The organism is Chryseobacterium sp. Y16C (assembly GCF_022488405.1).
GTDB classification, from domain to species: domain Bacteria; phylum Bacteroidota; class Bacteroidia; order Flavobacteriales; family Weeksellaceae; genus Chryseobacterium; species Chryseobacterium geocarposphaerae.
In genome coordinates this window covers 1,844,406-1,959,748 of the sequence record NZ_CP092711.1, presented here as the reverse complement: position 1 = coordinate 1,959,748, position 115,343 = coordinate 1,844,406, and the positions used below count along the sequence as shown (strand labels likewise).

General features: G+C 35.0%; 104 protein-coding genes, 1 pseudogene and 1 riboswitch (2 of these 106 cut by a window edge). Of the genes and pseudogenes, 59 read left to right on the top strand and 46 right to left on the bottom strand.

Annotated elements, in window-relative coordinates:
* A protein-coding gene (locus MKS83_RS08650; RefSeq protein ID WP_240582824.1) for an ABC transporter ATP-binding protein crosses the window boundary here: on the bottom strand, positions 1-690 show its 5' portion. 222 nt of this gene lie to the left of the window's left edge; only the first 690 of its 912 coding nucleotides appear in the window; the start codon lies at positions 688-690; its stop codon lies off the left edge, out of view.
* A 107-nt stretch (positions 691-797) separates the two neighbouring features.
* Positions 798-1,148, bottom strand: a complete 351-nt coding sequence (locus MKS83_RS08645; RefSeq protein WP_100376463.1) for a T9SS type A sorting domain-containing protein — start codon at positions 1,146-1,148, stop codon at positions 798-800.
* Between the two features lie 121 nt (positions 1,149-1,269).
* Between MKS83_RS08645 and hemB the strand changes: the two genes are divergently transcribed.
* Positions 1,270-2,259 (top strand): porphobilinogen synthase, encoded by a 990-nt coding sequence (gene hemB, locus MKS83_RS08640; protein WP_240582823.1) that lies wholly within the window; start codon positions 1,270-1,272, stop codon positions 2,257-2,259.
* 48 nt (positions 2,260-2,307) lie between these two features.
* On the opposite strand, the gene MKS83_RS08635 is transcribed toward hemB, so the two are convergent.
* The gene (locus MKS83_RS08635; protein ID WP_240582822.1) at positions 2,308-2,490 is read right to left on the bottom strand and encodes a bacteriocin; all 183 of its coding nucleotides are present in this window, start codon (positions 2,488-2,490) and stop codon (positions 2,308-2,310) included.
* Positions 2,491-2,533: 43 nt separating this feature from the next.
* Positions 2,534-3,262: a hypothetical protein gene (locus MKS83_RS08630; RefSeq protein WP_240582821.1), complete on the bottom strand. Its 729-nt coding sequence runs from the start codon at positions 3,260-3,262 to the stop codon at positions 2,534-2,536.
* Between the two features lie 132 nt (positions 3,263-3,394).
* Here MKS83_RS08630 and lptB point away from each other — a divergent pair.
* The 4 genes and pseudogenes from lptB to MKS83_RS08610 all read left to right on the top strand — a co-directional run.
* A pseudogene (gene lptB, locus MKS83_RS08625) lies at positions 3,395-4,120 on the top strand (LPS export ABC transporter ATP-binding protein); the annotation flags it as partial.
* Positions 4,121-4,526: 406 nt separating this feature from the next.
* Complete coding sequence (locus MKS83_RS08620) at positions 4,527-4,712, top strand: hypothetical protein (protein ID WP_240582819.1); 186 nt, start codon at positions 4,527-4,529, stop codon at positions 4,710-4,712.
* A gap of 165 nt (positions 4,713-4,877) precedes the next feature.
* The gene (locus tag MKS83_RS08615) at positions 4,878-6,605 is read left to right on the top strand and encodes an ABC transporter ATP-binding protein (protein WP_240583176.1); all 1,728 of its coding nucleotides are present in this window, start codon (positions 4,878-4,880) and stop codon (positions 6,603-6,605) included.
* Between the two features lie 37 nt (positions 6,606-6,642).
* Entirely contained in the window at positions 6,643-7,599 is a 957-nt protein-coding gene (locus tag MKS83_RS08610; protein WP_240582818.1) for a helix-turn-helix transcriptional regulator, read from the top strand.
* Positions 7,600-7,804: 205 nt separating this feature from the next.
* On the opposite strand, the gene MKS83_RS08605 is transcribed toward MKS83_RS08610, so the two are convergent.
* Positions 7,805-8,296, bottom strand: a complete 492-nt coding sequence (locus tag MKS83_RS08605) for a DinB family protein (protein WP_240582817.1) — start codon at positions 8,294-8,296, stop codon at positions 7,805-7,807.
* Between the two features lie 181 nt (positions 8,297-8,477).
* On the opposite strand from MKS83_RS08605, the gene MKS83_RS08600 reads away from it, so the two are divergent.
* From MKS83_RS08600 to MKS83_RS08580, 5 genes are all read left to right on the top strand, one after another.
* The gene (locus MKS83_RS08600) at positions 8,478-9,062 is read left to right on the top strand and encodes a hypothetical protein (protein WP_240582816.1); all 585 of its coding nucleotides are present in this window, start codon (positions 8,478-8,480) and stop codon (positions 9,060-9,062) included.
* Positions 9,063-9,206: 144 nt separating this feature from the next.
* The gene (locus tag MKS83_RS08595) at positions 9,207-9,776 is read left to right on the top strand and encodes a cob(I)yrinic acid a,c-diamide adenosyltransferase (RefSeq protein ID WP_233111716.1); all 570 of its coding nucleotides are present in this window, start codon (positions 9,207-9,209) and stop codon (positions 9,774-9,776) included.
* Positions 9,766-10,395 carry a thiamine diphosphokinase gene (locus tag MKS83_RS08590; protein ID WP_240582815.1) on the top strand — a complete coding sequence of 210 codons (630 nt, stop codon included), beginning with the start codon at positions 9,766-9,768 and terminating at the stop codon, positions 10,393-10,395. The genes MKS83_RS08595 and MKS83_RS08590 overlap by 11 nt, the downstream gene beginning before the upstream one ends.
* 66 nt (positions 10,396-10,461) lie before the next feature.
* On the top strand, positions 10,462-11,274 hold the full coding sequence (locus MKS83_RS08585; protein ID WP_240582814.1) for a tyrosine-protein phosphatase: 813 nt from the start codon (positions 10,462-10,464) through the stop codon (positions 11,272-11,274).
* Positions 11,275-11,385: 111 nt separating this feature from the next.
* Positions 11,386-12,780 carry an arginine decarboxylase gene (locus tag MKS83_RS08580; protein WP_240582813.1) on the top strand — a complete coding sequence of 465 codons (1,395 nt, stop codon included), beginning with the start codon at positions 11,386-11,388 and terminating at the stop codon, positions 12,778-12,780.
* A 133-nt stretch (positions 12,781-12,913) separates the two neighbouring features.
* On the opposite strand, the gene MKS83_RS08575 is transcribed toward MKS83_RS08580, so the two are convergent.
* Positions 12,914-13,573: an HAD family hydrolase gene (locus MKS83_RS08575; RefSeq protein ID WP_240582812.1), complete on the bottom strand. Its 660-nt coding sequence runs from the start codon at positions 13,571-13,573 to the stop codon at positions 12,914-12,916.
* Between the two features lie 181 nt (positions 13,574-13,754).
* Here MKS83_RS08575 and speB point away from each other — a divergent pair, with 181 nt between their 5' ends.
* The 3 genes from speB (at position 13,755) to MKS83_RS08560 (ending at position 16,441) form a co-directional block, all read left to right on the top strand.
* A complete protein-coding gene (speB, locus tag MKS83_RS08570) occupies positions 13,755-14,612 on the top strand; it encodes an agmatinase (protein WP_240582811.1) in 858 nt (285 codons plus the stop codon).
* A 66-nt stretch (positions 14,613-14,678) separates the two neighbouring features.
* Entirely contained in the window at positions 14,679-15,527 is an 849-nt protein-coding gene (locus tag MKS83_RS08565) for a bifunctional helix-turn-helix domain-containing protein/methylated-DNA--[protein]-cysteine S-methyltransferase (protein ID WP_240582810.1), read from the top strand.
* Positions 15,528-15,832: 305 nt separating this feature from the next.
* Positions 15,833-16,441, top strand: coding sequence for an alpha-ketoglutarate-dependent dioxygenase AlkB family protein (locus MKS83_RS08560; RefSeq protein ID WP_410679602.1), 609 nt, complete (start codon positions 15,833-15,835; stop codon positions 16,439-16,441).
* Positions 16,442-16,688: 247 nt separating this feature from the next.
* On the opposite strand, the gene MKS83_RS08555 is transcribed toward MKS83_RS08560, so the two are convergent.
* The 3 genes from MKS83_RS08555 to MKS83_RS08545 all read right to left on the bottom strand — a co-directional run bounded on the left by MKS83_RS08555 (position 16,689) and on the right by MKS83_RS08545 (position 19,626).
* Positions 16,689-18,545 (bottom strand): CocE/NonD family hydrolase, encoded by a 1,857-nt coding sequence (locus tag MKS83_RS08555; RefSeq protein WP_240582808.1) that lies wholly within the window; start codon positions 18,543-18,545, stop codon positions 16,689-16,691.
* A 167-nt stretch (positions 18,546-18,712) separates the two neighbouring features.
* A complete protein-coding gene (locus MKS83_RS08550; protein WP_100376442.1) occupies positions 18,713-19,132 on the bottom strand; it encodes an SH3 domain-containing protein in 420 nt (139 codons plus the stop codon).
* 5 nt (positions 19,133-19,137) lie between these two features.
* Positions 19,138-19,626, bottom strand: coding sequence for a BON domain-containing protein (locus tag MKS83_RS08545; RefSeq protein ID WP_240582807.1), 489 nt, complete (start codon positions 19,624-19,626; stop codon positions 19,138-19,140).
* A gap of 224 nt (positions 19,627-19,850) precedes the next feature.
* Between MKS83_RS08545 and MKS83_RS08540 the strand changes: the two genes are divergently transcribed.
* Positions 19,851-21,101 (top strand): dicarboxylate/amino acid:cation symporter, encoded by a 1,251-nt coding sequence (locus tag MKS83_RS08540; protein WP_240582806.1) that lies wholly within the window; start codon positions 19,851-19,853, stop codon positions 21,099-21,101.
* A gap of 22 nt (positions 21,102-21,123) precedes the next feature.
* Complete coding sequence (locus tag MKS83_RS08535) at positions 21,124-21,846, top strand: phytanoyl-CoA dioxygenase family protein (RefSeq protein WP_240583175.1); 723 nt, start codon at positions 21,124-21,126, stop codon at positions 21,844-21,846.
* 26 nt (positions 21,847-21,872) lie between these two features.
* Here MKS83_RS08535 and MKS83_RS08530 read toward each other — a convergent pair whose 3' ends face one another.
* The 4 genes from MKS83_RS08530 to MKS83_RS08515 form a co-directional block, all read right to left on the bottom strand.
* Positions 21,873-22,583: a LytR/AlgR family response regulator transcription factor gene (locus tag MKS83_RS08530; RefSeq protein WP_240582805.1), complete on the bottom strand. Its 711-nt coding sequence runs from the start codon at positions 22,581-22,583 to the stop codon at positions 21,873-21,875.
* 2 nt (positions 22,584-22,585) lie between these two features.
* Positions 22,586-23,632: a sensor histidine kinase gene (locus tag MKS83_RS08525; RefSeq protein WP_240582804.1), complete on the bottom strand. Its 1,047-nt coding sequence runs from the start codon at positions 23,630-23,632 to the stop codon at positions 22,586-22,588.
* Positions 23,633-23,720: 88 nt separating this feature from the next.
* Positions 23,721-24,029: a DUF4907 domain-containing protein gene (locus tag MKS83_RS08520; RefSeq protein WP_157798764.1), complete on the bottom strand. Its 309-nt coding sequence runs from the start codon at positions 24,027-24,029 to the stop codon at positions 23,721-23,723.
* Positions 24,016-24,996: a Kelch repeat-containing protein gene (locus MKS83_RS08515; protein ID WP_240582803.1), complete on the bottom strand. Its 981-nt coding sequence runs from the start codon at positions 24,994-24,996 to the stop codon at positions 24,016-24,018. The genes MKS83_RS08520 and MKS83_RS08515 overlap by 14 nt, the downstream gene beginning before the upstream one ends.
* Before the next feature lie 227 nt (positions 24,997-25,223).
* On the opposite strand from MKS83_RS08515, the gene MKS83_RS08510 reads away from it, so the two are divergent.
* Positions 25,224-26,567 (top strand): DUF4270 family protein, encoded by a 1,344-nt coding sequence (locus MKS83_RS08510; RefSeq protein ID WP_240582802.1) that lies wholly within the window; start codon positions 25,224-25,226, stop codon positions 26,565-26,567.
* A gap of 10 nt (positions 26,568-26,577) precedes the next feature.
* Positions 26,578-27,813, top strand: a complete 1,236-nt coding sequence (locus MKS83_RS08505; protein WP_240582801.1) for an OmpP1/FadL family transporter — start codon at positions 26,578-26,580, stop codon at positions 27,811-27,813.
* A 44-nt stretch (positions 27,814-27,857) separates the two neighbouring features.
* On the opposite strand, the gene MKS83_RS08500 is transcribed toward MKS83_RS08505, so the two are convergent.
* Positions 27,858-31,010, bottom strand: a complete 3,153-nt coding sequence (locus MKS83_RS08500; RefSeq protein WP_240582800.1) for an AsmA family protein — start codon at positions 31,008-31,010, stop codon at positions 27,858-27,860.
* 227 nt (positions 31,011-31,237) lie between these two features.
* Positions 31,238-34,048 carry a GH92 family glycosyl hydrolase gene (locus MKS83_RS08495; RefSeq protein ID WP_240582799.1) on the bottom strand — a complete coding sequence of 937 codons (2,811 nt, stop codon included), beginning with the start codon at positions 34,046-34,048 and terminating at the stop codon, positions 31,238-31,240.
* A gap of 130 nt (positions 34,049-34,178) precedes the next feature.
* Between MKS83_RS08495 and MKS83_RS08490 the strand changes: the two genes are divergently transcribed.
* Positions 34,179-35,282 carry an Mrp/NBP35 family ATP-binding protein gene (locus MKS83_RS08490; RefSeq protein WP_100376429.1) on the top strand — a complete coding sequence of 368 codons (1,104 nt, stop codon included), beginning with the start codon at positions 34,179-34,181 and terminating at the stop codon, positions 35,280-35,282.
* Positions 35,283-35,299: 17 nt separating this feature from the next.
* Positions 35,300-35,548: a NifU family protein gene (locus MKS83_RS08485; RefSeq protein WP_240582798.1), complete on the top strand. Its 249-nt coding sequence runs from the start codon at positions 35,300-35,302 to the stop codon at positions 35,546-35,548.
* A gap of 1,029 nt (positions 35,549-36,577) precedes the next feature.
* On the opposite strand, the gene MKS83_RS08480 is transcribed toward MKS83_RS08485, so the two are convergent.
* The 6 genes from MKS83_RS08480 to ppk1 all read right to left on the bottom strand — a co-directional run bounded on the left by MKS83_RS08480 (position 36,578) and on the right by ppk1 (position 45,137).
* Positions 36,578-37,564 carry a terpene synthase family protein gene (locus MKS83_RS08480; protein WP_240582797.1) on the bottom strand — a complete coding sequence of 329 codons (987 nt, stop codon included), beginning with the start codon at positions 37,562-37,564 and terminating at the stop codon, positions 36,578-36,580.
* 188 nt (positions 37,565-37,752) lie between these two features.
* A complete protein-coding gene (locus tag MKS83_RS08475; protein ID WP_240582796.1) occupies positions 37,753-40,794 on the bottom strand; it encodes a choice-of-anchor I family protein in 3,042 nt (1,013 codons plus the stop codon).
* 181 nt (positions 40,795-40,975) lie between these two features.
* The gene (locus MKS83_RS08470) at positions 40,976-41,128 is read right to left on the bottom strand and encodes a hypothetical protein (RefSeq protein WP_157798763.1); all 153 of its coding nucleotides are present in this window, start codon (positions 41,126-41,128) and stop codon (positions 40,976-40,978) included.
* Positions 41,125-41,778 carry an NAD-dependent epimerase/dehydratase family protein gene (locus MKS83_RS08465; protein ID WP_240582795.1) on the bottom strand — a complete coding sequence of 218 codons (654 nt, stop codon included), beginning with the start codon at positions 41,776-41,778 and terminating at the stop codon, positions 41,125-41,127. The genes MKS83_RS08470 and MKS83_RS08465 overlap by 4 nt, the downstream gene beginning before the upstream one ends.
* A gap of 311 nt (positions 41,779-42,089) precedes the next feature.
* Positions 42,090-42,971: an exopolyphosphatase gene (locus tag MKS83_RS08460; protein WP_240582794.1), complete on the bottom strand. Its 882-nt coding sequence runs from the start codon at positions 42,969-42,971 to the stop codon at positions 42,090-42,092.
* A 93-nt stretch (positions 42,972-43,064) separates the two neighbouring features.
* On the bottom strand, positions 43,065-45,137 hold the full coding sequence (gene ppk1, locus MKS83_RS08455; RefSeq protein ID WP_240582793.1) for a polyphosphate kinase 1: 2,073 nt from the start codon (positions 45,135-45,137) through the stop codon (positions 43,065-43,067).
* Positions 45,138-45,381: 244 nt separating this feature from the next.
* On the opposite strand from ppk1, the gene dnaK reads away from it, so the two are divergent.
* Positions 45,382-47,274 (top strand): molecular chaperone DnaK, encoded by a 1,893-nt coding sequence (dnaK, locus tag MKS83_RS08450; protein ID WP_100376423.1) that lies wholly within the window; start codon positions 45,382-45,384, stop codon positions 47,272-47,274.
* Between the two features lie 133 nt (positions 47,275-47,407).
* Here dnaK and MKS83_RS08445 read toward each other — a convergent pair whose 3' ends face one another.
* Entirely contained in the window at positions 47,408-49,093 is a 1,686-nt protein-coding gene (locus tag MKS83_RS08445) for an AraC family transcriptional regulator (RefSeq protein ID WP_240582792.1), read from the bottom strand.
* Positions 49,094-49,334: 241 nt separating this feature from the next.
* Between MKS83_RS08445 and MKS83_RS08440 the strand changes: the two genes are divergently transcribed.
* The 5 genes from MKS83_RS08440 (at position 49,335) to MKS83_RS08420 (ending at position 55,803) form a co-directional block, all read left to right on the top strand.
* On the top strand, positions 49,335-49,565 hold the full coding sequence (locus tag MKS83_RS08440; protein ID WP_240582791.1) for a hypothetical protein: 231 nt from the start codon (positions 49,335-49,337) through the stop codon (positions 49,563-49,565).
* Positions 49,566-49,689: 124 nt separating this feature from the next.
* Positions 49,690-50,172 carry a GIN domain-containing protein gene (locus MKS83_RS08435; protein WP_240582790.1) on the top strand — a complete coding sequence of 161 codons (483 nt, stop codon included), beginning with the start codon at positions 49,690-49,692 and terminating at the stop codon, positions 50,170-50,172.
* Positions 50,173-50,580: 408 nt separating this feature from the next.
* Complete coding sequence (locus MKS83_RS08430; RefSeq protein ID WP_240582789.1) at positions 50,581-53,490, top strand: SusC/RagA family TonB-linked outer membrane protein; 2,910 nt, start codon at positions 50,581-50,583, stop codon at positions 53,488-53,490.
* 10 nt (positions 53,491-53,500) lie between these two features.
* Positions 53,501-55,018 (top strand): RagB/SusD family nutrient uptake outer membrane protein, encoded by a 1,518-nt coding sequence (locus tag MKS83_RS08425; protein WP_240582788.1) that lies wholly within the window; start codon positions 53,501-53,503, stop codon positions 55,016-55,018.
* A 269-nt stretch (positions 55,019-55,287) separates the two neighbouring features.
* The gene (locus MKS83_RS08420) at positions 55,288-55,803 is read left to right on the top strand and encodes a thioredoxin family protein (protein ID WP_240582787.1); all 516 of its coding nucleotides are present in this window, start codon (positions 55,288-55,290) and stop codon (positions 55,801-55,803) included.
* 50 nt (positions 55,804-55,853) lie between these two features.
* Here the strand turns inward: MKS83_RS08420 and MKS83_RS08415 are convergent, their stop codons facing one another.
* Positions 55,854-56,207: a hypothetical protein gene (locus MKS83_RS08415; protein WP_228424289.1), complete on the bottom strand. Its 354-nt coding sequence runs from the start codon at positions 56,205-56,207 to the stop codon at positions 55,854-55,856.
* Between the two features lie 456 nt (positions 56,208-56,663).
* On the opposite strand from MKS83_RS08415, the gene MKS83_RS08410 reads away from it, so the two are divergent.
* Both MKS83_RS08410 and MKS83_RS08405 read left to right on the top strand, forming a co-directional pair.
* Positions 56,664-57,677, top strand: a complete 1,014-nt coding sequence (locus MKS83_RS08410) for a nucleoid-associated protein (RefSeq protein WP_240582786.1) — start codon at positions 56,664-56,666, stop codon at positions 57,675-57,677.
* A gap of 713 nt (positions 57,678-58,390) precedes the next feature.
* Positions 58,391-61,147, top strand: coding sequence for a T9SS type A sorting domain-containing protein (locus tag MKS83_RS08405; protein WP_240582785.1), 2,757 nt, complete (start codon positions 58,391-58,393; stop codon positions 61,145-61,147).
* A gap of 65 nt (positions 61,148-61,212) precedes the next feature.
* Here MKS83_RS08405 and MKS83_RS08400 read toward each other — a convergent pair whose 3' ends face one another.
* The 6 genes from MKS83_RS08400 to MKS83_RS08375 are packed head-to-tail and all read right to left on the bottom strand — an operon-like array spanning position 61,213 to position 68,281.
* Positions 61,213-61,962, bottom strand: coding sequence for a succinate dehydrogenase/fumarate reductase iron-sulfur subunit (locus tag MKS83_RS08400; RefSeq protein WP_240582784.1), 750 nt, complete (start codon positions 61,960-61,962; stop codon positions 61,213-61,215).
* A gap of 32 nt (positions 61,963-61,994) precedes the next feature.
* Entirely contained in the window at positions 61,995-63,911 is a 1,917-nt protein-coding gene (locus tag MKS83_RS08395; protein ID WP_240582783.1) for a fumarate reductase/succinate dehydrogenase flavoprotein subunit, read from the bottom strand.
* 11 nt (positions 63,912-63,922) lie between these two features.
* Positions 63,923-64,579 carry a succinate dehydrogenase cytochrome b subunit gene (locus MKS83_RS08390; RefSeq protein WP_240582782.1) on the bottom strand — a complete coding sequence of 219 codons (657 nt, stop codon included), beginning with the start codon at positions 64,577-64,579 and terminating at the stop codon, positions 63,923-63,925.
* Between the two features lie 16 nt (positions 64,580-64,595).
* Positions 64,596-66,026: an anion permease gene (locus MKS83_RS08385; protein WP_240582781.1), complete on the bottom strand. Its 1,431-nt coding sequence runs from the start codon at positions 66,024-66,026 to the stop codon at positions 64,596-64,598.
* Between the two features lie 17 nt (positions 66,027-66,043).
* Positions 66,044-67,198: a porin gene (locus MKS83_RS08380; RefSeq protein WP_240582780.1), complete on the bottom strand. Its 1,155-nt coding sequence runs from the start codon at positions 67,196-67,198 to the stop codon at positions 66,044-66,046.
* Positions 67,199-67,231: 33 nt separating this feature from the next.
* The gene (locus tag MKS83_RS08375; RefSeq protein WP_240582779.1) at positions 67,232-68,281 is read right to left on the bottom strand and encodes a linear amide C-N hydrolase; all 1,050 of its coding nucleotides are present in this window, start codon (positions 68,279-68,281) and stop codon (positions 67,232-67,234) included.
* Positions 68,282-68,676: 395 nt separating this feature from the next.
* Between MKS83_RS08375 and MKS83_RS08370 the strand changes: the two genes are divergently transcribed.
* Together MKS83_RS08370 and MKS83_RS08365 are read left to right on the top strand one after the other, a co-directional pair.
* Positions 68,677-69,603 carry a malate dehydrogenase gene (locus MKS83_RS08370; protein ID WP_240582778.1) on the top strand — a complete coding sequence of 309 codons (927 nt, stop codon included), beginning with the start codon at positions 68,677-68,679 and terminating at the stop codon, positions 69,601-69,603.
* A 215-nt stretch (positions 69,604-69,818) separates the two neighbouring features.
* Positions 69,819-70,694 (top strand): helix-turn-helix domain-containing protein, encoded by an 876-nt coding sequence (locus MKS83_RS08365; protein WP_240582777.1) that lies wholly within the window; start codon positions 69,819-69,821, stop codon positions 70,692-70,694.
* A 231-nt stretch (positions 70,695-70,925) separates the two neighbouring features.
* On the opposite strand, the gene MKS83_RS08360 is transcribed toward MKS83_RS08365, so the two are convergent.
* A complete protein-coding gene (locus MKS83_RS08360; protein WP_240582776.1) occupies positions 70,926-71,465 on the bottom strand; it encodes a GNAT family N-acetyltransferase in 540 nt (179 codons plus the stop codon).
* A 128-nt stretch (positions 71,466-71,593) separates the two neighbouring features.
* Here MKS83_RS08360 and pafA point away from each other — a divergent pair, with 128 nt between their 5' ends.
* Positions 71,594-73,240 (top strand): alkaline phosphatase PafA, encoded by a 1,647-nt coding sequence (gene pafA, locus MKS83_RS08355; RefSeq protein ID WP_240582775.1) that lies wholly within the window; start codon positions 71,594-71,596, stop codon positions 73,238-73,240.
* A 50-nt stretch (positions 73,241-73,290) separates the two neighbouring features.
* On the opposite strand, the gene MKS83_RS08350 is transcribed toward pafA, so the two are convergent.
* On the bottom strand, positions 73,291-74,421 hold the full coding sequence (locus MKS83_RS08350; protein ID WP_240582774.1) for a tetratricopeptide repeat protein: 1,131 nt from the start codon (positions 74,419-74,421) through the stop codon (positions 73,291-73,293).
* Positions 74,418-76,007, bottom strand: coding sequence for a helix-turn-helix domain-containing protein (locus tag MKS83_RS08345; RefSeq protein WP_240582773.1), 1,590 nt, complete (start codon positions 76,005-76,007; stop codon positions 74,418-74,420). The genes MKS83_RS08350 and MKS83_RS08345 overlap by 4 nt, the downstream gene beginning before the upstream one ends.
* A gap of 212 nt (positions 76,008-76,219) precedes the next feature.
* Here MKS83_RS08345 and MKS83_RS08340 point away from each other — a divergent pair, with 212 nt between their 5' ends.
* Positions 76,220-77,533, top strand: a complete 1,314-nt coding sequence (locus MKS83_RS08340) for a T9SS type A sorting domain-containing protein (protein WP_240582772.1) — start codon at positions 76,220-76,222, stop codon at positions 77,531-77,533.
* A gap of 80 nt (positions 77,534-77,613) precedes the next feature.
* On the opposite strand, the gene MKS83_RS08335 is transcribed toward MKS83_RS08340, so the two are convergent.
* The 4 genes from MKS83_RS08335 to MKS83_RS08320 all read right to left on the bottom strand — a co-directional run bounded on the left by MKS83_RS08335 (position 77,614) and on the right by MKS83_RS08320 (position 80,444).
* On the bottom strand, positions 77,614-77,922 hold the full coding sequence (locus tag MKS83_RS08335; RefSeq protein WP_240582771.1) for a barstar family protein: 309 nt from the start codon (positions 77,920-77,922) through the stop codon (positions 77,614-77,616).
* Between the two features lie 19 nt (positions 77,923-77,941).
* Positions 77,942-78,445 carry a ribonuclease domain-containing protein gene (locus MKS83_RS08330; protein ID WP_240582770.1) on the bottom strand — a complete coding sequence of 168 codons (504 nt, stop codon included), beginning with the start codon at positions 78,443-78,445 and terminating at the stop codon, positions 77,942-77,944.
* Positions 78,446-78,568: 123 nt separating this feature from the next.
* The gene (gene nadE / locus MKS83_RS08325; protein WP_240582769.1) at positions 78,569-79,363 is read right to left on the bottom strand and encodes an NAD(+) synthase; all 795 of its coding nucleotides are present in this window, start codon (positions 79,361-79,363) and stop codon (positions 78,569-78,571) included.
* 16 nt (positions 79,364-79,379) lie between these two features.
* Complete coding sequence (locus MKS83_RS08320; RefSeq protein ID WP_240582768.1) at positions 79,380-80,444, bottom strand: hypothetical protein; 1,065 nt, start codon at positions 80,442-80,444, stop codon at positions 79,380-79,382.
* 36 nt (positions 80,445-80,480) lie between these two features.
* Here MKS83_RS08320 and MKS83_RS08315 point away from each other — a divergent pair, with 36 nt between their 5' ends.
* The 9 genes from MKS83_RS08315 to MKS83_RS08275 all read left to right on the top strand — a co-directional run bounded on the left by MKS83_RS08315 (position 80,481) and on the right by MKS83_RS08275 (position 86,263).
* Positions 80,481-81,458: a gliding motility protein GldB gene (locus MKS83_RS08315; RefSeq protein ID WP_240582767.1), complete on the top strand. Its 978-nt coding sequence runs from the start codon at positions 80,481-80,483 to the stop codon at positions 81,456-81,458.
* Between the two features lie 26 nt (positions 81,459-81,484).
* Positions 81,485-81,811 (top strand): gliding motility protein GldC, encoded by a 327-nt coding sequence (gldC, locus tag MKS83_RS08310; RefSeq protein ID WP_240582766.1) that lies wholly within the window; start codon positions 81,485-81,487, stop codon positions 81,809-81,811.
* A 95-nt stretch (positions 81,812-81,906) separates the two neighbouring features.
* Complete coding sequence (locus tag MKS83_RS08305; protein ID WP_240582765.1) at positions 81,907-83,046, top strand: cystathionine gamma-synthase; 1,140 nt, start codon at positions 81,907-81,909, stop codon at positions 83,044-83,046.
* 100 nt (positions 83,047-83,146) lie between these two features.
* Positions 83,147-83,626, top strand: coding sequence for a nuclear transport factor 2 family protein (locus tag MKS83_RS08300; protein WP_240582764.1), 480 nt, complete (start codon positions 83,147-83,149; stop codon positions 83,624-83,626).
* Positions 83,627-83,724: 98 nt separating this feature from the next.
* A complete protein-coding gene (locus MKS83_RS08295) occupies positions 83,725-84,078 on the top strand; it encodes a GNAT family N-acetyltransferase (protein ID WP_317224489.1) in 354 nt (117 codons plus the stop codon).
* Between the two features lie 70 nt (positions 84,079-84,148).
* A complete protein-coding gene (locus MKS83_RS08290) occupies positions 84,149-84,652 on the top strand; it encodes a DinB family protein (RefSeq protein WP_240582763.1) in 504 nt (167 codons plus the stop codon).
* A gap of 47 nt (positions 84,653-84,699) precedes the next feature.
* The gene (locus MKS83_RS08285) at positions 84,700-85,086 is read left to right on the top strand and encodes a hypothetical protein (protein WP_240582762.1); all 387 of its coding nucleotides are present in this window, start codon (positions 84,700-84,702) and stop codon (positions 85,084-85,086) included.
* A 10-nt stretch (positions 85,087-85,096) separates the two neighbouring features.
* Positions 85,097-85,681 carry a hypothetical protein gene (locus tag MKS83_RS08280; RefSeq protein ID WP_240582761.1) on the top strand — a complete coding sequence of 195 codons (585 nt, stop codon included), beginning with the start codon at positions 85,097-85,099 and terminating at the stop codon, positions 85,679-85,681.
* Positions 85,682-85,708: 27 nt separating this feature from the next.
* Positions 85,709-86,263 carry an L-threonylcarbamoyladenylate synthase gene (locus tag MKS83_RS08275; RefSeq protein ID WP_410679600.1) on the top strand — a complete coding sequence of 185 codons (555 nt, stop codon included), beginning with the start codon at positions 85,709-85,711 and terminating at the stop codon, positions 86,261-86,263.
* 30 nt (positions 86,264-86,293) lie between these two features.
* On the opposite strand, the gene MKS83_RS08270 is transcribed toward MKS83_RS08275, so the two are convergent.
* Positions 86,294-87,268, bottom strand: a complete 975-nt coding sequence (locus MKS83_RS08270) for a hypothetical protein (protein ID WP_240582760.1) — start codon at positions 87,266-87,268, stop codon at positions 86,294-86,296.
* A gap of 132 nt (positions 87,269-87,400) precedes the next feature.
* On the opposite strand from MKS83_RS08270, the gene MKS83_RS08265 reads away from it, so the two are divergent.
* Positions 87,401-88,822, top strand: coding sequence for a CCA tRNA nucleotidyltransferase (locus MKS83_RS08265; protein WP_240582759.1), 1,422 nt, complete (start codon positions 87,401-87,403; stop codon positions 88,820-88,822).
* 148 nt (positions 88,823-88,970) lie between these two features.
* Here MKS83_RS08265 and MKS83_RS08260 read toward each other — a convergent pair whose 3' ends face one another.
* From MKS83_RS08260 to cdd, 3 genes are all read right to left on the bottom strand, one after another.
* Entirely contained in the window at positions 88,971-90,035 is a 1,065-nt protein-coding gene (locus MKS83_RS08260) for a hypothetical protein (RefSeq protein WP_240582758.1), read from the bottom strand.
* A 15-nt stretch (positions 90,036-90,050) separates the two neighbouring features.
* Positions 90,051-91,880: a TonB-dependent receptor plug domain-containing protein gene (locus MKS83_RS08255; protein ID WP_240582757.1), complete on the bottom strand. Its 1,830-nt coding sequence runs from the start codon at positions 91,878-91,880 to the stop codon at positions 90,051-90,053.
* Positions 91,881-91,909: 29 nt separating this feature from the next.
* Positions 91,910-92,087: riboswitch (cobalamin riboswitch) on the bottom strand.
* A 271-nt stretch (positions 92,088-92,358) separates the two neighbouring features.
* On the bottom strand, positions 92,359-92,841 hold the full coding sequence (gene cdd, locus MKS83_RS08250; RefSeq protein WP_100377024.1) for a cytidine deaminase: 483 nt from the start codon (positions 92,839-92,841) through the stop codon (positions 92,359-92,361).
* A gap of 102 nt (positions 92,842-92,943) precedes the next feature.
* Between cdd and namA the strand changes: the two genes are divergently transcribed.
* From namA to tssD, 4 genes are all read left to right on the top strand, one after another.
* Complete coding sequence (gene namA, locus MKS83_RS08245) at positions 92,944-93,996, top strand: NADPH dehydrogenase NamA (protein ID WP_240582756.1); 1,053 nt, start codon at positions 92,944-92,946, stop codon at positions 93,994-93,996.
* Positions 93,997-94,022: 26 nt separating this feature from the next.
* Positions 94,023-94,313: a DUF2752 domain-containing protein gene (locus MKS83_RS08240; protein WP_240582755.1), complete on the top strand. Its 291-nt coding sequence runs from the start codon at positions 94,023-94,025 to the stop codon at positions 94,311-94,313.
* Positions 94,314-94,335: 22 nt separating this feature from the next.
* Positions 94,336-94,668, top strand: coding sequence for a CCC motif membrane protein (locus MKS83_RS08235; protein WP_100376379.1), 333 nt, complete (start codon positions 94,336-94,338; stop codon positions 94,666-94,668).
* A 243-nt stretch (positions 94,669-94,911) separates the two neighbouring features.
* Positions 94,912-95,316, top strand: a complete 405-nt coding sequence (tssD, locus tag MKS83_RS08230; RefSeq protein WP_185116762.1) for a type VI secretion system tube protein TssD — start codon at positions 94,912-94,914, stop codon at positions 95,314-95,316.
* 95 nt (positions 95,317-95,411) lie between these two features.
* On the opposite strand, the gene MKS83_RS08225 is transcribed toward tssD, so the two are convergent.
* Positions 95,412-97,211 (bottom strand): endonuclease, encoded by a 1,800-nt coding sequence (locus tag MKS83_RS08225; protein WP_240582754.1) that lies wholly within the window; start codon positions 97,209-97,211, stop codon positions 95,412-95,414.
* A gap of 227 nt (positions 97,212-97,438) precedes the next feature.
* Between MKS83_RS08225 and MKS83_RS08220 the strand changes: the two genes are divergently transcribed.
* On the top strand, positions 97,439-97,756 hold the full coding sequence (locus MKS83_RS08220; protein WP_240582753.1) for a hypothetical protein: 318 nt from the start codon (positions 97,439-97,441) through the stop codon (positions 97,754-97,756).
* A gap of 63 nt (positions 97,757-97,819) precedes the next feature.
* Here MKS83_RS08220 and MKS83_RS08215 read toward each other — a convergent pair whose 3' ends face one another.
* Both MKS83_RS08215 and MKS83_RS08210 read right to left on the bottom strand, forming a co-directional pair.
* Entirely contained in the window at positions 97,820-98,347 is a 528-nt protein-coding gene (locus MKS83_RS08215) for a DUF4136 domain-containing protein (protein ID WP_100376375.1), read from the bottom strand.
* A gap of 1 nt (position 98,348) precedes the next feature.
* Positions 98,349-98,531: a DUF5522 domain-containing protein gene (locus MKS83_RS08210; RefSeq protein WP_066441318.1), complete on the bottom strand. Its 183-nt coding sequence runs from the start codon at positions 98,529-98,531 to the stop codon at positions 98,349-98,351.
* Between the two features lie 40 nt (positions 98,532-98,571).
* Here MKS83_RS08210 and MKS83_RS08205 point away from each other — a divergent pair, with 40 nt between their 5' ends.
* Complete coding sequence (locus MKS83_RS08205) at positions 98,572-98,898, top strand: hypothetical protein (RefSeq protein ID WP_240582752.1); 327 nt, start codon at positions 98,572-98,574, stop codon at positions 98,896-98,898.
* 5 nt (positions 98,899-98,903) lie between these two features.
* Here the strand turns inward: MKS83_RS08205 and MKS83_RS08200 are convergent, their stop codons facing one another.
* Positions 98,904-99,515 carry a hypothetical protein gene (locus MKS83_RS08200; RefSeq protein ID WP_240582751.1) on the bottom strand — a complete coding sequence of 204 codons (612 nt, stop codon included), beginning with the start codon at positions 99,513-99,515 and terminating at the stop codon, positions 98,904-98,906.
* A gap of 73 nt (positions 99,516-99,588) precedes the next feature.
* Between MKS83_RS08200 and MKS83_RS08195 the strand changes: the two genes are divergently transcribed.
* The 8 genes from MKS83_RS08195 (at position 99,589) to MKS83_RS08160 (ending at position 108,213) form a co-directional block, all read left to right on the top strand.
* Positions 99,589-100,491 (top strand): 1-aminocyclopropane-1-carboxylate deaminase/D-cysteine desulfhydrase, encoded by a 903-nt coding sequence (locus MKS83_RS08195; protein ID WP_240582750.1) that lies wholly within the window; start codon positions 99,589-99,591, stop codon positions 100,489-100,491.
* 15 nt (positions 100,492-100,506) lie between these two features.
* Positions 100,507-101,565 carry a glucosaminidase domain-containing protein gene (locus MKS83_RS08190; RefSeq protein WP_240582749.1) on the top strand — a complete coding sequence of 353 codons (1,059 nt, stop codon included), beginning with the start codon at positions 100,507-100,509 and terminating at the stop codon, positions 101,563-101,565.
* An 84-nt stretch (positions 101,566-101,649) separates the two neighbouring features.
* Positions 101,650-102,936 (top strand): glutamate-1-semialdehyde 2,1-aminomutase, encoded by a 1,287-nt coding sequence (gene hemL, locus MKS83_RS08185; RefSeq protein ID WP_240582748.1) that lies wholly within the window; start codon positions 101,650-101,652, stop codon positions 102,934-102,936.
* 447 nt (positions 102,937-103,383) lie between these two features.
* Complete coding sequence (locus MKS83_RS08180) at positions 103,384-103,749, top strand: hypothetical protein (RefSeq protein ID WP_240582747.1); 366 nt, start codon at positions 103,384-103,386, stop codon at positions 103,747-103,749.
* 30 nt (positions 103,750-103,779) lie between these two features.
* A complete protein-coding gene (locus MKS83_RS08175) occupies positions 103,780-104,331 on the top strand; it encodes a hypothetical protein (RefSeq protein WP_240582746.1) in 552 nt (183 codons plus the stop codon).
* 339 nt (positions 104,332-104,670) lie between these two features.
* Positions 104,671-106,002, top strand: coding sequence for an amidohydrolase (locus tag MKS83_RS08170; protein ID WP_240582745.1), 1,332 nt, complete (start codon positions 104,671-104,673; stop codon positions 106,000-106,002).
* A gap of 52 nt (positions 106,003-106,054) precedes the next feature.
* Positions 106,055-106,900, top strand: a complete 846-nt coding sequence (locus tag MKS83_RS08165; RefSeq protein ID WP_240582744.1) for a helix-turn-helix domain-containing protein — start codon at positions 106,055-106,057, stop codon at positions 106,898-106,900.
* A 77-nt stretch (positions 106,901-106,977) separates the two neighbouring features.
* Entirely contained in the window at positions 106,978-108,213 is a 1,236-nt protein-coding gene (locus tag MKS83_RS08160) for an amidohydrolase (RefSeq protein WP_240583174.1), read from the top strand.
* 112 nt (positions 108,214-108,325) lie between these two features.
* On the opposite strand, the gene MKS83_RS08155 is transcribed toward MKS83_RS08160, so the two are convergent.
* Positions 108,326-109,537 carry a hypothetical protein gene (locus MKS83_RS08155; RefSeq protein WP_240582743.1) on the bottom strand — a complete coding sequence of 404 codons (1,212 nt, stop codon included), beginning with the start codon at positions 109,535-109,537 and terminating at the stop codon, positions 108,326-108,328.
* A 24-nt stretch (positions 109,538-109,561) separates the two neighbouring features.
* Positions 109,562-112,030: a TonB-dependent receptor domain-containing protein gene (locus MKS83_RS08150; protein WP_240582742.1), complete on the bottom strand. Its 2,469-nt coding sequence runs from the start codon at positions 112,028-112,030 to the stop codon at positions 109,562-109,564.
* 185 nt (positions 112,031-112,215) lie between these two features.
* On the opposite strand from MKS83_RS08150, the gene MKS83_RS08145 reads away from it, so the two are divergent.
* The 4 genes from MKS83_RS08145 to MKS83_RS08130 form a co-directional block, all read left to right on the top strand.
* A complete protein-coding gene (locus MKS83_RS08145; RefSeq protein WP_100376361.1) occupies positions 112,216-112,893 on the top strand; it encodes a response regulator transcription factor in 678 nt (225 codons plus the stop codon).
* Positions 112,894-112,937: 44 nt separating this feature from the next.
* Positions 112,938-113,969 (top strand): sensor histidine kinase, encoded by a 1,032-nt coding sequence (locus MKS83_RS08140; RefSeq protein ID WP_240582741.1) that lies wholly within the window; start codon positions 112,938-112,940, stop codon positions 113,967-113,969.
* A 132-nt stretch (positions 113,970-114,101) separates the two neighbouring features.
* Complete coding sequence (locus MKS83_RS08135) at positions 114,102-114,698, top strand: plasmid pRiA4b ORF-3 family protein (protein ID WP_240582740.1); 597 nt, start codon at positions 114,102-114,104, stop codon at positions 114,696-114,698.
* 149 nt (positions 114,699-114,847) lie between these two features.
* A protein-coding gene (locus tag MKS83_RS08130) for an alpha-amylase family glycosyl hydrolase (RefSeq protein ID WP_240582739.1) crosses the window boundary here: on the top strand, positions 114,848-115,343 show its beginning. Its footprint extends 854 nt past the window's final position; only the first 496 of its 1,350 coding nucleotides appear in the window; it begins with the start codon at positions 114,848-114,850; the stop codon falls past the right edge of the window.

The window sequence follows — 115,343 nt, the reverse complement described above, 5'->3', positions numbered from 1 at the left end:
TGTGATTCCAAAAATATTTTTCTTGAATTTTTCTCTCACATTAAACACTCTTCCGTCAATGATCTTTTTAGAATTGTTGATCAGTGCAACATAATCACACATTTCTTCCACACTTTCCATTCTGTGGGTAGAAAGAATGATCGTCGTTCCGTTATTTTTAAGATCGATAATCTGATCTTTAATCAAATTGGCATTTACAGGATCAAAACCAGAAAAAGGTTCATCTAAAATTAAAAGATGTGGTCTGTGAAGTACAGTGACTACAAACTGGATCTTCTGAGCCATCCCTTTAGACAGTTCAGACAGTTTTTTCTTCCACCATTGGTCGATGTGAAGTTTGTCAAACCATTTTTTTGCTTCGGCTAAAGCGTCATTTTTGCTCATCCCTTTCAGTTCTCCGAAATACAGAAGCTGGTCACCAACAGTCATGTTTTTGTATAACCCTCTTTCTTCAGGCATGTAACCGATGTTTTTAATATGATTGGGATTCAGCTTTTCTCCGTTAATTTGAATCTCTCCGGAATCAGCCTGAGTAATTTGGTTGATGATACGGATGAAAGAAGTTTTTCCGGCTCCGTTCGGGCCCAAAAGACCATAAATACTTCCTTTCGGAACATGGATGCTGAAATCATCCAAAGCTACCTTTTTACCGGCATTATAGGTCTTTCTAATATGTTCAGCTTTTAGCATTAATTTGTTTTTACTTAATTAGTATAATAAAGTTCCGAAAGTTACGGAATTATTAAAACAGAATTAATGGGAAAAGAAAAAATCCTGATGATTATCAGGATTTACTATTATTGTTTTACTATTTGTGTTACCTTTTGAGTATTATCGCTTAGAATGTAGCGGATCAGATATTTTCCGGGTTTTAATTTCTCAATATTGATTTCTCCGGAGTTCATATTTATGCTATAACTGGCTACCTGAGTTCCCAGGATAGAGTAAAAAGTTACATTCTTTACTTTAAGAGATGCATCTTTTGCTCTTACTACCAAATAATCTTTAGCAGGATTTGGATAGGCTACGATGATACCATCATCAGACTTTTGTGAGATGGAAGAAGGCTCTCTTTGTTGAGCTTGTAAATTGCTAGAAAATCCAACAAATACGCCTAGGAATATAAATAAAAGTAAAAATTTTTTCATTCAATTATAATTTCTCGTAATATATCATAACAAAAATAACTAATTCTATAATCTCTTGCAATACTTTTTTATAGAACTTGTATTAAATTTGCATAAACTTATTCAAAAAGTATTCCAAAAAATGATACATTCAAGAAACAGAAGGCTTAGAGTAAACGAATCTATCCGAAGTTTAGTAAGAGAAAATACACTTACCACCGATGATTTTGTAATGCCAATCTTCGTAATGGAGGGCGAAAACAAGCAGGAACCCATTCCGTCGATGCCGGGAATATTTAGGAGGAGCATAGATCTTACGGTAAAAGAATGTAAAGAGTTGTTTTCTTTAGGAGTAAAATCTGTCAATTTGTACATGAAAGTGTCAGATCATCTTAAAGATAATACAGGTAAAGAGGCATGGAATAAAGACGGGCTGATGCAGAATACGATCAAAGCAATTAAAGATGCGATTCCAGGAATGATTGTAATGCCTGATGTGGCTTTAGATCCTTATTCAATTTACGGACATGACGGAATTATTGAGAACGGAAAAATCCTGAATGATGCTACAAATGATGCATTGGCAAGAATGTCGGTGTCTCATGCTGAGGCAGGAGCTGATATTGTGGCGCCAAGTGACATGATGGATGGAAGAGTTCTGACGATTCGTGAGGCATTAGAAGACAACGGATTTACCGATGTGGGGATTTTAAGTTATGCTGCAAAATACGCCAGTTCTTTCTATGGCCCTTTCAGAAGTGCTTTAGATAGTGCTCCAAAAGATAATATGGAAATTCCGAAAGATAAAAAAACGTATCAGATGGATTTTCACAACTCCCGTGAAGCACTGAACGAAGTGTTCAAAGATGTGGAAGAAGGAGCAGATATTATTATGATCAAACCGGGACTTCCGTATTTGGATATCGTTTCGAAAGTTCGTGAAGCAATTGATCTTCCGATAGCGGTTTACAATGTAAGTGGAGAATATGCTATGGTAAAGGCAGCGGCTCAAAACGGTTGGCTGGATAATGATAAAACGATTATTGAAAGCTTGACATGTTTTAAAAGAGCAGGAGCAGATATGATTTTTACGTATTTTGCGAAAGAAGCTGCAATGATTTTGAACAGATAATTTAAGACTAAATAAAACAAAAACACCTCATCGAGGTGTTTTTGTTTTTTATCCGAAACATGCAGTGTAGTAAGGATCTCCCGGCATAATAGGATCTTCGCCTCCCTTATCATCTACACAAATGTTGGTTGGACACAAATACCAGCCTGAAGGACAATTCCCATTCTCGTCAGGAAATCTCATATTTCCACCATTGATTTTCTTTAAATCTTTTTTTGTTAATTTTTTCATGATAATATTTATTGTTTAGTCAAACTAAGATAATAAAAATATGTCACATAATATTGAAATCCTTTCCTTTGGTAAATTTTGCAGCAAAAGGCGATTGGTTTCCTGAATATTTTAATACAAAATGTTTCTTGGTATCCGTATCAATTTTCGCATCTACTTCTACATCTTGGGTTTGAAAACTTACGTCTAATCCTACTCCGGATTCTTTTTCAAGATAAATTTCCACGCTTTCCGCATAAAATAAAGAGGTGCTTAAATAATTGAATTTGATATTTTTTCGGTACGTTTTAGACTTGTTTTGCGTGAATTCAGAATAATTCCTTAAAATTTCAATTCCCGGCGAATCAATATTGGTAATTCTGGATTTGGTAACTCCGTTTACCCGTACCGAAAAGCTTTTGGCACTTTTAATATTTCCATTCACACCAATATTAAATAATGATGGCAGCGAAAGTCCGTATTCTATCATGCTGTCCTTGGTAAACTCAAAATCAGGAATCAAAGCCGGATGTTTGGGAGCATTGATCAGTTGGCTTTTAATAGTATTAAGATTGGTATCTGAGAATAAAAAGCCGATAAGATTATTTCCTGTAGTCCTCCAGTTTCTTCCGTTCCATTCAAAAATTTCACAGAGCAGCGTATCTGCAGAAGAATGCGGAAGGAGATCGATGTCCTGCCATTTGAAAACCTCTTTTGCATATGGCCTTCGGTTGGTAATATTGATGCCCAGATCCAAGGCTAAAAGTTCAGTTAACTGCTGATTATTTTCCATATGTATTGTGATTGTTGATTAATTTATAAAATTAATTAAAAATTATCGGGTTCAATTTTAAAATATCATAAAACTTTTATCGGTATACGCTAATCTAAAAATTACATTCAAAAAAACTTTATCTTTGCTGCTATGATTTTACGAGGAGAAAACTTAATCAAAGAATACGGTCCTAAAAAGGTTGTAAAAGGTGTTTCAGTACAGGTTCAGCAGGGTGAGATTGTTGGATTGCTTGGTCCCAACGGAGCAGGAAAAACAACATCATTCTATATGATTGTAGGATTGGTTAAGCCCACTTCCGGTAAAATTTTTCTCGATAAACAGGAGATAACAACAGATGCTATGTACCGTAGAGCCCAGAAGGGAATCGGTTATCTGGCTCAGGAAGCTTCCGTATTTCGAAAACTTTCTGTAGAAGATAATATTATGGGTGTTCTACAGCTGACGAAACTTTCAAAACGTGAACAGCAGATGAAATGTGATGAGCTGATTGAAGAGTTTTCTTTGCAGCACGTCCGTAAAAACCGGGGAGACCTTTTGTCCGGAGGAGAAAGACGTAGAACCGAAATTGCAAGATGTCTTGCGACAGACCCTAGTTTTATTCTTTTGGATGAACCTTTTGCGGGGGTAGACCCGATTGCGGTGGAAGATATTCAGAAGATTGTAAGAAGCCTTACCGATAAAAACATCGGAATTCTGATTACCGACCACAATGTACAGCAGACGTTGGCAATTACCAATAAAACATACATCATGTTCGAAGGAAGAATTCTGAAAGAAGGTCTTCCGGAAGAGCTGGCAAACGATCCGCAGGTGAGAGAAGCTTATCTGGGTGAGAATTTCGTCTACCAAAGTATTTTCGACAAACCGAAAAAGAAAAGCTATGCTTATAATATCTGGGCTGGAAATTTTGATTCAAAATCCCAGTTCAAAAGCTTTGTGGATAATAGTTTATCTCAATTTGATGATCTTAGATTAATGTACGGTTTTGAAGATATTAGTTTTGCATCGTTGGGGAATTCGGAAATCCAGCATATTTTCAATGACGTTCTTGATAAAAATGCGAATAATTCTTATGTGTTTCAGAGAAAAGAAATTAATTCCCATTACTCATTGGAGCAGGCAGAATTGGAATCGAAACAGGCGGCTAAACCAGAGCTGCATTATGTGACGACTTATTTATACGAAGGATAGAAGTGTCGGAATTGTCTGTTTTTGAAGAATTTAAAATAGGAACAAAAGTTTTCTTAGACGATGATACGGAGTGGTAATTGATCTTAAAGAACATGAAAATTCAACAATAATTCGATGGGATACCCCAAAAGAAAACGATTTTGAAGACTGGTGTTCCATGTGGTTTTCATTTATCCAAATAGGAGGGGAAATTGTTGATCAAAATTATCAGTTTAGGTACATTAATGATGATGGAAGCTTAAAAGACAGAATTTAAACGAGCAAAATATTTGCTGAAAAATAGAATAAAACGTACCTTTTTCTCTGTAAAAACGGTACGTTTTTAATTAAAATAATTCCCATGGCAAAACCCTTCAACAGAACCATCACTTTATTCGGTATTTACAAACAGCTTGTCCCGTTTATCAGGCCTTATCGATTAATGATTTATGGAACTCTGTTTCTTACATTTTTAGGAGCTCTGGCGGCACAGGTCAATCCGTTGGTACTAAAATATACCGTGGATGAGGTTACGAAACTGACCCATCTTCCGCATCCTATGTCAGAAGGAATTCACGTTTTGGTATTGATCTCTGTAATTTTACTAGGGAAAGAATTATTGAATATTTTTATCAACTTCGGACAGAAATTTTACGGAGAAAAAATCAGGATCAATGTAAGTTCGGTTTTAGCTCAATCAGCTATCGATAAGATCTTAACATACAGAGTGGCTTATTTTAATGATGAAAACCACGAGTCCGGAAAGCTGCAGATAAGAATTGATCGTGGAATTGAGAGTCTGACAAGACTGGTTCAGAATTTTTTCATCGATATGTTACCTTTATTTTCCAATGCCATTATTGCTTTGATCATTATGTACTTGCAAAATGTGTATGTAGGAATTGTTTCTACGGTTATTGTTCCGATCTATTTTTACGTAAGCTCATTGCAGGCAAAAAAACTGAGCGGAGTGAGAAGAACATTGAGAAACCAGCGGGAGCAAAAAACTTCGGGACTTTTGAATTTAATTAACTCTATCATGGTGATTAAAAGTTTTGTCCGCGAAAAATTTGAAGGTAAAAAGCAGTATGATTTACAGATGCAGTTGATGGAAAGCCAGATGTTCACCCGAAAAACAAACTTTATTTATGATGGGCTGAAAACTTTCATCGAACAGTTTGGAGTGGTTTTAATTATTCTATTAACGGTTTACCTGGTGTTGGATCAGCAAATGACCATTGGAGCTATTATGCTTCATATTATGCTTTTCAATAATGTTTCTGCCCCCATTCGTCAGCTTCACAGAATTTATGATGATATGAACGATGCGATGATTTATGCGGAAGGGTATTTTGATATTCTAAATGCAGACGATGAAAAAGAACCTAACGGGCCTTTTGTAGAAAAAGAAATCAAAGGGAATTTTGAATTAAAAAACGTCAGCTTTTCCTATCCCAACGGGACACAGGCTTTACATAACGTTTCTATGAAAATTGAAAACGGGAAAACTACTGCTCTGGTTGGTCTTAGCGGGGCAGGGAAATCAACCATCATTAATCTTTTATGTAAATTTTATCTGCCTGATTCGGGGGAGATTATTCTGGATGAAGTTAATTTGAATGATTTTGATAATACATTTCTGCGTAATGATCTCGGATTGGTACTTCAAAAAAACCATATTTTTCAGGGAAGTATTGAAGATAATATCCGTTACGGAAATATGAATGCAACCTTTGAAGAAATTGAAGAGGCAGCAAAAAAGGCCTATCTTCATGAACAAATTCTGGATTTGCCTGAAGGCTACAATCATGATGCAACCCAACTTTCAGGAGGGCAGCAACAGAGAATTGCCATTGCAAGATTATTCCTGAAAAATCCACCGATCATTTTCCTTGATGAGCCTACTGCGAGTCTTGATGCAATTGCCACCGAACAGATTAAGAACTCTCTGGATGCTATAAAAGAAGGCAGAACGGTGATCATTATTTCTCATTCTTTATCTCAGATTTTAGATTCCGATAAAATTTACGTGATGAAAAAAGGAAGGGTAGTGGAAAGCGGAACTCATGATGAGCTGGTACAAATCAATGGAACTTACAGAGAAATTTTTGATGCTTCGGCTAGAAGTCTTAATTTAGATAAACTGGTGAATACTTTTAAAGATAATTAATTTTAGAAATTATTTTTGCTATATATTAAAACAGTTAATGAACGACCATTACCTAAAAAAACTCGACCGGGTTACTGCTATTCTCACTCAATTACAATCAAAACCGATTGTAAGAGCACAGGATCTTGCACAAAAATTTGATGTAAGTGTCCGTACCATTTATCGGGACGTAAAAACATTGGAAAATGCAGGGATCCCAATTGTTGGAGAAGCTGGAAGCGGTTATTCTCTTATGGATGGTTACAAGCTTCCGCCTGTAATGTTCACCAAAGAAGAAGTGTTGAGTTTCATTACTGCAGAAAAACTGATGCAGAAATTCTCCCATCAGAGTTTGGGAAGTCATTATCAGACAGCGATGGAAAAAGTACGTTCCGTATTAAAATATTCCGATAGAAATTTAATTCAGAATATTGAAAAACAGATTGATATCTTTCAGTATCATGCAAAAACGGAAGACACTATAAAAGATGTGATTCCGACTATTTTGGAAAGTATTGCAGAAAAACACCAGTTAACCATAGAATATAAAACGGTTGACGATAACATTTCAACAAGAACGATCGAAGCGGTCGGTGTTTTCTTTGAATTTAATTATTGGTATATTATGGCTTTCTGTACATTGAGAAATGATTTCAGACAATTCCGTGTTGACAGAATCTTAAAAATTTCAAAAACGCAGAATCCGTTCCTGGGTGAGTATGGACAAATCAACGATTACAGGAAAAACAATAATGGGAATAAAACGACTGTAAGACTTTTAGTCGAGAAAAAAATCATGGGATTTTTGGTGAATTCTAAAAAATATTATGGATTAACTAAAGAAACTGATGCGGAAAATGGAATGGTGGAATTGACGTTCGAAACAGAGTCGATTAAAGATGGATTTCCTCGCTGGCTGATTACGTTTGCTGATTATGCGACCATTTTGGAGCCGGAGAGTCTGAAAGAAAAGCTGAATGAGTTATTAATCAAGATATCCGGTAAACATCAATAAAACCTCAACAAAGACTGTTGAGGTTTTTTAGCAATATTATTTAAATTGAAGATGGCTTTCAAGCAAAAAAGGCGAATCTGCAATTACAAAATGGTTTGTCAAAATTTAATGTATAGCATGCATCTCCGCCCTTTAATTCATCAGGATTGATTTTTAAGATTAAATTTAATTAAAGATTTTAGTCTCCATAAAGACATTAAAGGTCCTAAAATCTCTCCCAAAAAAAAGGAGGTTCAATTCCTAAAGCTCTTAAATATACATACCCTTGTCCACGGTGATGGATTTCATTGTCTACGAAATACAAAATATTCTGATACACTGGTAATTCATACTGACCAAATAAATTAAAAGTCTCCTGGAAGCGTTCTTCCGAAATCTGAGCAAAATAAGTGTTGATAGTTTCAGTTTCTTCATCCCATTTTTTCAGAATATCTTCTTTTGTTTTCGGGACAAAACCCTCTTCATTATAAGCCTCCATATTCTTGTCAACGATTCCTTTCAAAGCCGGTCCTCCGATGCTGATTAGCTCTATCGCCAGTTTTGCAAATGGTCTCATTCCCCCCACTGAAAATTCAAATAATTCTTTTTCAGGGAACATTTCGATCACCCTTCTTGTCAGATTTCTGTGACCTTGCCAGTGCTCTAATAATTGTTCAGAGGTCATAAATTGTTTTGTGATGGTTGCTGTAGTTGTCATAATTTTAATATTGTTTGTTATTGTTGATACAAAGATAAACCGGGTTTATGACAACAGTTTGTCAGTAGGATTTTAACTATGGAAAAATATTTTATTTTTTACTAAAATATCTGCTTGTACTTTTCCGTTAGATAAACAAAATGAATTAATAAAATTGTAAATTGTAACGAAATTTAAAAATATGAAGAAGCTTATTTTGACGATCGTACCTGCATTTTTATTAGTGTCATGTAATAAAATTGAAGAAAAAATTAACCAGACTGTCCAGAAGACTACCGAAACCGTTAAGCAGAAAGCACAGGATGCAGTGGAAGAAACAGTGAAAAAGACCGTCAATGAATCTATAAATTCCCTAACTAATTCTCAGGATGTTAAGTTTAATCAAGTTTTTCCGGGAGCTGACAAAGCAATAATTTCAGAAGGAACAGGAAAGAAATTCAAATTTCCAAATGGTTCAGAAGGTTTTGTTTTCAAATATAAGGCTGATAAAGCGACTTTAATTCCATTTTTGGAAAGCCAGCACACTACTGACGAGAATAAATCTGATAAAACTGCCAGAAAAATTGACGGACAAAGCATCATCGATAAAATCAGTTTCGTAGAAAAATTTCTCCCGGAAAATACAATTGATTCCGGCTTTCTGGATGATATTAAAAATGATAACAGTATTGAATATTACAGGTTAAAAAGATTTCCGAATAGCAGTACGATTATCTACAATCCCAAGAACCAGACCGTATTACAATACGTAGAGGTAAATAAATAATTTGAGAATGACCGATTTATTCGGTCATTTTTTTTGTAATGCTTGTTCGATTCCTCTTTTTAAAATAACAATATCGGAAGCCGGAACGAGGATATTCATGATTTTTTACTTTTTACATTGTCCAAAATAAAGTATTTTAGTAGTATGAAAATTTACACGAAAACAGGAGATAAAGGTCAGACCGCTTTGTATGGTGGAACAAGAGTTTCAAAAGCAAGTGCAAGAGTTGACAGCTACGGAAATATAGACGAACTGAATTCATTCATTGGAATTGCCAAAAGCCATATTGAGGATCAGGAAGTTTTAAGGCAATTAAAGAAAATCCAGTTCGATTTATTTACGGTAGGTTCAGAAGCAGCAACTCCCGTTGATAAACTTATGTTGGCGAATGGAAAATCACGTTTACCCATAATCATTTCAGAAACTGAGATCGAAGAACTGGAAAACTGGATGGATGCTTTTGATGAAAAATTGGAACCCTTACAATATTTTATTCTTCCGGGCGGAGGAAAACCTGCAACATTTTTACATGCTGCAAGAACGATTTGCAGAAGAGCGGAACGTTCTTTAGTTTTCTTAAATGAATCGGAAGAAGTACGTCCGGAATTGATTAAATACCTGAACAGACTTTCAGACTACCTGTTTGTATTGGCAAGATACATTTCAAAAATCAATAACGAACCGGAAGAATACTGGAATCCGAATGAAAGATAAAGCATTATTATTCATCAACGGAGATGCTCCGAAATCTTTTCCGAGTCTTGAAAATTATGGATTGATCGCTTGTACTGACGGGGCTTTTCATTATTTGAAAAACTTAAATTTTCCATTAGAAAAACTGGATTTTATTTCCGGAGATTTTGATTCCCATTCTGGTGCCGATGAAAATATTTATGAAGAAAGGTTCATTCATACACCAGATCAGAACAGTACAGATTTTTACAAAGCTTTGGAGATCATCTTGGAAAAAGGCTTTATTCATATTGATGTATTTGGTGGAAGCGGAGGAGAGCAGGATCATTTTTTAGGAAATCTTACCGTTGCCTTTAGCTTTAAAGATCAGTTGAATATAAAGTTTTATGACGAGTTTTCCGAATATTATTTTATCCCTAAAAGATATAGCGTAAAGGGCGTAAAAGATAAAATGATTTCACTGTACCCGTTTCCGGCAGTTGAGAACATTACCACAAAAGGATTAAACTGGCCATTAACAAACGGAAACTTAAGCATTACTTCAAGAATCGGAACAAGAAATTTCGCCATTGAAGATGAGGTTTCCATTGAATATGAAAATGGAGATCTGTTAATTTTTATCGGAAAAAATTATTTATAATCTTTGAAACAAATTATTAAAATATCATTTCTATTCATTGTATCAGTCTGTGTTTTCTCCTGTAAAATGCAGCAATTTTCCGTACCGGAATACGGAAAAAATGAAATAGAAAAAGATATTGAAATTAAAAAGGCACATAACTTCAGAACTGTTGGAAATATTAAAAATATCGACGGACGTACTTTAAAAGAAGGAAAGTTCTACAGAAGCGGACACCTGCATAAACTGAAGAAAAAATCTTTTGACGAACTTGAAAAATTAGGAATCAAAGAAATTATTGATCTCAGAAATTCAAAAGAAATTGCTCAGAAACCTGATAATCTTCCAGGTGATATTGTTTATAAGAACTATTCTGCTTTTGAAGATGAAGGCGATCAATTGGATCAGGCTAAAAAACTCGTTTTAAAAGGAAAAGTTGATGGTTCGGATGCAGATAAAAGAATGCTTGAATTTTACAGGAATTATGTGACGGAAAATCCTGAAATTATCAAAAAAGTAATCACTGAAATTTTAGATTCGGATCAGACTGTTTTATACCACTGTACCGCAGGAAAAGACAGAACGGGAATTATAACGGCTTTGATTCTGACCATTTTAAAATTCGATAAAGAAACAATTTATAATGATTACCTTTTGTCTAACAATTACAGGGAAAAATTAGTGAATAAAAGGTTGAATCTGGCTAATAATCTCCATTTTCTCTATCCGAAAATGGATGTCAAAGTGTTAGAAAAACTGAGCTGGGTAGAAACAGATTATCTGGATGCTGCCTTTAACGAAATTAATAAAGAATATGGTTCATTTGATAACTATATTCAAAAGGTTTTAGGAATTTATGAAAATAAGCGACAAGAATATATTCAGAAGTTTACATATTAATAATCAGAGTGAAATTTTCATTACAAAACGCCTGAAAATTTATAATAAATTTAACGTTAAAAAATCAAACTTTTTTAGCAATTTTGCATTTCTTAATTCACTTGTTTAGAAATGAAAATAAAATACTCGGAACTTATTGATCAGACGTTGTATTTCCCTACTGAGGAGTTCAATGTTTCTGAGAACAATTTGTTGTTTCACGACATTCCGTTGATGGATGTTGTTGAAAAATTTGGCACTCCGCTAAAGATTAGCTACCTGCCGAGAATTTCTCAAAATATCCAGAAAGCCAAGAGCTGGTTTAAGGAAGCCTTTGAGAAAACCGAATATAAGAAGAATTATACCTATTGCTACTGTACAAAATCAAGTCATTTCAAATTTGTACTGGAAGAAGCGCTGAAAAATGATATTTCAATAGAGACTTCTTCTGCTTATGACATGGATATCGTAAAATCTCTTTACGAAAACGGAAAAGTAGATAAAAATATTGAAGTTATCTGTAACGGTTTTAAAACTGATGATTATCTGGCGAAAATTTCGGATATGATTAACAGCGGTTTTGAAAATATTACTCCAATCCTGGATAATTACCGGGAGTTGGATAAACTTACAGAAAGCATCGACACAACATTCGATATCGGAATCAGAATTGCTTCTGAGGAAGAGCCTAAATTCGAATTTTATACCTCAAGATTAGGAATCGGATATAAAGATATTATTCCTTATTACAGCCAGAAAATAGCAGAACACCCTAATGCAAGGCTGAAAATGCTTCACTTCTTCATTAATACGGGAATCAAAGACACGGCCTATTACTGGAATGAATTGTATAAATGCCTTCGTGTTTATGCACGTTTGAAAAAAATTGCTCCGGAAGTTGATTCATTAAATATTGGTGGCGGTTTTCCGATCAAAACTTCTTTGAATTTCGACTATGATTACCAGTATATGGTAGAGGAAATCGTTTCTCAGATCAAGAAATTCTGCGAAGAAGAAGGCGTTGAGGAACCAAATATTTATACTGAGTTTGGAAGCTTTACGGTTGGAGAAAGTGGTGCGAATATTTATAAAATTATTTCCCAAAAACGTCAGAATGACAGAGAAAAATGGAACATGATCGATTCATCTTTCATGACCACTCTTCCTGATACCTGGGCGATTTCAAGACACTTCATTATGCTTCCGCTGAACAGATGGGAAGATACTTATGAAAGAGTGTTTTTAGGAGGATTAACTTGTGATTCGGATGATTATTATAACTCTGAACAGCACACCAATGCCATTTATTTACCTGTTTTCAGTGATACAAAGCCTTTATATATAGGGTTTTTCCATACAGGAGCATACCAGGAAACCATCAGTGGATTTGGGGGAATTCATCACTGTCTGATGCCACAGCCAAGACACATTTTGATTCAGAAAGATGAAAATGGCGAATTACAATATGAAATTTTCCGTGAAAAACAGGAACCGGAAGATGTATTGAAAATTCTTGGCTATAAATAACCTAAACATATCACTGTCATTTCGACGATAGGAGAAATCTAAAAATAGAATCTTCATTCATTTTATTTTATTTTATTAAGAATGACAGACTCAATAAAAAACAAAGCTCTCAAATTTTGAGAGCTTTTTCTATTTAAAAATATTTTGAAATCTTATCCAATTGAAGATCTTCATAATCTGAAACTACGGTGTCTGCCAAAGTATAATCCTGATTTTTAGAATGTGGGCTTCTGTATGCCGCACAGAAAATTTTTGCCCGGTGTGCTGCTAAAATTCCGTTGGTGGAATCTTCAATGACCATACAGTTTTCAACAGGCTCACCCGACATTTCTGCCGCTAACAAAAATACTTCCGGATGGGGTTTTGATTCTTTTAAATCGGCACCGCTTATTTTTCCGCTGAAATATTTTTCAAGGTCAAATTTTTCAAAAACCATATTGATGGTGGTCATGGTGGCTGAAGAAGCCAGAATTAGTTTGATTCCGTTTTCAAAATAATGCTGAATAAGATCTTTTACACCGGGAATCAAATCAAATTCTTCATCATTGTAAAAATAATCCTTGAAATAATCCCTTTTGCTTTTAGCAATTTCTTCGTGAGTTTGATTTAGATTAAATTCATTAATCAATGTTTCACAAACTCTTTTTGTTGAAGCTCCTGTAAAGGATGTATATAATTCTTCGGAAACAGCAATTTCCAGTTCATCAAACGTTTTAAAATAAGCTTTCCTGTGCAATGGTTCTGTGTCTACAATCACTCCATCCATATCGAAAAGAACAGCTTTTAAAGGCATATTTTGAATTTTTTACAAAAATAACCTTTAAAATTCAAAGAGTGAAAGATTTAAAAATAAAAAATTATGATGCCAAATTTCATAACTCATGACTCATCATTTATAACTCAACGACTATTTTGTATCTTTGTCGAATCTTTTACTATTTCAATCATTTAATTTTTTAATTAATAAATTATATATGAAAACATACGCAGGAATTCCTGAAGAAAATGCATCATTAGAGAACTCAAAAGTAATGTTGGTAACGGTTCCTTACGACGGAACTTCAACCTGGGGAAAAGGAGCGGATAAAGGTCCGGAATTGTTCTTGAACGCTTCTGAAAACATGGAGCTTTATGATATCGAAACTCAGACTGAGCCTTATTTGGAAGGAGTTTACCTGGCTGGAGAAGTTGCTGAAAACTCAACACCGGAAGCGATGACAGAAGCCGTTTACCAAAAAACAAAAGAGCTTTTAAACCATGAAGGTAAATTATTTACGCTTTTCGGAGGAGAACATTCTGTTTCTATCGGTTCTATTCGTGCAGTTGGGGAAAAATTTGAAAATTTAACGGTTCTTCAGCTGGATGCACATACGGATTTACGCCCTGAATTCCATGGTTCTACTTCTAATCACGCTTGTGCAGTTTTTGAAGCGAATCAGAAACACAATTTGGTGCAGGTGGGAATCCGTTCAATGGATATCGAAGAAGCTGAATATTTACCGGAAGGAAGAGTATTTTTTGCTCATGAAATTGCCAATAATGAAAACTGGGTAAATGATGTATTGGAGAAAGTTTCAGGTAACGTGTATATTACCATTGACCTTGATGCTTTTGATCCTTCACTTTGTCCGTCGACAGGAACTCCTGAACCGGGTGGATTACAATGGTATCCGACTTTGGAATTATTAAGAAAAGTATTCGAAAAATGTAATGTTGTAGCGTTTGATATTGTAGAATTAATGGATTCTCCGATGGCAAAACCAAGTGCATTCCTGGCTGCAAAATTATATTACAAGATGCTTGCTTACTATCATATTTATAACAATAACTAAATTCCGCAAGAATCGGATTTTTTCTGCCGTATATTCTTTGGAACTTTGTGAGGTAAATTCAATGTTATGTCCACACAAAATCAGATCGATTACGAAAGAATTGCAAAAGCTATAGAGTATATCCGGAGCAATTTTAAGCTTCAGCCAAGTTTGGAGGAAGTAGCGGAGAAAATTCATTTGAGTCCGGCTCATTTTCAGAAGATGTTTTCTGATTGGGCAGGAACGAGTCCGAAAAAATTTTTGCAGTTCATCAGTCTTGAACATGCGAAAAATTTACTAAAGGAAGAAAAAGCGAGTTTATTTGATACCGCTTATGAGACAGGTTTTTCGAGTACAAGCAGACTGCATGATTTGTTTGTGAAAATTGAGGGAATGTCTCCGGCAGAATATAAAAACGGAGGAAAAAGTCTTCATATTAATTACAGTTTTTCAGAAACTCCTTTTGGAAATGTAATTGCAGCTTCTACAGAAAAAGGAATCTGTTATATGGCTTTTGAAACCGATACCACTAAAGCATTGGGAGATTTACAGGCTAAATTTCCTAATGCTTCTTTTTTTGAAGGACAAGACGAATTTCAAAAAAACGCATTATCCATTTTTAATAAAGACTGGACGAAACTTAATACCATTAAATTACATTTAAAAGGAACTGATTTTCAGTTAAAAGTTTGGGAAAGTCTTTTGACCATTCCGATGGGAAAATTATCAACCTATGGAAATCTAGCTGAGAAAATAGGAAATCCAAACGCTTCGCGTGCAGTCGGAACAGCAATCGGAAGCAATCCTGTTGCCTTTTTAATTCCTTGTCACCGTGTCATTCAATCTTCCGGACATATGGGAGGATATCGATGGGGAAGCGAGAGAAAACAGTTGATTGTAGGGTGGGAGAGTTCTCGAATTTACTCTGATTCTTAAACCAAATTACACGAATTTTTTCACGAATAAACACGAATACTTTGTTTAAAATTTCATAAATCAAATTATTCCATAAATAGGAACGGGCTTTAGCCCGTTTAAATAAATAAGAGATTCAATCAATTGGCTTTAGCCAAAACTTATTATTCAGTATAAAAAATCAACACCATTTTGTCATTCCGTAGGAATCTTGGTTTATTTATTAGAGATAAAATTTGAAAAATACTTTGCTTAGATTCCTACGGAATGACAAAAATACTATAAATTAAATTTTTAATAAAAATATTAAACTACAAATTCCCATGCTGAATCTATTCGAAGACATATCAGATTACCCTTCAAATATTCTTCCCAACGACGGAACTGTTCACTATTACGGAAAAATTTTCTCCGGAGAAAAGTCGGATTTTTATTATGAGTATTTATTCAATCAGATTCCCTGGGAAAATGATGAAGCAATGATTTTCGGGAAATTGATTTTAACGAAAAGAAAAGTAGCCTGGTTCGGCGAAAAACCATTTGAATATACGTATTCAAAAAGAACAAAATATGCCAAGTTTTGGACTCCCGAATTGTTGGCATTAAAGCAAAAATGTGAAGAAATTACCGGCGAAACCTACAACTCCTGTTTGCTGAATTTATATCATGACGGAAGTGAAGGGATGGCTTATCATAGCGATGCAGAAAAAGACTTGAAAAAACATGGTGCAATTGCTTCCCTGACTTTTGGTGCAGAAAGAAAGTTTCTGTTTAAACATAAAACTACAAAAGAAAAAGTAGAAATTTTTCTGGAAAACGGCAGCTTATTGGTAATGAAAGGAACAACGCAGGACCATTGGCTTCACAGGCTTCCGCCAACAACAAAAATAAAAACTCCAAGAGTAAATCTTACCTTTAGAACAATTGAGAAATAGTTTTTTTACTCGGTCTTTATCCATGAAGTTTGTCATTCCGTAAGAATCTAGGCTCATTTATTAGAAATTGGAGATTAAAAATACTTTGTTTAGATTCCTAAGACATGACAAATAAAATAAGGTATATTATCTCTCGCAGACTTTGCAGATGCCGCAGATTTTTTTCAACACAATCATCGGCCTAATTTGCACAATCTGCGAGAGGCAAAAAACAAAAAAGCTGTTCAAACCGAACAGCTTTTTAAATTTATTTTAAAACCTCAACTTCAATCGCGCTATCATCAAAAACCCTGACAAATGCTTTCGTATAATCCTCTTTCGTGGCAAAATTTGGGTTATCCAAGAATTTTTGTGGATTGACAGCAAATAAAGGGAACCATGTAGAAGAAATCTGTATCTGGATTTTATGCCCTTTTTTAAAGGTATGAACAACATCCTGTAATTTGAAATTCACTGCTGTTTTTTGATTCGGAACCAAAGCTTCAGCTTTTTCTCTCGAATTTCTGAATCTGGCAGGCATGATCTCACTTCTTACCATCTGATGATAATTTCCGTAGACTACACCATCTTTTTTCTCAGCAGGTTTGAAATCTTCAGGATAAATATCAATTAATTTTACTGCGAAATCTGCATCGGTGGAAGTGGAAGCAATATTTAATTTAGCCATAATTTCGCCGGCGAAAGTGATATCTTCTGTTAAAGCATCTGTTGTGAATGTCAAAACATCAGGTCTTCCTTCTGCAAACCTTTGGTCTTCCGACATATAATTTTTAGGAGTAAAACCGTTGAAGTCTTTTAAATTATCAGAACTTAAAACCGGATTGTTCGGATCACTATAGTATTCCGATGAACCTTGTCCTGCCACATTCTTCAAAGTTCCCTTAGATAAGTAGAAATTTACTTTTTTTCCTTCTTTCGGAGGATATGTGGCGAATTCTCTCCATTGTTTTGCCCCGGTGTCATACATTAAAGCTTCCGGTAAACCAGCATCCTGTTTTGTATTTCCTTTTAAATAATGATTGAAAAATTTCGTTTCAATATTTTTCTGGTAGTATGTTGCAATGCTGTCTCCAAAATAAATTTGGTTATGAAAATGCTTTCCCTGTTCATATGCCCAGGCTCCATGGGAGAAAGGTCCCATTACAATCGTATTTTTGGCTTTAGGACTTGTCTTTTCAATGGTTTTATAAATATTTAGAGGTCCTGAAAGATCTTCTGCATCAAACCAGCCTCCAACAGTCATCACGGCATGGTTTACATTTTTAAGATGAGGTAAAAGGCTTCTTTTCTGCCAGAATTCATCATAATTGGTATGGTTCATTATCTCTGTCATAAAGAAGTTATCTTTATAATATTTTTCATACCCATCTTTCAGAGTTCCCATATCTCTGTAAAATTTCAGACCATCTTCAGAAGTTATTTTAATCATAGAATCGTTATACCAAGCCTTATTTTCAGGTTTTGTTTTCTGAACCCCGAAAACAGGGAATGTTCTGAAATAAGCTAACATAAATCTTCCGTTGTGAAGAAAATCGTCGTTCCAGAAATCTGAAATAGGAGCTTGCGGAGAAGAAGCTACCAAAGCAGGATGCTGAGCTAAAATTCCGACAGCAGTATAAAATCCAGGATATGAAGTTCCGTATTGCCCTACTTTTCCGTTGTTGTCTTTAATGTTCTTTAAAAGCCATTCTATCGTGTCATAAGTGTCTGTACTTTCGTCAATGTCTTTTTTTGTTTTTCTTTCAACCTGTGGTGTCATATTGGTGAACGTTCCCTCGCTCATATATCTTCCACGAACATCCTGAAGCACGAAAATATATTTGTCTTTCATGATATAAGGATTCGGGCCAAGTTTGGTTCTGTATTCGTTTTCACCGTAAGGAGCAATGCTGTAGCACGTTCTCTGCATCAGAAACGGATATTTGTTTTTACTGGAAATATCTTTTGGGATATAAACCGCAGTAAAGAGCTTTGTTCCGTCACGCATGGGAATATAGAATTCCTTTTTGGTAAAATTATCTTTTACAAAAGTATCAGGTTGTGACGATTGTGAATTTCCAAAAACAAACAGGAAAATAAGTACAATTGAAAAATGAATCTTCATTACATAAAATTTGGCACTAATTTAAACATAAAAATGCTTTTAATTAAATGCCCATTGTAAGAGATGCTTGTCATTCTTCATTAAATGTTTCTTTTGAAGGTGCTAAAATATAAAAAAACACCCCTGAATAGGGATGTTGTATTTTAAATAATGTTAAAAGTCTTACGTTAAGCTTTTAAATATCTTGAATAAGCATAGCCTTCCTGTCCGTCAGCGGTTTTTACTTTCCACCAATCGTCGGAAGTTTGTTCAACCAAAGTTACAGATGCTCCTTTTGCTGCTTTACCTACAACAGCAGCTTCTGTAGATGGTTCCTGTCTGATATTTAAGTTAGATTCTTCAGTAGCAACTGTTAATGAAGCTCCGGAAGCCAGTCCGCTTACCTGTACATCGATATTGATATCTGAAGCAGAATAAGTAGAATCTATTGCTCCTAAAGCATTCCAAACTGCATCTTTAGCAGCAGTATTAGCAGCATTTCCGGAAACATATAAAATTCCGTCCTGTTCCTGAACCTGAAGATTTGAAATTCCTGCAGACTGGGCAGCAGAAACCACGCTTGAATATTTGTCTTGTAATGTGCTCATATTAATTATTTTACGACTAAGTTATTGTTGTATTTCCCGATTTTCAAAGCATCTATTGATTCTTTGATTTTTCTGGCCTGTAATGAAGATACGTTTCCTGTAAGAGTAAGTTCCCCGTTTACAACTTCTACTTTTACTGAAGGGAAATCTTTCAGAGCATCCTGTACTTTTTTCTGAACAGCAGGATCTACCGCAGATGTAGTTTCAACCGGAGCCACAGGAGCCGGAGCTTCAATTTTTGTCATATCCATTACATCCTTGATTCCGTTTACGGTCTTCAGCTGAGCAATCATAGCATTTTTAGACTGTTCGTCGGCAAAAGTTCCGCTTAAATGTGCTACACCGTCTTTTACCTCAACGGAAGCATTTGGATTTGAAGTTACAATAGTCGTTGCCTGAGTCTGAAGTTCTGCATCAGAGACTTTTTTCTTACACGAAATCGATCCGAAAGATACTGCGATTGCCAACGCAGCCATTGCGATTGTTTTTTTCATAATAGAGTTATTTTTTGTTGTTTAGGTTTTAATGTTATACGTAAATGTAATAATAAAATTTATACCAAAAGATTAAAATTCTGCTAATTATTTTTTATTTCCTTAAAAGATTCATCATGAAAAACGGAAAAGCCCTACACCAAAATCTCATGATAATGCCTGAAAAAGAATAAATACAGGTAAAAGTTTAAAAACATTATATTTGTGCAACTTGAATTATATATATGAAAGGACAAAATAAACTATTTTTTGCAATCATTATTGCTCTTATCTTAGGAGTAGGAATTGGTGGTTTCGTTCATTTGAACTACCCTGAAAGTGCAGAGCCATTTTCAAAAAACATAAAACTGCTGGGAACTGTTTTCATCAGATTGGTTCAGATGATTATTGCCCCTTTGGTTTTCTCCACGCTTGTGGTGGGTATTGCTAAGATGAGTGATATTAAAATGATTGGTAGGGTAGGAACGAAAGCAATGCTATGGTTTATTTCTGCTTCTTTAGTATCTCTTTTTATAGGATTGGTTTTAGTGAATTGGCTTGAACCGGGACATGTTACTAAACTTCCGATACAGGATGCTGCTTCTGCTGAAGAATTGTTGAAGAGCAGCAAAGGATTTTCTATGGAAGATTTCGTAAAACACGTAATTCCTAAAAGTATTTTTGAAGCTTTTGCAACCAATGAAGTACTTCAGATTGTGGTATTTTCCATTATGTTCGGGATTGCTTTGGCTAATTTAGGTGAAGAATACTCGCAGCCGGTCATCAAGTTATTTGATATTATTGCGCATGGAATTCTTAAAATGGTGGGGTATATCATGTGGTTTGCTCCTCTTGGAGTGTTGGGAGCTATTGCAGCCGTAGTGGCAACCAACGGTTTTGAGATCTTTAAAGTATATGCTATTTATTTAAGAGATTTCTTCTTTGCATTAGCTATTTTGTGGTTGGTTTTGTTATTGGTTGGTTATTTAATTCTGGGAAACCGTCTTTTCGATTTATTGAGAAGAATAAAAGCGCCTTTGTTAATTGCATTCTCTACCACGAGTTCTGAAGCTGTTTTCCCGAAACTGGTAGAAGAACTGGAAAGATTCGGATGTAATAATAGGGTGGTATCATTTATCTTACCTTTGGGATATTCATTCAATCTGGATGGAAGTATGATGTATATGACGTTTGCCTCGATCTTTATTGCACAGATTTACGGGGTTGAAATGACAGTCGGACAGCAAATTACCATGCTTTTAGTATTGATGCTTACTTCAAAAGGAATTGCCGGAGTTCCGAGAGCCTCTTTGGTAATTATTGTGGCAACGTGTTCCATGTTCGGAATTCCGCCGGAAGGAATTGCACTTATTTTACCAATTGATCATTTCTGCGATATGGGAAGAAGTATGACCAACGTTTTAGGAAATGCTTTGGCAACCTCAGCGGTTTCTAAATGGGAAGGTCAGCTGGAAAATCATGGCGGGAATATTTAATGAGTAATTTTGTAAGATTCTGATTTTGAATTTACAACAATATAAACAAGACATTGCTGATAATGGGTTTTCTGTTATCAGTAATATTTTTTCTGAGGAGGAAATCGAGAAGATAGGTAAGGTAATTGATCAGATTGATACCTCAAAAGAAACGTTCCGAAAGTCTGAGGACCTTTTTGCCATCAGACAGTTTTTAAAGGAAATCCCGGAAATAAAAGACCTGATTTTTAATGATAATATTAAAAAACTCATCAAAGAAGTTTTCGGAGAGCAATATTTTGTGGTAAAAAGTATCTACTTTGATAAACCTGAAAAATCAAATTGGTATGTTGCTTATCATCAGGATTTAACGATTTCTGTGGATAATAAAACAGTACTGGAAAATTTTGGACCGTGGACAACGAAACAGAATCAGTTTGCCGTTCAACCTCCATTAGATATACTTGAAAATATTTATACGCTCAGAATTCATCTTGATGATACGGATGAGCAAAATGGCGCGTTAAAAGTTATCCCGGGGTCCCATGCCAAAGGAATTTACCGACCTGAAACAATCGACTGGAATACGGAAACCGAACATATCTGTAATGTGGATAAAGGAGGAGTGATGATTATGAAACCATTGATTCTTCATGGCTCCAACCGGACTACGAATGGAAAGAAAAGAAGAGTAATTCACATAGAATTCTCAGATCGAGAACTTCCTGAGGAAATTCAATGGTCTGAAAAAGAAAATGTGGAATAAAACAGATTTTTATCTAAAAAAAGATATTATTTATATTTTTCAATTGTTTTGTTGAGATAAGCCTTGTATTTTTCACTTACGGGAATTCTTTCGTTTCCTATCAACAGATTGTTTTTTCCGATGCTCTGTAAATGACGGAGTGAGATGATATGCGAATTGTGCACCCGGATAAAATTCTCGGAATCTATTTTTTCGGAAATAGATTTCATGGTTTGATGGATGATCAGTTTTCTGGTTTCCGTGAAGATAATGATATAATCTTTCAATGCATTGATTCTTATGATTTCACTTAAATTCAGCTTCACATCTTCATTGTTGGAACGTACGAAAATAAAAGAGTCATTAAAGAGATTCTGACTACTTTTCTCCTGCAAAATCTTTGTGTTATTCTGAAGGTTATAGCTTTTATAAACCGCTTTCAAGAACCGCTCAAAGGAAAATGGCTTTAGTAAATAATCGATAACATCCATTTCAAACCCCTGAACAGCACAATCGTCATAAGCAGTTGTGATAATCACGTTAGGAAGTTTATTAAAGCTTTTTAAAAATTCGATTCCGGAAATATTGGGAAGATTAATGTCAAGAAAAATAAGATCTACACTGTTGTTTTGTAAGACCTGAATGGTTTCCTGAATATCGTAGCAGTTTTTTACCAGATTCAGAAAAGGAATTCTCGAGATATATTCTTCGATGACGTTGTGGGCAAGTTCTTCGTCGTCTACAATAATACAATTCATGATTAGTTCAGTTGAAGTTTTAATTTAATTTGATATTCGGAGCCATTATCATTAATGTAAAGCTGATATTTCTCAGGATATATCAGGTCAAGTTTCATTTTGGTATTTTTTATTCCCATTTTATTGCTGCTAAAGGTATCTGCATTCTTTTTTTCATAAAAGTTTTTGATATTAAAACCTAATATATCATCTTTCATATAGACAAAGAGATCTAGAGGTCCTTTTCTTATATCTGCATGTTTAAATGCATTTTCTACAAAGGTTAAAAGCAGAAGAGGTTCTATTTCATACGCTTTGAAATTGCCTTCAAATACACAATGGATATTGTTATATTTCTTAAAACGGATAGACTGTATTTCTATATATTTTTTAATATTATTTATTTCATCTTCTAGATTGTTTTTCTGCCTGTTTTTCGTACTCAGCACATAACGCATAATATCAGACAGAATAAGAATAACTCTCGGTGTTTCCTTAGATTGCACAATCGAAAGCGAATAAATACTGTTTAAAGCATTAAAAAAGAAATGAGGATTGATTTGCTCGCGGAGGATCTTTAATTCACTTGACTGTCTTTCGAATTCCAATTCTTTTATTTTTTTGCCGTTTTCCGTCCACTTATCGACAAAGAAAAGCAGGGTGCTGAAAACAATTGAGAAAAGACCTATTTTGAAGAAAATATCATAAAAATTAAGATCATGATTAAATTTCATCATTCTTCCAGGCCTCATAAAGCCTCCCGGCGGAGGAAAATGCGGAGGTTTTCGTAAAGGAGGAAAGAAAGCGATCATTAAACCCACATATATTACAATAAATGAAATAGTGATGGCAAGTATCGTATTGGGCTTTTGTTTAATGATAAAAGGTAAGCATACACTATAATTAAGGTAAAAAAGAATAAAAAATACCAGAAAAATTTTAAAATTGATGAAAAACAGGAAGTTCCCAAAAACGGCATAATCCATACACAGCTTAAAGAGTATGAGAATAATCCATATTACCCAGTGGTAAATGTATATGGTTCGGAAAGTTTTAAAAAATGCAGTCATAGGTGGTGTGTTTTTTTATGGCTTGTGAGCACAAAATTCCTTCAATTTGGTATTGAAGGAATCCATTGTTTTACAAAAAATATAGAATTCAGTACGTAATATTCATAGAGTCCAATTCCTGTACGGAAACCCTCGGTAAAGAAAGTTTTCCTATTTTACTCATCACAAGATTGGCTGTTTTATGAGCCTCCATACTATTTTTAAAAGGCAGTTGCTTATTGATAGCGGGAATATATGGCTGGTTGATAAGAATCCTCTTCTTTTTAATGATCTGATAACCATATCCGGCGTCCTGTTTAGTAATCTTGATCTCAAAATCACTGTTTTTTTTCTGGCAGCCAACCATAATAATCCCCGAAACAAAAAGGAACTTCCTAAATCTTTTAATCATCATCATTTTCACTTTCGTTTGGATGGAAAACCCAGATATCATCAAAATAAGATGAACCACTGTTCCCCGTAAGCACATATCCGTAGTTTCCTATTGAAAATGAACAAGCACTTTCTCTGGCAGAACCTTCAAAGCCTGTTCTTTCTGTCCAGTCATTTGTTGCAGGATTATATTCCCAGGTTGTATTGACAACTCCTCCTGTAGATCCTGTAGAAACATAACCCAAACCTCCGGCTGCAAAGGCTGCTGTAGAAGTACGGTTCTGAGAATCGTCATCGTTGCTGGTATCTACTTTTCTCGTCCATGTTTCAGCGTTAGGATCAAATGCCCAGAAGTCTGAAACAAGGCTTCCGTTGTTGGTTCCAAAACCTACATAAGCAATATTGTTAATAACAAAAACAGCCCCGTCTCTTCTTTTAGACCCTCCTAAACTTGTGATAGCACTCCAAGATGAAGAAGATTCATCATATTTATAAAAATCCTTCAGCTCACTTCCATCATAACCTGTTCCTACATATCCTTTGTTATTGATCCCGAAAGCTAACGCGGCATATCTTTCTGTTCCCGGAAAGTTTGCAATCTGGCTCCAGGTATTAGAGGAAGGATCGTATTTGTAAAAATCCTTTAGCTTGTTCAATCCGTCATATCCTGTTCCTACATATCCATAAGAATTAGTCGCAAAACCTACTGCAGAGCTTCTTTTTGAACCGGGAAAGTCAGCCTTTTGTGTCCACGCATTCAGAGAAGGATCATAACTCCATAAGTCATTATAATAATATTCCCCATCATATCCTCCTGTGATATATCCTTTTCCATTTACTACGAAAGCAGATGCATTAGATCGAGGTTTACCATCTAGATCAGATACTCTTACCCAATTCCCCATTAGCTCCTCGTCATCATCATTTTTGCAGCTTGTTACTAAAAATGTTCCTACAATAGTAAGAGCGAAGATTGAAAGTTTACGATTCATTATTCATTCTTTTTGCTGCAAAAAAATTTCATTTCATTGTATTTTGAAAATTTTTTAGACGAACACATATTTTTTGTAGGCGAACGGTTGTTTTTTTTAGATAAATATGATGCTGATTTTAAATATATTAAATATCGACACAGATTTTGATATGGTCTACAACTCATGATGAAAGGAAGAAAAAATTTTAAGCCATTGCTTGTTCATTATATGTTTGCGGAAAAAAAATGTACAAATACCTTTTATTATGTATTTTAATGTTGTTTCTTTTTTCCTGTGAAGATGAAAGCAATACTTATGAAGTAGGGAGTTCCTGGACGAGTGCTCAGTCTAAGATGGTAATGATTGATACCCTTACCATGAAAATGTCTACCATCATAATGGATTCTGTGACGACTTCAGGAAAAAATGTGATGCTGATCGGAAACATAAAGGATCAAACATTTGGAAAGGTAACTTCTTCTTCTCTTTTTGAGCTTACTCCTTCTACCTATGGAATAACTTCCCCTTCATCAGCCGTTTTTGATTCTATCGTAATGTATCTTACTAATACTGATTTTTATTACGGAGATACACTGAAAAGTTTTAAACTGAATGCTTATCCTTTACAAGACAGAATAAAGCTAAACAACGGATATTTATATAATAAAAGTAATTTTAACTATTCTCCCAATTCAGTAGGAAGTGCTGAATTTTATCCAAGACCCGGAACAGACAGTAGTTATGTGAAGATGCGTCTTGACCAGTCTTATGGACTGAGTATTTTTAATACGCTGAAAAATAATGATGTGGCGACTCAGGAAAATTTCCTGAACTTTTTTAAAGGATTGGCACTTGTTCCTTCCAGCGACAATAATGCTATGATGCGTTTCAAGATGAATTCTACCTATGAAGTTCAGATTAATAAAAGTACTAAAGAAAAAGTATCAAATACAGTAAGGCTATATTATCATACAACCTCACAAAACGGAACAGAATTGCTAAAATATACTTTAGATTTGAAACCAAGTTCAACCTATAGTTACAATAAAATTGGATATGATTTTTCGGGTTCTGAACTTGCTAATCTTACTCCCAAAACGCCTATACCTTCCCAAAATTTAGGAAATAAGACATATCTCATGGCCGGGATCGGAGTATTTACTAAGGTTGAAGTTCTTTATCTCAAGTCACTGAAAAATCTGTATCAAAATTATAAAGTCATAGATGCTACACTTTCATTAAGCCCGGTTGCGGGATATTATTCTAATAATTTCTATAATCCGGATGCATTGTATTACTATTGGGGAGATAAGCTTAACCATATTGTAGGTTCATATTCACAAAGTGACGGATCCAGTGAAATTACGGCAAGTCTTTCTAATGCCAGTGAGTTTCAAAATGAGCACTCTTATGACTTCTCTTTCAAAACTTATGTGAATACCATATTATCCGAATCGTCGGATTCAAATTATAATACATTGATCTATCCTTCTTCCTATACAGATGTTTTATCAGGAAAAGTAGTATTTGGTGATCAAAAAAATAAAACAAATCCTGCCAAGCTGAAAGTTTATATGTTGGGATATTAATTAAGTATTTATGAAGAAGAATAAAACAATACTCATTGCTATACTTTTTGCCTGCGTAGGAGGTCAGAAGATTTCGGCTCAAAATGCTTCACCCTATTCCTATTTTGGAATAGGAATGTTTAACAATGTAGATAATGCCAGGAACATAGCGTTGGGAAATACGGGAATTGCTTTGGAAGCACCGGATTATATCAATTCTAAAAACCCTGCAGCCATGACCAGTATTTCTACAAAAAATGTCGTTTTTGATGTAAGTGGCCTTATGAAATACAATACCATTTCCAGTAATTTAGGAACAGATAAAAGGCTGAGCTCCAATTTTACCAACTTTTCAGCTGCTTTACGAATTTCAAAAAATGCTTTTGTAGGGCTAAGTATGCAGCCTACAACTTCTTCGGATTATAAAATCTCATCTAGTATTCCTATCGAAGGAACGGCAGGTGAATATCCGATCACTTATGAAGGAAGCGGAGGACTTTCCAATTGGGGAGCCAGTTTTGGATATAAAGTTAATGATAACTGGAGCTTTGGGGGAAAAGTGAAAAATAATTTCGGAACCATTATCCGTAAAGAAACCATAGCGACTACTTCAGAAATAGAGCTAAGCAGGGATATACGTTATACAGGATTTAGTTATGGCTTGGGAACACAGTACAGAAAAGAATTTGAAGACAGCGGGCTTCTGCTGAATTTGGGTGCGGTAGTAAATTTCAAAAGTAAATTGGTGGCCAAAGGAGAAGTAGGCTATACTGAAAATAAAGATTACGCCAATACCGTTACCAGTAAGCTCTCAACAAAAGATTCTTCTTTGCCTTTTGAGTTTGGAGCCGGAATCAGTATTCTGAAAAATGACAGATACCGTGCAACTTTTGACTTTATGCAAAGCCAGTGGGATCAGGTGGTCAATTCCGTAACTCCTGAAAAATACTACAGGCAGAATACCTATGGATTAGGTTTTGAAATTCTTCCGGGAAGAAAAAGAATACAGTCATTATCAGAAGCACTTATCTATCGTTTCGGACTTAATTATGATACAGGATATTACAAGGTAAATAATGCCAAGATCGATAAAATGGAAGCTACGGTGGGACTGGGAATCCCTTTCAATAAAATTATTCTGAATGTAAATTACGGCTACGGAATTCATGGCGTTCAGAATAATATTCCGATACGGGAGAATTATCATATGCTCAATCTGAGTATTAATTTCTTAGATACATGGTTTACAAAAAGATACCTCGATTAAATTAGTTTTGTGAAAAGAAACCTCATCATTGTGATGAGGTTTCTTTATGATTTCGGTTTAGAATCTGTTTTTTCTCCTTCTGCTTTTTTAGCAGCCTCTTCTTCTAAAGATTTTTGGTAATCTTTGTAGTCATCATCAGTTTCATTAAGGTCTTCTTTCTGATATTTTCCTGTTTCTACTTTAAATGTATCTGAAGGTCCTGTGATTTTAATCGGGATACCAATAATTCCGAAAGGAGGAAGCCCTAAACGCATTCCGACATTGATATACCCATCCAGGCTTACCTGTCCTTCAATTCTCGGTCGGAAACCTGCAATTTTAAATTTCGTTCTTTCAATGGTGATTACGTTGTCTTTAATGCTTGTTTTAATGTTGACTTTACTTACTTTAGCATCATGCAGTGCATCGGTTGAGGTTTTTTCAGCCACAGAGTTAAATACTTTAAACCCATGAAACTGAATGTCTTCCAAAGTCAAGACTCCTTCTCCCTTTATTGTCTTCAGTCTTGGGAAGAAATCAGCACCCAGATCGCCTTCCAGATGATAATCCAGAGAAACTTTCCCATGTGCTTTTTCTGCGGCAGAAACCATTTCCCGGAATAACGTAATTTCTTTATATGCTCTTTGGATATCAAAGTTTTTAGCTTTTGTATTAATGCTGAATTTTGCTTTTTTAGCATTGATCGGAAAATAAGTTCCGTCAGCGTTAAAAGTAGAACCAATCATTCCGAATTCCGTTTCATTAAGGGCTAAATTACCGTTCTTTAAAGACAGGTTTCCTTTAAAGTTATTGAGCTTAATATCCTTGAATAGTATTTCATTCGCATTGCCATTGATGGTAATATCCAGGTTTTTTGGAAGTAAAATAACACCATCTTCCGCAGAAGTGGAATTAGAAGATACTCCCGAATTATAAGCCATAAAGTCATCAATATTGACTTTTTTTGAAGTGAAATTGATGCTTCCACTCAGGTTTTGATCTTTTAGAATATAATTGATGTAGTTAGACACGCTTCCGTTAAAAACAAATACATTCTTTTTGTATCGTGCTTTTACATCTTCAAATGTCAATTGACTTCCGTTTAGTTTAAACAAACCTTCTTTTATTACAAAGTTGCTTGGGAAAAATTTAGAATGAATCGTGATATTTTCAATTTTCACAAAACCTCTGTTCTGAATATTGTCCAAAGCAGCTCCGTTTTGCCCCTTCAATCCGACATCAGTGGAAATAACACCGTTAATATCCAGACCTTCAATAGGGAAGAGTTTGTAGATGTCACCTAAATTAAGCTGTCCTTTGGAATGCAATCTGTAATTGAGATTGTTCAGATTTTTCAGATTAGCCTTTACGGTAAAAGGTTTTCCCGCTAATGTAAATGAAATAGGAAGAACGCTAATATCTAAATCATTAAAAGAGCCTCTTCCACTTTTTACATGAGTCTCTACGTTGATGTTTTCTAAAGGAAGCTCAGGATAATCGGCGAATTTTATAAAACCGTTTTTCAGCGATAAAGTACTGTTACTTACAGGAACTCTCTTACGTTTCGGTTCATACGTTCCAACGGCTTTAGATTTTACAAAAAGATCGCCGCGAAGCTCAATGCCTTTTACCGGATAGATCTTATAAATATCCTGAAGATGGATTTTTGCGGTAAAATCTGCATCAATAGGATAATTGTTTAAATTCTTTACTTCAATTTTTCCTTTTGCATAATTGTCCAGTGCTTTTGCATCAATATAATGAACTAAAACTGCTGTATTTTTAAAATTGCCATCTGTGTTGTGAACCGTCATATCCAAATTGATATGATCCAAAGCAGCAGGCATTTCCCTCATCTTGAAATATCCGTCTTTCAAATCTGCTTTTATATCAAATAACGGGACTTTTTGCAGCTTTTTTTTCGCAGACAGTGAGATAAAACCTTTCCAGTTCCCATTCAGTTTAAGATTTCCTCTGGCATCAATTTTTTTATATCCGGTTGCATTCTTTAAGGCTTCAAGGTTTACGTTTGAATCGATTATTCCTTTAGAAAACATCGTAGAACCGTTCTCAAAAACAAAATTGGTTCTGGTATAGCCGTTTAATAAACTGAAATCAAGTTCGTTTACTTTTACTTTCAGCCGATTGGCATCCAGAGCAGGAATATCAATGACAGAAGTTAAACTTAGATTATTGATAGGAGATTGAGATTTCTGATAGTTGAAAAATCCATTATGAATGTTGGTTTCGACATGGATATCCGGACTTTGTTTCTTCGATGGATTCAAAATACCTTTCATGGTAAACAGGAGATCGGTTTTACCTTTCATTTCAACCTGTTTTGCATATTCTTGATATGCTTCCGGAATAATGGCAGGAATGGCTTTTAAGTCAGCATTCTTAGTTATGATTTTTAGATCATAGACCTGCTGTTCGTTCGGCATTTTTAAACTTCCCTGAAGATTAAACGGAAATTCACCTAAAATCAAAGGATTATCTATAAAATAAAATCCTAACTGATTGATATTGATTTTTGTATTGATTTTTCCTTTTAAGGGTAAATTTTTAACCCAAATATTTTTATCTAACCTGAAAAGGGTATTTTTAATGTCTGTATTGGCATTTAAGCTCAAAATATCATTCGAAAGATCGATCAGACCATTATATTCCAAATTGTCTAATTTTAAATGAGTTTTGCTCAGCTGATCATCATAAATAAAATTAGAATTGGAAATTCTGAAGTTCTGTAAAGCCAACGCCAGTTTAGAATCATTTTTCTCCTTAGCTTCTTCCTCAGAGACCAGGATATCAAAATTATTTCTTCCTAAACTGTCCACCCTCATTCTGATATTTGCATTTTCAATATAGAGTTTGTTGAAAATGATCTTCTCGTCAAAAAGACTGGTAATATCCACTCCTAAGCCAATTTCTTCTGCATCAATCAAATTTTCCGTCTGAAAAGGACTGTTTCCTTTTACGGAAGAATTAGTAAGAGTAACGGTAAGATTAGGAAAATGAGTAAAGAAGGAAATATCTAAATCCTTGAAATCTACATCCGTTTTTATATAGCTTTTGGAAACTTCTTTGATGCCACTGTTGATGGTGTCTTTGAAAAAATAAGGAGTTATAAACAGAATCAATACAACACTGCCTAAACTTATTCCGGAAATTTTCAGAATCTTGGATAAACGGGAAACTTTTGTTTTTTCCTTCTTCATAAGCATCTTTACTATCAATCTACAAAATAACTGATAAAGAAGAGGAAAACGAAATATTTTCGACTAACATCGGTCATTTATAGATAAATTTATGAATTTTAGGGAAATAATTTAATGGAAAGAAACCAACTTAATTTTTTCTTTTATGTTTAAAACGGAAAATTCTGTAAAAGAAGAAGCGTTTCGGATTTTTCCGAAACGCTTCTTCTATATTGACCAGTAAAATATTATTTTACAGAAATCTCATCAACAAAAATATAAGCCTCACCACCAGCTCCCTGATGCCACTCCGGAAGTTTCCCGAAATGATAAGCTTTTATTTTGATATAACGGGCCTGTGTCGGAAGAATTTCGGCTGTAAAGTCTTTCTTCTGGACGGTTTCGTCTTTAGGATCAAGCGTGTTGTCAACCGTTTTTAATAAAATGAAATCTTTTCCGTTATTGGAAGCGTAATATTCTACTCTTTTCGGCATTAAAATCCATGCTTTGCTGTCCTGAAGATATGATGAAGACAATTGCGTAATCTGCTGAGGTGACTTCATATCGATAATTGCTTCAAAAGTCTGCCCCTGATAACCCAGCCATTCACCTTTTCTCCAGTTGGTATCGCCTAAAATTCCGTCGATTAAAGATAATTTTCCACTTGCAGTGTATTGAGGAGTAGGTGTTGAATTTACTGTAATGTCCCAGTTATTAGGTCTTCTGTTAAAGTTTGCCGTTACGATTGAACTTTTCTCACCTTTTCTTTCTGCGTATGTTGAAACCTGAGTTGTTTTTGTAATGGTAAAAGGTCCGCTGTATGCTTTGAAAGTCTTTCTTACATTGGCATCCCCTTCATCCAATGTCATATAATAAATTTTATCATCAGGATTCAAAGCAGTGATTTCTACTTTTGTATTTAAATCAAAAATTCTTGCCGCAGCAATAACAGGTGTTGCCGTTAATTCATCATATTTGAAATCTTTAAATGATTTGGCATTTTCAAAACCTAATTTTTTAAGCTCTTCTCTACCCGTATTTTTCGTGATGGTTCTTGTTGTTCCGTCTTCCAGATGAATCTTAACCTCATCAAAATAAGGTATTGTCGTTTGCCATTCAGGTAATCCCGGAGTTACAGAATAAATTCCCAGTGAACTCAAAATATACCACGCACTCATCTGTCCGCAGTCTTCATTTCCAATTAATCCGTCCGGAGCGTTTTTGTAATAATTATCTAGGATATATTTGATTTTGGCATCTGTTTTCTCAGGTTTTCCTACATAGTTATAAAGATAAGCAATGTGGTGGCTCGGTTCGTTTCCTTGAGCGTACTGTCCGATCAAACCTGTGATATCCACCTGTTCTCTACCTGTTGTTTTATCGGGTGCAGAGAAAATAGCATCGATAAATTGTTCAAATTTTTCCTTCCCTCCGTGAGCAGCAATTAATCCCGGAATATCCTGTTGAACAGAGTAGGAGTAATGCCATGAATTTCCTTCCGTATAGTTGTTGTTAACTTCTCTCGGTTCGAATGGTTCATACCAGTTTCCGTTCTTTCTGGGCTGCATGAATCCGTTCTTTGGATTGTACAAATTTTTCCAGTTTTGTGAGCGTTTCATGAAATATTGGTAATCTTCTTTTTTGCCTAAAATTTTAGCCATTTGAGCAATGCACCAGTCGTCATAAGCATATTCTACTGTCTTGGAAACACTTTCGTGTTCATCATCAATAGCGATATAATTGTTTTGCTTGTAAGCATTTAATCCAAAAATATCCAGCATGGCAGAATTTTTTGAAGCCTGGAATGCCTTCTCATAATCAAAACTGGTAATTCCTTTTGCCATTGCATCTGCAATTACAGAAACGGCATGATAGCCGATCATACATTCTGTCTCGTTGGAAGCCAGTTCCCAAACCGGAAGTTTTCCGCCTTGTTCGTATTGTTTGATAAAGGTATTAATGAAATCAGCTGTTCTTTTTCTCTCGATTAATGTCATTAAAGGATGAGCTCCCCTAAAAGTATCCCAAAGCGAGAAGACGGTGTAATAATCAAAATCTTTAGCATAATAGAACTTATTGTCCCTACCTCTGTATTTTCCGTCAACATCCATATTGATATTAGGTTGTGTGAAAACGTGATACATGGCTGTGTAGAAAACCGTCAGTTTATCCTTATCAGAAGATTTAACCTCAATTTTTGATAATTCTTTATCCCAATCTGCTACAGCTTGTTTTTGAATAGCATTAAAGTCATTGGATTTTCCTTCTGCCAACATATTTTTTTCTGCCCCCTCATATCCGGTTGGAGAAATTGAAACCTTTAAGCTGATTTTTTCTCCTTTTTTTACAGCAGTTGAAAAAGCTAATGCTATTTCATTTCCGGTGAAAGTTGCTTGATCTCCATCTGTGCTTTCTCCTGCTTTTTTGGTTTTAGAGATTTTCATAGGTTTGGAGAACTCAATTCGGGCATAAATGTATTGATTGGTTGCCCAGGCTTCACTTCTTCTGAAAACTTCAATTGTTTTACTATCGATGACTTTTACTTCACCTTCAAGGAGCTTGTCTCTATGGTTTAAATCTAAAATGATATTTGCATTTCCGGCATTGTTGAAGGTGTATTCGTGGTAACCGACTCTTTTTGTTGTAGTCAAACGAACATCAATATTATGCTTATCCAGTTTAACAGCATAAAATCCTGCTGTTGCTTTTTCGTTTTTATGAGAGAATTTGGATGAATAATCTTTACTGTCCAGGCTTGGTTTTCCCATGGTTGGCATCAGCATGATGTCCCCATAATCAGAAACTCCTGTTCCGTTCAGGTGGGTATGAGAAAATCCGTAGATCACAGAGTCTGAGTAATGATACCCGCTGCATCCGTCCCAGCTTCCATCAATTCTTGTATCGGGAGAAAGCTGTACCATTCCGAAAGGAACTATGGCTCCGGGAAATGTGTGTCCGTGACCGCCCGTTCCTATAAATGGATTTACATATTGTGAATAATTTTGTGCAGACAAATGATAGGCTGCCAATCCTAAAAGAACGAATATTATTTTTTTCATTCAGATTTAAGTTTAAAAATTCCCCTAAAGTACCACAAAATTTTATTCTGCAAAAGAATTTATCTATCAGTAAGTTTACTTATTCTAAATAGCTAAAATTTCCGTAAATTTGTAGACAATTTATTTTTTTATGTTGACTAAAGAAAAGGTACAAAATTTCCTTAAAGAGATAGAAGTAGATGACCTGGTGAATAATCTTCAGATTATGGGTACAGAAGTATATATTGATATGACTGCCCATTCACCGGCAATGCACGAAAAAAAGAAACTGGAAGCAGCGATGAAGCAGGCTTTTGCCAGTGAATTCGGAGAAGAGATTAATTTAAAACTTAAGATAGTTTCACCGGAACCAAGTGAAATTCAACAAAGCCAGATCAAAGGAAAGCAGATTCCTGGGATTAAAAATATTATCGCTATTGCATCAGGTAAAGGTGGAGTAGGAAAGTCTACGGTTTCTGCCAATATCGCAGTTACTTTGGCTAAAATGGGCTTTAAAGTAGGACTTTTAGATGCAGATATCTATGGGCCTTCAGTTCCTACGATGTTCGATACAGAAGGAGAAAAACCGGTTACAGTAGAAGTGGACGGCAGAAGTTTGATGAAGCCTATTGAAAATTACGGAGTAAAAATGCTTTCGATCGGATATTTTTCAGGAGCGAATCAGGCGGTTGTTTGGAGGGGGCCAATGGCTTCAAAAGCGTTGAACCAGATGATCAGAGATGCAGCATGGGGAGAGCTTGACTTTTTATTGATCGATCTTCCTCCGGGAACAGGAGATATTCATTTATCCATTATTCAGGAAGTTCCGGTAACAGGAGCGGTAATTGTAAGTACCCCTCAACATGTTGCTTTGGCAGACGTTAGAAAAGGAATTGCGATGTTCCAGATGGAAAGCATCAATATTCCGGTACTTGGATTGGTAGAAAATATGGCTTATTTTACTCCGGAAGAATTACCTGAGAATAAATATTATATCTTTGGAAACCAGGGAGCACAATATTTAGCAGATGATTTGGGAATTCCTGTATTAGGAGAAATTCCTTTGATTCAGAGTATCAGGGAAGCGGGAGATGTAGGAAGACCTGCCGCATTACAGGAAAATTCTAAAATTTCTGATATCTATACTGAAACTGTACAGAAAATGATAGAAAGCCTTGTGGAAAGAAATAAAAATCTTCCTCCGACTGAGGCAGTAAAAATTACGACAATGGCGGGTTGCTCACCTAAAAAATAAGAAAACCAAACCCAAATATGGAGATAAATACAACACACGAAGAGACTGTAACGAGAGTAATGGAAGCGTTGGAAAGCATTCGTCCGTTTCTTAATAAAGACGGAGGAGATATTGAGCTGATCGATGTAAAGGAAAGTACAGTATTTGTAAAACTTTTAGGAAACTGTTCAGGGTGTTCGCTTAATTTCTCAACGTTGAAATTAGGTGTTGAAAATACCATTAAACAGCATGCTCCTGAAATTGAAAAGGTAGTGAATGTAGAGTAAAAAATAAGACGATATATTTTTTAAGGCAGACTTTTAGAGTCTGTCTTTTTTTAAGTATTTAATGAAATTTTGAATTTTTTTCAATCAATTAAATATCAATCCGAACATTCGAATCATGATATATTCCATCTGATTTTGCGCTGAATGATCCATCTTTTTTAATTGTTATGATAAATGCTTCCTTTTTGTACGGTGAATGTGAAATTTTTGATAAATGCAATATAAATTCATCACTCAATTTCTTGTAGACATTTCCATTTTTATAGTCTTCATCAATGCCATAACCATGTAACATAGCAATAAACAGTGCTTCTTCAATGGTGTCAATTTCTCCAAAAAAATTAATTACACCTTTTTCTTTTGTTATATATTCTTCCTGATTATTTTTATTAATTGCATAAAAATACGAATAACAGCCACCGGGAATACAAGGGAAAATCCGTAAAAATCATTTTCAGATCTCAATGGTGATAATTTCTTTTTACCTTTTTGAAATAAAATATTGCTGGAAGTAAAATCATAATAAACAAGAGCCCAATTTGTATAATTTTTATTAGGCTTTATTTTTTTTTACTAAATCTTGAATTTCTAACTTAGGAAGTGGAAGGAAATTACTGTTTTTATTTTCTTGTGAAAAAAGAAAAATACTACATAGCAAAAAGGTTAATGAAAGGGTTTTTCTCATAATTATTAAGTAAAATTAAAGATACAACACTTTGTTGATAATGAAGTTAAAAACAATATTGTATCAAAGAATTTGATGAGATACATAAACAATTTTTGAATGAAAAATCATACAGCCATGAACCAGAAGCTATTTGTAAAACTATATTTTAGCATAAAGCTATTCCAATAATTTTACAAAAAGAAGTGTGGTGAAAATGATTCTTTAAACTATTGTTTACAGCACTTATTATATTGGTAAGTTGCTCCCAGCTTGCTTACTTCCTCTTCCCATAAACCGCAAAATATTACGAATTATTTTGTGGAAAACACCAGCTATTTTTGATCACATTATATAAGTTACTATTAAGCCTTAGGAAGTTCTTCCATTTGCGGAAAACCACCCATACCGTAACGCTCAGTCTCTAATAATGAAACGGATTGCCATCCTTTCATAAAGAATCCCATTCCTTCAATTAAATCAGCAACAGCATTATTCCATTCTCCGAAATCAGGAAGAATAGATTGCAGTTCTTTAAACTCCTCAAGATCTTTATCGTGTAAACGTATAGTTTCCTCCAAGGCATCTTCTTTGGATAATCCGTAATGGTGCTGCAATACTTTCACGATGTTAAAATATACATCGCCACTTTCTTCATCTTTTAATAAAGATTGAACATCATTAAAATAACCTATAATTCTGGTGGTAAGATCATACATTCTTTTTATGATAGGATGCGAATAAATATGATCTGGCAATGTGACCTCGTTCTGTATTTCTATGGTCTCAATAAAAGCACAGATCATTAATATTCTAACCCTAATATTAAGAAGATTACCTACTGACGGAAATACTTTATTTTGTTTATATAACACTTCCATTTGCAAGCCATCAAAATATTCATTCAGTGTATCGGCAAACCGATTTACAGACGATTGAGGAATAAAATTAAGAAATCCATCCCGAATGCTTTGTAGTTGATATCCAAGTGGAATCAGGGCTTCATCAGCTGTAATTTGTCCTTTCAATATGGCAATTGACATATTTTGTGCATTCTTAACTTCATCAAGACTAGCCAGTTCATACATATCATCATTATACATAGACCACAGCATGAATCTACCCAATGGTCGCAAACGTTCAAAGCTTTTGGTTTTGGGCCACCAACGAGCAGACATATAGCCTGTTTTAGTTCGTTTATACTTATCTCTTGTTGAAACGGGAATTAAATCTTTAAGCTCGGAATCGATCCATTGATGATCTGTTACCATTTGAAGATCACTGGCAAAAGGATTAATAAGATCAGGAAAGGGGTAATGAAAACGATCCTTGAGAATTGTTTTGATTTTCATAGTTATTTTGTTATTGATTAGTAGTTTGATATCAAAAGTATAAAAAATATTATACTAAATATGACTTAGTAGTGTTTTTAATAAAATTGTAATAACTGATTGTAGCAGCTGATTGGCCTTTATTTTAGCAGATAAATAAAAAGCCCCGAAAAATTCCGAGGCTCCAGGTATCAATTTATTAAGTAAAATTATTTTACAATCACTCTCTTCACCTCTCCTTCAGAAGTTTTGATTAAATAAATCCCGGTATTTAATTTTGAAGTGTCTATACTTAAAGCATTTTTCTCTTTTCCAATAAGTTTTCCGGACATATCATACAACTCATATCCCTGCGCTCTGTTGAAGTAAAGTGTATTTCCTTTGGTAATAGGATTCGGGAATATATTGAAGGTGGCTTTTTCAGTTTTTACTTCCCCTGTCGCTAAAGTTGGTGCATTGGCTACTTCATACATAGATAAAGTTCCGCTGATCTCATTGGCAATGATTACATAACCTTTTCCTGTAGTCGTATTTTCTGGGGCAATGTATATAATTCCCTCTGGTCCGTTGTCTCCGCCATACGCTGAAGTCGTTCGGGAATGTTTATAATCTGTGAAAGTAGGATTAGTAGGATCCGTTACATTATAAACCATTACACCACCTGTTCTTTCCAATGTGATGAAAGCATAAGTTTGACCACCAATAACTCCTAAAGCTACTCCTTCAGGTTCAGGACCTTTTGCTCGGCTTCTATTTTTTATCCCGTTCGATTCGTTGTCGGCATTAAAAATCAATGGATGATTGGCTGCAATATATCTTTCAAATCTGTCGCCACTGTCATAAACGATCTGCTTTGTGTCTGCATTGAAGATAGAGAATGAACGTGCTCCTAATGCAGCGATTTCTTCAAAATCAGCGTCTCCGTCCGTATTTCCTGTGGCATTGGAAACCCTGAATCTTCCTAAGTTATAAGAGGCTTTGAGAATGTTTGATTGAGGGAAGATAGCAGGATCCAAGGTATAAGTATTTGCTCCAACTGTAGTTCTCTCACTGAATCCTGAAAGATCTTTTTCATCCCCTTCATTAGCCGTTACAATATAGTTTGTTCCTCCTACCTTGAAATTCTGAACACCATCCGGAAGAAAATAAGCTTTTACAGGCCAGTTTGCGATGAGAACCTCTCCATTATTATCAGAAGCATCAAAACCGTTTCCTGGAATGCTCATGTCTTTTTTACCTAACCCCCAGATGTTGGTAATCGTTTTTGTGACTAAATTGATTTCTGCGATGGCATTGTTTTCCTGAAGTGTTACCCAGGCTTTCTGACTGTCTGAGCTTATTGTTACATACTCAGGTTCCAGATCTTGAGAAAGTGTATTGTTAGTTCTTACTTTTCTTAAACCAGTGGCTGTTAAAGCGGCAACCTGAGAATCGAAGGCGTTAAAGTTAAGCGTTGTGACATTAGTTTGGCTAAGGTTGCTGATTCCACCGGAAATATCAATAATACTGATAGAACCTTCAGGATCTACTGTATAAGCATCATTCGGTTCGCCTTCATTAGCGGTGATTACTTTGGTTCCGTCCGGAGAGAAAGTGATCATATCCGGTAATGCACCTACTGTAACTTGCTTTAAAAATGTTCCGCTGGTATCAAAAAATACGACGGAACCATTCAGCTGAGGATTTGCATTAGGAGAAGCGGCTGCAATGATTCCGTTTTTCACGGCAATACTCGTGATTCCTCCGTAAGGTGCCATGTTGACAGTACTTATTACGGATGGTGCGGCTGGGTTGCTGAAATTAATAATATCAAAAACATCAGTAATCGAGCTGATCGTAAATAGCCTTTGAGTGGCAGGGTCGTGAACTACAATTTCCGTAGAGCTTGTATTTGTTCCGGAAGGGTCAAAGCTTCCGATATAGTTTAATGAGATTTGGTTGGAAGGAACTGGTGCAGGTTTATCATTATCAACAATATAAACCGTTGCGTTATTATCCCCTGAAATGTTTGCTCCGGTAGGATTTTCAAGACTTATCACAAAATATTCAGCTTGTTGTTCTTCTAAAGTATCATCAGTGATTGGAATATTTACCGTGTAACTTGTCATTGACGGAGTAAGGGTAATCGTTTGGTTGGCTAAAGTAAAATCATTATTGTCCGCAGTACTGAAAGGGGCTGGTTTTACTACCAGATTTACGGTTGAATTCGAAGGATTGGCAATATTTATTTTAAATGCTAAAGTTCCTGCGTTTTCATTTACTTTAATAAAGTTTTTATCCAGAGAAATTGCAGTTCCTGCTGTAGTAAAGGTTGTTGAAGTTGATATCGTCACAGCATTATCACTCGTATCTTCTACCATATTGGGTTTTAAAGCCAAATAATAAGTCTGGTTGGGAACTAAACCGGAAGTCGGGATTACAGTGATTTTGTTGTTGGAAAAAGTAGTTGTGAAGGGAACTTGCGTGCCTGAAGCATTTCCGAGACGGAAATCAACAAGCGTTTGTGCATTAGAATCGTTGATCGTTGAGTTGTCTGTCAACCTTACATTTTCATTAAAAGAAATGGTAGGATTTACAGTGGTGGAAGCATTATTTGTGTTGTTTGCGGGAAGATAGGTTACGGTTGGAGGTGTAGTATCAGTTCCGCTTACTGCTGTTGCATCTACAGTGAAGTTATCAAAACGGTTGTTTCCTACCGTTCCTCCTGCTCCTGCAGAAAATTCAACTTTAAGTTTAAAATTCGGATTATTGGCAACGCTAGCAATTGCGGAAAAATCAAAAGTAATTAATTGAGGATTTGCATCCAGCGGGGAGACTGTCTGATAAGGTAAAAATGTTGTTCCGTCTGTAGAATAAGTCCAGGTCTGAGTTCCAGCTCCAGATCCGGATCTTCTTGTTGTAAATTTTACAACTACATTATTGTATCCGGTTGTTGGTAAATTGAACTGTAAATTTCCTCCAATAGGAATATTATATCTCAAATGCGTACCGGAAGCATCTCCGTTTCTTGCATTTAAATTGTCAACATTGAAGTTCTGTCCTGTTCCCCCTGCGAAATCGATTTCAGTGGTTCCTCCTGTAAATGCAGTCATGGAACCGCCTGTCAAAGTTGAGGTCGGGGTAATGATGGTTGCAGCAGAAGCGTTGTTATTGAAATTCCAGTAGTGGATAAGAGAGGTTTGCCCGAAAATATTTCCCTGAAGAAAAAATACAGCAATGACAGACCCTTTTAACAAGTAGTTATTAATCATTTTTACTGATATTAAGTTTATGCAAAAATGAAGTTTCTACTTTGTAAACATTTTAAGGTAATTTTAATAAATGTTTAATAAATAGGTAATTGTATTTAATATAAAATCGATGTTATAAGATGGGCAGGAAAATAGACATACCGTAAAGATGGTATGATATATTTATAGGTAAATAATTGTATTATTTAACCGTTTGTCCTGATGGAGTATGAGTTTTCGTTACAGGTTGTTTCCCTCCCAAAGGATGTTTCTGCATAAAGAAAAACCCTGAAATAGCCGTCAGAACCAGTAATACAAAGATAACCAGGAAAATTCTTTTTAACATATCTTTCATACTGCGAGATTTTTAATGTCTTTAATTTCTAATGTTGAAGTTGGGTATCCTTTCTGTACAGCATTGATCATTGCTCTTCCCACCTCGTGTAAAGTTAATGATTTTGATGGTAAAAAAATAGGGAACAGCCAAATAAACGGTTTAAAAAACCATTTTACATTTTCCTGACCTTCAACAGGTTTCATAAATCCGGGGCGTAAATTGTATGCCGCTTTTAATCCCAACTTCTTTAAGGCGTTCTCAGTTTTTCCTTTTACTCTTGCCCACATCATTTTTCCACTTTCCGTACTGTCGGTATGAGCGCCTGAAACATAATTGAAAACCATGTTCGGGTTTTGGTTTAAAACGGCTTTTGCAAAATGTAATGTTACGTCATAGGTTGTTTTAATATATTCTTCTTCACTCATTCCTATACTGCTGATTCCGGCACAGAAGAAAACAGCATCATAGCCTTTCAGATTTTCATCATTCATATCGATGGTTAAAAAGTCGGAAACAATGTATTCTTTAAGTTTTGCGTGTTTCTTTCCGGATGGTTTTCTGCTTACGCTTAATATCTCTGAGATATTGGGGTTTTCAAGACATTCCATTAAAACTCCTTCCCCTACCATTCCTGTTGCTCCTGTTAGAATTATTTTGAGTGTGTCCATTTCTGTTGTTTTTCTTAATGACGTTCCCTGAATAAGTTTTACTTTAAAAATTTTTAAATTAAATTTATAGTAATAAGTTCATTGGCAGAACAAAAGTGCTCCAAATAGATTTTTAATTTATATACACCATTAAGGTATTAAGAGAATTAAAATTTATTCATTAAATTATTAAAATAGGTTTGATATTGATCTTAATGAAGCTTAATTTCTTAATGTTTAATGATTTCTTATCTCAATTAAATTATGGTTTAAAAACAAAAAACCGATCATCTTTTTGATCGGTTTTATAATTTATGAATTAAAGAAATTGATTATTTAGCGTGTAACTTGCTGTAAATATTATGGATAAGTCCATCTGCAACAGATATTTTCGGGACAAAAATACGGTTGATGTCTGACCATGACATTACATTATTATAAATTTTCAAAGCGTGAACCAAAACATCGGCACGATCCTGTCTCAAATTGTATTGAGTCATTCTTTCATCTATGGTAAGCCCCGCAAATTCTTTATATGCTTTTTTCAGATAGGAAGCAGACATAGGTTTTCCGTCTTTGGTTTTGCTTAAAGAAAACACTTTATTGATGTTTCCTCCGGAACCAATAGCAACAATAGGTTTTTTACTTATAATATTGGCCTTTATCTCTTCTTTCATTTCCTTCCAGTTCGCTTCTGTCACCAGGTCATTGAGAAGACGTATAGTCCCGATATTGAACGATTTTTCATACATCATTTTGCCATTTTCATAGAAAGTAAGTTCAGTGGAACCTCCACCAACATCTACATACAGGTAGGCGAAATTTTTGTCGAGCCCTTCTGCGACATGGTTTTCATAAATTAGTGTTGCCTCTTCGTCCCCTGAAATAATTTCAATATTAATTCCTGAAGTTTCTTTTACTTCTTTAATAATCTCCTGGCCGTTTGCTGCATCTCGCATTGCACTTGTTGCACATGCTCTGTAATGCTGTACATTGTAAATTCTCATCAGATCGCTGAAGATTTTCATAGCATCAAGCACCATTTTTTCTCTTTCGGCACCGATTTTTCCCATAGTGAAAACATCCATACCTAGTCTCAAAGGGATTCTTAGAAGATTAAGCTTGATGAATTCAGGCTCTTTCTGCTGAGTTTTTACTTCGTTTATTAAAAGTCGGGCTGCATTACTTCCTATGTCTATCGCTGCGATGATCATTATTTGTACGTATTTCTATTAATTTCAGTTAATGAATTGAATTTACAAAAATATATTATTACTTATGTTGAAAACAAAGATTTTAGGAAACAATTACTTTTTCGTAGCCTTTGCTTTTAGGTATTTGTAGGTTTCTACCTGAGAACGGCATTCCTCTTTATTGTTCCGGATGTATTCGTTACCCAGTTTCTTATCCAGTATTCTTGCTTTTACATTATCACGAAGCTGAATATCAAGAATATCTTTCAATTCGGTTTTTAAATTTTTATCTGTGATTTTTGCGGCTGCTTCTATTCTGTAGTCAAGGTTTCTGGTCATCCAGTCTGCAGAAGAAATATACAGGTCTTCTGATCCTTTATTATAGAAATACATCACTCTTGCATGTTCCAGATACTCGTCTACAATACTTATCGCTTTTATTTTTTCTTTGAAATCTTTTTGATTGACGGCACAGTAAATTCCTCTCACGATCATTTTTATTACAACACCCGCTTTTGCAGCATCATAAAGCTTGGTAATAAGAATACGGTCGCTTACAGAATTGGCTTTAATGATCATTTCTGCCTTTCTTCCTGCTTTCGCTTCTTCAATCTCCTTATCAATATGATGGATGATTTTTTCACGCATAAACTGAGGACAGACCAAAAGGTTTTTGCAGGTTTTTAATACCGGAAGATAGTCTTCTTTCGGCTTTCTCAAAACATTGAAAACTTTATTAATATCTGCCATTATTCCTCTGTCTGCAGTCATAATAAGATGGTCTCCGTAAATTCGGGCCGTTTTTTCATTAAAATTACCCGTACTTATAAATCCATATTGGATTGTTTTATTATGAGCCCGTTTTTTAATGATACATAATTTAGCATGTACTTTTTTGTCAGGAATTCCAACTAAAACTGTTATTCCTTCAGGTTCCAGCATTTCCTTCCATTCCAGGTTAGATTCTTCATCGAATCTAGCCTGAAGTTCAAGCATCACGGTTACTTCTTTTCCGTTTCTTGCAGCATTAATCAATGCATTGATGATTTTTGAGCTGCTAGCCAAACGATAAGCGGTAATCTGAATAGATTTTACATCAGGATCCATTGCCGCTTCACGCAGAAGATCGATTACCGGGTTATATTTATGGTAAGGAAAGGTAAGCAGAACATCATGCTTTAAAATAACATCCGTTATTCTTTCTCCATGCTCAAAAGCAGGATGCATAAAAGAGGTTCTTTCTACAGGTCTTTCGTATTTTTCAAAAACATCCGGAAAATCCATAAAATGCTTGAAGTTATGAATCTTTCCTCCCGGAATGATACTGTCTTTCTTCGTTAGGTTCAGTTTTCGGATCAGCATTTCCAGAAGAGCTTTATCCATATCCTTATCAAAGACAAAACGGGTGGGTTTCCCTTTTCTTCTGTTTTTTAATCCTTTTTCTATTTTTTCGGCAAAATTGGTTCTAATGTCATTATCCAGATCAAGTTCTGCATCTTTGGTTACCTTAAAAGCATTGGCAGCAAACTCATCATACCCGAAATAGGAGAAAATGTGCGGTAAATTGAAAGTAATGACATCTTCTAACAGCATGACATCTTTTTCTTCAGGATCTTCCGTTGGGAGCAAAAGAAACCTTCCTACAAACCTTGACGGAATTTCAATGATTGCATAATTGCTGGAATATTGCCAGTCTTTTTTTCTCATCGCAACACCCAGATAAAGACTTTTATCTCTCATATAAGGCATTGGAGTATTTTCATGCAGAAGGATAGGAATGACATTGGATTCCACGACTTCATCAAAATAATTTCTTACAAATTCTTTCTGCTTGGCCGTTAAATTTTTTGCGGTTTTAATAAAAACTTTATGATCAGCCATTTCAACCTGAATTTTCTTCCAGGTTTTGTCAAAATTCTGCTGATGCTTTATAACAATGTCATTAATTTTCTGAAGGATTTTTGACGGAGGTTGGTAGAACGATTCTGCAATTACTTTCTCTTTAAAATCCATCGCGCGCTTTAGTCCCGCTACACGCACTCTGAAAAATTCATCTAAATTATTAGAAAAAATTCCTAAAAAACGGATTCTTAAATGTAAAGGCACATTTTCGTCCATAGCTTCCTGCAAAACTCTTTCGTTGAAAGCAAGCCATGTAATATCTCTCGGATTGAAGTGTAATGACATTCTCTGGTTTATATTTTATCAAAAATAATAATTCAGGAGATTATGATTCCTATATAATAGGTTAAACTTTGATTAATTTTTACAACTGTCAATGTCCAAAGTGTCTTGAATAGTGCAGTCTTTACAAGATGTATAGGTCTCTTTATATTGTATTGTGTCATTTTGTCATATCCTTTCGAATGGTACAGATATTGAGAAATTGAGAGTGTAAATTAATTTAAAAATTAGAAAAAATATAAATATTATGAGTAAAATAATTGGTATTGACTTAGGAACAACCAACTCTTGTGTTGCTGTAATGGAGGGTAAAGACCCTGTTGTAATTCCTAACGCAGAAGGTAAAAGAACGACGCCGTCTATTGTAGCATTTACAGAAGATGGCGAAAGAAAGGTGGGAGATCCTGCAAAAAGACAGGCGGTAACAAACCCTACAAAAACTGTTTATTCTATCAAAAGATTTATCGGAACACACTTTAAAGATGATGCTTCTGAGATCTCAAGAGTACCTTATAAAGTAGTATCAGGACCAAACGATACGGTAAAAGTAAAAATCGACGATAGAGAATACACTCCACAGGAAATTTCTGCAATGATCCTTCAGAAAATGAAGAAAACTGCTGAAGATTATCTTGGTCAGGAAGTAACAAGAGCGGTAATCACTGTTCCTGCATACTTCAACGATGCGCAAAGACAGGCTACTAAAGAGGCGGGTGAAATCGCTGGTCTTAAAGTAGAAAGAATTATCAACGAACCTACAGCTGCTGCGTTAGCTTACGGTCTTGATAAAAACCATAAAGATCAGAAAATCGCTGTGTATGACCTTGGTGGTGGTACTTTCGATATCTCTATCCTGGATTTGGGAGACGGTGTATTCGAAGTATTGTCTACAAACGGTGATACTCACTTAGGAGGTGATGATTTCGATGATGTGATCATCAACTGGATGGCTGATGAATTCAAAGCTGAAGAAGGTGTTGACTTAAAATCTGATGCCATTGCATTACAAAGATTGAAAGAAGCTGCTGAAAAAGCTAAAATTGAATTATCTTCTTCTCCACAGACTGAAATCAACCTTCCATATATTACAGCTACAGCTACGGGTCCAAAACACTTAGTGAAGACTTTAACTAAAGCTAAATTTGAGCAATTATCTGCAGATCTAGTAAGAAGATCTATGGAACCGGTTGCTAAAGCATTGAAAGATGCAGGTTTATCAACTTCTGATATCGACGAAGTAATCTTGGTAGGTGGTTCTACAAGAATCCCGATCATCCAGGAAGAAGTAGAAAAATTCTTCGGTAAAAAACCATCTAAAGGAGTTAACCCGGATGAGGTTGTAGCAATTGGTGCAGCTATTCAGGGAGGTGTATTAACAGGAGATGTAAAAGACGTATTACTTCTTGACGTTACACCACTTTCTTTAGGTATTGAAACAATGGGTTCTGTTTTCACTAAATTAATTGAAGCGAATACTACGATCCCAACTAAAAAATCTGAAGTATTCTCTACAGCTTCTGACAACCAGCCGGCTGTAAGCATCAGAGTAGGACAGGGTGAAAGACCAATGTTCAACGATAATAAAGAGATTGGTAGATTCGACCTTACAGATATTCCGCCAGCGCCAAGAGGTGTTCCTCAAATCGAAGTAACTTTCGATATTGATGCTAACGGTATCTTAAGTGTATCTGCTAAAGATAAAGGAACCGGTAAAGAGCAGTCCATCAAAATCCAGGCTTCTTCTGGTCTTTCTGAAGAAGAAATCGAAAGAATGAAAAAAGAAGCTCAGGAAAACTCTGCAGCAGATGCTAAGAGAAAAGAAGAAGTTGAGATTTTCAACAAAGCTGACGGATTGATCTTCCAGACTGAAAAACAATTGAAAGAGTTTGGTGAGAAATTATCTGCAGATAAAAAGGCAGCAATCGAAGCAGCTCACGGAGAATTGAAAACAGCTTTCGAAGCTAAAAATGCTGACGATGTAAAAGCTAAAACAGAAGCTTTAGATGCAGCTTGGATGGCAGCTTCAGAAGAATTGTATGCAGCAGGACAAGGTGCTCAAGGTGCAGATGCAGGAGCTCAGAATGCTGGAAATGCAGGAGGTGATGATGTACAGGATGCAGACTTCGAAGAAGTAAAATAATTACTGAATAAAAGTAATTTATCTATAAATTTAATAAGCGGCTATAAATATTATATTTATAGCCGCTTTATTTTTAAAGTTTGTGAGTTAAGGATATCAAATGAGAAGCAGAAGTTGCATAATATTAATTTATCTAAGATTCGGCTGAACCGGATATTTTCCCTTCCTCCAATTCTTTTCTTCTTTGCTTAATGAAATCTGTAGGACGAATATTATTGATTTCCAGAAAGAGATCTGAAAAGTTTTGACGGGAACTTATTCCGCACTCGTTTGCTAATCCTTGTATTTTTAAGCGCAGATACTGGGGATTCTCATACATTAATTTAGTAATATAATTAATGCGAAGAGTGGAAAGATATTTGCTGAAATTCATTCCTTTTACATCATTGATATATTGTGAAAGATAAGACTTGTTGGTACGGAAAGTAGTGGCAAGCTGGTCAATTGTTAACCCATTTTCCTTAAAATTTCCTGTAGCTTCGAACTCTTTTAATTTATTCTGTAAATCCATAAATATATCTTCACTCAATACAGACTTTCCATAATTGGTTATATTTTCGTAAGAAGGTAAAACGGGCTTTGTTTGCTGTTGAAGTTTTTTTTCCAATTCATGGTATTTCAGCTTTATTGATTGTGCATTATTGTAAAATCTCCAAGCCAGTATAGCTAACAAAATCAATATGGAAATAAGAAGTATGATTGTTCCAATACTCAGTTTATTACGGGCTTCCAATTTAGTTTTAGACTCTTCCAGGATTTGCTTGTCGTAATCTTTATGGATTTTTGCAGACAAATAATTGAAATCTTTGCTAAAAATGCTATCTGCTTTCAAAAGTTTTTTTGAGTACTCAAGTTCCTTTTCAACATTTTTTTTCTTCTGATAATATTTAATCAGAAAATGATAATTTTCAAGAAGTTCGGGGACGATAAATTTTCTTTTTTGAAAAATAGAATCCACTTTTTCAAATTGTTTTATTGCAAAATCTTCTTTTCCTAAGCTCAGATAATTTTTTCCAATATAAAAATCGGAGACGGATGACCAATAAAAATCCTCATTTTTATTTAATACGGGCAATGCTTGTAGTAAAAAACTGCTGGAGGCATTATAGTTTTTATGATTAAATTCAGAAATGCCTTTACATTTCAGAAAGTATGCTTTTTCTAAAGAAAAGTCTGTTGACTTGGAAGAAATATGTAATCCTATATTGATTATAGAATCTGCTTTCTTGTAATCCTGTGTATTTTTATAGCATACTGCAAGTTGATGTAAGCTGTTGAGATAGCCTTTTTTGGCATTATACAACGCATTAGGATGATAGTCTCCTTTTGTTTTTGCTTCAAAATAGGAAATACTCTCTTTAAAATGTTCAATGGCCTCATGATAATATCCTAAATAACTTTTTACCAGTCCCATCTGATAAATAATCTTATAAGTAAGGTAATCATCCTTACTGTCTTTAGAATATTGATAAGCTTTTAAATATTCTGCTAAAGCGGATTGATAATTTTTATAGTAAAAATAATACAGACTGCCTTTTAGAAGATAGACTGTAGATGTTAATTCTTTATTATCCGTTTTTTTTGCGATAGCTATGGCACTATCAGCATATTTTAATTTTGTTCCTTTATCCGGAGAGAAAAATGTAGCATCCCTATATCCCTGGATTTGTTCGACCAAATTGTTTTCCCGTTTTGCTTTCTGAAGGTAAAGATTGATACCTTTTAATGCAGTACTATCATTTTCATTTTTTGTATCATATCTACTTCGTAATTCTTCATAACTCTGCTGACTGTATATTTTTTCAAAAGAAAAAAACAAAAAAAGATAAAAAAAATAAAACGGAATCTTTTTAGAGAACATCTTGGTTCAAATATTATATGCTGCAAAACTAACTAATTTCCAGAAATGGTCCTAATTTCTTTATTAGGACGTCTTTATTTGTCAATTTTTGATTAAAGACTTGCTTTTTTAGGAAAAAACGTTTTACCCGAATAATTTAGCATCCGAATTCAAAGTAAATAAAATCCCGGCGCCGGAATAAACTTTCAAAAAAATAATTATGAAAAAGTTTATCTCTTGGGTATCAGCAACCATTGTTTTAGTTTCAATGGTTAGTTGTAGAGAAACAGAAGAATTATCAGCAACTTCTGATGAAATGCAAAATCATTCAATACATGCAAAAATCCAAAATGATTCTATTCAAATACAATCTAAGGATATAGAACCAACCGGAGCTTTTGATGGACCAGAAGGTGATCCACCACCAAAAAAGGACGAAATTAAATGGTAATATTCATCCTCATTTAAAATTTAGTACAGTATTAAAGTGAGTACAGGTTTTTCAGGATCTTAAATGAGCTTGGTGTAGTGTAATTTACTTTGACGAACTATATTAACTGTTATCTTATTCTCAGATGATAAAAAACGAATTAGATTTAAATGGCAATGACTTCAATGAGATTAAAATTGAAAATGTAGAAAATGTATTTCTTTCAAAAGGAAATAAAAATTCTATTGTTTTAGAAAGGAATTCAGAAAATAACAAGATTGACTTCAAAATACTTGACGGTATAGTATTTATTAAATCAATACATGCTGTTGAGGAAAATAAAAGGAATGATTATAATATTTATATCACTTTCAAAAATGAAAATATTTCAATAAATGCCTTAAATATAGGATCATTTCAAACTAAAGATAAAGCCAGTTTTAAAACAATTAAGCTTAAAATTACAAACTGCGGTCAGATAAATTTATCGGTTGAATCTCAATCTTTATTTTTTGATTTACAAAATGTATTTTCATTAAAAATAAGTGGTAATACTGATACTTTAACCTTACAAAAGAATAATATAATGTTGAGTAACTTGAGAAAATTTGTAGTTAAAAATGATTAACGAAATTTTACTAGTAAATGCTGCAACTATATTTTATTATTAGAAAAATGCTGTTTTCAGCTGAAAAATAGAATTAATAACCAAGAAGATTTCAAAAGTTGATTGATTTGTTGAGAATCAATCAAAACTTGGAATTTGACTTTATAGGTATCAAAAATACTTATATTGTATTATGAATAGTCTCCGCTGGAGGCTATTTTTTATTAAAAGAAATACTCAATTCACTTTTTTATTCAGACATTTCTCTAGTAAGAGAAATTCACAGGTTACTACAGGATAGCAGAAATTCATGAGAAGTATACTTTTATGAAATTAAAACATGAGAAATATCATGTCTTTTTCAGATTAAGTTTTCTTAATGTTTTGATTTCACGGATAAATCAATAATTAATAATCACGAATCATAGAATGAAGAAATCCATAGTTACTTTAGGTATTTTACTAAGTACCACTGCTTTTATCTTCGGACAGGAAAAACAAACTACCGGCACCGCTAAGGATAGTGCAAAAACGAATAAAACTAAAGATATCGAGGAAGTTGTTGTTATTGCTTATGGTACGCAGAAAAAGGGTGAAGTCACAGGTTCTGTAGGTAGAGTAAATGCTGAAACCTTCAAGGACCGTCCTATTGCAAGAGTAGATCAGGCATTAACGGGGCAGATTGCCGGGGTTAAAACCCGGTCTACTACGGGAAAACCAGGAGAACCTTTAGAAATAAGAGTTCGAGGTTCCGCTTCAATCTCGGCAAGTAATTCTCCTCTTTATGTAGTTGACGGGATGGTTGTCGACGATATGGCCAATGTTTCTCCCGATGATGTGCAATCGATTGAAGTTTTGAAAGATGCCGCCTCTACTGCCATGTATGGATCTAGAGGATCCAATGGAATTGTGATTGTAACCACCAAAAAAGGGGCATCCGGAAAGCCTGCCTTCAGCTTTTCACAGTATTATGGAATTCAGACTATCGAAAAAAAGCTGGATATCATGACAAGTTCGGAATGGATTGATTATGCGACAGAAGCAATTAATAAAAAATGGGAAGCGCTCGCTCCGGGTAATTCTGCATCTGATAGCTATGCAGTGAGGGCGAACTATTTTAATCTCGCCAATACAACAGATTATAATTTAGCGAATATCAATTACATGATTGATCCTAGATGGGGAACCAATCAAGTGGCTAATATTGACTGGCAGGATGTATTTTATCGGCCAGCATCCGTTCAAAGTTATCAGTTGTCGGCAAGGGGAGGGAATAAAAATGTGAAGTATCTCATTTCGGGTGCCTATTTTGATCAGGAAGGTTTGGCAATTAATACAGGCTTTAAAAGGTTCAATTTAAGCGCTGTTATTGATCTTAATATTTCGGATAAATGGAAGGCGGGAATTTCATTTCGTCCGAGTTATTCAAAAAGTTATGGAGCAACCGTTGACGGAAAAGATAATTTAGCTCACAAAATGCTTTCCATGGTTCCTGTAGCGGAATTGGGTGCAGGTTTATACACCAATTTCTGGAAAAATACAAGATACAGATGGGCTGGTTCTACTCAAAGCCCGATTGGAGTGATGGAAAATACAACCAATAATACCAATGAGTTCCGCTTATTATCAAGTTTATATGTTTCCTACGATATTTTACCGGATTTAAATATTAAAATTTCAGGAGGAGCTACCAATAACTTTAATCTGAATAACGGTTACACGCCAACTTTTGATTTAATCACCAATACTCCGGGACAGGTGAGTATTGCGAGTCGTAGAACGGTAAATTACAACAGATATTTGGGAGAAGCCTTATTAAATTATAAAAAGACTTTTGGAGACCACAGTATTGCAGCTATTGCAGGGTACAGCGCCGAAAATTACAGGACTACGACCCAGTACAACCGGAACAAAGGTTTCCCGAATGACGATTTAAAAACCTTCAATTTTACACAATCCGCATCTGTACTTAATTCGGAATATACGGCGTCAGAATGGATGCTGATTTCAATGTTCGGACGTGTAAACTATGATTATAAAAAGAAATATATGTTGTTGGCAAGTATTCGTAGAGATGGTTCTTCCAGATTCGGATGGGATAACCTTTGGGGAATATTTCCGGCATTTGGGGCAGGGTGGAAAGTAGATAAGGAAGATTTCTTAAAAGATGTAAGTTGGCTTAATAATCTTAAGTTAAGATACAGTTGGGGAGAGAACGGAAATAATTCCATTGGAGATTACAGGGCTTTCGGAACATTAGGAGGCGGAAATTATTCATTCGGAGGAAATTTGTCTAATGGCTTAATTCCCAACACCATTGAAAACCGCAATTTAACCTGGGAAAAAACGCAATCCTCTGACTTTGGTCTTGAATTAGGTTTATTTAACAGAATTGATTTTACGGCAGATTATTATATCAAAAAAACTAAAGATCTGCTTTTGGAACAGCCTGTAGCAGCTGTAACCGGTTATACTACCATGTGGAGTAATGTAGGTTCAGTTCAAAATAAAGGATTGGAATTAGAATTAAATACAAAAAACTTAATCGGGGAATTCAGATGGAATACTTCTGTCAATATTGCTTTCAATAAGAATAAAGTTTTACAGTTAGGCAGCGATAACACGCCTATTTATACAGGTTTCAGCAATAGTACAAATATCATACAGGTCGGTCAGGAGCTGAATGCATTCTATCTTTATGAAGCGATAGGAGTACTTTCTACAGCAGACATCAATAACCCGAATGTTGCTAAAACAAGTGGTGCGATTGCCGGGGACGTTAAATACAAAGACTTCAATGGAGACGGGGTGATCAACGAAGATGACCGTCATATTATCGGAGGACCGACTCCTGATTATTATTGGGGCTTTACCAATACTTTTTCGTATAAAAACTTTGACCTTTCCGTATTCTTTCAGGGACAAAAAGGTGGTTATAGCTATGCTTTGCTAGGTCGTGCAATCGATCGCACGGGAATGGGTACAACGACAAACGTAATGGGAAACTGGACGAACCGCTGGCGTTCCGATGCTGATCCGGGAGATGGGAAAACTCCCAGATTAGATGGAACTACGGGAAGTTTATTAGATACAAGATGGCTTTATGATGCCACTTATATCCAGCTTAAGAATGTAACATTAGGATATAATTTTCCAAAAGATCTGGTGAACAGGCTCAAAATTTCTAGTCTGAGAGTTTATGTCAGCCTGGAAAATGTTTGGAGAAAAGATCATTATTATGGCGGTTACAACCCTGAATCCGTACAGTCGGACGGAACTGATTACGGAGCATATCCCAATGCAAAAGTCTATATGATGGGCTTAAACTTTAACTTCTAAAAATTTGAAAATGAAATTAACTTACAATAAAAAAATAAGAACCTTTGGAAAAACATTAGTCTTGGGAGCATTTCTATTGGGAATGATGGGCTGTGAAAAAGATCTGATGTTGGAACCCGAGAATAATATTACCCAAACCTCTTTTTACACTACGGAGCTTCAGATCCAACAAGCACTGTCAGGAGTGTATTCTGCAATGATTAATTCCTCGTCCAGAGGAGGATTCGATGTTAACTTTTATTTACTGGCATCGGAAGTTCGTTCGAATAATTTTAACGCAATTTCACAAAACGGGAACAGGGACTATTATGCCATCAACCGTTTTCAGGATACTTCTTCAACAGAGGAAGTGGAAATTCTTTGGGAAGATGCTTATCAGCTTATTTCTTACGCAAATAATATTTTAGCAAGAATTGATGCAGTTCCCTTTGCGGATCCTGCCACAAAAGAACAATATCGCTCTGAAACCCGTTTTTTAAGAGCATATGCTTATTTTGAGCTTATGCGTAATTTCGGAAAAGTTCCGTTGGTAGATCATCCGGTAAGTCCGTCGGAGGCGGCTTCTATCCCAAGAACGGATCTAAGTACTCTTTATAGCTTTATCACTTCAGAAATTGAAGCCTCCATAGGTGGTTTAAAAAACACGTATGATTCAAAAAATAAAGGCAGGATCACCAAATCGGCGGCTCATGCGATGTTGGGCAGAATGTATCTTACAGGATACGGTTATCCTCTTAATAACAGTTCTTATCTGGCAAAAGCAAAGGAGCATTTATCCGCTGTAATTCAGGGGGAAGGACAGTATGTAACTTTTGCACCCAATTATGCGGACTTGTTTAAAAGCACTAATGATAATAAATACCATATTTTTGAAATTCAGCATATCAGTGGTGGCCTTTCACAGGGATCCTATTTGCCGAGTTATGTTTCACCGACATTTGGGACTGCCGATCCTTTATATAATGCACAAGGAAGTTTATACAGTTCCAGTGAATTGGGAGTTTCTCAATCTTTACTTAATGCTTATGAAGCCGGAGATGTGAGAAAAGCAGTAACGGTTAAAACTCAGTTTATCGCACAAAACGGACAGGTGGATTATGCCAATTATTTTGTGAAATTCCGTGAAGGAGGTCTTGTTATCACCAACCGTTACGACTGGCCTATTAATTTCCCGATTATCCGTTATGCAGATGTTCTTTTAATGTATGCAGAAGTTTTAAATTATGAAGGGAATACCAGTGGAGCAGTTCCTTATTTAAACAGAATTCGCCAGAGAGCCGGTCTTCCAGCACTTCCTACTTCGATGTCAAGTTCGGATTTTACGACCGCACTCCGCAAAGAAAGAAGGGTTGAGTTTGCAGGAGAAGGAGTGTACTGGCATGATCTGGTACGATGGAATATTGCAGTGAGTGTTATCAATCAGGCCGCAGCAGATCTTAATTATAATTATACCATTACAACCAATGATTATCTGTATCAGATCCCTTTATCCCAAATTCAGGTGGCAGGATATGAACAGAATCCTTAAAAATATCCTTTATCTAGTTTTTGTTGAATTCCCCGAGCGAGAGCGAGGGGAATTTTATTTTGAATAATTATTACAATTTTACATTAATCTTGCTATCGTAATTATTATGACTATGTCATTCTGAATGTAGCGAAGTGAAATGAAGAATTTAAGCTATCATGAGATTCTTGCTGCGTCAAAATGACAATGGTGTAAAATTATATATAGTTGCTTTATTTTGAGAATAAAAATCTTACATTCGTATCACTTTAAATCAAAAACAAAATTATATGAAGTTTTCTAGAATACTTATAATACTGGGGTTATTCCTTTTTCAATTAAATTTCGCACAGGAAAAAGCTGATGTCATATTAAATAAGGCAATTAGTGAAGCAAAATCAAAGAATAAAAACGTACTTCTGGTGTTCCATGCCTCATGGTGCAAGTGGTGTCATGTGATGGAAAAGAATATGAACCTTCCGGAAACCAAACCTATTTTTGAAAAAAAATTCGTTACAGCCTATGTAGATGTGCAGGAAATGGGAGAAAAGAAAAAACTTGAAAATCCCGGAGGTCAGGAACTGATGAATAAATACAACGGGGAAAATGCGGGGCTTCCATTCTGGCTGGTTTTGAACCCTAAAGGGGAAGTTCTTACCGATTCTTTTGATCAGAAAGGAGATAATCTGGGCTGCCCATCCACAGCAGAAGAGGTGGCCACATTTACTGCAAAACTGGAGAAATCTTCAAAAATGAATAAAAGCGAACTCCAAACTATAGAAACGGCTTTTACCAAAAAGAATTAATAAGATTTTCGGCGGCACCTTTGGTGCCGCCGAAAATCTTATATTAACTATTATTTACCAAAAAATATCTTATCCTGTTTTCTCTGTTCATTGTAGATGATCTGAAAGCTCACGGGCATATTCTGATAAAGAAGTTTCCAGTGCTGGATTTTCCCGTGCTTTTTAAAGCTTTCAAACGATCTTACAAAAATATTTTCTATGATGCTTTTTACATAAGAATCACCGTTTTTATAAATCATATCCATAAGCTTGATGTGATGGGCAATGATGTTGACCTTAGATTCCTGTAAAAGCCTTTTTAAATAATTAATCGTTGCCTGAATGACCCCGGCAAAATTATCCTGTAAAGATAATTGCGTGATTTCGTTTCGAAGAGGGGGATAGAAAAATTTTAAATACTCCATAGCTGTTTTTTGATTAATAGCTTGCATGTTCACGTTCACCATAATTTATATTTTTCAAGTATCAGTATTGCAGCGAAAAGCATACCAAGATAAAGACAGAATAAATAATTAACTATTTTTTATAATCACGATAATACTTGGAATGAAAAAGATCTCAATCTCCCTGTCTATAACAGTTTCTAAGTTTTTTGATTATTGTTCGCGCTCTATAAATTGTTGATTTAATTCGGCTTTAAGCTTTCTTGTTTCCTTGTTTTTGTAATATAACCGGTTAAAAATGTGATGAAAGCAAATATGGCAGAAGTGTAAAATTGTTCCAAAAAAAATCTGACAGAAAATCACTTATAAATTATGATATTAATTTTTTTAAGATATCTGAATGATAAGGTTTCCAAAAATGAAAAACTGTGGAGTATCTGAGATAATTAATATCTTTGCAATCCATAAAAATCGAAAATGTTTTCAAAAATCGTAGTACACAGAGTCGGAAATAAAATCAATGGAGAATCTTTAATGCTTTCTCAGGAAGAGCTGCAGCTGGATGAAGGAATGTCAGAATTGCTGGAGAATTACTTTTTGGGTTCGTTCAAATCTGAAGAGACTTTCCATTTCTATAGTGATTCCTATTTGGTAAACAATCCTGTTTATAGTGCGGTATCTGAAATTTTTGATGATAAAGCGAAATTTCTTTGGGAATCTGAAAACATCGCAAAGCACCTTTTTGAAGCCGCGGAAAACCCAAGAGTTCAAGGAGGAGAACTATTTGTGGCTTATTTTGAAGATGAAAGAGAAAATGGTGAAAAAGTAGACAAAATCGGTATTTTTAAAACCGAAAAAAGAGAATCTTTTCTGAAAATATCACCTCAGGAAGAAGGCTTTGAAATTGAAAAAGATATGGGAATCGGTTTATCGAAAATTGATAAAGCAGCTCTCATTTACAATAATGATAAGGAAACCGGATATGTACTTTCTGTAGTTGATAACAACAAAAACGGGGATATGTACTATTGGTTCGAAGATTTTTTAAAAGTAAAGCAGCGTGACGATGAATATTTTCATACACAGGAAGCTTTAATGGTATACAAAGACTATATCACAAAACAATTACCCCAGGAATTTGAAGTTTCCAAAGCAGATCAGGCCGACTTTTTAAATAAATCGATTAACTTTTTTAAAGAAAAAGAAGAATTCAAACTGGATGAATTTGCCAATGAAGTATTGGGAGATGAGCATGTAATTGAAAGTTTTAATAATTTTAAAACTGATTATGAGCAGGATATGCAGATTAATATTGCGGAAGAATTCCCCATCAGTGAAGCTGCGGTGAAAAAAACACAAAGACATTTCAAAAGTATCATTAAACTGGATAAAAACTTCCATATTTATATTCATGGAGATCGCCAGAAGATCGCTACAGGTGAAGATGAAAAAGGAAAATATTATATGTTATATTTTGATAAGGAAGTCTAAATTTTTTTAAGCATAAATAATCATTTTTTAGTGATAAGAGCACCAATAACTTTAAACGAAAAAATTAGAGTTATTGGTGCTTTTTACATTTTATAAGTATTGGTTTTTCCATGTTTTTTAATAATAACTCTAATTTTTTTTATTTGAGTTATTTTGTTTTTAATTTTAATAAATCCTTTATTGGTGGTATTTTTATGGATATTTTTTATTTTAAAAGTAAAAAATGTTATTTTTTTAAACTCTTGTATGTTTTTTTGTCATACATTTGTCTAAACTAAACAACTAAAGCCAATGAAAAATCAATTCTTTAACCACTTTTTATTGGAATAAATCTTTTTAGATTTCGTAAGATTCAACTATAATTTTACCTGACTCTTATTTGATGATTCAATGAACATGATTCGTTGCCTTGTTGATTCAATGAGAAGTTGAAATTATAGTAACCACTGTAGAAGATTTACTTTTCTATACTCTGTTTCGTTGTGAATTTTTATATGATTAAGACAATGAAAACTTACTATTTAAGCAGGCATTTTTAATGACTTTTTCAGAGATTTTATAAAATGTGACTATAATGTCATGCGACTTTTCATTAGCTAAATCAATAACATACGAATGTTCATTGATTTGGTAAAACCGTTATGGAATTACAGATAATTTCTGTAAAAAATTCCTTCTACTATTTATTCGGTTCGAATTTAAATCTTAATTCAATGAAAACAATTAAACTCATTCAACATACATGTAAAATTCTTATTTTCATGGTATTGCTCACATATATTGCCAACCCTGTTTCTGCACAAAACTGTCAGGGAAAAACATTAACCATTGGGGGTTGGGGGGCATCAAATACTTCCAATCCTAATGTGAGCTATCTTTATACCAACTTTAATAGTGCGTTTCCTAACGGACTTGTAGTTGGTTGTTCGGTTGGAAACACTCTTTCCTTGACCTCTCCACAGGCTGTTACAGATTTCCTTCCTTCAGGAGGATCAGCTTCTCCTTTAAATAATACCTATGTGAATCCCGGATCAGGATATAACAATGTATTGGCCGGTCAATTGGCTGCGGTAATGCTTGCGGTAGGTTTTGATAATTATGACGAAGGATTTTCTTCTGCAGCTGCCAATTTAGGCGATTTTGTTTTTACTTCAGGAACTTTTCAGGGAATGACAGTTTCTCAGTTCTTAGTTTTGGCTAATAACTTTATGGGAGGATGCGGAACATCTCAATATACAGCATCACAGTTTAATGAAACAGCAACTGCTATTAATCAGAATTTTGACGAAGGAAATGTCGATCTGGGATATCTGTCTTGCTGTTCTTTAAAAATTCATGTTTCCTATGATCCGATCAAATGTCATGGTGGAACAACTACAGTACATGTAACAGCAACAGGAGGAGGTTCAAATGTACAGGGAGTTGGCGATTTTGTTGTAGGTGCGGGAACTTATACTTATACAATCACTGAAGGAAACTGTACGGATACTGCTTCAATTGTTATAGGAGAGCCTTCTCTGTTAACAGTAAACATTGGAAATACTCCGATTTTATGTCATGGAGGCATGTCTACATTAACGGCAAATGTAAGCGGAGGTACCGGAAGCTATACGTATTTATGGTCTAATGGAGCAACTACTCAAAGCATACAGGCAGGTACAGGTGTTTATTCAGTAGATGTAACTGATGCAAATTTATGTAATTCTTCAGCGTCTATTACAGTTTCCGAACCGGAACAACTGACTGTTAATATTGGAAGTACCCCGATTTTATGTCATGGCGGTATGTCTACATTAACGGCAAATGCAAGTGGAGGAACCGGTAGTTACAGCTATTTATGGTCTAATGGAGCGACTACTCAAAGCATACAGGCTGTAGCGGGTGCCTATTCTGTAAGTGTTACTGACATAAATTCCTGCAGCTCTTCAGCATCTGTTACAGTTTCTGAACCGGAACAATTGGCTGTTAATATTGACAGTACTCCGATTTTATGTCATGGAGGCATGTCTACATTAACGGCAAATGCAAGTGGAGGAACCGGAACTTATACTTATTTATGGTCTAATGGAGCAACTACTCAAAGTATTCAGGCTTCTGCAGGTACTTATTCAGTTAGCGTGACTGATGCAAACTCATGTAGCTCTTCTGTTTCCGTCACAGTTTCTGAACCTGAACAGTTGGCTGTTAATATTGGCAGCACTCCGATTTTATGTCATGGAGGTATGTCTACATTAACTGCTAATGCAAGCGGAGGAACAGGTAGTTACAGTTATTTATGGTCTAATGGGGAAACTACTCAAAGTATTCAGGTTTCTGCCGGTACTTATTCCGTAAGTGTTACAGATCAGAATTCATGTTCAGCCAATGCATCAATAACTATTACCCAACCGGAATCTTTAGGATTAATTATTAATAAAGGAGATGTTACCTGTGTAGGTGGAACTGCCGCAGTAAGTGCTAATGTAACGGGAGGTACTCCTGCTTATTCCTATTTATGGTCTAACGGTGCTATGACTCAAACAGTAAACTTACCGGTAGGTAATTTCTCTGTGACAGTAACCGATGCTAATGGTTGTACAATTTCTCAATCATTTGAAGTGAAAATGCTTACTTGTAATGGCTTTACCACCGTTACACAAGGAGGATGGGGTGCAAAAGCATCCGGAAACAATTGGGGTACATATCGCGACTTAAACTTTGCGTCAGCATTCCCTTCCGGTTTAACAATTGGTGCGGGAAGCAGATTCCTTAAACTTACCACTGCAAAAGCTGTAGACGACTTCTTACCAAGCGGAACTACAGCCAGAGCATTAAATGCAGGAACACTTGTAAATCCAGGAAGCGGTTACAAAAATGTGTTGGCAGGACAGGTTGTTGCATTAACCCTTACTCTTAGATTTGATCAGGTAAACCCTTCATTCTCACCTTCATCAACATGGTTAGGCGATCTTATTGTAATTTCTGGAACATTTACAGGCTGGACTGTTAGTCAGGTATTAGCAGAAGCTAATAATGTTTTGGGCGGAGTAGCATCAAGTTATTCTCCGGATCAGATGAATTCAATAGTTGATGCAATTAACAACAATTATGATAATGGAACCGTAAATTTAGGAATATTAGGCTGTCCTTGTACCTCTTCTCCTACAAGCTCATTGGCAAGAAATTCTGCAGAAGGCGGAGCCTCATTGGATAAACCTAATGTTGTTACAAATGAAGATTCCAAAGTATATCCTAATCCGACAAGGGGGGATATTAACCTGAGTTTTGAAAATGCAGAAGGCGGAAATGTGAGCGCTTATCTGTTTAATTCCGGCGGTAGAATGGTTGCTGATTTAAGCAAAAATGTTTCAAGAAATGGAAGCAGGGTAATGATTAGCTATCAAAACTATAGTTTACTGGAAGGAATTTATATTTTAACCGTAAAAGCTTCTAAGTTTGAAAAATCATATAAGATTATAATAAGAAAATAATTCTTATTATTCTACAATTCAGTTTTATGGAACCCTCTGGAATACAGAGGGTTTTTCTTGGGAGTTTATTTTTTATTGAAAAACAAGGCTCTGCTATATTCATAATTCATTCTTGCAATATTCAGCACGGAAATTCCCTGTGGACATTCTACTTCGCAGGCTTCAGTATTGGAACAGTGGCCGAAATGTTCAGAGTCCATTTGTTTTACCATATTGAGAACACGCTCGCTTCGTTCTTCTTTGCCTTGTGGCAAAAGTACCATATGGGTAATTTTTGCTGAGGTAAATAAAGCAGCGCTTCCATTTTTACATGTTGCAACACATGCTCCGCAACCAATGCATGCTGCTGAATCAAAGGCTTCTTCAGCGGTTTGATGAGTAACCGCAATTGCTGTAGCATCGGGAGCTTGTCCGGTATTTATTGAAACAAAACCGCCTGAAGAAATAATCCTGTCAAAAGCAGAACGGTCAACTTTTAAATCTTTTTTTACAGGAAAAGCTGCTGCCCGGAAAGGTTCAATTACAATAGTTTCTCCATCCTGAAAAGAACGCAAATGAAGCTGGCATGTTGTGGTGTGTTCCAAAGGTCCATGAGCCAATCCGTTAATCATCATTCCGCATTGTCCGCAGATTCCTTCACGACAGTCGTGATCAAATTCTACGGGTTCTTCACCTTCAATGATGAGTTTTTCATTCAGCGTATCCAGCATTTCAAGGAAAGACATATGAGGATTTAAACCTGTCAAATCATAATTTACCAGTTTTCCTTTGCTTTGATGGTCTTCCTGTCTCCATATTTTCAGATGTAAATCCATAATCTTGCGTTTTTAGGTTAATAGATAAAAATTTATTTATAGCTTCTTACGGTTGGCTGTATTTCTTCAAAAATCAAAGGTTCTTTGATGAGCTCGGGTTCATTATTTTCACCCGTCCAGTTCCATGCAGAAATAAATTGAAACTCTGCATCATTTCTCAAAGCTTCTCCATCCTGTGTTTGATATTCTTCACGGAAGTGGGCTCCACAGGATTCATTACGGGTTAAAGCATCATAACACATCAATTCACCAATTTCAAAATAATCCGCAACGCGGCCTGCTTTTTCTAGTTCGGTATTCATTGAATTTCCCTTCCCTGAAACTTTTACATCTTTATAAAATTCCTGCTTCAGTTTTCGGATCTCTTCAATAGCAAACTTTAATCCTTGCTCATTTCGGGCTAATCCACAATAATCATAAAGTAGTTTTCCGAGTGTTTTGTGAAAATAATCAACTGTTTTTGTTCCGTTAATATTGATAAAACTTTCGATTTGCTGTTTCACATGATTTTCCGTTTTTTCAAATTCAATATCATCCGTAGAAATTTTTCCGGTGTGGATTTCATTGGACAAATAATTGGCAATGGTATAAGGTGCAATAAAATATCCGTCAACAGACGCCTGAAGCAGAGAATTTGCACCCAGTCGGTTAGCTCCGTGGTCTGCGAAATTAGCTTCTCCTAAAGCAAACAACCCGGGAATGGTGGTCATTAATTCATAATCAACCCAGAGTCCACCCATCGAAAAGTGTGCGGAAGGCGAAATCATCATGGGTTCTTTATAGGCATCATATCCGGTGATTTTAAGATACATATCAAATAAATTACCATATTTTTCCTTAATCTTTTCTTTTCCCTGTTCTTTAATAGCCTTAGAAAAATCAAGATATACCGCATTTTTTAAAGGGCCGATTCCGAAGCCTGCATCTATTCTTTCTTTGGCAGCTCTTGACGAAATATCTCTGGGCGCCAAATTTCCAAAAGCAGGATATCGTCTTTCCAGATAATAATCTCTTTCGTCTTCAGGAATATCATTAGGATTTCGGGTTTCATTTTCTTTTAACGGAACCCAGATTCTGCCGTCATTCCGTAAAGATTCCGACATTAAGGTTAGTTTTGACTGATAATCTCCGGATTGTGGCAGGGAAGTAGGATGCACCTGGATCCAGCTGGGAGAAGCCATTAAGGCTCCTTTTTTATGAGCTCTCCAGATGGCGGAACCGTTACATCCCATCGCTAATGTTGATAAATAATAAATTTTTCCGTAGCCACCCGTTGCCAAAACAACAGCGTGTGCAGAATGTCTTTCAATTTCCCCTGTATCTAAATTTCTGACAATAATTCCCCTTGCTTTTCCGTCTATTGTAACTAAATCCAGCATTTCATGTCTTGAGAACAGTTGAATACTTTTTTTACCTACTTGCCGCATCAACGCCTGATAGGCTCCCAAAAGCAATTGCTGTCCGGTTTGCCCTCTCGCATAGAAAGTCCGGCTTACCTGGACCCCTCCGAAAGAACGGTTATTCAGATAGCCTCCGTATTCTCTGCCAAAAGGAACGCCTTGTGCAACTGCCTGGTCGATGAGGTTTAAGGAACATTCAGCCATTCGGTATACATTGGCTTCACGGGCTCTGAAATCTCCGCCTTTTAAGGTGTCTGCAAACATTCGATACACACTGTCGCCGTCATTTTTATAATTTTTGGCAGCATTTACACCACCTTGAGCGGCTACAGAATGTGCTCTTCTCGGACTGTCCTGAAAGCAGAAGGATTTTACATTATATCCCATTTCGCCCAATGATGCAGCAATTGAACTTCCGGCTAATCCGGTGCCGACAACAATTACATCAAGTTTTTTTCGGTTGGCTGGATTAACGAGTTTGGCCGTTTTTTTATAATTGTCCCATTTTTTTTCTAAAGGACCTTCCGGTATTTTTGAATTTAAAATCATGATTTTTCAATTTAACGGTAAGTGAAGAATACATAAATCGGCATCAAAGCAAATCCGGTGCTGATAATGACAGAATAAGCTATTCCAATAGTTTTAAACCATTTTACAAATTTCGGGTGAAATAAGCCCAAGGTTCGGACTGCACTGTGAATCCCGTGAATTAAATGATAGCATAAAGCAATCATTGAAATGATGTAAATAACCACATACCACCATTCTTTAAAGACAGCTACCACCAAAATATAAAGATCTTTGTTCCCGTTTTCGTCCAATGGGGGATTCCCGAATTTGTAGACATACCAGAAATTCTGAAAATGAATGACAAGGAAAATTAAAATCAGAGTTCCTAAGATTCCCATATTTCTTGAATACCATTTACTGGCTCTTCCACGATGATAGGACTGATAACTTCCTCCTGATTTTCTGTTTATCAAAGTAAGGATTAATCCATCCAAGGCATGAATAATAATACTTAAATACAGAATATAGGAAACTATTTTGATCATAATATTTCCTGATAGAAAATGTGAATAGGCATTAAACTGAAGGTGAGCCTGTTGCTGTGGCAAAAAAAGCTGAAGATTTCCTAAAAAATGAATCAACAGAAAGAAACTCAGAAAAAGACCTGTAAAACACATCCACATTTTTCTTGACAATGTTGATAGCATATTTTTTATTTTAAAATTAATAATAGCCTAATACTTTCATCCAAAGTCCACCCACTACCATGTAGATAACGAGTAAAACAATCCCTATTTCCAGACCTCGAAGCCACCATGCTTTCAGGTCAACATATCCACTTCCGAAAAATACAGGAGCAGGACCGTGTCCATAATGGGTCAATACTCCATAGATAGAACCTAAAAATCCGAGCATCATGGCCAATAGCATCGGTGGGATTCCTACAGCAACACCAACTCCCAATAAAGCGGCATACATTGCTGCAACATGGGCTGTAGCACTGGCAAAAATATAGTGACTGAAAAAATAAACGAGAATAATAACGGGAAAAGCCACAGTCCAGGTCATATGACCGATTTTAGCTTTAATTAAATCACTGAACCAGCCTATAAATCCTAGCTCATTCAATGAACTTGCCATCATTACCAAAACGGCAAACCAAACAATTGTATCCCAAGCTCCTTTTTCGGATTTTACATCTTCCCAGGTCAGAACAGAGGTTAATAACAGTAAGGTTAAACCTATGAAAGCCGTTGTGGTTGCATCAATTGATAATGTTCCGCCAAAGATCCAAAGTACCAGTAAAATGAAGAATGCTAATAACATGAGCCACTCATTTTTGGAAATTGGCCCCATTTCTTTTAATTTCTGAGCTGCCATTTTGGGAGCATCCCCTGTCTTCTTCAATTCAGGCGGATATAATTTGTATAATACTAACGGTACTACAAAGAAAGCTACCAATCCAGGTACAAAACCTGCTGCGGCCCAAGACATCCAGGTGATATCTATTCCGAAACCTGCTGCAAATTTTTGGCACATTGGATTACTTGCTGTTCCTGTCAGAAACATAGATGAGGAGATGAGGTTCATATAATAACTATTTAATGTTAGATATGATCCCAGTTTTCTATGTGTTTCGGGTTTATCAGGTACAGAATCAAAGCTGATAGCCATAGATTTCATGATCGGATAAATAATTCCACCACCCCTTGCCGTATTACTAGGAATGGCAGGAGCTAAACATACGTCTGCCAAACCTAATCCGTAGGCTAAACCTAATGAACTTCTTCCAAAAATTCTGATGAACAGGAAAGCTATTCTGTTACCCAGACCTGTTTTGATAAATCCTCTTGCGATGAAAAATGAAATTCCGATCAGCCAGATTACCTTATCTCCAAACCCTGAAAGTGCTTTTGTAATTGATTTTCCTGCGTCTCCCGGAGCTACAACCTGCGTTAAGGCTGTAAATCCTATAGCCATCATACACATGGTTCCCATGGGAGCGGCTTTTAAAATGATTCCTAAAATGGTGGCTGCAAAAATAGCGAATAAATGCCATGCGTTTTCTGCAACACCTTCCGGAGCAGGAATAAACCATATGATAAGAGCGATGGCAAATGTAATTGCGATAGCTTTAATATTGATTTCTTTCATAATAGTCAGTTTAATGTTTAAAATCTACTTTGTACCTGAACAATGAATAGATTGTTATTGTATTGAGAGGTGTTTTCTATCTGATATTTGTAGCGGTCGAACTGCATTCCAAGCTGTATTCTCGCCCCGTAATTTTTCAAGAATTCTAAGCCGAACATTGGTGTGATGGTCTGTCTCGGATTAGAATTTAGCCGGAAATTAGTGTCTAAATATTCATAACGACAAGATAATTCGAAAGCACTCAGATTTCTATGGTTGATTTCATACCGTAAATTTGGAAGAAAATAGGCTCCACGAATCAGGTAGGCATCGGGATTTGATGGTCTTGTTTCAGGATCTGCCGCAAAATATAAAGGATGATTGGTTGCCTGTTTGGCTTCAAGCTGCATATCTAAACTCCATTTAGGATCAAACTGAACAAGTGAACTCAAATCAATTCCTACGGCATAGACTTTTTTACTTAAAACCTCACCAATACCACCGTTTAAACCAAGATTTAAATTATATTTTTTAGCTAAACCAAAAACTAACCGCGTTGAATATTGTTTTCCGTTATCATTGTCATTGACTTGGTTTTTCCCATTTCCATTAACTACAGAAACTGCATATTGAAATGGGATTTGTCCTAATTGTAACTGCCCGGTTGCAGAAAGTCCGATCTGGAAGCTTGTCCAGCCCAATTTTCCGAATTCGGTGTACTGATTTGACCAGTCCAAAGATTTGATAATATCAATAGGATAGGTTTCTTCAATTCCAAACCAGGGCCTGAATTGTCCCACAGTAAAAGCTAATTTAGGATTGAAGGTGTATTTTAAGTAGGCATTTTCAAGAACCCTGCCTTTCGGATCGTTTTTAAAATCGGCTAAATTGGCGAGGGCAACAACCTCTGTACGTTTGCTGATTTGTGCACGAACCTGAACCCTCATATATTTTACCATGAAATTATTGCTGACTCCGGATTCATCGGAATGATGAAGACCGTTGACATCAACATCTTTAGACATTCCGACGAGATATCTTGCCTGAAAAAGACCTTTGATCTGGAGAATAGGATATTTCACATTATCTTCTTTCGTTTCGGTTTGTATAGAATCCGGAATCTGTGCGATTGCATTACAGCAAAATAGCATAAAGCAAAGCAACAGACTCTTTTTTATTGAAAAAAAAGTCATATTGTTTGTGTTTTGATGAGCGTATTTTTTGAATTAATTCAATCCTAAAAACTTAAATGGTGTAGATTCTTTGAAATTCGAATTTGCTTTTCCGTTGTAGGTTTGAAAATTGCTTAAATCTAATTTCATTACTTTTCCTTTTTCGGTTAAATCAAATTCTTTAAGGTTTACCCAAAACGTATTGGGAGTAAAAACCGTTTCGAAATAATATACCAGGTTTTTCTGGTCGGAAACGGAACGCCATCTTGTAGACGAAATATTAGGTTCGTTTTCTGTAGTAATCCCGTAAGGTACAGAGCAGTTTCTGATCACGCTGAAAACACTTGCTACTGCTGTTCTTGTGTCTGCCGTTTTCGGAATTGCATCAATATAATATGAGGCTCTTACAAACCGGTCTGCAGCACGGTTGGTTCCCGGAAGCATTACCGTTCCCGGAATTCCTTTCCAGTAATTATTTAAAGCTAATTGTTCATCAAAAACAGGAGAATTGGTCATTACAGTATATTCCGGAGAATGATGAATGATAAGTTTCCCGCCGAGATATTCAAAAACAGCATTGTCTCCTGAAGCATCCGAAAGAGAAAGATGTACGGTTGTGAATCTTTCGGTTCCTGGAATATAGTCACTTACGATAACAAATTTTTCTTTTCTGGCCTGTTCCACCGCTTCTTTTACAGTAGCAAAATTATCAAGAAAATATTGAGCCCATAATGAAATGGCAATGCCTTTTTTCCGGCCTTTAGGATCGAATTTCGGATATTCTGATTCTCCGAGCCATAAAAGATTGGCGACCAGTCCTTTTTCGTTCATTCCGTCTGAAGAAGCAATATCCCAGGAAGTACTGACCACGCTTCCGTATTTGGAGGTCCATTTTTCAGAAAGGGATCCTACTTCTCCTGTTCTTGCAATTCCTTTTGGAAGAATCCATAAATTGGCGGGAATTTCATCACGCCAGTCCATAGAACGGGCTGTAATAATAGTGTTTTCAGGACCTTTGTACACAACTCTTGTACATGCTTCAGAAGGATTCCACAATCCTATTGAAAGAATTAATGAAAAGAGAATTAAGGGAAATTTTCTCATGATAATATTTTTTGTGGGGTTGAGTCATTTTTGAATTCTAAAAGAAAAACATTCGATGAAATTTCAATAATTTTCAAAATTTGGTGATATAAATTTAATGAAAATTTATTTAATTAACACTTTTTTTCTAAAATTTTATATGAATACCTGTTAATAATCATTAATTAATTATTGAAGTAAAGAATATTGATGTTAATAATTATTAACTGAGAAAAAGTGCTTAATAAATAAAGAAATCTAACAAAGTGGTGAGTACTTTTTGGTGAGCATTAACGGATTTATTAAAAATACAATTAAAATTCCTGAAAAATTGCCCACTTTTTCAGGAATCATTAAATTTGGGAGTTAAAATTTTGAACTAAACTTTAAAAATAAATTTTAAAAAAGTATACATTATGAAAGTAACTGTAGTAGGAGCAGGAGCTGTAGGAGCTAGCTGTGCAGAATACATCGCTATGAAAAACTTCTGTTCAGAAGTAGTTTTAGTAGATATTAAAGAAGGATTTGCTGAAGGAAAAGCAATGGATTTGATGCAGACAGCATCGTTGAACGGATTTGATACAAAAATTACCGGAACAACAGGTGATTACAGCAAAACTGCAGGTTCTCATGTAGCGGTTATTACTTCAGGTATTCCAAGAAAACCTGGAATGACAAGAGAAGAGTTAATCGGTATTAATGCGGGAATCGTAAAAGAAGTTACTGAAAATTTAGTAAAACATTCACCTGAAGTAATCATTATCGTGGTTTCTAACCCAATGGATACAATGGCTTATCTTGTACACAAAACTTCTGGACTTCCTAAGAACAGAATCATCGGAATGGGAGGTGCACTAGATTCTGCAAGATTCAAATACAGATTGGCAGAAGCGTTGGAAAGCCCTATTTCTGATGTTGATGGAATGGTAATTGCGGCTCACAGTGATACAGGTATGCTTCCTTTATTGAGTAAAGCAACCAGAAATGGTGTTCCTGTAACAGAATTCTTAGACGAAGAAAAACAAAAATATGTAATCGAGGAAACTAAAGTAGGAGGAGCTATTCTTACTAAATTATTAGGAACTTCTGCTTGGTATGCTCCGGGTGCTGCAGTTTCTGTAATGGTTCAGGCGATTGCATGTGATCAGAAGAAAATGATTCCTTGCTCATTGATGTTAGAAGGTGAATACGGGCAAAACGATATCTGCTTAGGTGTTCCTGCAATTATTGGAGCAAACGGTGTGGAAAAAATCGTAAATATTACCCTTACTGCAGAAGAGCAATTGAAATTTGCAGAAGCAGCTCAGGCGGTAAGAGATGTAAATGGTGATTTGAAGTTTTAATTATTAAGCTTAGTTATAATAAAACCGCGCCCGAAGGGCGCGGCTTTTTTGTGAAGGAAAATTAAAATAAGCTTTTATAATAAAAAAACGTTATATATTAGCCAAAATTCAAAAAATCTTTTGTTTGGTTCCTAAAAATAAGGATGGCTGAGAAAAAGGTTGGGATTTTTATATTTTTTTATTAATTTAATAGACGAATAGTTTTAAGAGGGAAAATGACGTATACAATTACAGATAGATTAAAAAAAACGGGTTTCAGCATGAATCCGTTAAGTTATGTTATAGAAAGAAATGGGGGCAAAAGAGATTTCAATACCTTAGAGTATTTTAATATCTGGTTTATATTTGATGATCTTGAAATGATCATAGAAGGACAGAGTTATGAAATAAAAGGGGTTAGTACTGTTTTTATTGGACCACATAAAAGTATGGTTTTTGGAGAATGTAAAGGGAAAGAGGCTTATGCTTTTTCTTTTTCATCTATTTTTTATGAACAGTGTTCTACCGATTCAGTTTTTTTAAATTCTGCCTTATTTTTTAATTATGGAAGAGATGTCTTTATTTCTCATTACACAGGCGATGTCCCTAGAGATATCATGAGGTATTTTCTGATCACCAGACTTCAGGAGTTTCAGAAAAAAGATGAAAGACTTTTTGTTTCGGCGGCACACAATACCGTGGAAACTATAATACTTGATGCATTATTGGCAACTAATCATGAAGAGATCGAAAAAGATGAAAAGTTGGAATATGTATCTTATGTTAATAGATTTAGAGTTATGCTCCAAAGAGATTTTAAAACACAGAAAAAAGTCTCTTACTATGCCAATGCTCTTCATATTACTACGAGAAAACTCACCAGTATGACCGAGTTTATAGCTGGGAAGTCCGCCAAAGAAATGATTATCGATAAGCTGGTCAGCGAATTTGAGAAGTCTGTAAAATATACAACACTTACGATTTCTGAAATATCTTACCAGCTAGGATTTTCGGATGAAGCCAACTTTACGAATTTCATTAAAAAGCATACGGGGAAAAAACCTACGGAATTCCGAAGCCTTGTCAGCTGTGTTTTTCCATTCTCCATTTGATTTTTTGAAACTTAAAAACTAACTATTCCATGAAACTGATCAAATTTAAACAACTATCTTTCTATTACTTTTAAAGGTAAAATTTTCATATAATTCCATTTGCTGATTGAGAATTGTCAGGATAAAATTTCGTTTTCCGATAAATTTTGAACAGATTTACCAAGTAGATTTTATTTTTGGTAGTATTTCGTATGTACTTATTATCCGTTGCTTATCACGGAATAAATCAACCTAAATAAATACCTCAAAACTCATGAATAAAGCGGTTTCTGAAGAATCTTTATACAGCTTTGTATTAATCCCGGTGATGGAAAATCCTGCCTTCTGATAAAATTGTATGGCGGGATAATTGGTGTTCTGAACTTCGAGTTCTATCATTCTGCATTGTAATTCTCTGGCTTTACGATTGATATATTTGATGAGTAATCTTCCGATATTCTGACCTCTGAATTTTTCATCAATCAGAATATTTTCAATAAATAGGCTGTTATTCCATTTTCTAAAATCGCATATTGCCCAACCGATTAACTCGTCATTTTCAAAGACTCCGAAAGAATTCCCTTGTTTAATAATTTCATTCAGATCATTGATGTCTTCAGTATTTATTTCCCAGATTTTTTGATAATATTGTTTTTTTTCTCTTAAACTGAATTCAAAAGATTTTCCCATTTTTATAGTGGAGACGGTAAAGATTTTATCAGTTTCATAGCCGTTGAACCCCCAGTTTATAGTCGGATTGAAGGTAAGCTTTTCTAGTTTTTTGATTTCCATTTAAACGGTAAAAAATGAGTATTAAACTATAATGTTATATATCAACAGTATTATCTCAAATTTAATCAAAATTTCACACACCAAAGTTTTCAAAACCCGTAAATTTGTTCCCAATAAAATTTTACTGAATGCTTAGGAAAATTTCGATTGCGGCGGTTACTTTTTTGTCCGTTTTTACAATCAATGCGCAGAAGAACAAAAATTCACAATTAGAAAGACCAAAACTGGTAGTAGGTTTGGTGGTAGATCAGATGAGGTGGGATTACCTGTATCGTTTTTATAATAAATATGGTAATGATGGCTTCAAAAGACTATTGGGAACAGGTTATTCGTTGAATAATGTACATATTCCTTATGTTCCTACCGTTACAGCTTTAGGGCATACTTGTATTTATACAGGTTCGGTTCCGGCAATTCATGGGATTGCAGGGAATGATTGGACGGATAAGGAAACCGGGCAAAATGTATACTGTACAACAGATGAGAGTGTAAAACCGGTAGGAACAACCAATACAAAAATTGGAAGCCATTCTCCGAAAAACCTTTGGTCGACTACAGTGACGGACGAATTGAGATTAGCAACCAATTTTCAAGGAAAAGTAATCGGAGTTTCTTTAAAAGACCGTGCATCTATTCTTCCGGCGGGTCACAATCCGAACGGAGCTTTCTGGTTTGATGATTCTTCAGGTAATTTTATTACGAGTACTTGGTATATGAATGATTTGCCACAATGGGTAAAGACGTTCAATTCTCAGAATTTGCCGGATAAATTGGTGGAAAATGGCTGGAATACTTTATTGCCGATCAGTCAGTACACAGAAAGTTCTCCGGACAATTCTCCTTGGGAGGGATTGTTGGGAAGTGCGAAAACGCCTACTTTCCCTTACAGTAATTTAGCGGCTGATTATAAAGCGAAAAAAGATAATATCCGTTACACTCCTTTCGGAAATACTCTGACTTTGAAATTGGCAGAAGCTTCTGTAGAAGGAGAAAGACTTGGTGGAGACGATATTACAGACTTTTTAGCCATCAATTTGGCTTCAACGGATTATGCAGGTCATAAATTCGGTCCGAACTCTATTGAAGTTGAAGATGTGTATTTAAGGTTAGATCAGGATTTAGCCCAATTTTTCAATTATCTGGATTCAAAAGTTGGTAAAGGTCAGTATACGGTTTTCCTTTCTGCAGATCACGGAGGAGCACATTCTGTAGGATTTTTACAGGAACATAAAATCGCAACAGGTTTCTTTGGGGAAGGAATGGAAAAAAATATCAATGAGAAGCTGAAAGAAAAATTCGGGGTTGATAAGCTGATTAATGCAGTAGATAATTACCAGGTGTATTTTGACCGAAAGTTGCTGAAAGATAATAAACTGGAACTGGATGATGTAAGAGAATTTGCCATCAAAGAATTGGAAAAAGACCCTACTGTACTGTATGCTGTTTCAGTAACGGAAGTTCAGGAAGCGACAATTCCGGAGCCTATCAAACAGAGAATTATCAATGGGATCAATAGACAGAGAAGTGGAGATATTCAGTTGATCTCTCATGATTCTATGTTGCCTCCGTATTCAAAAACAGGAACTACACACAGTGTATGGAATTCGTATGATTCTCATATTCCGTTAATCTTTATGGGGTGGGGAATTCAGCATGGAGAAAGTAATAGACCTTATTATATGACGGATATTGCTCCTACTGTTTCATCTTTACTGAAAATTCAGTTTCCCAGCGGAAATGTAGGAAACCCGATTACAGAAGCTATTGGTAAATAGATTCTTATTGTTATAAAAAAAACATTCCGATCTGGAATGTTTTTTTTTATTTATGAAGCGCGTATAATCTGCTGTATCTCTCGTTGGTACTTTTTATTCTGTTTTTTTATTTTTGAGATCAGGTATAAAAAAATACCTATGATGATTAAACTTATTGCAGACGAAATGATCATTAGATAAATATAATAAGATTTAATTTCTTTATTCTTGGCCAAAGTATCCTTATTATGATTATCAATAACCCTATTGATGGAGGTTAATTCATTTTCTTTTCTTTTGAAGCGCATTTCAAAATATTTTCTGTTGTAGAGCTGATAAAGATCCTGCTTCCTTAAAGCAAGATAATTATCTGACATTTCTTTATAAATTCCTTCGTTCAGAACAATATCACCTGTATTTTTACTTAGGTTTTCTGCTTTCTGTAAAAGATCTACAGCGGTCTGATATTCATGTTTCTGTTTGTACATTTCTGCCATTCCTTTTAAAGCAAAGGCTTCAAGACTTTTTGCATGGTTTTTCCGGGCATAATTTACAGATTGTAAAAAAGCCTTCTGTGCATTGTCTATTTGATTGAGATTAAGGTAGCAATAGCCAATATTGTAATATACTACACTTACATTAGAAGAAGTGGTTTTAATTAAAGGAGCTTTTTCAAAATTTTGTAAAGCAATCAGAAATTTTTCAAGAGCAATTTCAGAGTTGGACTGGCTTTTGTAAATCATCCCCCGTATAGCATAGCTTCTGGCGTTTTCCAGATATCTTTCAGGCGAATCAGGGGTTTTCGCTAGATATGTATCTGCTTCGTTGAGAGTTTCAAGGCTTTTGCTGAAAAGTTCCATTTGCTGATATTGTATGGCAACAGCAATGAGAACGCTTGCCTGGTTTTTTGCATCATTTGTTTTTTGCGAGAGTTCTTTAGCTTTTAAAATATATTTCAAAGACTCATCAAAATTTCTTTTGGCAATATTGGCTGTAGAAAGAAGCATGTAAACCTTAATAGAAGTATTGATATCATTGTCTTTTTTCAACAGGTCTTTTCCTATTTTAATGGCATTCTCCGGATTATCATAGATTGCGTTATAAGCCTTTTTCATCAGAGAATCCGCAATATTTTTTTGAGCATTTATATAAATACAGAAGCTCAGGAATAAAAACGAAAGTATTTTTAGTGTGAATTTCATGATGACTTACTTTTACTGATTTCCTGGATATAAGCATTGGGAGACATTCCTGTAACAGATTTGAATATGGTTGTAAATGTGCTGTGAGATGAAAATCCTGAATATTCTGCTAAATAGCTAACCTTATAATTAAGGAATGTAGGATTGGTTCTCAATAAATGAGCAATATGATTGATTCTTAATTCATTAATATAGCCGTTGAAGTTCTTTTCTTTACTGTTGTTAATGACTTCCGAAAGGTATTTTGTATTGATTTCCATTTGAGAGGAAAGTAAGGAAAGTGACATATTTTTATTTAAAAACCGGTCGGATTGTTCAAATTCTTCAAGCTTTTGAAGGATTTCTTCTTCTTTTTCCTTTGAAATTTTATTAGAATCTTTTTCTGCATTCTTTTCAACAGCCGGAATTGTTTTTATAGCCGGCAAAGAAGAGGCAATTTTCTGTTTTTGTCTTCTTTGCTTTTCAAAAAAGTCAAATTGTTTTTTTAAATCTCTGTTTTTATTTTTAATAATGAGCAAATAAATAAGCAATCCAAGAATTAAAAAGCTTAAGATTAATGTTAATATCCAAAAAGACTGTGAATAACTTTGTTTTTGGAACTCAATATTTTTATTCAGATTGGTCTCTACAAGCTTTACAATATAGCGGATTCCTTCTTTGGTATTAGAATCTTCATGTGTTTTTAAATCAGTATAAAGTTTATTGTACTGGTGATATTTAACATTATCATGCAGTGTAAAATAATTTCTGGATAACGATTCGTAAATTTTAATTTTTAAGCTATTGAAAGGGAGATTTACAATTTGCGAAAGTGCTGTTTCTGATTTGGCAATCGACGTTTTATAATCCTGTTTAAGGAAATAATATCGGGATAAAGTTTCATAAGCTAATCCTAATAAAAACGGACGGTCTTTATATTTTTCAAGACTATAAATCAAACTGTCTATTAGTTTTTTAGACTCTTCTAAACGGCTCAGTTTTATCAAATATGTTGAACGGAAAATCTTATTCTCAATTTTTGTTATGGTATTTTCTTCGTTACTGTTATTAGTATACTTATCGCTTTTATTGAGGTATTGTAAAGCAGCTTTGTATTCTCGGTTGATTCCGAAATTAAGAGCTTGCAACTGATAAAGTTTGGCCGTTGTGATTCTTAACCTCGGATCATTGCTTTTTAAAAGACGTTGATCAGACAGAAGATGAGTGATGATTTTTTTTGACTGATTATATAAATCCAGGTTTTGATATTGCTCGGCAAGGTTATAATCTCCAAAAACCTGCATAAAATAAGAAAGATTTTTCTGCTGAAAATCTTCTTTTTGGATAGAGGTGCTTACAGATTGTACATAATCTCCCTTCATGGCATACGCTTGCGAGATGATATTTTGCAGTACTATTTTATGTTCAATATTCTGATCACTGAGAAGAAGACTTTGTGAATAGCTGATACAGTCGTCGGGATTTTGATACAGTTTTTGAAATGCTTTATCTGCCAAAATCGTAAAGTCGGGGCCGGACTGCCCGTTTATAAAAATGGAACAAAAAACGACAATTAACAGTAAAATATTCCTTTTATTTTTCGGCATTTTCTGAAGCAATAAATTGTTTTCTTTGTTTTTGTGAATAATCTTGTTAAAAGTTATCTTCAATATGTTATTCGTTTATGTGGTTGGTTTTTAGGTTTTTATATATTTTATTCTTTTGAATTTCACGAATTATAAAAGACAATTTCTTTTAATTGGGTAAATATAATATTAATATTGTTCCCACCAATTCAAAATATTAAATATAACAAAGTATGAAAAAAATTTACAATCTTTCAATTAAAGTATTGGCGGGATATTGCTTGCTGAATTTTGGAATTACAAAAGCACAGCTTACTGTAATGGGAACTGGCAATTACAATGTAGGTGCTGTTTCTGATAATGGGGTTGTAAGTATGCATACCAGTGCAGGTGCAATTTATAAATGGTCTGCAGCCGGTGGGCTTGTACAGATAGGAGCGCTTACAAATGGTTATCCTGCAGCAGGAAGAACGGTTGTTTCCAATGATGGGACTAAAATTGCATCTACAGCAACGAACTCTGCCACAGGGTTTAACGAAATAGCCACTTATGATGTAGCTACTTCTACGTGGACGAACAAGGGAGGACTTGTTCCTACAGGTTGGGACGGATCTGTAAGTTCCACTTGGGGAATGAACGCGAATGGAACTATATTGGTTGGTTTGGGCTGGCTTACTGCGGCTACTGCGCACGCGGTAAAATGGGATGCTGCAGGTGGAGTGGTAGATTTAGGAAGTACCGTTTCAGGAAGAAGCTCAAGAGCAAATGCCGTGAATGCTGACGGAACTGTAATTGTTGGCTGGCAAGATGAATCAACGGGAACGAGAAGCGGAGCAAGATGGGTAAATGGTGTGGAGAGCTTTATTACGGATAGTGGTGGAAATAATCTAGGTGAAGCCGGAGCAGTTTCTGCGGATGGAAATACAATTATAGGTTCAGCATTACCTAATCCTTATGTTTGGAATACAACATCAGGGGTAACATATATAACACATCCAAATTCCTCGGTCTTCTTCAGGGGTGGTGCAACAGGAATATCTGCTGATGGAACAACTGTAGTAGGGTTTTTCAGGGCGTTTTCTGCACCTCCGATGTCTGGAGAAGGCTTTATTTGGACTGCGGCAAATGGGCGTGTTAACCTTAACGATTATGCAACATCATTGGGAATAGCAACCAATGGAGTAACGATGGGATTACCTTTGGCAATTTCCCAGGACGGGAAAAAAATTGCAGGAACAGGTTTGAATGCATCGGGGCAAATCGTAGGTTTTTATTTAGATCTTACACAATATTTATCGGTGAAGGATCATGTGAAGGATAATAATGATATAGGAATTTATCCAAATCCGGTAACGGATATCCTTTATTTTAAAGGTGTTGAAAAAATTGATAAGGCTGAAATTTATAATATGGTCGGGCAAAAAGTGAAATCATTCAACTCGGTAGATCATCAGATTGACGTGTCGTCTTTATTAAGTGGAGATTATCTATTGCAATATTCTGTTAAGGGGGGAAAACAACAGAATTATAAATTCATAAAGCGGTAAATAAGTATTAGACAGATTCACTTTGACACCTTAGACCAAAAAACTCGCAGAGCAATCTGCGAGTTTTGTTATATTTAGCCTTATTTTTCTTCTTCGTTGTTTTCATCATCATCTTCATATTGCTCCAGATAATAAGTGAACGTAAAATCTTCCATCTCATCTTCGATGTCTTCCAATGTTGCTAATAAATCTTCGAAAATCTCCAGTTGGTCAATACTCATATTCACAAACTCTAAATGAAGAGGCATTTCCAGTTCTCCGGTAATGACATCAGCTAACGCATCCAGATTCTCCCCAAAATACTCGGGAAGCGGTAGCTTTTCTTTTAATTGAGCATAGAAATCTTCATAATCTCCTATGTCCGTAAAATCTATATATATTGTTTGCATATTACTTTTTTAATTTTTGTTATTGCTTCTCAAAGCTTTTATAATGGTTTTTCGTTAAATAAACATCGCCATTTTTGGTGAAAATAATACGGTCAGTATTTCTGCTTCCGCAATGGTAATTTACATCAGCTTCAAAATATTGTTGTCCTTTAGGGAGTTTACCTTCTCTGTTTCCAAAATGATCTCCGCCAATAGCTTTTCCTGGCAAAACGTCACAAAGATTTCCCTTCGAAGGATTCCATCCCAGCTTTTTAGCTTCATTTTTTGTAATGTAGTAATCTGGAAGCTTGTGATTTTGTTTTACATAAGAAATAACTGTTGTTTCTTCTGTAATAGAGTAAATTTCACTACTGTTTTCAGGTGTATTCCCTTGTTTCGTTTGAAAATAACTTTCATTATTAATTATCTTTTCCTGTTGAGGAGAATTTTTATCTTTAATAAAGTTATTATAGACATACATAACGGACATTCCGAAAAGGAGTCCTAAGCAGATAAAAAACAGTGATCTTGTTTTACCATTCATATTGTAGTGTCACTTAGGTGAATGAATTGTTAATTTTACTTTGTAAGTCAAATGTGAATGTCCAAAATTAATTTCAAATATTAAAAAACAAGTTATAAGAATTCACAATTGACCATGTATTTTTTACCCTTCTCTCCACTCTTCCGGAATATCGCAGATAGGAATCGGGACCATTTTATGTTTTGCCGCTTTATGCATTCTGTCAAAGATCATAAAAACTTCTTTATCGCGACCTTCATAGTCTTCTACAGCTTTGGTTCCGTATTCTTTCTGAATTTTTTCAAGCTCAGGATAAGTTGCACCAATTTGATCTTCGTCAGTTCTTTCCGCATCCCAAAGTCCGTCCGTAGGAATTGCATTCTGAATACTTTCAATAAGGTTTAATTCTTTTGCCAGTTGGTAAACTTCAGTTTTATAAAGATCAGCAATTGGAGAAACATCTACACCACCATCTCCGTATTTGGTGTAAAAACCAATCCCGAAGTCTTCCACTTTATTTCCTGTTCCGCAAACTAAAAGTCCGTGAAGCTGACCAAAATAATATAAAGTAACCATTCTGAAGCGGGATCTGGTATTGGCCAAAGATAAATTGTTGCTCCATCTTCCTTCCACATGGTCTTCTACACTGTTTTCGAAAGTTTCAAAAACGGGAGTCAGATCAATTCTCTTTCCCTGAACATTTGGAAATCTTCTTTTTAAATCTTCAATATGATCCTGAGCTCGGTTTACCTGATCCTGCTTTTGCCTGATCGGCATTTCTAAAAGCAAAACTTCAAGCCCGGTCATGGCACATAAGGTAGAAACCACACCGGAATCTACACCGCCCGAAACTCCTATTACATATCCTTTTACATTTGCTTTGGTTGCATAATCTTTCAGCCAGCTTACGAGATGATCTATTACTTTTTGTGTCTGCATTATATTTAATTTTTATTTATTTTTTTGGAACATTTGTCGTTGGTGGAGGAACATTGTTGGGATAACCAAATGAAATTTTTGTATTGGCTCCAGCGGTTCTTTTAATATCAACAGTTTGGGGATTTCCAATCAAATCAATACTTTTTAAGTTGTAATTATTTGAAATATTTAAACTTTTAAGAGGATTGTCAGAAATTGTAAGATACTCAAGTTTAGCATTTTTACTGACATTAAGAGTAGAAATCCTGTTTCCACTCAGGTTTAAATTAATAAGATTACTATTGAGATCTGTATTGATTTCCGTCAATAAATTATCAGTAAGTGACAATTCTTTGAGATTCTTATTGGCAGTAATATTAATCTTCGAAAGAAGATTTTGATTCAGATTTAAAATCCTTAGGTCCACATTTTTATTTATGTTAATAGTTTTAAGTTTGTTTCTGTACAAAGTAACTATTGATAATTGAGGATTTTTAGAAAAATCTAAGGTTGTCAATTCATTACCGGCTGCTGAAAACCATTCCAATACTTTATTAAATGATAAATCTATAGTTTTTAAACTGTTGAATGATATATTTAGATATTCTAAATTTGGATAAACTTTAGGCTCAAAATTAATGAGCTTATTTTCAGATAGATCTAGTTTTTTAATTGTATTCCTATTATTTACAGATAGTGATTTTAAATTATTTTTGGTAAGTATTATTTCCTTAAGATTAATAATGTTAACAAATTCTGCAGTTTCGAGATTACCATCCCAACATTTGAACGTTTCTAATTTTGGATGGTTTTTTAAAGAAATATTCTTAATATTTTTATTATTGATAGAGAAAAAAATCAAATTCGGAAGCAAATCGATATCGTCTAAAGAAGTAACATCAAAACCATTCATATTAAAGATTTTTTCAATCTTTTCAGCTTCTTCTTTTTCAATTTTTTTATTTCGGTTGAGATCAAATCTCTCTGAAATCAATGCTTTTTCAAATTCTTTATCTTTAAAAATAAGTTCCTGGCAGGAAGCTGTTATCATTCCAAAAAATAAAAACAATGATGAAAAATTCCGGATCAATGTATTATTCACTATTTTTGTGTTCTTATTAAAATTCATGTAAAAATAATGAAGATTTTCCGAATTGCTATACTTTCTTCCATTTTAGTTTTAAGCTTAGATTCATGTAAAAAAGAGCAGGAATCACAATGGAAGGTAGAAATCGAAAAGCCGGCAGAAAAAGTGCAGGTGGTGGATATTTCTAAAATGTTTTATGATAAAAACGTTCCGTTGGAGCAGTTTAAAACTCAATTTCCATGGTTTCAGGGGACGGTACCTGATGAAGATTTTGCAAAAAGAAGAACGGATGCGAATGAAATTAAAATCTACAATGAGGCAATTCATAAAATAGATGTTAACAAACTTCAGACTGAGCTTCAGGAATTATTTTCACATATCAAATACTATTATCCTAAATTTAACAGCCCGAAAGTATATTTATTTTCGTCTGCATTGCAGATGGTTCAGGATCCGATTATTTACGACGAGAAGACAGGGTTTTTATTTATTGATATTACGGGATTTATGGGAGATGGAAATCCTAATTATAAGGGACTGGAGCTGTATTTCCAAAAGTCTATGAACCCGGCTAATATTGTCCCGAAAGTTTCCCAAATTTTTGCAGAGAATATTGTAACGGCCCCAACAGAACAGAAGTTTGTAGATCAGCTGATTCTTAATGGGAAGATTATGACCCTTCAGGATGCCTTCTTACCAAACTTCCCGGATTATCTTAAAATGAATTATACTCAAAAACAATATGATTGGGCGGTTACCAATGAAGCGAATATCTGGAATTATTTTGTGGAGAGTAATTTAGTATTCAGTGATGATCCCAGATTGGTAGAACGTTTTATTTCTCCGGGACCGTTCTCAAAATTTTATACAGAAATAGATAATGAATCTTCTCCTCAGATCGGTATTTTTACTGGGTGGCAGATTTGTAAATCTTACTTAAAACAAAATCCGGAAACGAAACTGGTGGATTTCTTAAAAATGGATGCACAGACTATTTTCAATCAATCAGGATATAAGCCTAAAAATTAATTAAAGAATTAGAAAAAATAGAAAGAATGAGAAAAACTCAGATTACGATAGATGTAGAATTGGATGAAAACCACATTCCGGAAACTATTACCTGGAATGCGCAGGATGGAGGAATCGAAAAAGAGGAAACCAAAGCAACCATGATCTCTGTTTGGGATGATAAAGCAATGGAAGCATTAAGAATTGATCTTTGGACTAAGGAAATGCCGGTTGACCAAATGAAAATGTTTATTCATCAGGTTTTGGTTTCTCTTGGAAATACGTATCAAAGAGCGACAGGAGAAGAAGACGTGGCAGAATGGCTGGAGCAGATTGCTGAAGAATTTGCCATTAAGTCTGCAATAAAAATGTAAAACCAATTTGAAAATGCGGTGAGACAATTTGAAAATGAAAGCTGTGAAAGTAATTTTCAAATTCTCACATTTTCAAATTAATAAATTATAAAGCAATGAATTTTAATACAAAAGTTATACACGGAGGACAACACCACGAATCTGCTACAGGTTCTGTGAATGTTCCTGTATTTTTAACGTCTACATTCGCACAAAAAAGTCCGGGAGTACATTCCGGTTATGAATATTCAAGAGCTGCGAACCCTACAAGACAGGCTTTGGAGGACTCTTTAGCCAGCATAGAAAACGGAGCGAGAGGGTTGGCTTTCGGTTCAGGTTTGGCAGCCATCGACTGTGTTTTGAAATTATTAAATCCTGGTGATGAGGTTATTGCGGTGGATGATTTATATGGAGGAACTTACAGAATGTTTACCAGACTTTTCGAAAAATATCAGTTGAAATTTACATTCGTGAATTTTGATGATGCTTCAAAAATTGCTGATGTCATTACCGATAAAACGAAATTAATCTGGGTGGAAACTCCGACCAATCCATTAATGAAGCTGGTTGATATTAAAGCGGTGGTAGAAGTTGCAAAAGGAAAAGATATTTTAGTTGCGGTTGATAATACATTTGCAACGCCGTATCTTCAGAGACCGATCGATTTGGGTGCTGATATTGTAATGCATTCTGCGACTAAATATTTAGGAGGTCATTCTGATGTTATTGCTGGAGCTTTGATTGCAAAAGATGCTGAATTGGGAGATAAGCTTCACTTTATCCAATTTGCGAGTGGTGGAATTTTAGGTCCACACGATTCTTATCTGGTATTAAGAGGAATTAAAACATTGGCTTTAAGAGTTCAGAGACATTCTGAAAACGGAATGGCGGTAGCGAAATATTTGGAGTCTCATCCCGCAGTAGACAAAGTAATTTATCCGGGATTGGAATCTCATCCGCAATATGAACTGGCAAAATCTCAGATGAAAGATTTTGGAGGAATGGTTTCTTTCACTTTTAAATCCGGTAAAAAAGAAGATGCGATCAAATTCCTGGAAAAAGTAAAGGTTTTCACTTTAGCAGAATCTCTTGGTGGAGTAGAGTCTTTAGCGAATCATCCCGCTTTGATGACACACGCTTCTATTCCTGCTGAAAAACGTGCTGAATTGGGAATTACTGATGATTTAGTTCGTTTAAGTGTTGGAATTGAAGATGCGGAAGATCTTATTGCAGATTTGGAAAAAGCTTTTTCTTAATTTTTAAAGTAGCACCTTGTCATTCTGAACGTAGTGAAGAATCTATACGTTTACTTGCATCAGAATGACAAGGTGTTGAAAATATTTAAAATAAAACATCATGAGAAAGATTCAGATTATATTGTTATTGATTTTAGGTCAGATTGCATACGCTCAAGTAAAAAATTCTGATGAATTGTATAAAACAGCAAAAAAGTTAGATAGTCTGATATTTGATGTCGGATTCAATAGATGTGATCTTTCTCATTATGATTCTATCGTGAGTGATGATCTTGAGTTTTACCACGATAAAGGTGGAATCACTGCCGGAAAGGAGGCTTTTATAGCTTCTATTAAGAATAATATATGTGGTGGACCTAACAAGGTAAAACGGGAGCTGGTTCCGAACAGTATGAAAGTGTATCCTTTGTATAGCAATAACACGTTGTATGCTTTTATCCAGGAAGGAGAACATGATTTTGCTGAACTTTATCAGGGAAAATGGAATAAAGGAAGCCGGGCTAAATTTACCATTCTCTGGATTTTGGACGGAAAGAACTGGAAAATGAAACGCGTGCTGAGCTACGATCATCATTTATAATTCATATGAAAAATACCAGAAAAGCTACAATTCAGGATTTGCAACAATTGGCTGAATTGTTTGACCAGTACAGGATTTTTTAACATAAAGATTCGGATATCTCGGCAGCTAAAAATTTTTTAACTGAAAGAATTCAAACCAAAGATTCTGAAATTTTTGTTGCTGAAAATGAAGATGTACTGGTGGGTTTTGTCCAGTTATATCCATCGTTTTCATCCACGAGAATGAAAAGGTATTGGTTGCTGAATGATTTATATGTCAATGAAAATTATCGCGGCAAAGGCTTTTCAAAAGAATTGATAGAAGAAGCTAAAGAACTTGCAAAATTAACTGATGCTGCGGGGATTCTTCTTGAAACAGGAAAAACCAATGATATCGGAAATAAACTATACCCATCTTGCGGATTTGAAATTTATGATGAGGTGAATTTCTACGAATGGACAAATAAGTAATATAAATGTCAAATGTCAATTGTTAATTTTGGTTGCTTATAACTCATAATTAATAACTTATAACTAAAAAATGACTGATTTTCAAAAATACGTACAAAGATATTTAGACAATATTCCATCCGAAGACTGGTTGGGAGAATTAAAAAAATCGGGAGAAAAAACAGTTGAAATTTTTTCAAATCTTACGGAAGAGCAGTCGCTTTTTGCTTATGCAGATGGAAAATGGACTCTAAAAGAACTGCTTTTACATTTATCAGATACAGAAAGAGTGTTTCAATACAGAATTTTGGCATTCGCAAGGGGTGATAAAAATGAATTACCGGGTTTTGATGAAGAATTGTATGCGGATCAATCTTTTGCCAATGGAAGAAGCTTGGAATCTTTACTGGAAGAATATAAAACTGTTAGAAAATCTTCACAAATTTTACTGGAAACATTGGATCCGTCAGTTCTAAATAATATAGGAACGGCTAACGGAAATCAGATTTCCGTAGAAACCATCGGTAAACTGATTATCGGACACAATTATCATCACCTGAATATTATTGAGGAAAGATATTTACCGAATTTGTGATGCGAAAATTAAACAATAGATTAATTCTTATAACCTTATTAATTTTTATGGTTTCTCTTTTCTTTGATGCCTTTACCATCAGAGATATGGGGAAGGTAATAAATTATCCTTCATTTGAAGTCTTCCTTGTCGGACCGATAAGTTTTTTGGGAGGTGCTGGAAGAGAATTTTTGACATGGACTGCAAATATTTGGTTTCTTGTTTCTATTGTTTGTGTTTTTAGAAAGTATTATTTAATTTCAATTATTTCAGGATTAATTGCTTTTCTAATTGCCGGATCTTTCACTTTTTGTGAGGAAGTTTTGGTGGCAGAAAACGGAAGGACAGCAGAAATTATTAATTTGAATGCAGGATATTTTATCTGGCTAATTTCAATTTTATCTATAATTTTTTCTTCAGTTTATTTGAAAATGACAACGAGAAAGAATGCGTAGTTTAAGCAATTTGAATATTAAAAAAAGTATTGAATCAAAAAAAATTAGCTATAATGAAAGTTGGTTTGAGAGATTTGATACGGTTTTTAACTACTTTATCTTCTCTATACTGATGTTCTATTCCATCCTTGTTTTTAAAGGATTAGATCCATTATCAGATAATAAGTTAGAATATTTTTTTTTATTATGTTTTTCAGGATTTATTATCTACTATATTTACTGTAAATTCACTGAAAAGAAATTAAAAGAAATTGAATTTACTATTTCTAAAGAAGAAGCTAAAAAGCGAATTTTAGCGTATGGGAAAAAATATCAATTTAGGATTTCTAAAATATCAGCAGATTTAATTTTTCTTAATGAACCTACAAGTGGATTTAGTAGATGGGACGAAGAGAAGACAATCATTATTTTCTTTAAAGATCATACTATATTTTATACCTTAATTCAAAAAGGTCGAAAAATCAATCCTCCTGTTTTGTTTTCACAGTATTTTATCAGGAATGACTTTAAAAGAATATTGAGACAGACAAAATTTGAATTAACGAAGAAAAGAGGTTATTTCGATAGGTTTTTAATGATTCTTATTAATATTTAAATAAATTTATAGCTTCAACAGCGACTTATAAAAATGGAAAATATCATAGAAATATTAAGATCCGGAGGAACAATCCTTTACCCAACAGATACAATTTGGGGAATCGGATGTGACGCAACCAATATAGAAGCGGTCAACAAGATTTTTGATATCAAAAAGCGTGAAAAGAATAAATCCATGATTATTTTGGTGGAATCTGAAAAGAGATTGCAGGAATTGGTAGATGTTCCCGAAATGGCTTGGGAAATTATTGACTTGAGTGAAAAACCGGTGACAATCGTTTATGAAAATCCACGTGGTTTACCAAAAGAATTACTGGCTGAAGATGGAAGCATAGGAATTCGTTTGGTGAAGAATGATTTTTGTAAGAAATTAATTACCAAATTAAATAAACCGTTGGTCTCAACCTCTGCCAACTTCAGTGGTGATAAAAGCCCATTGAAATTTTCAGATATTTCTCCGGAAATCATCAGTCTTGTGGATTATGCGGTGGAAGAAGAAAGAGAGAAAGTTTCAAAATATTCCGGCTCTTCGGTAATAAAAATCTGGAGCGATAATAGGATAAAAGTTTTGAGAGAATAAAAAAATGCTGTTTAACAGCGTTTTTTTGGATTATTTAAAATATTTTTGGTAGATTTCGTCATTTTCTGAATAGAATTTCAGCGCAAATTCCTTGTTATTAATTACTTTAATATAAGAAAGGTCTGCCGAAGAATTTTCATCATACTGTTTTCCGCTTATAAATTCATCGTTAGTATCCAAAGTGTAGGAAAAGCTATCCGGATTATAAGTGGAGTTGCCTTTTATATTCTTTACCGTTTTATTTTTAGGTTTTATGGAAATACTGACTGTATCATCCTTTTGTAAAATAACTTCAGATAGGGTATCGAACTGTACAATATTAATCTGACCGTTTTTTTCGTAACGTACCCTAACTACAGAATCCAGGTTTCCTTTCTCTTTAAGATAAGAAATAATAAATGCCTGATATGCAATTCCGTCGCTTCCAAACCAGCCTACTACATCATAATATGGCTTCTCCGCGACTTCAAGCTTTTTATTATAGAAATCTTTAAGAAGGCTGTACATCGGCTCTGTCCGGAAATAAAACCTGTCGATTTCATCTATCCTGTCCTGTGTCTGCAGTGATGCATTTCTGTGAATGATCGGTGTAAGATTTGTACTGTTTTGATCAGATTGTGTTCCTGTTATTTTACTTGTTTTTGGATCAACCTCATAAACAAAAGTATCGGGACTGTAGCTCACGTCTTTTCCTTTGATGATCTGCACTTTGCTGTTTTTTACAGGGATAAAAGAAATTTTTGTATTCCCGTTTTTCAATTTTTCTGCGTAGCAGTCGGAATAGAATTCTACTAAGTGTTCATTTCCTTCGGTGGTATAAAGAACTCTTATTGTAGCATCTGCACGTCTGTCGTTATCATTATGCTCATCTGTAACCATCATTACGCTATATTTTACTCCCGAATTGTCGGTAAAATCGATAAAATCTGTATAATGGACATTTTTTGCCTGAGAGGAAAGAATCGAAAAAGAATACAGCAAAATAAGTAAGAATAGTTTTTTCATGGCCTTAGGTATTAGTAATTGTATAAAGTTAAGTAAAATTTATAAACGATTTTGTAATTACTAAAAGATTAATCTAATTGTTATCTTTGCAAAAAATTTCATTTTAATATCTGAAATCCTATATCCTTAATAATGACAATCAATCTAAATCAAAATCAAAATTTAAAACTTTTCAAAATAATTTCTGAGGTTGCAGACAGAAATAACCAGTCTGTATATGTTGTTGGAGGTTATGTCCGGGATTTACTGATGAAAAGAAAAGCTTCAACGGATATTGATTTTGTGACAGAACAAAGTGGTATTGAACTCGCTCAGAATGTAGGAAAGGAAATTGATCCTAAAATGAAAGTTTCTGTTTTTAAAACCTACGGAACGGCAATGATCAAATATAAAGATCTTGAACTGGAATTTGTAGGAGCAAGAAAGGAAAGCTATACTGAAAACAGCCGTAAACCGGAAGTGGAAGGAGGGACTATTGAAGACGATCAGAAAAGAAGAGATTTCACAGTGAATGCGATGGCGATTTCCTTAAATAAAGACAATTTCGGAGCACTGATTGATCCTTTTAACGGGATTGATGATCTGGAAAAAGGGATTTTAAGAACTCCTTTGGAACCAGCTCAAACCTATTCTGATGATCCTTTAAGAATGATGAGAGCGATCCGTTTTGCATCAACGTTACAGTTTCATATTGAAGAGAAATCTTTGGAAGCCATTAAGCAGGAAGCAGAAAGGATCAAGATCGTTTCTATGGAAAGAATTATGGTTGAATTCAACAAAATCATGCTTTCCAAAAAACCCTCGATAGGCTTGAAACTGATGGAGCAGACAGGTTTGATGAAATTAATTATTCCTGAGCTTATAGATCTGAAAGGAGTAGAAGAAGTGGAGGGACAGACTCATAAAGATAATTTTTATCATACGTTAGAAGTTGTTGATAACATTTCTGAAAATACGGATAATCTGTGGCTGCGTTGGTCGGCATTGCTTCACGATATAGGAAAAGCTCCGACCAAAAAATTCGTTGAAGGAACAGGCTGGACTTTTCACGGACATGAATTTTTGGGTTCAAAAATGGTAAAAACTCTTTTCCAGCGATTAAAACTACCGTTAGGTCCGGATATGAAATATGTTCAGAAGATGGTAAAATTATCATCGCGCCCGATCGCTTTGATTACAGATGATGCTTCAGATTCTGCCCTGAGAAGATTATTGTTTGATGCCGGAGAAGATCTTGAAGATTTATTTACACTTTGTAAAGCGGATATTACCACAAAAAATTCTAAAAAACAGGAGAAATTCAAGAAAAATTTTGAATATGTTGCGGTGAAGATCAAAGAAGTGGAGGAAAAAGATCAGGTGAGAAATTTCCAGCCGCCTATTTCAGGGGAAGAAATTATGGAAATGTTTAATCTGAAACCCGGTCGCGAAATCGGTATTTTAAAGGAAAAAGTAAAAGAAGCCATTCTTGAAGGTGAAATTGGAAATGACAGTGAAGAGGCCAGAAGTTTTGTAATCGCAGAAGCTGAAAAACTGGGATTGACTTTAGCTTAAAATAGAATTTAAATAAATTATAAGGCAATGGATTTTATTAATCTGTTGCTTTTTAATTATACAAACAAAATCCGGGCGGTTTCGAAGAAACCGCCCGGACAACATAATATAAAAATAAAAAATTTTTATTCGCTTAGTGATTGGAATATTAATTTTTATAGAAACCGTTTGTTCCGATTCCTGTATTAAAAGACTTAATTAGAGATCCGTTACTTGCACTGTAAACATATACTTTACTGTCTGTTGTAAAACTTGCATCAGAAGTATAAATTCTGCCGTCAATTACATTGAAACCATACAGATAGCCAGGTGCAGTTAAAAGTGGAGCAGTTGGAACCGTAGTGGAATTGATGTCCATCGAATAAATTTTGTTGGTACTGTTTACAAAATAGAATTTATTAGATTCTATTTTTAATCTCTGTACTTTAGGAATTCCTGTAAGCGTAGTGGTCGTAAAAGCCCCTGAAGCTGAATTGATTTTATAGATATAAGAATTGGTGTTGTCTGAAGCCAGAGCATAAGCATCACCATTATAAGAAACCAGGTCTCTGATAATTCCGTTGCTTGGTAAGGTAACTGTTTTGTCAACTGTATTTGTAGAAGGCTTTACGATGGTAATAGTATATCCAGTTGGCAATTCATTATAATTGGCATCATAGGTAATTCCGTCTGTTTGTACAACGATATTTCCATTGGCTTCCACTACTTTTTCTGCAGCTCTGTTAAAGCTAATGCTTTTTACAAAAGAATTATTGTCTGTGCTGTAAACATTCAGCTTAATAGAATTGCTAAAGTTGTTGTTGGTAACATAATACTGATTTCCTGAAAAAGCAATATATCTTGCGCCATCCAGATTAGATGTTACGGTTGCCTGTTTTTTGAAAGTATATCTGTTAACGATATCTATTTTATTCGGAACGTTTGATACCAAATAAGCGTAATCTCCGTTGAAGCCTATTGTCTGTAAAACATTTCCTAAAACCTCTCCGTTATTGTTAGCAGAATAAATTTTATTTCCTACAGTGGACAGGTCATTACTTGTAAAAGAAACTTCGGCAGTCGGAGTAGTGAAGCCTCCTTCATTACTGATGAAGATTCCTTCCTGATAAGCGCCTTTTGGTTGTGTTTCGATAATCTCATCATCACTGCTACAAGCTATGTTGAAAAGAAATGTTGATACTAAAGCCAGAGGTAAAATTTTTCTGATATTCATTATATAATTATTTATTTAAAAATTAATAGTAAGGTTAATGCTGTAATGTCTTTGTGGCATATAATAATATGCGGTCGATTGATAAACCTGATTGAAAATATTATTCACTTTAAATCCTAATGTATAATTCTTCAAAACTGTTCCGGAAATTCCCGCATTCATCACAAAGTAAGGATCAAGAGCAGTGCTTCTTTTTTCATCGGTATCTGTATAGGTAAGTCCGTTGAACATACCCTGAACATATACTCTTAAGAATTGATACTGATAATCAATATTTCCAAAGAATTTATGAAGCGGAACATACATCTGTTGTTTCTGGGTTTCCATATTGACGGATTTACTGTAAGAATATCCCAGGTTTCCTTTCAGGGCATGATTTCCAAATTTCTTCGCATATTCAATCTGAGATTCCAGACCATAAGATTCCACTTCATCCGTATTTACAGGAGAATAATATCCCATTGAAGAAGGAAGCCATTGGATCATATCGTAAATTTTCATATAGTACGGAGTTACAGATAATTTTACATCTGAAATTTTAAACTGATTTCTTAATTCAAACTGATAAGACGTTTCAGGCTTCAAATTTTCATTTCCTCCTGGGTGCCAGTACAAATCATTAAATGTTGGATATCTGAAATTTCTGGAGATATTAAGGCTAGTCTCATACCATTTCAAAGCCTTCCAGTTTCCTGAAAGAGAAAATAAGACCGGCGAGGTAATGTTTTCAACAAAATCCTTTTTAATTCCGCCTTCAAAACGAAGTTCTTTAGTAGCAAAATAACGGACTAACCCTGAAACGGAGCCGATATTTCTGCTGACTTTTTTGATCCCTGACTGATAGCCTTCTCCGTCATTTACCTGAAATTCTGTGATGAGATTTACATTCCATTTGGATGAAAGAAAATAATTAAAATCATTTTTTAAGATATAATTTTTTCCTGTTCCGCCACTGGATTTTGGTTGGTCGATATTATTGAAATATTGAAAGTTTTCCTCTGTATAAGCCGCTTTAAAGGCATTTGTAAATCTGGAAGTATTCCAGTCCCAGGCAATCAGGCTTCGGATATTCTGAGTCTCGTATTTTGTTTTAGTCTGAATATCTGCGAAAAAGACAGGGTAGTGCTGATTTCCGTTAAAAAACTCCGAGATCCAGGAAATTTGATGATGAGGTGCAATTTTATAAGCAACGGCAATATTGATATTTGAGTTATTATATTGTCCGTTTCTGTTCCTGTAATTTACTTCTTCAACTTCATAATCATTTTGGCTGATTGAATAATTTCCGGAAACTTTAAAGCTTAATTTATCATTACTAAAAGAAGCCCTTGCAAAGTTATTATACGTATCAAAAGATCCAACTTCAGAAAATAATGATGCATGAATCCCTTTATTAAAATCCAAAATGTTGTTTAAGTGTATGCTTCCTCCAATGGCACCGCTTCCATATATCACACTTCCGCCGCCTGCCTTAATATCCATTTGTTCAAACCCGGATAAAGAAATATTGTTGATATCTCCTTGTCCTAAAAACATAGAGTTTATGTTGATTCCGTTCCATACAAAAGCAGTCTGTTGCGCTGTTGTTCCCCTGAATGAAGGCGAAGAAACCGCACCACGACCATTTTCTTTAATATAAACGGGAGACTGAAAACGTAAAGCTTCGGAAAGGTTGGTAGAATTTTTTTCGATGTCCTCAGCTTTAAGGGTATTGACTTTATGAAAAAGCTTAACCTTATTCATCTGGCTGTCGAAGACATAAACAGTATCAATCGTTTTCTCTTGTGCAAAAAGAAAACCACCGTAAGACGCAAAAAGCAGTACTAAAGATCTTTTAATATCCATTTTCTTTTACTTTTCCTCCGAAAGCAATGTTTATTTGATTATATTTTGGCAGGTCTCCTGACTTTCGCTTTCTACACCTTCCCGTTTTCACAGTGGTTTCTCGTAGAAATTTTCTAATGCGATCTACAGTTGCGGGGACAGTTTAGGATTTTCACCCAATTCCCTTTTCATTCCAAATAATTGGAAACCAAAATTTTTGCAAAGATAAACTTATTCGTCAAAAATGCAAAAAAGATGAAAAGCTATAAAAATCGAAGATAAAAATATTCACAATGAATTCCCCTCCTTTGGAGAGGTGGCGAAAATTCTTTGAATTTTCGCCGGGGTGGTTCTGTAGTACGGGTTTTTCTTTTCATAGTCACAATTTCCTAGCCCTGATTGCAGTGAAAATCCTTTTTGAAAAAAAAGATTGCAACGGAAAGCAGGAAATAGCTTCAAATAGAGAATCTCCCTATTCAAAAAAATTTGTTTAAAAAATCTATAAATAAGTTCCGTCAAAAGAAAAAGGAAGAAGATCTTTTATAGAATGTACTTTGATGGTTTCTTCGTTTAAATTGGCAAAATAAAGTTCAATATTTTCATTTTGCTTGGTTTCATATTCTATAATACTTTGTCGGCATGATCCGCAAGGTGGAATAGGTGGATTGTTTTCAGAAAATTCTTTAGGGCCTCCTACAATAAAGATTTTTTTTATTTTTTCATTGGGGAAATTTGCGGCAACCCAGTAAAGCGTCGTTCTTTCCGCACAAAGACCCGAAGGAAACGCTGCGTTTTCCTGATTGCTGCCCGAAAAGATATCTCCATTCTCCAAAAGTATGGCACATCCCACAAAAAAATCTGAATAAGGAGCATAAGCTTTCTCTCTTGCGGACTTGGCTTTTTCAAAAAGCGCCTGTTCGATTTCACTCAGCTCATTGCTGTTTTTGAAATGCTCATAACCAATATGTATATCTTTTCTCATGTCTTCTTTAAAAAAGGGGGATAAAATTAATCCTTTTTCATAACGTAGGCAATACATTTTTACTAGACTAAATTTGTAATTTTAAAACTTAAAAAATAAACAATGTTATATTCACCAATACAATTTAGAAATGTGGAATTGAAGAATCGTTGGGTAATGTCTCCAATGTGTATGTATTCTTGCGAAAACGGATTGGCTAATGATTTTCATTTTGTACATTATGGCAGTCGTGCACAAGGAGGAACAGGACTTATTATGGTGGAGGCAACCGGAGTAGAACCTCGGGGAAGAATTACGAATCACTGTATGGGAATCTGGAATGATGAGCAGGCCGAAAAACTTCAGAAAATCGTTGATTTTGTGCATCAGAATTCTGAAAGTAAAATCGGAATCCAGCTTGCTCATGCAGGGAGAAAAGGCTCTACCTGGAATAATATTCAGATTCCGGTGGAAGAAGGTTGGGAAACCGTAGCTCCAAGTCCTATTCCTTATCATCCTACTGAAAGAATTCCTCATGTTTTGACAGTGGATGAAATTAGGGAGCAGGTTCAGAATTTTAAAAATGCGGCAAGAAGAGCTGTGAAAGCAGGTTTTGACATTGTTGAAATTCATGGGGCTCATGGATATTTAGTCCACCAGTTCTTATCACCGCTTTCTAATATCAGAACAGATGAATATGGTGGAAGCTTTGAAAACAGGGTTCGGTTTTTACTTGAAATTGTAGAAGCCGTAAATGAGGAATTAAATGAAAATGTAGCTCTTTTTGTCAGAATTTCAGGAACAGAATATGCTGAAAACGGCTGGAATATTGAAGATAGTGTAAAGTTGGCAAAAATCCTGAAATTCCATAATGTAGATCTGATTGATGTTTCCAGTGGAGGAAATATTCACGGAGCAAAAATTGCTGTTTTTGATGGTTATCAGGTTCCCTTATCTTCTGAAGTTAAAAACAAAGCGGAAGTAAAAACAGGAGCAGTAGGACTGATTAAGAAAGTAAAACAGGCTGAAGAAATTCTGCAGAAAGGAGACGCTGACCTTATATTCGTAGCAAGGGAAATTCTTAGGAATCCTTATATTGCAGTACAAGGTTCGTTTGAAATGAATGAAGAATCTTTTTTTCCACATCAGTATTTGAGGGCAAAAATTTCTTCTTAATTTAGAGCCGTCAAAATAAATTAAATATGAAAATCGAAGACTTTATGTTGCCTTGTCCAAGCAAAAAAATTCTGGGAATAGAATGTTTTGGTTGTGGTGCTCAGAGAGCAATCGTAATGGTTTTTGAAGGTCGGTTTGCTGATGCTTTTCATATGTTCCCGGCTGTGTACACTTTATTACTTTTTTTGTGCGTGGTTGGGGTAAATTTTATTGATAAGAAAAGAAATTATGGCACTGCAATTATTTCTTTAGCAATTATTAATTCAGTAATCATGGTGGTTGCTTATTTTTATAAACATTTTTTTATTTATATATAACACAAACATTAAAATTTTAACTATGAATCAACAAAAATTACCTAATGCTACGGCAGTACTTGTTTTAGGAATTGTATCTATCATAACTTGTTGCTGTTATGGTGTTGTAGGACTTATTGCTTCAATCATCGGACTTGTACTTGCCGGAAAAGATTTGAAGCTGTATAAACAGAATCCCGGCGAATATGATAACTATAGTAATTTAAATACAGGTAGAATTCTTTGTATAATTGGACTGGTTTTAAACATTCTTTCAATTATTTATTTTATTTATGTTATTACTGTAATTGGCGTAGATGCACTTTCTGATCCGCAGCTGCTACAAGAAAGGATTAGAGAAATACAGGGACGTTAATTTAAATTATAATTTAGCAACAAAAGACCACTCACTGTGGTCTTTTGTTGTTAAAAACAGTAGCTCCGAACTCCCCAAATAACCGGAATAGTGTGCAATCGTAGAATTACTACAAAGAATCGTAGAATTACTACAAAATTTGAAATTGATGGTTAAAAGTTTTCGCGATCAGATGAGTGACTATATCTTTGTCTCATTAAAATCACCAAATCACGAAATATTAACGATTAAAATTTACAGATCATGGCAGCAAATTCAAGAGGAATTTTAAAATTCAACGGAGGAGAAGGTCAAAAATTATTAAAGCTGAACTACAGCGTATCCAGATCAACAGATGTATCGGGAAGAGTAGCTTCAGATCCTTCTAATGCACTTATTAAGCTTACTGTAGAAGCAACAGAAAAATCTGATATTCTGGAAAGCTTACTGAACGGAAAATATAAGCCTACAAGTGGAGAAATTACATTCAACAAATCTCACGAAGAAGGAACACTGATTACTTTGAACTGGGAAAACGGGTATGTAATTCAGCATGAAGTAGACTTTGATGCAGTAGATGAAAACTCTATGCTGATTAGCTTTACAGTAAGTGCAGAGAAAATCAACTATGGTAACTCTGCTTATGAAGGACTTTGGCCATCAGCTTAAGACATACACACCACAATCAACATTCATAAAAAAAGACTGCCTAGAAATAGACAGTCTTTTTTATGTTAAAAGGTTATTAGTTCTTGAGTCTAGTATTATTTCACAATAAACTTTAATAGAGACTGATCTAACTTTAAAATATAAACTCCTTGTTCCAGACTTTTAATTTTAATTGAGCTTCTGTTATTTTGAAAAGGTCGATTAATACTTTGCATAAGTTTACCCTGAAGATTATAGATTTCCGCTTTTTGAATATTCTCCGTTTCACCTTTTATAAAAATTTCCTGATTAGAAATAGGATTCTGAGAAATCTGTAAACTATTATTTTCAGTGGTTAAATTAGGTGTATTACTGTTTGCTATTCTTGAAGTTCCGCTATAGCAAGTCCAGCTCAAATTGTCAATGGCTACTCGGTTGGTGGATGAACTGTTAGTTAAAGTAACAATTACATTTCCGGAAGTATTGATATTGTTGATTGTCGTCGTCGTTGCTGTTGTACTGTAAGGAATTGTTCCTACCGTTACGCCGTTTACCTGAACATTAAATGTTCCGTTGGTTCCGGTAAATTTAAGCTGGGTAGTCACAGTTAATGAGCCGATTCCATTGGCAGATGTACTTGATTTTAGAGAACCATCTCTTACCGTAATTGCTAAATTAGATATTGTCTGATCCGTTCTTGCATCGGTGGCTGTCCATGAAATTCCATTGTTTGTCCATGTTCTAGTCAGGTAAGATGATGAGCTTGAAGTTGGAATACTATCAAAAGTTTCATTCACACAATTGGTAGGTTGAGTTATGGTTCCTGATGTCGTCCCTGAAACGGCTGAGCTGTTGGAAGAAGAATTTCCTGCAGCATCTTTAGCTACAACATAAAAACTATACGTAGTGGAAGAAGATAAGCCTGAAATTGTTGCTAAAGTAGAGCTTACAGTTGTTTTCAGGCTTCCGTTCATATAAATATTGTAAGAAGCAACGCCCACATTATCTGTTGAAGAATTCCACGTAAGAGAAATACTGCTTGATGTAGTTCCTGAAACAGCCAGACCTGTAGCAGCGGTTGGAGCTTGTGTGTCCGTAGCAGGTTGCTGAGACCCCCAGATTAAATTTACATAACTCGGATTATCAATAAAAGGATTTCTGTTTCCCTGGTAAGTATATGAGGCATTATTTCTATTAATTTCGGCCTGAGAAACAGGGTCCTGATTATGCCAAGCCAATAGCACATTCAGCTCCCAGGTCTGTAGTCCCGGATAAGCAGAACTTCCTAATATATTTCCTGAAGTAAAAGATGAAAGTTTGTTTTGATAACGGGTTACAAAATAAAAAATCATTCTGGCTACATCCCCTTTGAACTCATCAATAGGCTCAAAAACAGTTCCTGAATATCCCGAAGAAGCAGAACTGCCAAGTTTTGAACCGTTTTTAGAAGTGAAAGTAGCTGTTCCTACCTTTCCGAACGGATAATTGGATCTCATCCCATTTACTTTCCCATCTGTAGCTCTGATAAAATGAATATCTGAAACCATTGGTGAAGCTTCATTAAATAAGCTTTGTGGAACAATATGCTCTCTGTTGTAGCAATTTCCTTCTACTGAATATGTTCCGCACTGATTGGTTACCGGTGTATATTTATAAGGATCTGTCGTAGTCGGTTTTTCTGAATAGATATCTAAAATAGAACCATCATTTTCATAATTTTTATCAATATCAGTGGTTTTATAACCTGTCCAAAGCCCGTTGTATCCTTTATCCTGATGTCCGTTGGTAATAATGGTGCTTAAAGCCGTTTTTAGATTAGCCCCGGTTAAGCCATTGGCAGAATTATAATATCCGGTCGGAGCCTGGGCGTTTGCTAAAACTGAAGCAAATGCCAAAAGTAATAATGATTTTTTCATGTCAAATATTTAAGATGTAAGATTAGAATAAATTTATGAATAAAAAATTACGGGATTGTTAATTTTCATTATGCAGAGAATTTTAGTTTTGTAAATACAAATTCTACAAATGTTTTTATGATTCCTAGACTATCGGTGTAATCTGTGGAAGAAATATTTACAAACTGTATTAGCAATGACTCTTATTTTTGGCAGATATTTTGTCTTATTCAATTAAAATCACCATTATGAATCACAAAATAAAAATTGCATTAACCTTAATTGCAGGAGGGGCATTGATCTATTTAGGGCGAAAAATGAAAAATAGAAGTAGTGAGCCGAAAACCTTTACGGAAGAAGGTAAAAATACATATCAGGAAAATGAAACGTATTTTACATCCGACGGAAAGATTTATAAAAACGGAAAACAATTGCATTTTAAAACACCGGAAATGAATGATGAAACGCCTCCAAAAATAAATTTTAAATCAGGCTTCATCCCGGAAAATTACAATATTCAACCCAGGAATGTTGAATATCATCACAAAGGAGTGCGACATCATTAGTCGTAAAACTAAAAAGTCAATACAAAAGCTGTATTGACTTTACTATATTTGATTGATTTAAATCTATTTTTTCTGAGGAGGGTAGTTTTTCATGATTTCTGCCATGATCTCAGGAATCTGTCTTTGTTTTGCTTTCGGAGAATCTACAGAAATTCCGCTTCCGATTCCCTGCCAAACCAATTTGTTGGTTCTTGCATCTACGAAATCTACGATAATGGCACCTTCATTATAATTGCTGGTCCAGGTTCTGCTCATCCCTACACCCCATCCGAAAGGACCACCCCAACCATACATTCCGTAAGGAGAATTGTTCGTGATGTCGGTAATCTTTTTATGGTTTGCTTTTACATTAATGATAAGATCAGGATTTTCACCAGACTGAAGACCCTTGCTTTGAAGCTGTCTTGATAATTCATTCAAAACTCTGTCTTTATCAATGTCATTTAATTTTAGATCATCAATTCTTAATTTATAAGTTTTATATGAAGTAAAATTTGCTGTATCAGCATAATCAGAACGTACGTTGAACGGACTACAAGATGTTAAGCCCAGAGTAGCCGTGGCTAACAAAATAAAAATATATTTTTTCATTTTATTTATTTTTTTTATCGTTTTTAATGAATGTATCGGTCTTTTTATCGTATCCGTAAGGACAATGTCTACAGCCACTCTTACAGCAATATCCTCTTTTCAGGTGAAATTTTTCTGTAAAAACTTTGTACCCTTGTTCATTGTAGTAAAAATCTTCACCTTCTTTGATGTCAAAAAGTGCCATAGGTTAAATCTCTAAGTCAAAAAACTTTATATTTGTTATTATGATAATTATATGCCAAAAGCCTTTAAAAAGATTAAAAATTAATGGCATTGCTCTTTTTCCCTTTATCTTCATTAGGAAACCCGAAGATAAACAAAATAATATACTTATCAACCATGAAAAAATCCATTTAAGACAACAAATAGAGCTTTTGGTGTTTTTTTTCTATATTTTTTATGTATTTGAATATTATTACTGGCTATTCAAGCTAAAAAATAAGGATTTAGCCTACAGAAGAATCTCTTTTGAGAGGGAAGCTTATGCGAATGAGTCAGATTTGGCTTATCTTAGTAAAAGGAGGTTGTGGGGATTCCGGAAATATTTGTAATCAGTTTACTTCTGATTTTCCCATTCCTTATCAAAATCTTGCTGAGTCTTTTGAGGTTCAAAATAATGGTCGTGATTTCTGTCAATGTCATATGAAATTGCTTTGTCAATCATGATGTTAATATCAGGCTTTACCCAGTCGGGCGAACCTTTTTTCTCTTGTCCGTTTGTAAAGACTTTCACTGCTTTTCCATTTTGCATATCTACCTTCATCACCAAACAAGGCCCCATATAAGCAATACATGGATGACCGGTATAAACGTCTTCTACAACAGTTCCATCGGTAAAAGTGATTTTTAACTCGATATAATTTCTGGGCTGGGTAGATTTTGCACCGTGGCGGGCATAGCTTTCAATAGATCGTATGGTTTTTAGATAATCAATTGTATGTTGTCTGGCTTCGGGAATATAACCCGGATGCATGGTGCTTTGAGTATGATCCTCTATCTCTTTAGCAATTTCAGCGTTAAACATGCTGATCATTTTATCGTTTTGTTTATCGGGACTATCCAGTTCCGAATTCGAAGGAAAATAATTTCCCACAACCATATAGAAAATTGCTCCGGTAATAGAAAGAATAATGAGTACGGTAAGAATGGAAACAGCAGATTTCTTCATAATTACATTTTTAAGTTTTGTTTAACTAATTTAAAAATTATCATTTAAAATAAATTCAGGAAATTTGCAGTAAATGAAAATCCCGGAAATACATATTCCCATTCTTGAAATTCCTGTTGAGAAAAAGGTGAAACTCTTTATAAAAAGAGAGGATCTTATCAACTCTCAGATTTCGGGCAATAAGTATTGGAAGTTGTTTTTTAATATTAACAACTATATAAAAAAGAATCCTGAAAATCCAGCTATAATAACTTTTGGAGGGGCTTTTTCCAACCATATTTCTGCGGTTTCTGCAGTAGGAAAAATGTTGAATATTCCTTCTCTGGGAATTATCAGAGGAGAAGAGCTGCAGGATAAATGGCGAGATAATCCGACTTTAGTTTTTGCAGAGAAAAACGGGATGAGTTTCAGATTTATCACCCGAGAAGAATACCGGGATAAAGAAAGGCTTATCCAATCTTTACAGGAAGAATTTCCCGAAGCTTTAATTATTCCGGAAGGAGGAACCAATGAAGATGCCGTAAACGGGGTGAAAATGATGCTGAATGATGAAACAAAAGATTTTGATTATCTTTGCACCGCCGTTGGAACCGGAGGGACGATTGCCGGAATTTTGAAATTTTGTGAAGATAATCAGAAAGTTATAGGTTTTAAGGCGGTAAAGGATTCTTTATTGGAGAATAAAATATTTGAATTAACTTTGAAAAGAAATTTTGATCTAATAGATTCAAGTTTTGGAGGTTATGGTAAAATAAATGATGAAAACATCCGTTTTATCAATGATTTTAAAGAGCGATACGGAATTCCTTTGGAACCGATATATACAGGAAAGATGATGCAGAGGATTTTTGAACTGATTGATGAAGGATATTTCCCTGAAAATAGCAGGATTTTGTGCTTTCATACCGGTGGATTGCAGGGAATTGAGGGAGCAAATCTGCTTTTACGAAAACAGAATAGAAATTTAATTATATAAGTAAAATTGAAAAACATGAAAAGACTTTTCTTACTAATTAGCCTTTTAGTTTTATCAAAATTCTCAGCTCAGACCTGGGCAACTGAAGATCAATATATCCAAAAATTTGCAAAATACGCGGTAGAGGAAATGGAAAAATATAAAATTCCGGCTTCTATCACTCTTGCACAGGGACTTTTGGAAACCGGAGGCGGCCAAAGCCGATTGGCTCAGGAGGGAAAAAATCATTTCGGAATAAAGTGTAAAGAAGATTGGACCGGGAAAACAATGAAGCATACCGATGATGCTCCCAACGAATGTTTTCGTGTATACGATGATCCGAGGAAATCATACGAAGATCACTCCATATTTTTGTCAACAAGAAAATATTATGCGAATCTGTTTAATCTTGATATGAAAGATTATAAAGCATGGGCAACAGGTTTGAAAAAAGCAGGCTATGCTACCAATCCACGTTATGCTTCAATCCTGATCGGGAAAATTGAAAAGTATAGATTATACGAATTTGATGATACTAATTCTAAAGAAGTTCTGTACGCTGTTTTGAAAATGTATCCGGATCTGAAAGATGACAGAACGTTTATGGCACAGCTTGAGCCTTCAAAAGCGGTAAAAAAATCAAAAGAGCCGGTTACGGTAGAGGTTCCTTATAAGGCAACTTCTTATGCTCAGCAGCAGAAAAGGGTAGAGAAGATTAAAACAAAAGCGGAAATCCTTAATTCAATTCTGATTAAAAGCCATCCCAATGACGGCTTAAAATATATCATCATTCCGGAAGATACCAATGTGCAGTTTATTGCCAATAAATTTAAAATAAGCGAGAGTAAGCTTTTAAAATGGAATGAACTAGAATCTGATGTGCTGCATAAAAACGATATTATTTTCCTTGAATCCAAAAACTCAGACGGAAATACTCCTACCTACAAGGCAGAATCAGGCGAAAATATGCATGATATTGCTCAGAAATTCGGAATTAAATTGAATAAATTATATGCAAAAAACAGAATGGATGAAGGGCAGAAACCTTCAGCAGGACAGTTGATTTATTTAATTGATAAAAAACCCAGAAACTAATTTAATTTATATATTGATGATTGCTAGTTGATGGTTAATATTGGCCACTGACTAGCAATTATTAATTTTACCACTATAAAAGATATGAGATACCAAAGAAGCTCGGCTTTATTTGATGAAGCTTACCAATACATTCCCGGCGGAGTCAATTCTCCGGTTCGTGCATTCAAGTCGGTAGGAGGAGTTCCTGTTTTTATGAAATCTGCAAAAGGCGCTTATCTTACAGATGCTGATGATAATACATATATTGATTATATAAATTCATGGGGACCCGCTATTTTGGGACACACCCATCCGGAAGTGTTGGAAGAACTGAAAATTCAGGCAGAAAAAGGTTTTTCTTTCGGTGCACCGACTGAACTGGAAACTGAGATCGCAAAATTTATTACTCAGAATGTTCCGAATATTGATCAGATCAGAATGGTTTCTTCAGGAACCGAAGCTTGTATGAGTGCCATCAGATTGGCAAGAGGATTCACAGGAAGAGATAAATTTATAAAATTTGAAGGTTGTTATCACGGTCACTCAGATTCATTTTTGATCAAGGCAGGGAGTGGAGCAGCAACATTTGGAAATCCGAATTCTCCGGGAGTGACTGCGGGAACAGCAAAAGATACTTTATTAGCAAGATATAACGATTTTGAGCAGGTGGAAGATCTGTTCAGACATAATCAGGGCGAGATTGCAGCGGTAATTATAGAACCTGTAGCCGGAAATATGGGGTGTGTTCTTCCTGAAAATGAATTCCTTCAGAAATTGAGAAAAATCTGTGATGAGAATGGTACTTTATTGATTTTCGATGAGGTAATGACAGGTTTCAGATTGGCTTTTGGAGGTGCTCAGGAGCTTTTCAATGTAAAAGCTGATTTGGTAACATATGGTAAAGTAATCGGAGGCGGACTTCCGGTTGGTGCTTTTGCAGGAAGAAATGAAATTATGGATCATTTAGCACCTAAAGGAGGAGTTTACCAGGCAGGAACATTGAGTGGAAACCCTTTGGCAATGAGAGCTGGTTTGAAAACTTTGCAGATTATCAAAAACGATCCTGAATTCTTCAACAGATTAGCCAAAACGACAGAAACCTTAGATTTTGAAATCGGGAAAATTTTAAATGAAAAAGGAATCGCGCATAAGATCAACAGAAAAGGGTCTATGATGTCTGTATTCTTCCATATCAACAGAGTTTCCAATTTTGATGAAGCTCAGAATGCGAATCATTCACTGTTCAATAATTTTTTCCATCAGCTATTACAAAACGGAATCTATCTTCCGCCAAGTGGCTATGAAACGTATTTCGTTAGTGATGCAATAAAAGACAGAGAAATTGATATGACGTTGGAAGCAGTCAGAAAATTTGAATATTCTAATTAAGATATTAAAAGGATGAGGTTTTTACTTCATCCTTTTTTATGCACTTCTTTGCTATGCATTGGTACAAAGCTCCTTTAGAGTTTTTTTTGTTTAAAAATAAAATAATTTACTCATAAGTGAATTATTTTATATATTTTTGAAAAGAGTTTTATTTATGATAAAACTTTAATATCCATAACCATATCACAATATGAGAAATGCAATTTTTTTTAAGTTGTATAGTAAAAAACTATATCTAATTTTTATTGCTTCGAAAGATGATTCCTTACTTGAGAATCACAACATATCTTTTAATAAAATCTTTCTTTATCTAAAATTTTCCACTAACAATTTTGTTGCAATGGTAAGCTCTAATTTTTTGGCTTGTCAATTATCCTAGTATAAATAAAAGGCATCATTCTTTTAAAAATAGAACTTTAAAAAATATTAATTACAAAATTAAAAATCATGAAAAAAATCGCATTTATTGCTTTAATTGGCAGTACACTAATGATGAGTTGTCAAAATGAACAAAGGCAAACTGTAGAAACACCAGAAACGGTAGAAACCCTTAAAGCTGATGCTGTCAATAATTTTGAAAGTGCTTTAAAAGCTATTAGCAAAGGAGGTGAAAGATATGTTGGCGAAAATAAGTTGCTTAATGAAGAGGGAATCAAGATTCTTTTACCTGCTGCTACACAATTGGCTTTGGATAAAGGGATCTCTGAGGTGGAATTACAAAGACTTAGTAAAAGGGATGTAATAGAAAAAGGTCTAAGAATTTATCAGGAAAATATCGCAATATATAGAACAAAAGTAAAATCAAATAATTAAAATACTACTATGAAAAAGCTATTAACACTTTTGCTGGCATCAGGTTCAATTTATTTTATTAATGCTCAAGGTCCTCCGTATGCTGCGACCGATGAGATGCAGATTCTGAATTATAGTAAATTTATGATGGGTGGGCACGTTAGTGCTACTAATAACGGTTCTTTTCCTGCGTTGAGTGGCCCATTTAGTGATAATATTTATCCTGTAGGAGATCCTTTGGGGCGTAATATAACTTCTTACAGAAAATATATGAATTCTCATCTGTCATCTGTTCCAATAAATAATTGGTGGATAGCAACAGCTGCTACAACATCTTATTTAACTCTACCATCTATAAGCCCGGCATTAAACACTCCATTTGGAACTTTAACGGGTTGGGGAGGTATGCAAGTGGAATACTGGGAACCTAATAATGGTTTGCCATCAGGAGGATTTTCTGTGAACTATGATGCAAGAATAGAATCGCCTGGTGGAACGCATATGATACTAACTTACCCGATGACGTATTCTGATGCTAATCTATCTGTAACTTCTTTTTATACAGGTGGAACAAATAATGACTATATTGTAGTTATATCTTAGAAGTATTTCAATCTTTTATAATAAGCAGAGTAAAAAAGAATACTTCTTCAATGAGAAGTATTCTTTTATGCTTTACATTTATTTCTCAAAAAATCTTAAATCTGACTTGAGGAATACTGTTGCCAGAGATCATCAGGCTATTCTTCTTTTGTAAACTCTTACTATTTTCAGTTACTGATTCTAAGATTATGATGAGCAATAATACGTTCTGAAAATAATTGATTAGTATATCTTTTATAAAAAGAAAAATTTAGTTCTGATAAATCGTACAGAGAATACAATAATTCATACCACTAATTCCTTTTCATTCTTTCTAGATTTGTTCTAAATAATTTGGAAATGAACACTTCAGGCAGCATATCACGGAAAGATTTTCTTAAAAACTCAGCTTTAGCAATGGCAGGATTGGCTTTAACTTCAAATATGATGGGAGCAACTTCAATTTTTAATGATGCAACTATTTCTTCAAAGGAAAAATTAGCTTTAAAAAACGTTCGGCTTGAAACAGGTTTTGAATATGAAGAAGGTGAAGTGATAGCTACAAAAACCGATTTATTTTATATTGAAATTGAAAATGGGAAAATCACAAAGATTTCTCCCAATCAACCTAATGCAAAGGTTATTGATGCAAAAGGATTTCTAATGCTTCCGGCTTTCAGAGATATGCACATTCATCTGGATAAAACTTTCTATGGTGAAAAATGGCAGGCTGTAAGAAGAAGAGTCGGCGGAGTGAAAGGAATGATTGCTCTCGAACAGCAAATGATGCCTGAGTTATTGAAAAATTCAACATTTAAGGCGGAAAAAATGATTGAGTTATTGCAATCAAAAGGAACTTCCTTTGCAAGAAGCCATGTAAATATTGAACCTACATCCAAATTACAATCTTTAAAGAATCTGCAGAAAGCCTTAGAGCATAAAAACAAAACTTTCGGAGCGGAGTTAGTGGCTTTTCCACAACATGGAGTTTTCTATACAGATTCTGTTCCGTATCTGAAGGAAGCCGCGAAAATGGATATTGATTTCATTGGTGGAGTAGATCCTTTTACTATTGATGGAGCGATAGAAAAAACAATCGACTTTACGGTTCAGTTGGCGTTAGATAACAAAAAAGGAATTGATATTCATTTGCATGAAAGCGGAGACTCCGGTTTAAAGACGGTCGAATACTTAATTGATAAAGTCAACGAAAATCCTTCATTGAAAGGAAAAACCTATTTAAGTCATTGTTTTGTTTTAGGTAAACTGGAGAAAGCAAAACAGGAAGAAGTTGCAGAAAAGTTGGGTAATGCAGAAATCGGGATTGTTTCTACGATTCCTTTTGGCGGCTTAATTATGCCGATTCCGACTTTATATAAACATAATGTGAAAGTATTGACCGGGAACGACAGTATTGTTGATCACTGGAATACTTTCGGGACGGGAAATGTGTTGCAGAAAGCTAATCTAATGGCACAGTTGTATGGACAATCTACAGAATTCTTATTATCAAGAAGCCTGAAACTGGCGACAGCAAATGTTTTACCATTGGATGATAAAGGGAATCAGCAGTGGCCAAAAGCTGGCGATCAGGCAAATCTGATTTTCTTAAATGCAAGCTGTTCTGCGGAAGCTGTTTCAAGAGTTTCTCATGTGGAATCATTGATTCATCAAGGGAATATTGTGTTTTAAAAAGAATTTCATTCTGATAAAATTTACGTATTTTAGGGTAAATTATTATGGAATGAGCCATCAGTCAGATTATTTTCCTATTCTCAGTATTCATGAATTTGCAGAGAAGCAGTCAAAAACCTGTGATCTTTTGTTTAATGAATTGAGCGGTGAAAGAAAGATTGATGAGCCTCATAAACATGATTTTTTTATCATCAATCTTTTTGAAAAAGGAAAAGGATTCCATATCATCGATTTTGTGGAATATCCAATTCATGATCATCAGATTCATCTGGTGTTTCCGGATCAGGTTCATCAATGGACAATTGAAAAAGAAACCGTTGGCTATCAATTGATGATCAGCAAAGGGTGGTACGAAAGTTTTCTTCCTGCTTTACGGTTTTCTTCATCTTATTATTTCCAGCATCCTGCTTTTACAGTTTTGGAAGAAATTTTTGCATTGTTATTACATGAATTTCAGGCCATAAAAAAAGAACTCAGTGAAGAGAAAGTATTTTGGGAACTCATTCAAAAAAGAAGCGAACTTATCGGTTTATTGGTAAGTAAATCAGTAGAAGGGGCTTTTAAAGATTTTGAAACTTATAATTCGAATCCTATTATTTCGAAGTTTCTGAATTTAATTAATGAATATTTTAAAACGGAACGTTCGGTTTCTTTTTATGCGGATAAATTAAATATTTCAGCAAATTATCTCAATATTGTCTGTAAGAAAACTCTTAATACATCGGCATCTTCATTAATTCAGGACAGAATTCTACTGGAGGCAAAACGGTTGCTGAAAGTTTCCGAAATGTCAGTAAAAGATATTGTTTATGATCTGGGGTTTTACGATCATGCCAGTTTTTCTAAATTTTTTAAAGTTCAGACCGGAATGACGCCTTCACAATTCAAAGAATAATCTGTACAAAATCTGAAATAATTTATACACCTGTTTAAATTTATCCCGGTGTAATTTTGTATGACTAAATGAGAGTTATGCAATCGTCTTATCAATTTATAGCAAAAGGAAATTATTCGCTGAAAAATGTCCGTCTGGAAACAGGCTTTGAATATGATAATGAAGTTGTAATCCGGACGAAGACAGATCTGTTTTGTATTGAAATTGAAGATGGGAAAATAAAATCGGTAAAGCCAAACAATCCTGATTTAGAAGCAATCGATGCAAAGAGAAAACTGATGCTTCCTGCTTTTAAAGATATGCATATTCATCTGGATAAAACTTTGTACGGACTTCCGTGGCAGGCGCTTTCGCCTAAAAGAAGAACAGTAAAAGATATGATTGCCTACGAACAGGAAATCATTCCGGGGCTCTTGAAAACTTCTGTGGAAAGAGCGGAACAGTTGATTGATCTGTTACAAAACTACGGGACGAATTTTGCAAGAACGCATTTTAATATTGATCCTACTTCGGGGCTAAAATCATTGGAAAATTTAGAAAAAGCGTTAGAAAATAAAAAAAGCTCATTCAGTGCAGAGTTGGTAGCTTTTCCTCAGCATGGCGTTTATTATACAGAGTCGGCTCCTTTAATGAAGGAAGCGGCAAAACTGAAAAATGTAGGCTTTATTGGAGGTCTGGATCCTTTAAGTATTGACGGAAGTATTGAAAAGGTGCTGGATTTTACGGTTCAACTGGCTTTGGATAACAAAAAGGGAATTGATATTCATTTGCATGAAGCCGGATCGGGTATGAAAACAATCAATTATTTAATAGATAAAGCCATTGAGAATCCTGAACTTCAAGGGAAAACTTTTGTAAGCCATGCATTTGCTTTAGCTTATTTAAATACAAAAGAAGCGGAAGAGATTGCTGAAAAATTAGCCGCTGCAAAAGTAGGAATTGCTTCTTCTGTACCTTTTAGGGGAAAAATAATGCCAATTCCTACATTGAAAAAATATGGAGTAAATGTTTTGATCGGAAATGATAACGTTCAGGATTACTGGAGTACATTCGGATCAGGAAATATGCTGCAGAAAACCAATTTAATTGCAGAGCTTTATGGCTACGAATCTGAATTTGAGCTTTCCAGAGCATTGGAATTTGCGACTCAAAATGTTCTTCCGCTAAATAATAAAGGAGAGCAGCAATGGCCGAAAACCGGTGATGAAGCCAATGTGGTTTTAGTGGATGCAAGCTGTTCTGCAGAAGCAGTTTCGAGGATTTCCCATGTGGAAGGTTTGATGAATAAAGGAAATCTATTTTGGAAAAAGTAAATATAATATATAGTTGTGTTTTTTTAATACTTGTTTTTATCAATGAAATAATCCATCCCGATGACGAGATGGATTATTTTTTAACTTGATATGAAGAATTGTTACTATATGCTTAGTTCATCGCATCAGTTGTATCGAAGCTTGTAAGACCAGTCCATCCTTTAGCCCAATCAGGTAAAGCTGTTCCGTTTCCTGCTCCTAATGCAGCTGAATTTTCAGAGTAAACAGAAGTGATATCCACAGCTGTTCCTGCAGTGTTTTTAGCTTTAGACTTTGTGGCAACATTTATAAATCTTAAGTTTTTGATGTAAGATCCTCCCTGGAACCAAGCTAACGTTCTGTCTGTTTCAAAATCTAAACCTGTAGTATAGTTTGCCAAAACGATGTTGTCGAATTGTCCGTTAGATCCTGCTCTTACTTTCATCCCCTGAGATTCTGATCCGCCAGTGTTACCTAAGAAAGTAGCATTGGTGATCGTAGGATTAGAAACTCCGTTTCCGAAAGTTGTGTTCGGGTTTGTATCCTGAGTATCAGCTTCAATACCTCTGTTTCCTGGTTCTGTAGCAGTCTGATATTGTTTTTTTCTTGCTACATAAAGGAAGTTTGCCGTTCCTTTGTAACCTTCTGTCCAGTCGAAACCGTCATCTCCAACACCTGTTACTACGATGTGATCAAGATTTGGGCTTCCTCCGAAACATTCGATACCGTCATCAGCACCGTCAGTTACATAGATATAAGAAAGAATAGTTCCGCTACCCACTCCGAAAAGAGAAAGTCCGTTGAATTCTTTTTCAGGGTTATATTTAAATCCGCTGTCTTTAATTACCACATATTTAATAACTCCCGAGTTATCATTATTGTCACTTCCTCCATAAGTAAGATCTCCTAATTCTGAAGTAGAAGTTCCTAAAGCACTTCTGTTTGAAGGTGCATTACCTAGAACTACGATACCTCCCCAATGTCCTTGCTTGTGTGAAGTTCCTTCGAATACAACAGGGCTGGTTGCTGTACCGTTGATGTATAATTTACCACCTCTGTCAACAATAAGATAGTTAGCTCCTTCCGCTACAGTGATTCTGGTTCCTGCAGGAATAACAAGGTTTGCACCACTTTCTACCAATACTCTTCCAGTAATTGTATATACTTTTGATGGATCTAAAGTTACTGTAGTTCCGGCAGCAATACTTCCTTTAAAGTTACTTGGATCAATTGTAGAGATGTTTTCAGATGAATCGTCATCAGAACTGCTACAAGAGATTGCAGTTGAAGAGAATGCCGCAGCTAATGAAAAGAAAAGAGCAGCTTTTAAGATTGTTTTTTTCATAACCTTATATTAGATTTAATATTATTAAAATTTGTATGATAAGCTTAAACCAACCTGACGTCCTTTTGTATAGTCTCTGTTGATCAATGTAGCTGTTTTATTTTCCTGTTCTATTTTATTGTGAGGGTTTAATAGGTTTTTAGCAGAAACTCCGATTCCTATTTTATCCAAAGTGAAGTTTAAATTAAGATCTAAAAGATCTCTTGCAGTTTCATAAAAATCTCCGATATCAGTTGTTCCCAAAGCATAAAGGTTTTTCCCTATGTGAGAATACACAACCACAAAGTCTAATGAATTTAAGTTGCTGTTCCATTTATAATTGTAGCCTAAGTTTACGTTGGCAATAAAATCTGCAGCTCCCTGAAGGGCATTTTTATCTTTAGTAAACACAACCGTTTTTCCTTTGTTTTCTTTTGCAATATCAGCCTGAGACTTAAGGTTTTGCTCAGAATGCATATACGTACCGTTCAGGAAAGTATAGATTTTTGAATTGCTCCAAGAATAGATGTCTTTTCTCACCTCTACTTCAGCTCCTACGATATATCCTGAATCTGCAGCATTAAAATACGTCATATCACTTGGTGCAGAACTCGCATAAGTGGTTCTTGCGATTGGATTCTGGATATATTTTCCGAAAGCCGCTACTGAAACCAACTCACCGGATTTAGGGAATAATTCCCACTTCAAGTCAACATTATAGTTGTCAGAAGGAGCAAGATCCGGATTTCCGTATGTATTCGTCGTTACATCATAATATGCAAAAGGAATAAGTTCTTTAGCTTGTGGTAATGTATAGGTTTTAGAGAAAGATAATCTTAAGTTTTGCTTGTCGTTAAGACTATATTTAGCATTTAAAGCCGGTAAGAATTTATTGTACTGCTTATTCTTTTTACCTTCTCCCTGAACAGGGTCAATCCACTTCATCTGCATATCGATGTAATCGAAACGTCCTCCTACCTGTACGATAAATTTATCAGAAAGCGTAATATCTACATTGGCAAATCCCGATTGGATATTCTGTTTTGCCGTATAGTTGAAAGGCGTAAATAATTTTGCTGTCGGCTGGAATGTCTGGTAGGTGAATAGGCTGTTGTTTGTAGCGTTAATGAAAGCATCAATGTTATTAGGATCTACCTGAGGAGAAAGACCGAAGTTCATACCAACAGTAGTATAGTTGAATTTTCTGTCTTTGTATTGTCCGTCGTATCCTGCAGTAATTTTGAATTTGTTTAAAGTTTTAGAAAGGTAAGCATGACCTAAAACCGTATTGTCTTTTAACTCGTCAAAATATCTGTGGTTATTGATCGCACTTCCTGAAATAAGCTGCATCGTTGTTGCATCAATAGTATTCTGCATACGGTCTGGTCTTTTGCTGTTCAGCATATTGTAACCCACCGCCCAGTCTGCAGTCCATGTATCACCTAACTTGTGTGTACCTAATAATTGGTTTACCCAAGTGCTGGTAAGTTTATTATCACCTCTGTTAATGATTACATTTCTGTCGACATCATAAGAATATCCTTTGAATATTTTGGCAGTCTGTTCAGAAGAGTGAATGAAATTTGACGTGAAGTTAATTTTGTTGCTTGAATTGAATTTATACCCTAAATTAACTAAAGCCGTAGTATTCGTTTTATAATTAGAACGCTCTACATTGAATTTTTTGTTTGGTGTATTATCTGCAAAATAGAATCCTTCCTGTCCTTCACTGTATTCATAGGCATTCTCAAATCCTGCATAGCCAAAGACAGAGAATTTTCCGAAAGTTGCCCCTCCTTCAATATTCATATCCGTATTGAACGGATTGTCTGCATTTTTGAAATTCCATTTTGTTTTAAAAGGATAGCTTTGGTAAGGATTTCCTTTAGTAAAAGTAGTTTCCTTAAATCCGAAAAATCCTGGAGCTCCATCTTGTACTTTGAAATTATTGCTATCAAAAGTCTGAAGATTGATGCTGCTTCCTAAACCGATCTTAAAATACGGTTTACCAGTAAACTCTTTAGAAACAATACTGATGCTTGCTCCTCCAAAATCACCCAATAATTTGGGGTTATATACTTTATCTAATGAAATATATTCGATCATTGAAGTCTTGAAAATCGAAAGATCGATGTTTCTGTTCTCCGGATCGTCAGACGGAATGGGTAATCCGTTTAATGTAGTACTGTTATATCTGTCACCAAGACCTCTTACGAAAATCTGTCCGCTTCCTTCTTGCTTAATAGTTCCGGTAGCTTTTGTTACAGCGGTTGCAACATCTCCTACACCTTGCTTTGCAAGCTGTACAGAACCTACACGCTCTATAACTTCTACAGATTTCTTTTGTACGCTGATAAGATTAGCTTCAGTGCCTTTCTTGGTAGATCCTTTAATGATAACACCTTCAATTTTCTTTTCTTTCTTTACCGTGTCGTTTTTGGTCGATTGAGCGTAAAGTACAGTTCCCGATGTTGTTAAAAACAAAACTGCGATACTCAGTTTTCTAAAATTCATTTCTTTTACTATATTCTTTCGGTGCAAAGGAATAAAAGATTGCCGGGGTAAATGGTTTAGTAAAATTTAAATTTTTCTTAACTAAACATTAAGAAAAGAATATAATTGTTAACTTTATGTGAACGATGTGTGATTTGTTAATCTGTGCTTTAAAAATTATTAACTTTGACTCGTAAAAATTAAAAATGAACCAAAAGAAAATCCTCTTAATAGACGATGAACTGGATATTTTAGAGATTCTGTCTTACAATTTAGAAAAAGAAGGCTACGATATTTATACCGCTACCAATGGTAACGAAGGAATTGACAAAGCCAAGGAAATTATTCCAGATCTTATCTTATTAGATGTCATGATGCCGGAAAAAGACGGTATCGAAACCTGTCAGGAACTTCGTAAAATAAAAGAACTTCAAAAAACATTAATTGTTTTTCTTTCTGCAAGAAGCGAAGAATTCTCACAATTAGCAGGATTTCAGGCAGGAGCCAATGATTATATTGTGAAATTAATCAAACCGAAAATCCTTACCTCCAAAGTAAATGCATTATTACAACTCACTTCTCAGGTTTCGGATAATACTAAATTAATTGAAATCGGAGATTTGGTAATTGACAAGGATAATTTCAGAGTTTCAAAAGCCGGGCAACAGTTTTTATTACCTAAAAAAGAATTCGATTTGTTGTATCTTTTAGCTTCCAATACAGAAAAAGTATTCAAAAGAGAAGAGATTCTTGAAAAAGTTTGGGGAAATGATGTAATTGTAGGGGAAAGAACGATCGATGTTCACATCCGTAGATTAAGAGAAAAATTAGGAATTAATACTATTCAGACCTTAAAAGGAATAGGATATAAGCTTATTGTTTAATCTGAAACTTTAGATATACAACTAATTATTAAATATTTGTAAAATTGAAATTTTACAGACTTACTCTCGCCACCTCTTGTTTACTTACAGTGGTGATGTTTCTTTTGGTCATCACTTTTGATTGGCTAAAGGATCTTTATGATCAGACTCCATTCTTCAGAATAGGACTTCTGATCTGTCTGATTCTTATTTTCATTATCAATTATCTGGTGTTGGAGCTGCTTTTCAATTATTATGGAAAAAAGCAGGTTCGTGGACTTTCTCAGCTCTTACCTCAGGAAATTGTTCAGGATAATGATGAGAATATTACCATTAAAGAATTGGGGGAGAGATTTTCCGATCTTAATCAGCAGAAAGTTTCTGAAATTGACATGATGAAAGAAATGGAAAGCTACCGTAAAGAATATATCGGTAATGTTTCCCATGAACTTAAAACTCCGTTATTTTCAATCCAGGGTTACGTAGAAACATTAAGAGACGGAGGAGTCGATAATCTTGCCATTCGGGATAAATATCTGGAAAGAATTGATAAATCTGTTGAAAGGCTGATTGCCATTGTTACAGATTTGGATATGATCAATAGGCTTGAAGCAGGTGAAATCAACCTTACCATTTCCAGATTCGATGTAAATCTCCTGATTAAAGAAATTTTTGATTTACTCGATCTTGAAGCGGAAAAACGCAATACTACATTACAGATTCAGACTCTGCATCCTCAGATTTTTGTAGATGCTGACAAACAAAAAATATCACAGGTTTTTATTAACCTAATTTCCAATGCTATTCACTATGCCAACAGGCAGGAAGCCAAAGTGGTGGTGAAAACAAGTATCCTTAAAAATAAAGTTCTTATTGAAGTTATTGATAACGGAATGGGGATAAAATCCGAAATCCTACCCAGGATTTTTGAGAGATTTTATCGTGTGGAAACCAGCCGGAGCAGAAGGGAAGGAGGTTCTGGTCTGGGCTTGGCAATTGTGAAGCATATTCTGGAAGCTCATAACGAAAACATTACGGTGGAAAGTGTATATCTTGAAGGAACAAAGTTCAGTTTTATGCTTGAAAAAAGTAAATAACTCCGGCAAAATGTAAGAAAAAAAAATATTTTAAAAAATTCTGAAATATTTTTTTGTCACATGTCATTTATTATATATTTGCAGCAGAGATTTATCATAATAAAAAAGGCAAAAAGTAATTTAAAAACTGATATGGTTTACAAAATCCGCGTAATATTAGATGCGAAAGAAGATATTTTCCGTGATATCGAAGTTAAAGGGAAACAGACGCTATGGAACTTACATTTAGGTATTAAGAGTGCATTCAGCTTGCAGGGTGACGAGCTTTCTACTTTTAATTTACTTGAAGAAGATGGAACGATAGTGAAAAGTGTTCCGCTGGAAGATATGAGTGACGACGGTGATGGCGAAATTATGTCTGATGTATACATTGATGAAGCCTTCGAAAACTCAGGAGATAAAGCACAGTTCCAATACGGGCTTCTTGATCTTTGGGAATTCTTCTGTGAATTGGTAGAAGTAATCGAAGAGACAAAAGGAGTGAATTACCCTATCACTGTATACAGATTTGGTAATGTACCTTTAAAAGCTCCTAGCAAAAACGGTACTTCCGGAGGATCAAAGAAAAAATCTGCAATGCCTTTGATGGATGATGATTTCAGCTTTGATGATGATTTTGGAGGAAGCAGCAACTTTGTGGATGAAGATGATGATAACTTTGACGATGAGGAAGAAGACTACAATGATGATGTTTTTGATGATGAAGATGATAACGATGATGAAAGATAAAATATCTAAACAATATAATAACCCTGAATGAAAATTCAGGGTTTTTTATGCACTAAACAGAGGCAGAAAATAGTTTTTAATCAAAATTTATCATTTACAGTTCATTTCTATTATCACTCAATTCGTTATTTTTGTTAAAAATAGATAAAATGAAAAAATGGATTTTATCGGCTTTAACTGGTATAGGAATGGCTTCCTGTACTACTCAAAACATAAATAAGAACACTATGGATTTCCCGAAAGAATGGAAGCATACTACTAATATTTACGAAGTAAACGTAAGACAATATACAGAAGAAGGAACCTTCAGAGCATTTGAAAAAGAAATGCCCAGACTGAAAGCGATGGGTGTAAAAACACTTTGGTTCATGCCTATTACTCCTATTGCCCAACAAAATAAAAAAGGAAGTCTGGGAAGTCCTTATGCGGCTTCGGATTACGTATCCATCAATCCCGAATTTGGAACAATGGCAGATTTTAAACATATGGTCAACGCTGCGCACAGATTAGGCTTTAAAGTTATTATAGATTGGGTTGCCAATCATACGGGGTGGGATCATATTTGGACAAAAACTCATCCTGAATTTTATTTAAAAGATCCGGATGGAAAATTTCATATTGCTTCAGGAATGGATGATATCATTG

Coding starts and splice junctions, on each gene's coding strand:
- MKS83_RS08645 (WP_100376463.1), bottom strand. CDS start 1,148: ATGAAAAAATTTTTACTTTTATTTATATTCCTAGGCGTATTTGTTGGA.
- hemB (WP_240582823.1), top strand. CDS start 1,270: ATGATACATTCAAGAAACAGAAGGCTTAGAGTAAACGAATCTATCCGA.
- MKS83_RS08635 (WP_240582822.1), bottom strand. CDS start 2,490: ATGAAAAAATTAACAAAAAAAGATTTAAAGAAAATCAATGGTGGAAAT.
- MKS83_RS08630 (WP_240582821.1), bottom strand. CDS start 3,262: ATGGAAAATAATCAGCAGTTAACTGAACTTTTAGCCTTGGATCTGGGC.
- MKS83_RS08615 (WP_240583176.1), top strand. CDS start 4,878: ATGATTTATGGAACTCTGTTTCTTACATTTTTAGGAGCTCTGGCGGCA.
- MKS83_RS08610 (WP_240582818.1), top strand. CDS start 6,643: ATGAACGACCATTACCTAAAAAAACTCGACCGGGTTACTGCTATTCTC.
- MKS83_RS08605 (WP_240582817.1), bottom strand. CDS start 8,296: ATGACAACTACAGCAACCATCACAAAACAATTTATGACCTCTGAACAA.
- MKS83_RS08600 (WP_240582816.1), top strand. CDS start 8,478: ATGAAGAAGCTTATTTTGACGATCGTACCTGCATTTTTATTAGTGTCA.
- MKS83_RS08595 (WP_233111716.1), top strand. CDS start 9,207: ATGAAAATTTACACGAAAACAGGAGATAAAGGTCAGACCGCTTTGTAT.
- MKS83_RS08590 (WP_240582815.1), top strand. CDS start 9,766: ATGAAAGATAAAGCATTATTATTCATCAACGGAGATGCTCCGAAATCT.
- MKS83_RS08585 (WP_240582814.1), top strand. CDS start 10,462: ATGCAGCAATTTTCCGTACCGGAATACGGAAAAAATGAAATAGAAAAA.
- MKS83_RS08580 (WP_240582813.1), top strand. CDS start 11,386: ATGAAAATAAAATACTCGGAACTTATTGATCAGACGTTGTATTTCCCT.
- MKS83_RS08575 (WP_240582812.1), bottom strand. CDS start 13,573: ATGCCTTTAAAAGCTGTTCTTTTCGATATGGATGGAGTGATTGTAGAC.
- speB (WP_240582811.1), top strand. CDS start 13,755: ATGAAAACATACGCAGGAATTCCTGAAGAAAATGCATCATTAGAGAAC.
- MKS83_RS08565 (WP_240582810.1), top strand. CDS start 14,679: ATGTCCACACAAAATCAGATCGATTACGAAAGAATTGCAAAAGCTATA.
- MKS83_RS08555 (WP_240582808.1), bottom strand. CDS start 18,545: ATGAAGATTCATTTTTCAATTGTACTTATTTTCCTGTTTGTTTTTGGA.
- MKS83_RS08550 (WP_100376442.1), bottom strand. CDS start 19,132: ATGAGCACATTACAAGACAAATATTCAAGCGTGGTTTCTGCTGCCCAG.
- MKS83_RS08545 (WP_240582807.1), bottom strand. CDS start 19,626: ATGAAAAAAACAATCGCAATGGCTGCGTTGGCAATCGCAGTATCTTTC.
- MKS83_RS08540 (WP_240582806.1), top strand. CDS start 19,851: ATGAAAGGACAAAATAAACTATTTTTTGCAATCATTATTGCTCTTATC.
- MKS83_RS08530 (WP_240582805.1), bottom strand. CDS start 22,583: ATGAATTGTATTATTGTAGACGACGAAGAACTTGCCCACAACGTCATC.
- MKS83_RS08525 (WP_240582804.1), bottom strand. CDS start 23,632: ATGACTGCATTTTTTAAAACTTTCCGAACCATATACATTTACCACTGG.
- MKS83_RS08520 (WP_157798764.1), bottom strand. CDS start 24,029: ATGATGATGATTAAAAGATTTAGGAAGTTCCTTTTTGTTTCGGGGATT.
- MKS83_RS08515 (WP_240582803.1), bottom strand. CDS start 24,996: ATGAATCGTAAACTTTCAATCTTCGCTCTTACTATTGTAGGAACATTT.
- MKS83_RS08510 (WP_240582802.1), top strand. CDS start 25,224: ATGTACAAATACCTTTTATTATGTATTTTAATGTTGTTTCTTTTTTCC.
- MKS83_RS08505 (WP_240582801.1), top strand. CDS start 26,578: ATGAAGAAGAATAAAACAATACTCATTGCTATACTTTTTGCCTGCGTA.
- MKS83_RS08500 (WP_240582800.1), bottom strand. CDS start 31,010: ATGAAGAAGGAAAAAACAAAAGTTTCCCGTTTATCCAAGATTCTGAAA.
- MKS83_RS08495 (WP_240582799.1), bottom strand. CDS start 34,048: ATGAAAAAAATAATATTCGTTCTTTTAGGATTGGCAGCCTATCATTTG.
- MKS83_RS08490 (WP_100376429.1), top strand. CDS start 34,179: ATGTTGACTAAAGAAAAGGTACAAAATTTCCTTAAAGAGATAGAAGTA.
- MKS83_RS08485 (WP_240582798.1), top strand. CDS start 35,300: ATGGAGATAAATACAACACACGAAGAGACTGTAACGAGAGTAATGGAA.
- MKS83_RS08480 (WP_240582797.1), bottom strand. CDS start 37,564: ATGAAAATCAAAACAATTCTCAAGGATCGTTTTCATTACCCCTTTCCT.
- MKS83_RS08475 (WP_240582796.1), bottom strand. CDS start 40,794: ATGATTAATAACTACTTGTTAAAAGGGTCTGTCATTGCTGTATTTTTT.
- MKS83_RS08470 (WP_157798763.1), bottom strand. CDS start 41,128: ATGAAAGATATGTTAAAAAGAATTTTCCTGGTTATCTTTGTATTACTG.
- MKS83_RS08465 (WP_240582795.1), bottom strand. CDS start 41,778: ATGGACACACTCAAAATAATTCTAACAGGAGCAACAGGAATGGTAGGG.
- MKS83_RS08460 (WP_240582794.1), bottom strand. CDS start 42,971: ATGATCATCGCAGCGATAGACATAGGAAGTAATGCAGCCCGACTTTTA.
- ppk1 (WP_240582793.1), bottom strand. CDS start 45,137: ATGTCATTACACTTCAATCCGAGAGATATTACATGGCTTGCTTTCAAC.
- dnaK (WP_100376423.1), top strand. CDS start 45,382: ATGAGTAAAATAATTGGTATTGACTTAGGAACAACCAACTCTTGTGTT.
- MKS83_RS08440 (WP_240582791.1), top strand. CDS start 49,335: ATGAAAAAGTTTATCTCTTGGGTATCAGCAACCATTGTTTTAGTTTCA.
- MKS83_RS08435 (WP_240582790.1), top strand. CDS start 49,690: ATGATAAAAAACGAATTAGATTTAAATGGCAATGACTTCAATGAGATT.
- MKS83_RS08430 (WP_240582789.1), top strand. CDS start 50,581: ATGAAGAAATCCATAGTTACTTTAGGTATTTTACTAAGTACCACTGCT.
- MKS83_RS08425 (WP_240582788.1), top strand. CDS start 53,501: ATGAAATTAACTTACAATAAAAAAATAAGAACCTTTGGAAAAACATTA.
- MKS83_RS08420 (WP_240582787.1), top strand. CDS start 55,288: ATGAAGTTTTCTAGAATACTTATAATACTGGGGTTATTCCTTTTTCAA.
- MKS83_RS08415 (WP_228424289.1), bottom strand. CDS start 56,207: ATGGAGTATTTAAAATTTTTCTATCCCCCTCTTCGAAACGAAATCACG.
- MKS83_RS08410 (WP_240582786.1), top strand. CDS start 56,664: ATGTTTTCAAAAATCGTAGTACACAGAGTCGGAAATAAAATCAATGGA.
- MKS83_RS08405 (WP_240582785.1), top strand. CDS start 58,391: ATGAAAACAATTAAACTCATTCAACATACATGTAAAATTCTTATTTTC.
- MKS83_RS08400 (WP_240582784.1), bottom strand. CDS start 61,962: ATGGATTTACATCTGAAAATATGGAGACAGGAAGACCATCAAAGCAAA.
- MKS83_RS08395 (WP_240582783.1), bottom strand. CDS start 63,911: ATGATTTTAAATTCAAAAATACCGGAAGGTCCTTTAGAAAAAAAATGG.
- MKS83_RS08390 (WP_240582782.1), bottom strand. CDS start 64,579: ATGCTATCAACATTGTCAAGAAAAATGTGGATGTGTTTTACAGGTCTT.
- MKS83_RS08385 (WP_240582781.1), bottom strand. CDS start 66,026: ATGAAAGAAATCAATATTAAAGCTATCGCAATTACATTTGCCATCGCT.
- MKS83_RS08380 (WP_240582780.1), bottom strand. CDS start 67,198: ATGACTTTTTTTTCAATAAAAAAGAGTCTGTTGCTTTGCTTTATGCTA.
- MKS83_RS08375 (WP_240582779.1), bottom strand. CDS start 68,281: ATGAGAAAATTTCCCTTAATTCTCTTTTCATTAATTCTTTCAATAGGA.
- MKS83_RS08370 (WP_240582778.1), top strand. CDS start 68,677: ATGAAAGTAACTGTAGTAGGAGCAGGAGCTGTAGGAGCTAGCTGTGCA.
- MKS83_RS08365 (WP_240582777.1), top strand. CDS start 69,819: ATGACGTATACAATTACAGATAGATTAAAAAAAACGGGTTTCAGCATG.
- MKS83_RS08360 (WP_240582776.1), bottom strand. CDS start 71,465: ATGGAAATCAAAAAACTAGAAAAGCTTACCTTCAATCCGACTATAAAC.
- pafA (WP_240582775.1), top strand. CDS start 71,594: ATGCTTAGGAAAATTTCGATTGCGGCGGTTACTTTTTTGTCCGTTTTT.
- MKS83_RS08350 (WP_240582774.1), bottom strand. CDS start 74,421: ATGAAATTCACACTAAAAATACTTTCGTTTTTATTCCTGAGCTTCTGT.
- MKS83_RS08345 (WP_240582773.1), bottom strand. CDS start 76,007: ATGCCGAAAAATAAAAGGAATATTTTACTGTTAATTGTCGTTTTTTGT.
- MKS83_RS08340 (WP_240582772.1), top strand. CDS start 76,220: ATGAAAAAAATTTACAATCTTTCAATTAAAGTATTGGCGGGATATTGC.
- MKS83_RS08335 (WP_240582771.1), bottom strand. CDS start 77,922: ATGCAAACAATATATATAGATTTTACGGACATAGGAGATTATGAAGAT.
- MKS83_RS08330 (WP_240582770.1), bottom strand. CDS start 78,445: ATGAATGGTAAAACAAGATCACTGTTTTTTATCTGCTTAGGACTCCTT.
- nadE (WP_240582769.1), bottom strand. CDS start 79,363: ATGCAGACACAAAAAGTAATAGATCATCTCGTAAGCTGGCTGAAAGAT.
- MKS83_RS08315 (WP_240582767.1), top strand. CDS start 80,481: ATGAAGATTTTCCGAATTGCTATACTTTCTTCCATTTTAGTTTTAAGC.
- gldC (WP_240582766.1), top strand. CDS start 81,485: ATGAGAAAAACTCAGATTACGATAGATGTAGAATTGGATGAAAACCAC.
- MKS83_RS08305 (WP_240582765.1), top strand. CDS start 81,907: ATGAATTTTAATACAAAAGTTATACACGGAGGACAACACCACGAATCT.
- MKS83_RS08300 (WP_240582764.1), top strand. CDS start 83,147: ATGAGAAAGATTCAGATTATATTGTTATTGATTTTAGGTCAGATTGCA.
- MKS83_RS08290 (WP_240582763.1), top strand. CDS start 84,149: ATGACTGATTTTCAAAAATACGTACAAAGATATTTAGACAATATTCCA.
- MKS83_RS08285 (WP_240582762.1), top strand. CDS start 84,700: ATGGTTTCTCTTTTCTTTGATGCCTTTACCATCAGAGATATGGGGAAG.
- MKS83_RS08270 (WP_240582760.1), bottom strand. CDS start 87,268: ATGAAAAAACTATTCTTACTTATTTTGCTGTATTCTTTTTCGATTCTT.
- MKS83_RS08265 (WP_240582759.1), top strand. CDS start 87,401: ATGACAATCAATCTAAATCAAAATCAAAATTTAAAACTTTTCAAAATA.
- MKS83_RS08260 (WP_240582758.1), bottom strand. CDS start 90,035: ATGAATATCAGAAAAATTTTACCTCTGGCTTTAGTATCAACATTTCTT.
- MKS83_RS08255 (WP_240582757.1), bottom strand. CDS start 91,880: ATGGATATTAAAAGATCTTTAGTACTGCTTTTTGCGTCTTACGGTGGT.
- cdd (WP_100377024.1), bottom strand. CDS start 92,841: ATGAGAAAAGATATACATATTGGTTATGAGCATTTCAAAAACAGCAAT.
- namA (WP_240582756.1), top strand. CDS start 92,944: ATGTTATATTCACCAATACAATTTAGAAATGTGGAATTGAAGAATCGT.
- MKS83_RS08240 (WP_240582755.1), top strand. CDS start 94,023: ATGAAAATCGAAGACTTTATGTTGCCTTGTCCAAGCAAAAAAATTCTG.
- MKS83_RS08235 (WP_100376379.1), top strand. CDS start 94,336: ATGAATCAACAAAAATTACCTAATGCTACGGCAGTACTTGTTTTAGGA.
- tssD (WP_185116762.1), top strand. CDS start 94,912: ATGGCAGCAAATTCAAGAGGAATTTTAAAATTCAACGGAGGAGAAGGT.
- MKS83_RS08225 (WP_240582754.1), bottom strand. CDS start 97,211: ATGAAAAAATCATTATTACTTTTGGCATTTGCTTCAGTTTTAGCAAAC.
- MKS83_RS08220 (WP_240582753.1), top strand. CDS start 97,439: ATGAATCACAAAATAAAAATTGCATTAACCTTAATTGCAGGAGGGGCA.
- MKS83_RS08215 (WP_100376375.1), bottom strand. CDS start 98,347: ATGAAAAAATATATTTTTATTTTGTTAGCCACGGCTACTCTGGGCTTA.
- MKS83_RS08210 (WP_066441318.1), bottom strand. CDS start 98,531: ATGGCACTTTTTGACATCAAAGAAGGTGAAGATTTTTACTACAATGAA.
- MKS83_RS08205 (WP_240582752.1), top strand. CDS start 98,572: ATGATAATTATATGCCAAAAGCCTTTAAAAAGATTAAAAATTAATGGC.
- MKS83_RS08200 (WP_240582751.1), bottom strand. CDS start 99,515: ATGAAGAAATCTGCTGTTTCCATTCTTACCGTACTCATTATTCTTTCT.
- MKS83_RS08195 (WP_240582750.1), top strand. CDS start 99,589: ATGAAAATCCCGGAAATACATATTCCCATTCTTGAAATTCCTGTTGAG.
- MKS83_RS08190 (WP_240582749.1), top strand. CDS start 100,507: ATGAAAAGACTTTTCTTACTAATTAGCCTTTTAGTTTTATCAAAATTC.
- hemL (WP_240582748.1), top strand. CDS start 101,650: ATGAGATACCAAAGAAGCTCGGCTTTATTTGATGAAGCTTACCAATAC.
- MKS83_RS08180 (WP_240582747.1), top strand. CDS start 103,384: ATGAAAAAAATCGCATTTATTGCTTTAATTGGCAGTACACTAATGATG.
- MKS83_RS08170 (WP_240582745.1), top strand. CDS start 104,671: ATGAACACTTCAGGCAGCATATCACGGAAAGATTTTCTTAAAAACTCA.
- MKS83_RS08165 (WP_240582744.1), top strand. CDS start 106,055: ATGAGCCATCAGTCAGATTATTTTCCTATTCTCAGTATTCATGAATTT.
- MKS83_RS08160 (WP_240583174.1), top strand. CDS start 106,978: ATGCAATCGTCTTATCAATTTATAGCAAAAGGAAATTATTCGCTGAAA.
- MKS83_RS08155 (WP_240582743.1), bottom strand. CDS start 109,537: ATGAAAAAAACAATCTTAAAAGCTGCTCTTTTCTTTTCATTAGCTGCG.
- MKS83_RS08150 (WP_240582742.1), bottom strand. CDS start 112,030: ATGAATTTTAGAAAACTGAGTATCGCAGTTTTGTTTTTAACAACATCG.
- MKS83_RS08145 (WP_100376361.1), top strand. CDS start 112,216: ATGAACCAAAAGAAAATCCTCTTAATAGACGATGAACTGGATATTTTA.
- MKS83_RS08135 (WP_240582740.1), top strand. CDS start 114,102: ATGGTTTACAAAATCCGCGTAATATTAGATGCGAAAGAAGATATTTTC.